The following is a 113,009-nucleotide window of genomic DNA, read 5'->3' as shown; positions in this document are numbered from 1 at the left end:
ATCTGCCGCAGCGTCTGCAGCAGCGCGGTTTCGCTCTCGAAGTCCAGGTCGTTGCTGGGCTCGTCCAGGATCAGCACCGAGGGGTTGCGCAGGAACAACTGGGCCAGGGCCAGCTTGCGCAGCTCGCCGGCCGACAGGCCCGCGCCGCCTTCGCCCAGCACGGTCTGGTAGCCCTGGGGCAGGCGGCTGATGAAGCCGTGCGCGCCCGAGATCTGGCAGGCGGTGACGATCTTGTGGTCGTCGGCATCGGGGTTGACCATGCGCAGCCCGTCCACGATGGGGCCGCTGAACCAGTACACCTGCTGGGCCAGGCAGCCTATCCAGCGGCCCAGCTCGGCGCGCGGGAACTGGGCCATGTCGTATTCATCGATGAAGATGCGCCCCTGCGTGGGCTGGTAGAGGCCGGCCAGCAGCTTGGCCAGGGTGGACTTGCCGGCGCCGTTGCGCCCCACGATGGCGTGCAGCCCGCCGGGGCCGATCTCCAGCGATGCCTGCTCCAGCGCCACATGGCCGCCCGGGTAGTGGAAGCTTGCCTGGTCCAGGCGCAGCCGGCCCTGGGGCCGGGGCAGGTCCACGGTGTCGGTCATGGCCTCGACGGGTTCCTCCAGCACGGCCTGCAGGCGGCGTGCGGCCTCGTTGGCATGGGCCAGCGAGCGCCAGTTGCTGGCCAGTTGCGAGATGGGGCCCAGCGCCTTGCCCGACAGCAGGTTCACGGCCATCAGGCTGCCGATGCTCATCCACTGCGCGTTGATGGCAATGGCGCCCACGGTGATCACGGCAATGGAGAACAGCGTCAGCAGCACGGTGCTGGCCTCGCGTGCGTTTTCCATCTCGCCGTTCTTGCCAAAGCTCTCGGCCAGCCAGCGGTCATAGCCGCTTTGCCAGTTCTGGCGTGCGGCGGCGTCGTAGCCCAGCACCTTGAGCGTGGCGCGGGCATTGCAGATCTCGGCCGTGCCCCGGTCCAGCATGCGGGCCTGGGCGATTTCCTCCACGCGGCCGCTGCGCACCTCGTCGGCCCACCACCAGGCCAGCACGCCCATGATGAGCATGGCCACCAGGATCACCGGCAGCACGGGCCAGGCAATGATGCCGATGACGACCAGGGCCAGCAGGGCCATGGGCAGGTCCAGCAGCGAGGTCGCCAGGCCCCCGGACATGCCCGAGCGCATGGCGCTCACGTCGCGGAACAGCTGCAGCCACTGGCTGGAGGAGCGCTGCTCCAGCGCGGCCAGCGGGTGGCGCAGCATGGAGTGCATCAGCGCCTGGGACACATCGCGGTCGATGATGGCGCCGGCTTCGCGCAGGGCGCGGGCGCGCCTGCGCCGCAGCCACCATTCCACGCCCAGGAAGAACAGCACGCCCGCCACCATGGCCGTGAGGGTGGCGGTGCCGCCACGCGCAATGACGCGGTTGTAGACCTGCAGCAGGAAGATGGACGGCAGCAGGCCCAGCAGGCTGATGGGCAGCGACAGCCAGCCCGCCCGGCGCAGCTGGTGCGCAGCCCGGTCGAAGGACTCGGCGATGGCAGATGCAAAAGCCCCCACCGTCTCCGTTCCCGACGGCATCGCCGTGGCCTTGGCCAACTGACGGGGAAGAAGGTATCGGATCATGTTCTGATGGGCTTAGTAAGCATCTTTACAAAATGTAAAGGTACTCGTTTCACAAACACTGTAGCGAGTTATATACAGCCCTCTATAAGTTTTATTCAATCAAGAATGCATGTTCATTTGTTTTTGATGTGGATCAAAGCAGGGCGCCTGAATAGACGCTATTAAATGGCCCCCGTGCCCACTGAAACTATCTCGTATGGCATCGGCCGCCAGGGCAAGATTGGTCGTGGCGCGGCCGGCCAACAAAACCGTATCGCCTTTATGGGTAGTTCTCAGCAGCGAGCAAATCAGCTGATTCAGATCGTCATACCAATTGACGTGCAAAAGATCGCCCAAGGCTGCCGCCAGCGGCCTGAGCGGCTCCCCATACAGCAGCACGCGCCGGGCCTGGGCATCCCGCACCAGCGGCTCCAGGGCCAGCTGCGCTGCGTCGATGCTGGCCTGGCCGGGCTGTATGCCCGCCAGCACGATCAGCCTTCTGCTCACATGGGGAGCGACCGACTGCAGCTGGGAAAATGCAGCCGTCATGGACAGTAAGTGGTTGCTCAGGCTGTGGTCCAGCAGGCAGATTCCACTGGGCAGGAGCTGCGGCTGCCCGGCTCCGATCATGGGCTGCCAATGGGCCAGGGAGGCCTGCACCTGTGCGGGCGCATAGCCCAATGCATGCAGGGCCGCCAGGGCCGCCTGCGCATTGAGTGCCATGTGGTGGCCGTCGGATTGCAGGGAAATGCCCAGGCGCAGGCTGCCCATGCCTATTTGCAGATTTCCATTGTGAAACCCCATTTCACGGACCTGTGCATTGCAATGGGGGCCAAACGTGATCAGGCGCAGTCCCATGCGTTTGGCATGCTCAATAACACTGGGGTTTTCACCTATGTCCTGATCGGTGACCAGCGCACTGCCTTTGTGCATGAGCTGCATGGCTTCAAGCACTTCCTGCAATGCTTCGTATTTTCTTTCACCGGACAGACCGGCCTGTCCGGAGGGCTCGGACTCCCCTGAATGGGGGGTGTTATTTATTGAAAGATTAGTAATAACCAGAATATCTGGGTCAATCAGCGGCAGGTCGCCACGCAGTGCCTGCAATGGCAGCTCCAGCAGGGCGCAGGGCGAGGCCTCGCTCCAATTGATCATCTGCAGCGCCGTGCCCTGGGACAGCAGGGCATCGCCACGCGCGTCTCCCCCGTCCTGCAGGCACTGGCGCATCATGCCCAGGGTGGAGGTCTTGCCCACGCAGCCGCTGACGGCGACCACGGGCGACTGGATGCGGCGGCGGGCCGCCTGCGCCAGATTGCGCAGGCCCTCTTCCATATCAGGCACATGCAGCACCGGCACGCCGTGGTCCAGCAGGCCCTGCGGGCTGCTGCTGATCAGCGCCGAGGCGCGCAGCGTGGGCAGGGCCGCAGCCTGCACGCCCAGGGCCATGCCCGCACGCCGCACCAGCACGGCGGCGCCGGGCTGGTGGTGCAGGCGGCTGGCATCCAATCCCGCGCAGCCGGTGCCGCTATCTGTGCCGCTATCGGTGCTGGGATCTGTGCCGGGCTCCGTCGTTGCATCCAGCCAGCGCCCGTTCATCAGTTCGGCCAGGGAAGCTCTGTCCCAGGACATGGGCGGGTACATGGAGCCCGCTGTGGGCCGAAAAGCCGGCTGGCCCGCAGTCTCATCGGCCCGTGGCGTGATGGAGAGTGATGGCGAGGGCGGGGAAGCTTTGGCGGGGCTGTCACCCGCGCTCAAGCCGTGGCCTGCCTGCGCAGGCAGCGCGTCTTCCCCGGATTCGGCAGCGGCATGGCTGGTGGCCGCGCGCAGTGCCTGGGTCAGAGCGTCCAGCAGTTCCAGGCCTGCCAGGCTGGATGCCAGCAGCCAGGCGATTTCGCGCGGGGACTGCAGCACCTGGCGCAGGCTTGCATCGGTAAAGGCTGCATGGCGGCGCCGGGCGGGCGGCAGGTACAGCGCCTGCTCAGGCCAGATGGCGCGCTGGGCCATGCCTTGCAGATGGCGCTGCAGGCTGATCTGCCATTGGCGCAGCAGGTCGGTGGGCTGCGGCTCCAGGCCTGCGTCGAGCTGCAGGCTCTCGACCAGGGCAATGCCTATCCAGCGTGCACAAAGGGCGCCTGCCTTGTCGACACTTTCGCCATCGTCGCCATCGTCGCCATCATCGCCATCATCGCCATTGCCGTCATTGCCGTCATTGCCGTCATTGCCGCCCTCCATGCCCAGCAGCTGCGGCAGCGCGGCCTGCAGGAAGGCGGCAGGCAGGGCCGCCGTGTCGGGCAGGGCGCTGCGCGCCGCGCGCAGCGTGGGGCTGTCGCTGGTGGGGGGGCGCGAGCTTGCATAGACATGCATGGCCAGCTCGGCCCAGGTCAGCATGGGCTGGCCGGAGCGGGGGGTGCCGGCTTCAGCGGCATTGGCGGCAGCGGCGGCAGCCTTGGTGGTGCTGGCCGAAGCGGCAGCCATGGACAGCAGGCTTTCCGCCAGCGGATCCATCAGCGCCGGAATGCGGGCGCGGGCCTGGCTGTCGGCTCCCTGCCCCAGGACAAAGCTGTTGCGCAGGTGGCGGGCCAGCACCAGCATGGCCAGCGCGCTGGGCATGCAGTCGCCGGGCAATGGCTGCAGCCGTTGCTCGACATGGTCCACGGCCAGCGCAATGGCCTGCGCCAGCGCGGCGCTGCCCGCATGGCGCTGGGCCTGCAGCAGGGCGTAGGTCACGCCCAGGTGGTCGCAGACATCCCCGCAACCGGGCCAGCTTCCGTCCGTGCCCTGCTGCGCCAGAAGTTGCTGCAGCGCAGCGTGCACGGGCACGAGGTGGGGCCAAAGGCGCTGCTCGGGCGGGTCGGTGCGCGGCACGGCCAGGGCGGGCTGCTCCCCGCTGATATAGATGCCGCGCAGGTGCAGCAGCAGGCAGGGCGGGTGCAGGGGCCGTTGCGCGCTGCCTGTTTCACTGCCCAGCGGGTGCGGATCTGGCAGCAGGGGCTGCAGCAGCTGCGCACGCTCCAGGCTGGCATCTGCCAGGGCCAGGGAGCGCATGGGCGCCTGGGTCCAGGCGCTGCAGTCCGGCAGCGGACTGTCCGCCTTCAGCGGCGTGATGTCCTGCGCCCAGTCGATGCGCAGATCGACCTCGTCACGCTTGCGGGCCCAGGCCCATTGGCGCACGCGTGTCGCACCCTCGCGCCAGGCAGCCTCCAGCGTGGTGGCGCGCACGTGGAAGACGGAGGCAACCTTGTTCTCGGCCGACACCGTGAAGAAAAGAATGCAGCCGGGGTAGGGTTCGGGCAGCAGCACCATGTGCCGTGCCAGGTACTCCAGGCCATTTGCCAATTGCTGCGACAACATGCTCTCGGCCTCGGTCAGGGTCATTGGGAGGCTGCTCTTCCCGTGGGGACGGGACGCCGGGCCGCGGTGCACCGACCGCGTGCGGATCTGTTCCTTCATGGCGGCCCGGCGGCAGGCGGATGCGGAGCGCGGCGGCTCAGCGGTAGTCGAATTCCACGCGCCGGTTGCGCTGGTGGGCTTCTTCGCTCGTGCCTTCGTCGGCCAGCCGCTCCTTGCCGTAGCTGACGGACTCCACGCGGGCCGGGTTCACCCCCAGCAGCTGCAGGCTGTTGCGCACCGCGTCGGCACGCTTTTGGCCGAGCGCCAGGTTGTATTCGATGCCGCCGCGCCTGTCCGTATGGCCGCGCAGCATCACCGAGCGCCCGGGATTGCTGCGCAGCCACTGCGCATGGCTTTCCACGATGGCCCGGTCGCTGTTGCGGATGGTGTATGCGTCGAAGTCGAAGTAGACGATGTGGGCGACGTTGGCGGGCCCGCGCTGGTCGGCCTGCGTGGTGGCCACCACGGGCGCGACGCCGGAGCTTGCCGGCGCCGGGGCCGGGGCCGGGGCCTTGCCGAAGGCGTAGTGGTGCTCGGAACGCTGCGTGCTGGTGGTGGCGGTGGATCCGCAGGCGGCCAGCCCTGCGGCCAGCAGCACGATGGTGCACAGCCTGAAAGTGTGTGACATGGAGGATCTCCTGGGACGTGCGCCGCCACCGTGGGGCGGCGGCGCAGGGGATGGATGCGGCGCCCGCAGGCGCCGCGGCCGCTCAGAGCAGGGTGTTGTGGTGCAGTTGCTGCGTCAGCACGCTGGCTGCTGCATCGGCCGTGCTGCTGGCATGGCTGCTGATGGAGGTGGCAATCGGATCCAGCTCGGCGACCGAGGCCGCTGCCGCGTGCGATGTGCCACCCAGCAGGCCACCGAGCAGCCCGCCGCCGGACGATCCCCCCAGCAGCCCGCCCAGCAGGCCGCCGCCGCTGCTGCCGCCACCCAGCAGGCCGCTGACGATGCCGTTGTTGCCGGCCACGGTGTTGACCACGCCGCTGACGATTCCGTTGTCGCCGGCCACGGTGTTGACCACGCCGCTGACGATTCCGTTGTCGCCCGCCACGGTGTTGACCACGCCGCTGACGATTCCGTTGTTGCCAGCCACGGTGTTCACCAGCCCGCTGACGACACCGTTGTCGCCCGCCACGGTATTGACCACGCCGCTGACGATGCCGTGGTCACCAGCCACCGTGTTGACCAGCCCGCTGACGACACCGTTGTCGCCGGCCACGGTGTTGACCACGCCGCTGACGATGCCGCTGCCACCGGCCACGGTGTCGAGCACGCCGCTGACGATGCCGTTGTTGCCTGCCACCGTGTCCAGCACGCCGCTGACGACGCCGCTGACGACGCCGTTGTCACCGGCCACGGTGTTGAGCACCCCGCCGACGATGCCGTTGTCGCCCGTCACGGTGTTCAGCAGGCCACCGACCAGGCCCGATCCGCCCGTGAGGCCACCCAGCAGGCCGCCGTCACCGCCCAGCAGTCCGCCAACGATGCCGTTGTCGCCCACCACCGTGTCGAGCAGCCCGCCGACCAGGCCGGAGCCGCCCGTCAGACCGCCAGTGAGGCCGCCCAGCAGGCCGCCGTCGCCGCCCAGCAGTCCGCCAACGATGCCGTTGTCGCCCACTACCGTATCGAGCAGGCCGCCGACCAGGCCGGAGCCGCCCGTCAGTCCGCCCGTGAGGCCACCCAGCAGGCCGCCATCGCCGCCAAGGACGCCGCCCAGCAGGCCGCCGTCGCCACCCAGCAGACCGCCGACCAGGCCGTCATCGCCGAGCACGCCACCCAGCAAGCCGCCGTCGCCGCCGACCACACCACCCAGCAGGCCATCGCCGCCGGTCAGGCCGGCCAGCACGCCGTTGACGGTGCCGATCACCGGCTGCAGTGCCTGGCCCGGGACCTGCGTCAGGCCGTTGGCCAGGTCCGTCACCACGCCCAGTGGACCGCCGTTGACCTGGGTCACGCCTTCCACCAGGCCCGTGACCACGGACAGGGCGCCGGTGCCGGGGTCGATCAGCGCATCCAGTACCTGGCCCACAGGGGCGCCGGCCGTGCCGCCAAGCAGGTCGCCAACGGTGTTTTGCACCGTGGTGACAAGGCCGTCGCCGCTGCCTGTGCCGCCGCCCGGAACCAGGCCGCCCAGCAGGCCGCCGACCAGGCCGTCTTCGCCAAGCACTGCACCCAGCAGGCCGCCATCGCCGCCCAGCAGGCCGCCAACCAGGCCGTCATCGCCAAGCACGCCACCCAGCAGGCCTCCATCGCCGCCAAGGACACCGCCCAGCAGGCCACCGTCGCCACCCAGCAGACCGCCGACCAGGCCGTCTTCGCCAAGCACGCCACCCAGCAGGCCGCCGTCACCGCCAAGCACGCCGCCCAGCAGGCCACCGTCGCCACCCAGCAGACCGCCGACGAGGCCGTTGTCGCCGAGCACGCCACCCAGCAGGCCGCCGTCACCGCCGACCACGCCACCCAGAAGGCCATCGCCGCCCGTCAGGCCGGCCAGCACGCCGTTGACGGTGCCGATCACCGGCTGCAGTGCCTGGCCCGGGATCTGCGTCAGGCCGTTGGCCAGGTCCGTCACCACACCCAGCGGACCACCGTTGACCTGGGTCACGCCTTCCACCAGGCCCGTGACCACGGACAGGGCGCCGGTGCCGGGGTCGATCAGCGCATCCAGCACCTGGCCCACAGGGGCGCCGGCCGTGCCGCCGAGCAGGTCGCCAACGGTGTCCTGCACCGTGGTGACAAGGCCGTCGCCGCTGCCTGTGCCGCCGCCCGGAACCAGGCCGCCCAGCAGGCCGCCGACCAGGCCGTCGTCGCCAAGCACGCCGCCCAGCAGGCCACCATCGCCGCCCAGCAGACCGCCAACCAGGCCGTCATCGCCAAGCACACCACCCAGCAGGCCACCGTCGCCACCCAGCAGACCGCCGACCAGGCCGTCATCGCCAAGCACGCCGCCCAGCAAGCCACCGTCGCCGCCGATCACGCCGCCCAGCAGGCCGCCGTCGCCACCCAACAGGCCGCTGACCAGCTCGCCAATGCCGCCTTCACCCAGGCCGCTGCCCAGGCCGGCAATCAGGCCGTTGAGGGTGCCGATCACCGGCTGCAGGGCCTGGCCGTCCACCTGGGTCAGGCCGTTGACCAGTTCGGTCAGCACGCCCAGGGGGCCGCCGTCCACGCTGGTCAGGCCTTCCAGCAGGCCGGTGACGACCGAGGCCGTGCCATCGGTGGGATTGGTCAGCGCATCCAGCAGTTGGCCCACGGGGGCTGCGACGGTGCCGCCGAGCAGGCCGTCCACCACGTCCTGGACCGTGGTGACCAGGCCGTCGCCGCTGCCGCCGCCCGTGCCGCCTGGGATCAGGCCGCCCAGCAGGCCGTCCACCAGCTCGCCGATGCCGCCCTCGCCCAGGCCGTTGCCCAGGCCGGCAATCAGGCCGTTGAGGGTGCCGATCACCGGCTGCAGGGCCTGGCCGTCCACCTGGGTCAGGCCGTTGACCAGTTCGGTCAGCACGCCCAGGGGGCCGCCGTCCACGCTGGTCAGGCCTTCCAGCAGGCCGGTGACGACCGAGGCCGTGCCATCGGTGGGATTGGTAAGCGCATCCAGCAGTTGGCCCACAGGGGCTGCGACGGTGCCGCCGAGCAGGCCGTCCACCACGTCCTGGACCGTGGTGACCAGGCCTTCACCCGTGCCACCGCCCGTGCCGCCACCGGGCACCAGGCCGCCCAGCAGGCTGCCGACCAGTCCGCCCAGCCCATCTTCGCCCAGGCCGTTGCCCAGACCGGCAATCAGCTCGTTGAGCGTGCCGATCACGGGGGCCAGGCCTTCGCCGTCCACCTGGGTGAGGCCATTGACCAGCTCGGTCAGCACGCCCAGCGGGCCGCCTTCCACATTGGTCAGGTTCTCCAGCGCGCCGGTCACGGTGGACAGCAGTCCGTCCGTGGGGTTGGTCAGCGCATCGAGCAACTGGCCCACGGGGGCCGCCACGGTGCCGCCCAGCAGGCCGTCCACGACGTCCTGCACGGAGGTGACCACGCCGCTGTCCGGCGTGCCGGGAGGATTGCCCGTTCCGCCGCCCACCAGGCCGCCCAGCAGTCCGCCCACGCCGGCCAGCAGGCCGCCCAGCGCACCGTCTTCGTCGAGCAGGCCGCCGAGCACGTTGTCCACTACCGTACCGATGGAGCCGCCGGAACCCGCTTCGTCCAGGCCCTTGAGCAGCTCATTGAGCGTGCTGATCAGGGGCTCCAGGCCCTGGTTCTGGATATTGACCAGGCCGTCCACCAGCTCGGTCAGCACGCCCAGCGGCCCGCCATTGGTGCTGGTCAGGCTCTCCAGCAGGCCTGTCACCCCGGACAGCGTGCCGCTGCCGGGATTGACCAGCGTATCGATCAGGTTGCCCACCGGGCCGGCCACCGTGCCGCCCGACAGCGCACCCACCACGTCCTGCACCGAGGTGATCAGGCCATGGCCGTCCGTGGGATCCGTCGGATTGGTGGGGTCCGTGGGGTTGGTCGGGTTGGTCGGGTTCGTCGGATCCGTGGGATTGGTGGGGTTGGTCGGGTTCGTAGGATCCGTGGGGTTGGTCGGATTGGTGGGGTTCGTGGGATTGGTCGGGTTCGTAGGATCCGTGGGGTTGGTCGGATTGGTCGGGTTCGTGGGATTGGTGGGGTTCGTGGGATCCGTGGGATTGGTCGGATTGGTCGGGTTCGTGGGGTTGGTCGGGTTCGTGGGATCCGTGGGGTTGGTCGGATTGGTCGGGTTCGTGGGATCCGTAGGGTTGGTCGGATTGGTCGGGTTCGTAGGGTTGGTTGGGTTCGTGGGATCCGTGGGATTGGTCGGATTCGTAGGATTGGTCGGATTTGTCGGGTTCGTGGGATTGGTCGGATTCGTGGGGTCCGTCGGATTGGTCGGGTTCGTTGGGTTTGTTGGATTGGTGGGGTTGGTCGGGTTCGTAGGATCCGTGGGATTGGTCGGATTCGTAGGATTGGTCGGATTTGTCGGGTTCGTGGGATTGGTCGGATTCGTGGGGTCCGTCGGATTGGTGGGGTTTGTCGGGTTCGTGGGGTTGGTCGGGTTCGTGGGATCCGTCGGATTCGTCGGGTTGGTGGGGTCGGTCGGGCGCGGGGGCGCCGGATCGTCGTCGCTGCTGTTGGCTGCTGCGATCAGGCCCACGCCGCCCGCGCCGATCAGGCCGGCCAGCAGGAAGTCGCTGAGCACGGAGCCACCGGCTGCGGCTGCGGCGCTTTCCTTGGTGACGATCAGGCCCAGGGCGTCGCCGTCATTGGCGGGTGCCACCTGGACGTTGCCAGAGGCCAGGTCCAGCACCATGGCCCCGGCGCCGTCGCCGTCGCGCTGGGTCAGCGTGGCCTGCGTGCCGCCCTCGAAGGTGCCGACCAGGGTCTGGCCGTCCTTGCCCTGGAACAGCGCCTTGGCGCTGCCGTCGGCGGGCACGATGATCTTGTCGCCCACCTGCAGCGCGCTGCCGGGCTGGGCCATCAGGGTTTCTCCGTTGCGCACTATCTGCACGCCCGGGCTGACCTGGGACATCGTGGCGGGACCGGCGCCCCGGGGCATGAGCACCGCAGCCGCGCCGGGCTGCGTGTTCGATGTGCCCAGCTGTGCAAGCACAACGGTGGAGGGCTGCTGGTCAGCAAACTGCACGGGGCTGACGGTGGTGTTGCCAGTGGGCTGCATCGATTGGGCGGTCATTTGCTCTCTCCAGACAAGGGTTGAAACGACAAGGTCAGACGGTGGCTTGGAAGCCGTGAAATCTGTCGAGCCCTTTTGTGCAACATGCATGCCATGTGCCGGCGGCAGGTCTGGATGGCCTAGGAATCTTCCTAAGATATTGATTTGTATGGTTTTTGTTATTGATCACAATGTCTCAGCAACGGTCTGTTACGGCACACGTTACGTAACGCCGCCCGGTCCGCTCCGTTACCTCGGAGCAGGCTTTGCGCCGTGTTTCATGGCCCTTGTCTCAAGGACCCATGCAGCGGGGCAAGGTGGCTTTCGCCTATAAAATCGCTGGCTTTTGGCTGCAGGCGCATATCGGCGTGTGCAAGAAGCCCAAAAGCGAACAGGCCCGTCTTCCAACTTTCATTGCGTAGAGAGCGCCCATATGCTGATTTCGTCCAGAGTTCCGTCGCGAGTGCCGGGTCGTACCTATTTGCGGATAGCCCGACCTGTGGCCATTGCCGCCTTCAGCCTGGGGGCCGCTTTGTGCGGGGCGTTTGCCCATGCGTCGCAGGAGGCGGTGGACGAGGTCTCCCGGCTGCTGGAGCAGGGCAAGGCGCCCCAGGCCGCCAAGCAGGCCGAGGCCTACCTCAAGCAGAACCCGGCCGATGTGCAGATGCGCTTTCTGCAGGGCGTGATCGCCGCGGAGCAGCGCCAGAACGCCCAGGCCATCAAGATCTTCACGGCGCTGACCCGTGATTACCCCAGCCTGCCCGAGCCCTACAACAACCTGGCCGTGCTCTACGCTGCCGAGGGCCAGGAGCGCAAAGCCTCGGAAGTGCTGGAGCAGGCCATTCGCACCAACCCCAGCTACGCCACGGCGCATGAGAACCTGGGCGACCTGTATGCGCGCATGGCCAGCGATGCCTATGCCAAGGCCTTGCAGCTGGACGGATCGCGCCAGGCCATCCAGCCCAAGCTGGCCCTGATCACGCAGATCTTCCCCAAGCAGGGCGGCGCCCAGGTCAAGACGGCCCAGGCCACGGCAACGGCAACGGCCGCCTCGACCAAGGTGGCCGATGCCAAGGCCGCCCAGGCCCGCGAAGCCGACGCCAAGCTGGCCGAGACCCGCGCCGCCGAAGCCAAGGCCGCAGAGGCCAAGGCTGCCGAATTCAAGGCCGCTGAAGTGAAGGCCGCCGATGCCAAGGCCGCCCAGGCCAAGGCGGCGGAAGCCAAGGCTGCAGAAGCGAAGGCTGCCGAGGCCAAGGCTGCAGAAGCCAAGCTGGCCCAGGCCAAGGCGGCGGAAGCCAAGGCGGCAGAGGCCAAGCTGGCCCAGGAAAAGACAGCTCAGGCAGCGCAGGCAGCACAGGACAAGGCCCGCGCGGCCGAGGAAGCCAGGCAGGCAGCGGCCAAGGCCGCTGCTCCGGCCACCGCAGCCGCCGCCGAGCCTGCCAAGGCAGCGCCTGCCGTCGATGAGAAGAAGGCCGCACAATCGGCTGCCGCGCAGGAAGTGGAAGCCGCCGTCAAGGCCTGGTCCACCGCATGGGCCGGCCAGGACATGGACCGCTACCTGGACGCCTACAGCGACCACTTCTCCCCGGCCGATGGCAGCAGCCTGGCCAAGTGGAAGGAACAGCGCCGCCAGCGCATCGTTGGCCGCACCGCCATCGTCGTCAATGTGCGCGACCTGAAGGTGACCGTGGATGGCGACAAGGCCACGGCCCAGTTCCGCCAGTACTACGCATCGGGCGCGCTCAAGACCACTACCCGCAAGACCCTGCGCATGCAGCGCGAAAAGGGACAATGGCGCATCACCCATGAAGGAACCGGCTCCTGATGCCTGAAAAAGCGCGTCCCCTGGCACTGCCACCCACCGGCCTGCTGCGCCTGCATGCGCGGGCCGCCGGGGTGGCCGTGCTGCTGGTCGCGCTGTCCGCGGTGTCCTTCAGCCCGGTGGCCCATGCCAAGCAGGCCAAGGCCAAGGCCTCCAAAACGGCAGCTGCCAAGCCTGTCTCCTCCAAGCCTGCCTCCGGCAAGGCGGGCGCAGCCAGGCTGCGCGCGGCATCGGGCAAGCCCGCCCTGGCCGCCGCTGCGGTGGCCACGGCGGGCGGTGCCGCTGCCGTGGCAGCCACCCATGCCAAGGCCGCCGCCCCCGCACAGCAAAGCCAGGCGGAGGCCCGCCTGCTGGCCATCATCCGCCAGGTGGAGCAGCGGGATCTGGACGGCGCGCTGAAGGCCGCCGGCGATCTCACCGCCGAGGTTCCCAATTTCCGTGCAGCCCAGCTGGTGTATGCCGACCTGCTGCGCTTCAAGACCGGCCGTGCCGGCGAGGTGCTGGCGGGCACGCCCGTCGCCGCCTCCTCCGCTCCCGGCCATCCGGGCCAGGGCGTGCTGGTGCGGCACAACCTGTCCGTGGGCAGTGTCGCGCGGCTGGAAGGCCCGGCCAGTCCCACGCAGGCCCAGCTGCAGGATCTGCAAAACGAACTCAAGCGCCGCCTGCATGCCGACAGCGGCGCGCCGCCCGCGGGCTCCGTTCCCGGCGAGTTCCTGATGCTGGGCGCGTCGGTGCGGCATGCGATTGCCATCGACGCCAGCAAGTCACGGCTGTACCTGTTCGCCCATGAGGCGGGCGGGCTGCGGCTGGTGGGGGATTTCTATGTCTCCGTGGGCAAGCTGGGCACGGACAAATGGCAGGAAGGCGACCAGCGCACGCCGCTGGGCATCTACTTCGTGGGCCGCCACATCCCTGGACCCCGGCTGCCGGAGTTCTATGGCAAGGGCGCGCTCACGGTCAACTTTCCCAACGACTGGGACAAGGCCGTGGGCCGCTCGGGCAGCGGCATCTGGCTGCATGGCTCGCCGCCCGACCAGTTCTCGCGCGCGCCCGAGGCCAGCGATGGCTGCCTGGTGCTGGCCAACCCCGACCTCACCTTGCTCATGCAGACCGTGGACCGGCAGACGCCGGTGCTGATCCGCGAAAAGCTGCAGTGGGTGGCCCCCAAGGCCCAGGCCCAGCAGAAGGCGGCAGATGCCTTTGTGCGTGTCGTCGAGGAATGGAAGAGCGCCTGGGACGGGGCCGACCCGCGCAAGCTGGCCGCGCTCTACGCGCCGGACCTGCTGCAGTCGCCCGCCTCGCGCGCATCGCAGGAACGGCTGGCCGCCTACCTGAACCGCCCCGGCGTGACGCTGCAGGACCTGTCCATCTATTCCTGGAAAGATGCCAAGGGAGAGATCCGCGTGGTCAACCTGCGCGCCAGCAGCAAGGCCTTCGCCGAAGGCCTGCCGCTGCGCCAGTACTGGCGCAAGACGGGCGGGCGCTGGCAGCTCTTTTCCGAAGACGTGATGGGCTGAACCGGGCCGAGTCCGGTTGCTCCCGATAGCGTCCGATAGCGCCAGGCGGGGCCCGGCCGGCTCAGGTGGTCTCGTTCTTGCGGTTGCTGTCGAACCGGCGCTCCGCATCGAACAGATGCTGTATCAGCACATGCGAGGTCATGTTCACGCCGATCCCGCCAATCATGGCCGGCAGCAGGTACAGCGCCGTGGACAGCTCCGAGACGAAGATGGCGTTGTCCGACAGCGACGGCGTCTGCCGGGCCGCCGATGCCAGGCTTTGCAGCAGGTAGACATCCACCCCCGCCATGGCCACCAGGGCCAGCCCGAACAGCAGCACCGTGGTGCGCGAGATGCTGCGCTTGGCCAGCAGGGCCGCGTAGATGGCGCAGGGAAGAACGACCGAGAAAACCACCAGGCTCCAGAATCTGGCTTCGGTGAAGACGGTGGTGCTGATGCGCAAGGCGTTCATCGGTGCGGTCCTTTGGGCGACCAATATGCCGTGCTTGCGTAAACGCCCGGTGAACGGCAGGCAAACCAGCGGTTCCACATGCAACCAGCCGCGCCGGGCAGCGGCAGCCGACTGCAGGAATCACAAGATCAGGTCTGCCGCACCAGGTAGGCGGGCAGCTGCGTCTCAGGCAGCACGGCCAGCACCTTGAGCTGCAGCTGGGCGCGCTTGCGCGCCTGGGCCAGATAGTCCTGCAGCGCCTGTGCGGCCCGCTCGTACTCCCCCTCCCACAAGGCATCGACGATCTGCCGGCAGTTCTCCGTCAGCGGCGGGTTGGGCGATTGCGGAAACATGCGGCAGAAGGTGCTGTGGATCAGCCAGGGCATCTGGCACTGCTGCAGCATGCCCACCAGCTTGTCGTTGGGATGCCGGGCCAGGAAGTCGCCGTGCAGGTGCTGCTCCACGCGCTGTTCCAGGCGCTGTTCCAGGCGCAATGGTTCCTGCGCGTCCGGAAAACCTGGCGCCGTCGCGCCTTGCAGGCCATGGCGCAGGCTGGCGAGCAGGTCCCTGTCCAGGCGCGGCCCGCTTTCGCGCAACGCTGCGGGCGCCAGCAAGGCGAGCAGCTCGAAGTCCTGATTCACCGCGCGTGCCGTCAGCGCGGCCACCCGCCAGGCGGCGTAGGTGCTTTTCTCCACCAGCCCTCTATCTACCAGCCGGCTCAGCACCTCGCGCAGGGCCACGCGGTTGACGTTGAAGTGGTCCATGGCGGCGCTCTCATCGATCTGAAAGCGCCCGAAGATCATGGCGATGGAGATGGACTGCTCCAGCTCGTCGTGGATGCGCTCGCTCTCCGATGGAATGTGGATCGTGGCCTGGCCCGCCTCCAGGCCCAGGGCCTGCGCGTCCAGTGTCAGGCGCTGGGGCTGCACGGCCTGCCCGGGCCGGGCGACCAGGTAGCCGCGTCCGTCGAAGGTGCTCAGCAGCCCTTCGGCATGCAGCAGCTCGAAGGCCTTGCGCACGGGAATGCGGCTGGTGCCGAAGACCTTGGCCACGGGCCCCTCCAGCAGCACCAGGCCGGGCGCCACCCGCTGCTCGACGATGGCCTGGCGCAGGCGCTGGCGTATCAGTTCATAGCGCAGCCGGCGCTCGGAATCGCCAGATTCGCCGGTCTCGCCGGTCTCTTCGTCCCGCGCGGTCTGCGTGGATGCTTGTATGGCTCTTCTCATTCCTGCTTCATCTGCGTGTGCGTGTGCGTGTGCCGCCGCCGGCGGGGCCGTCATCGGGCAGGACTATACGGCGCGCGCACGGCGCAGCAGCGTGGCCCACTGGCGCACCAGGTAGTTGTGCTCGTCCATGACGGTGTTCCAGACGGCGATGCGGCCCAGGCGCTGCTCGTAGGAGCCGCCGTCGCGCACGCTGCCGCGCGGGATCACGAGCTGGCCGTCGGTGCCCTGCAGGTCTTCGGCGGCGGGCAGGCCGGCGTACCAGTAGTCCCATTCGCTGGCGCTCAGGTGCTCGCGCGTGCGCAGCGGGTTGGAGATGTAGTAGCCCTGCCGCGCCATCGCGGCACCGGGCCAGCCGGATTGCCACCAGTTCAGGTAGCGGTAGGCGGCGTCCAGCGTGTCGCCCCTGGCCTGGCTGGAGATGCCCAGGCCGCCGTACCAGGCGCGGTAGCCTTCGCGCGGACAGGCCAGGCGGTAGTCCAGCCCCGCCGCGCGGTAGTGGCCCATGGCCGGCGACCAGTGGCTCTGGATGGCAACGCCTGCATCGATCATCAGCCGTGCCGCATCGGCGTAGTTGCCCCAGAAGCCCCGGAACTGCTCGGACTCCTGCCGCTGCAGCAGCACGGCCATCATCCGGTCGATTTCCTCCAGCCCCAGGTTGCTGATGTCGCCGAAACGCATGTCGCCGCTGGCCTGCAGGGCAAGGGCCGCGTCCAGTGCGCCGATGGCGGCATCGGCCTGCAGCGCAGCGCGCCCTCGGCAGGCGGGGGAGACCAGCCAGGACCAGCTTTCCTCGGCCTGGTCGAACAGCGCGGGCAGGGCGGCGGGCAGGTAGACAAAGCTGTCGACGTTGTGCGTGAGCGGCAGCATGGAGATATGCGCGCTGGGCACATCGCTGACGCTGCCATCGGCCTGCACATACAGGCGCGTGACAGGATTGCAGCCCGCGCCAAAGGCCGCCTGCGGCGTGATGCGGCCGGTGCGGGGCAGGGCGTTGACCTCGTCCCAACAGGTCAGGCGCGCCGTGTCGATGGGCTGCAGGGTGCCGGTGGGCCACAGGAAATCCACGCTGTGGAACCACTGGTCGTACAGGTCGAAGCTGTCCTGGCGCATCACGGCCTGGCGCTGGGCGTCGAAGCCGTCCAGCACCTCGAAATGGATGCGTATGCCCAGGTCCTGCTGCGCACGCTGGCGCAGGGCTTCGGTCAGCGTCACCGAGGTGCCGAGGACACGCAGTTCGGGATCGTTCTTGCGCATGTTGCGGTCCTTGCCGTGGAGGTTCACGCAGTGTGGGGTGAGGGACTTGCCGGGGTCTGGCTGCCATTGTCCTGCGAGTGGAGGCGGTAGAACGATTGGAACGATTGCCAGGAGGCTCTGACCTGCTGCTCATCGAGCCCGGCCGTGATGAAGACCAGGCGAGAGCGCCTGTCCTCGCCCGGCCACTCGGGCAAGTGCTCGGGGGCGTGCATGAGATGGCCCATGCCGTGCAGCGCCGTGGGCTGCCCCTGCGGCCAGCCATCCGCGGCCACGGCCACCAGTCCCTTCAGGCGCAGCAGCCGGTCGCCATGGCGGTGCAGCAGCATGGTCAGCCACAGGGTGAGCACGCACCAGTCCACCGGGCTGTCGAGTTCCAGGCAGAACGCCTGGGCGCCTGCGTGCAGACCCTGGCCCTGGCGCTGGCCCGTGCGGCCGCGCGGCGTGCCGGCAATGGCGCGTGCCAGCCAATCGGTTTCCAGTGCATGGGATTCCTGCATCTGCCAGGCAGGCGGTACCGCTGCGCCAGGGCCGCAGGTGACGATGCTGGCCAGTGGATTGATCTGCGCCAGTTGCGCGCGCTGTGCCTCGGCCTGCTGTGGCGTGGCCAGGTCGGTCTTGCTCAGGTACAGCCGGTCGGCCGCCGCGACCTGGGCCAGCCATTCGGGGCGCTGGGACTGTTGCCACGGGGCATGCAGCGCATCGACCACGGTGGAGATGAAGGCCGGCCTGAAGATCTGGCGCAGCTGCGCATCGCCGATCAGGGTGGCGATCACAGGGCCGGGCGCGGCCAGCCCCGTGGTCTCCACCAGCACCCTTTGAAAAGGCGGCAGCTCGCCGCGCAGGCGGCGCTGGTGCAGGCGCCACAAAGCGTCCTTGAGTTCGCCGCGTATGGCGCAGCAGACGCAGCCGTTGTCCAGCAGCACCGTGTCGGCGTCTATGCGGCCCACCAGAAGATGGTCCAGCCCCACGGCCCCGAATTCGTTGATGAGCACCGCAGTCTCGCCCGCGGGCGAGTCCTGCAGCCACTGCCTGAGCAGCGTGGTCTTGCCGCTGCCCAGAAAGCCCGTGAGCACGCCCACGGGCAGCCGCTCGCCGTGGTGGTCCGTCAGGCCGCTCATGGCGCCTGCTCCCTGTGTTCCTGTGCTGGTGCACGCCCTTGTGACCGCCCTTGTGACCGCACTTGTGCCCGCCCTTGTGCCTGCGCCGGCTGCCACGGCATGGCCAGCGGATCCAGGGCTCGGCCCAGCATCTGCTCGGCGGCGGGCCACAGCGCGCCGAAATCGGCAATCAGCACGCTGGCCCCCGTGGGGCCGGCCAGCACATAGGACTGGCCATGGAAGTCGCTGAGCCGCAGCCGCCACAGCGCCAGCAGCCGGTTGGCGCGCGCAATCTGAATCAGCCGCTGGCGGCGCCCGGCCGATCCGGCCGGCGCCTGGCTCCAGTGGCCGGAGGCCTGCAGCAAACCGCACATTCCACACATGACAGAAACCCTTTCGGTTGCGAATGGAGCCGCCTGCGAAACTGGCGCAGCCAAAGAGCAGAGACACCGAGGAAGGGCCTATGCCGGCCGCGCCGCCCCGCACCGAGGGTGTCGCCGGCTGCCCGTACGCCCTCCTCCGAAGAGAGGGGGAAGGCGCGAAGCGACTCAGGGGGTGCTTCTTTTCACGGCATGACATCGCCGGAGTTGGGCCCCAGCGTCTGCCCCACATACAGATTGCCACCGGGATCGGAGGCCAGCAGCACCGCCGTGGGCGCCACCTCGTCGGCGCGGCCGAAGCGGCCCAGCGGCAGGCTGGCCTCCTTGGCGCGCTTCCAGTCCGCGCTGATGCCATCGACCAGCGGCGTGGCGATGGGGCCGGGGGCAATGGCGTTGACCAGGACGTTGTCGGGTGCCACTTCCAGCGCCAGCGACTTGGTGAAGCCGATCACGCCGGCCTTGGCCGCCGCATAGTGGCTCAGCTCCACGCCGCCCTTGATGCCCAGCTGCGAGGCGATGTTGATGATGCGGCCCCAGCGCTGGGCCTGCATGTGCGGCACCGCGCGCCGCGCGCACAGGAAGACGCTGCGCAGGTCCACGCGCAGCATCTCGTCCCACATCGCGGTGGACATGTCGGCGCAGCGCGACTGGGTGAGCATGCCGGCGTTGTTCACCAGGATGTCGATGCCGCCGAAGGCCTGCACGCAGCGGTCGATGATGCGGTGGGCCGTGGACTCGTCGCCCACGTCGCCGATGACGGTCTCGGCCTGCGCGCCCAGCGCGCGGCAGCGCTGTGCCACGCTGTCGGCGCGGGCGGCATCGATGTCGGCCAGCAACAGCTGCGCGCCGGCCTGCGCATAGGCCAGGGCGATGGCCTCGCCGATGCCGCTGCCCGCGCCTGTCACGACGGCGCGGCGGCCGTCCAGGGGCTTGGAGGTGTTCATGTCGGATGTCCTCAACTGGGCCAGCGCACGGTCAGGCCGCCGTCGGCAATGATGGATTGGCCGGTGATGTAGGAAGCCTCGTCGCTGGTCAGGAAACGGATCAGGGCGGCGATTTCGCGGGCCTGCCCCACGCGTCCCAGCGGGATGCCCCTGGCCGCCAGCGCCAGGCCCTCCGGCCCCAGCGAGTTGACCGGGTCCAGCGATTGCGGCGTCTCGATCAGGCCCGGAATCACGGCATTGCAGCGTATGCCGTGCGGTGCCAGCTCCATGGCCACGGCGCGGCACAGCCCGGGCACGCCTGCCTTGGCGGCTGCATAGTGGGCATGCTGCTCCCAGCCGTAGACGCCGCCTGCAATGGAGGAGACGGCCACCATGGCCCCGCCTGCAGCCATGTGGCGCGCACTGGCCCGGAAGGTGCGCATCACGCCGCCCAGGTCGATGTTGATGACCTCCAGCCACTGCGCATCGCTCATCTCGACCAGGGGCGCCTGGCGCAGCAAACCCGCATTGGCGACGGCGAAGTCCAGCCGGCCGAAGCGGTCCACGGCGACCCGGGCCAGGTGCTCGACCTGTTCGGCATCGCCTACATCGACCGCCTCCATCACGCACCGCCCGCCCGCGCGTTCGACGAGTTCCAGGGTCTGGCCGGGATCGTGCGGATCCCGGGGGTAGTAGCTGCCGGCCACGGCAATGCCCGCCTGCGCATAGGCCACGGCCAGCGCCTGGCCGATGCCGCTGGCGGCGCCTGTGACGAGGGCCACCTTGTTGCTGGGGGTGTCCGGGTTCATGGCGGCCTCACTTCACGGTCTCGGGATCGACATGGGGCGCCAGAAACATCAGCAGGCCCGAGGCCGCGCAGGGAATGGCGCCCCAGTACAGCGCCGCCTGCACCCAGTCCGAGCCTTGCGACAGCGTCCAGGTCACGCCGAAGCCCGCCGCGATGGCGCCCACCTGGCCCATGGCGTTGACGAAGGAGCTGGCCGTGGCACGGATGTGGCTGGGAAAGCTCTCGCCGATCAGGAACAGGGCGGCTGCATAGGGGCCGATCAGGAAGAACAGCCCCAGCGAGTACAGCGGCACGATGCGCCAGAAGTCGCCCGAGGGCGCGTTCAGCATGAGCGCGAAGGCCAGGCCACCCAGCATCCAGCCTATGGCCACGGCGTTGCGCCGGCCTATGCGGTCACCGAGCCAGCCATGGAAGACATAGCCCAGAAAGCCCGCGAGATTGGAGATGATGAGCACCTGCAGCGCGCTGGAGAAATCCACGCCCTTGCCCGGCGTGCCGCCCGCGCCGCCCAGCACCGAGGTGCCCAGCACCGCGAAGATCACGATGGCGAACCAGTTCAGGAAAAAGCCCAGGGCCAGCGACAGCGTGGGCCGCAGCGAGGCACCGCGGAACATGGCCGACAGGCCGGTGTGCTGCTCCTGCTGTGCGCTGGCGCCATGCTCCTGCGCCAGGCGCATGGCCTCTGCCTCGCGCCCGGCGCGGCGCAGATCGGCCACGCGCCGCGCGGTCAGGAACTGGGGCGTTTCCACCAGCCGGCGGCCCAGCACGGCGATCACCAGGGCCGGGAACATGGCGAACACGAAGGACAGCGCCCAGCCGCCGCCCTGGCCGAACCAGCGCTCGCCCAGCGGATACAGCAGGGCCACCAGCACGGCCGTGAGCACCGCGCCCACGGGCCAGCCGCCCTGCACCAGCGAGTAGATGAAGCCACGCCGCCGCAGCGAGGCCGGGTCCGTGTAGACCAGGGAGAACAGCTCGCTCAGGTAGGTGGCGTTGATGCTTTGCTCGGCATAGCCCAGGCCCGCCAGCGAGCGCACCACGATCAGCAGCACGAAGCCCAGGCCCGCCGACAGGCCGATCACCCAGCCGGCCAGCGCCGTCAGGCCCGAGCACAGCGCGGCGCCCGCCACGGCGATGATGATGCCCTTGCGCCGCCCCAGCCGGTCCGCAATGGGGCCGATGCCGAAGGCCACGATCACCGTGCCCAGCGTTACCCAGGTGTTCAGGCGCGCCTGCTGCTCGGCGCTCCACTGGAAGTGCTCGCCCAGTTGCGGCAGCAGGGTGCCGAAGAGGATGAAGTCGTAGACGGCAAAGACCCAGGCGAAAAAGCAGACCCAGGTGGCGTAGCTGACCTGCCTGCGCGTCACGGTGGGCGCGGTCCAGGGGGCATCGATCCCGGCCGGGGCCGGATGGCCGGCGCCTGGGGCGTCGGAGGCAATGGCGGAGGTATTCATGGTGTCCTCGCTGAGGTGGGATGCGGCATCAACGCGGCTGGCGGCGCAGGAAGTCGTCGGCGATCTGGTCGCACGTCATGAAGCGCACGCCCTCATGCGACTGGAAATGCTCGATCAGGCGCTCCAGCATCAGCAGCACCTGGGGGCGGCCGGAGACATCGGGGTGGATGGTGATGGGGAAGACCGCGTAGTCGTGCTCGCGGTAGACCCAGTCGAACTGGTCGCGCCACATCTGCTCTATGTCGCGCGGGTTGACGAAGCCGTGGCTGTTGGGCGACTTCTTGATGAACATCATGGGCGGCAGGTCGTCCAGATACCAGTTGGCGGGGATCTCGACCAGCCGTGTCTCCTTGCCGCGCACCAGGGGTTTCATCCAGGTGTCCGGATGCTTGCTGTAGTCGATGCGGGTCCACTGGTCGCCCACGCGCACGTAGTAGGGATGGAAGTCGTTGTGCATCAGGCTGTGGTCGTACTTGATGCCTTTCTTGAGCAGCAGCTCGTTGGTGACCGGGCTGAATTCCCACCACGGAGCGACGTAGCCCGTGGGCGCGCGGCCGGCCAGCCGCGTGATGACTTCGATGCTGCGGTCCAGCACGGCTTCTTCCTGCTCGGGCGTCATGGCAATCGGGTTCTCATGGCTGTAGCCGTGGATGCCGATTTCGTGGCCCGCGTCCACCACGGCCTTCATCTGCTCGGGAAAGGTCTCGGCAGAGTGGCCCGGAATGAACCAGGTCGTCTTCAGGCCGTATTTGTGGAACAGCTTGAGCAGCCGCAGCGAGCCGACCTCGCCCGCGAACATGCCGCGCGAGATGTCGTCGGGCGAGTCTTCCCCGCCATACGAACCAAGCCAGCCGCCGACGGCATCGACGTCCACGCCAAACGTGATCTGGATTTCCTTGCTCATGTCATGCACTCCTATCAATGGGAACGGTGGAGGGGGAAAGAACCTGTTCGACGCTCAGCGCAATGCGCAGCAGCCGGTCGTCATCGCCCCGGGGGCGCATGAGCTGCAGGCCCGTGGGCAGAAACGCAGGCCTGCCGTCCAGGCCGGGAATGCGCTGCACGCCGCTGGGCAGCGCCACGGCCGGCGTGTCCAGGTAGCTGCCGGGCATGGTCAGCCGCAGCGTGGCGAGGTTGGTTTCGGCAAACAGCCTGTCGTCGTCCAGCAGCGGCAGCAGCAGGGGTGCGGTGTGGCCCGTGGTGGGCAGCACCAGGGTGGCATCGCCCAGCTCCTGCGCGAACAAGGCCATCAGTGGTGCGCGCTGGGCGATCAATGCCCGGTAGCTGTCAGGACTCAGATGCCTGGCCGCCTCCAGGCGCTGGCGCACGCGCGGGTCCATGCGTGCGGCCTGATCGGCATCGTCCAGGCGTGCGCGGTGGGTGGCAAAGGCTTCATGGGCGCCCAGCCAGCCATGGCGCCGGGTCAGCGTCCGTACGGCGCGCAGGCTGCGCAGCGTGCGGCGCTCCACGCGGGCACCCCGGGTCTCCAGCAAGGCCAGGGAGGACAGGAGGTTGTTGCGCACGGGAGCTTGCACGCGGTCGTCATCCAGCAGGCTGAGGTCCGTGCAGAACACCTGATTGCGCAGGTCCGCGGCGGGGGATGCGTTGGCATGGCCGTCGTCGGTCAGCCCGCGCAGCACGCGGTCCAGCGCCATGCAGTCGGCCACGCTCAGGGCCAGCGGCCCCAGGGTGTCCAGGGACGGCGCCAGCGCAAACACGCCCTGCAGGCAATAGCGCCCCCTGCTGGCGCGATAGCCCGCCAGCCCGTTGAAGGCGGCGGGAATGCGCACGGACCCCGCCGTGTCCGTGCCCATGGCCAGCGGCCCGCACCCCAGGGCCACGGCCAGCGCAGCGCCGCTGGACGAGCCCCCGGGCGCCCGGTCGTGGCCTCCCTCATGTGCAAACACCGGCGTGCCGAAGCAGGGGTTGAGCCCCAGGCCCGAGTAGGCGAACTCACTGAGATTGGTCTTGCCCAGGCAGACCATGCCGGCCGCTGCGGCACGCGCCACCACGGTGGCGTCGGCCCGGGCTGGCGCGGCCGACTGCAGCAGGGCCGAGGCCGCCGTGGTCGGCGTGCCGCGCACGTCGAACAAGTCCTTCCAGCTGATGGGGACGCCGTCCAGCGGCCCCAGCGGCCGGCCCGCGCGCCAGCGCTCGGTGGACTGCCGGGCCTCTTCGAGCGCGCGGTCCGCCGTGATGCGCGTGAACACGGACTGGCTTGCGCAGGCAACCCGCAGGCAGTGCTCCGTGGCTTGCATGGGCGTCAGCGTGCCGGCTGCATACGCCGCATGCAGTTCGGAGGCCAAGGGAGGCGCCGTCTGGCAGCCATTGGTTTTCATTGAATTTGAATGTTGATGTCAAAGTTCATTTTTTGATTCTAGTGAGCGCCTGCATCCCGTGTCCGGGTGGTTACCCGGGGGATGTGGCGCTGTTGATGGGGGGAGAAAGCTGCGTGCGCGGCCCTAGCGATCCTGGCGATCCTTGTGGTCCGCCTCGCCGGATTTCCAGTAGCCCTTGGTGCTCAACTGGGAGCGGGCGATGCCACGGTCCAGGAAGTGCATCTTCAACGTGCGCATAGCGCCGGACTCGCCGGCCATCCACAGATAGCCGGTGCCCAGCGGCAGCGGCCGGTACATGAGCCGCTGGCACAGCCTCTGTCCGGGCTGGCCTGGCGCAGCGGTGATCCACTCGGTGCGCCAGTTGGCGGCGCTGTCCATGGGTTGGCATTCGCCGTCGTCGACGATTTCCACATAGGCCTTGACCCGGGCAGAGGCCGGCAGACTCGCGGCGATGGACTGCATGGCCGGCAGGGCCGAGGCATCGCCTGCCAGCATCATCCAATCGGTGCCGGCTGGTGGAGCGAAGCCGCCACTGCGCGGGCCGGCAATGGCCACCTGCTCGCCCACGCGGGCCTGGGCGGCCCAGCGGGAGGCGGGGCCGTCGCCGCCAGCGGAGGTGTTGTTCTCATGCTTGGCATTGAACGCATCGCCATGCAGCACCAGGTCAATGTCCAGCGTGCCGGCCTGGCGGTCCACGCTGCGCAGCGTATAGGCCCGGCCTTCGCCGGACGGCAGGAACAGCTTGACCCAGGCGGCGGGCGCATCCGCTGCGGGCGCTCGGGAGAAGGCGGCAATCTGCTCGCCGCCCAGCGTGATGCGGCGCATGCGCGGGGTGATGGACTGCACGTTCACCACGGTGCCCAGGGCGCGCTGCGTGCCGGCGGGGGTGTGAAGCGGCTCAGCCATGGGAGGCTCCCCGGGCTGCGTTCACGCGCAGCAGCAGGGCCACGGCAATGGACAGGGCCACGCTCACGGCGGCGGCGAAATACACATCTCCGACGCCTGTGACACTGGCCAGCAGCCCGGCGGCGGGGGCCGTCAGTCCCATGGACAGGTCGAAGAAGGCCACATAGGCGCCCATGGCCGCACCGCGCGCCTGGGGTGGCGCACGGCGGACGGCTTCCACGCCGAAGGCCGGGAAGGCCAGCGAATAGCCGAAGCCGGTGAGTGCGGCTCCCGCATAGGCCCAGGCCGCATCGCCGCCGCCCCAGATCAGCAGCAGGCCCGCCGCCTCCAGCGGAATGCTGGCCAGCGCCACCCGCACGCCGCCCAGCTTGTCAGGCAGATGGCCGAAGAACAAACGCGCCCCTATGAAGGCCAGGCCGAAGGCCGTGAAGGCCAGCGAGGCCGCGCCCCACCCGCGCGACGCGAACAGCAGCGCCGCAAAAGTGGTGATCACGCCAAAGCCCGCGCTGGACAGGGCCAGCCCCAGGCCGGGCAGCCACACCGTGCCCAGCACCTTGTAGAACGGTGTGCGGCGCTGGGCCGCAGCCGGCGTGGCGCGCAGGCCCCAGACCATGGCCAGGGCGGCCAGCGGCAGCACGATGGTGGCCACGGCAATGCCCGAGAAGCCCCAGGCCGCCTGCACTGCCACGCCGGCCGGCGCGCCCGCCGCATAGGCGCCGTACATGGCAATGCCCACCCAGGCCATCACCTTGCCGGCATGTTGCGGGCCAATCATTCCCATGCCCCAGCTCAGGGCGCCGGTGATGATCAGGCTCTCGGCGCAGCCCAGCATCACGCGGCCGGCGGCCAGCACCCAGACTGCGGCCTGTCCGCCCTCGAAGGCGCGGGACATCAGGTAGGCCACGCCCGAAGCGGCGGCCAGCAACATACCCAGCACCACGGCACGCCTGGCGCCGCGCGTGTCGGCCAGAGAGCCGGCCCAGGCCCGCGACAGCAGGGCCGCCGCGAACTGGCAGCCCATCACCGTGCCCACGCCCAGCGTGCCCAGTCCCAGGGTCTGACTCAGGTGCAGGGGCAGCACGGGCATGGGCATGCCCAGGCAGAGAAAGCTGACGAAGACCGCCAGCGTCAGCGGCAGCAGCCGCGCAAATGCGTTCACCGGCGGCGACGCGGCCGCGGATGGCGAAATTCCGGAAGACATGTGCATTCCCTTTCAAATACGAGTAAAAACTCAGATCACATGTCCAGGAGAATATGAGCCATGGCTCGCATTGAAAACTCGCATTCGCAGGCGGCGCAGCGGCAGCTGCCCCAGCCCCGCAAGCAGCCACGGCAGGCGCGTTCCCTTGCCACGGTCGAGGCCATTCTGGAGGCCGCGGCTCGCGTTCTTGCAGAACGCGGCTACGCCGCCACCAACACCAATCTGGTGGCCGAGCGCGCAGGTGTGAGCGTGGGTTCGCTCTACCAGTACTTTCCCAACAAGGACTCGCTGATCACGGCCTTGCACGAGCGCCACGCCGCGCAGATGTACGCGGCCATTGCCGCCGTGCTTGCGGCAGAGCGGCCGCAGGGCCTGCAAGGCCATGTGCAGGCCATGGTCCGCGCGCTGCTGGCGGCGCATTGGGTCGAGCCCGATCTGCACCGGGTGCTGGAAAAGGAGTTCCCCTTCTTCGACGCGCCGCGCGAGCAAAGCGCGGCAGACGGCGGCATCTTCCGCCAAGTGCGCCAGCTCCTGGAGCTGCACCGCAGTCAGCTCGCCCACCGTGACCTGGAACTGGCCACCTGGATGCTGCTGCAGACCATGGAGTCCCTGGTGCATGCCGCCGTCATCGATCCGCCGGCCATGTTCACCCCCCAGGCCCTGGAGGATGGCATCGTGCAGGTGCTGATGGGGTATCTGCGAGCGCCTGCCCTGGGTTGAGGATGCAAAGCGCGATTTGGCCGCCAGGTCCTCAGGGCGCGAAGACCTCCGGATCGTCGTGGTGCCATGCGCCTATGCAGCCGATGAGGCACACCACAAAGCTGGTGATGGAGCCAGCTTCGCCCGCGTCCTCATACTCGGCCACGATGTTGACCTGCGGCTTGCGCCAGGCCAGCAGACGTCCGCCATGTCCCGGTCGCTCGATCCCATCATCCATTTGCGGCGGCCCAAAAACCGCCACCAGCGCTTCAGGTGGGGATCGCATGCTCAGCCCCGAAGGCAGGCTGCCCGCAAATACAGCCCGGATTCTGCTGTCTGCCCCCGGCGCAAGAAAATGCACGGAGCCAATGAGCCAGACATCGCCATCCTCCCAGTCTCTCCCCGTCCGCCTGGAAAGTGCCCGGGGACGATAGACATCGATGCGCAGCGAGGACTTGGCGGACCAGATGATGTCGTCATCAAAATGGCTCGACGGCCTGGGCATTCGCTTGACACCCAATGGGCCAAGCAGTCGGGCCACTTTGCCGGCGTCATAGGGCTGGCCCAGCATGTCGATGAGTTCTTCGCAAGGGGATTTCATGGGCACGGTGGTGGTTCTCAACAATGGGTGCAATCACGCAATGCCGACAGGCGCGGCCCGCAAGGACCTTATTCGTTCAGCTTTCGACGCAGCTGCCCGCATCTTCTTCCGGCGGGCTGACACGCCAGAAGAGGGAGGGAAAGCCTTCGCCCACCGGCTGGTGGCCGGGCGGCTGCGATGCCGCCAGTTGCAGATGCAGCACCCCGCAGGCATCCACCATGTGCTGGGAAATCCAGGGGCTGATGTCCATGCGCCCATCGATCAGCACCAGGGGCTTTTCGCGCAGCTTCAGGGCCAGGGCCTTGGCCTCGGCCGTGGGGCCTGCGATCACGCGGATATCGCCGCCCAGCGCTTCGCGCGCGGGTTCGGCAAGCGCCTGGCTCAAGGCCTTTGAATCGAAGTTTCTCCAGTGCCGGCTGTTAAGCCGCAGTTCACTGCGCGCCGAGGTCATCTGGGCCACGAGCAGCAAGGCCAGTTGAAGCGCCACGAAGCACTTGATGGCGGTGGTGATCGATATGCGCGACGGGTGCAGCCTGGCACCGGCCAGCTCCATGGCGACGGGAACGGCCAGCAGCAGAAAGGGCGTGCCCCAGTGCAGCTGCAGCGACGAGCCCGCAAAGATGCCGATGGCGCAGGTCAGCACGATGGGCGTGAGGCCAAAGCACAGGATCAGCGCGCGCGATGCATCGGCTGTCCCGGGACGCTGCGGTGTGTCCTGCGGCACAAGGCGGCTGCGGCGGTGCAGGGCCATCACCAGTCCCAGCAGCACCCAGGCGAGCAGCGCGCGGTTCAGCAACTGGTCTGCCAGCCAGTGCACGGTGTTGAGCAGCCTGGCGCCGCCGCCCAGGCTGGCGCCCAGCGAGGATTCGGTGGCATAGCGGATGGGGCCGAAGTCGTTCAGGAAAAGCCAGTACAGGTGCGGCGAGATGATGACCAGCGAGATGGCCGCCGCCAGCACCAGGCCGATCATGTGGACCCGCTCGCGCCAGGCGCCTGACGCCAGCCAGAACAGGAATACCGCCACGGCGGCCAGGATCATCTGGTACTTGGCCAGTGCGCCCAGCCCCAGGCAGCAGCCCAGGGCGGCCCACCAGCGCAGCTGCCTGCTGCCCACCGCACGCCACACCAGCAGGGCGCTGGCCGCGAAGAAGGGCATCAGCACGACTTCATGGTTGAAGAAGTGCATCCGCTCGTTGTAGTAGGTGATGCACATGGCCGCCAACAGGGCCAGCGTGGCGTAGCGGCTGCCGCGCAAGTCATTCAGCAGCTTCCAGAAAAGGAACAGGCCCGCCAGCGTGAAAAGCGCGCCGGTGGCGTAGCTGGTGCGCGCAGACAGGCCGAACAAATGGACCGGCACCGAAAGCAGCCAGGTCGGCAGGGGCGGGTGCTTGTAGTAGCCCCACTCCAGGCTGTGCACCCAGGTCAGTTGTTCGAGGTTGTCCTTGGGTGCCGTGAGGCTGGAGCTGTCGATCTGCAGCAGCCAGACCACCGAAAAGAGAAAGAGGCCGATGAGGACCTTGATGTCCAGGGAAAGCGACGGTGCGGGCATGGCCAGCGGAGCGCTTCGCGTGATCGCGCTCGCTGCTTGTGAGGGGACGGGATGGGTCATAGGAAATGCCAGCGGCGATGACAAGTGCGCTGGCACAGGGGAAATTCCCAGGAAGGCGGTCGAACGGGAGCTTCAGCGTTGGCTACGGACTCTTGGCTTACGCGAGCGCTAGAAGCTCGGCAGCTTATGTCTGCTTGGTTAATCCAATGTAAAGACTGTGTGAAGAATGTGTGGAGACCGTTGACTGCGGGCTCACGGCGGGCTGCGTGGCTGCAGCCGGGGGCAGGGCGCTGGTTGAACCTGCCTGGTGCGCGATGGGCAAGAAAAAAGCGCCTGGGCAGGCGCTTTGTTTCTGATCATCTGAATCTGGCGGAGGCTGTGAGATTCGAACTCACGGACGGTTGCCCGTCGGCAGTTTTCAAGACTGCTGGTTTAAACCACTCACCCAAACCTCCGAAGCTGCGTATTCTAGCCGGGCTTATGCCGCTCCTGCCGAGGCAGGGGGCGTAAAAAAGGCGCCCCTTCACAGGGGCGCCTTTTTTGGGTGCGGCGCGTCAGCCGCGGGCAGCGATGGCCTGGGCTGCGGCCAGGGCCGTCATGTTGACCACGCGGCGCACGGTGGCGGAGGGGGTCAGCACATGGGCTGCTGCAGCGCCGCCCAGCAGGATGGGGCCGATGGTCGTGCCGTGGCCGCCCGTGGTCTTGAGCACGTTGAACAGGATGTTCGCGGCGTCCAGGTTGGGGCAGATGAGCACGTTGGCCTCGCCGTGCAGCGAGGACTCGAGCAGGGCGCGGTCGCGGATGGCTTCGGACAGGGCGGAGTCGCCGTGCATTTCGCCATCGCATTCCACGTCGGGGTTGGCGGCGGCGAACAGGTCGCGCGCGGCGCGCATCTTCAGCGCCGAGGGGCGGCTGGACGAACCGTAGTTGCTGTGCGACAGGAAGGCCACCTTGGGCGGCAGGCCGAAGCGGGCCACTTCCTCGGCCGCCAGGCGGGCGATGTCGGCCAGCTCGGTGGCGTTGGGCGCCTCGTTGATGTAGGTGTCGGCGATGAACAGCGTGCCGCTGTCCAGCATCACGGCGTTGACGGTGGCGAATTCGCCAGCGCCTTGCTTGAGGCCGAGCACGTCGCGCACATGGGCCAGGTGGCTGTCGAACTTGCCGACGAGGCCGCAGAGCATGGCGTCGGCATCGCCCAGGTGGACCATGAGCGCGGCGATCAGCGTGTTGGAGCGGCGCACGGCGGCCTTGGCGGTCTCGGGCGTGACGCCGTTGCGGCCCATCAGGCGGTGGTAGGTTTCCCAGTACTGGCGGAAGCGCGGATCGTCCTCGGGGTTGCAGATCTCCACGTCCTTGCCCAGCACCAGGCGCAGGCCGGCCTTGGCGATGCGGGCCTCGATCACGGCGGGGCGGCCGATCAGGATGGGCTTGGCCAGGCCGTCATCGACGGCGACCTGGGCGGCGCGCAGCACGCGCTCGTCTTCGCCTTCGGCATAGGCCACGCGCTGCTGGTTGGCCTTGGCAGCGGCGAACACCGGACGCATGAACATGCTGGTCTGGTAGACGAAGCGGGTCAGGCTCTCGCGGTAGGCGTCGTAGTCGGCGATGGGGCGGGTGGCGACGCCGGACTCTTCGGCAGCCTTGGCCACGGCCGGCGCGATGCGCAGGATCAGGCGGGTGTCGAAGGGCGTGGGGATCAGGTAGTCGGGGCCGAACTTCAGCTCCTTGCCCTGGTAGGCGGCGGCGACTTCATCGCTGACGTCCTGCTTGGCCAGTGCGGCGATTTCGCGCACGCAGGCCAGCTTCATGGCTTCGGTGATCTTGGTGGCGCCGCAGTCCAGCGCGCCACGGAAGATGTAGGGGAAGCACAGGACGTTGTTGACCTGGTTGGGGTAGTCCGAGCGGCCCGTGGCCATGATGCAGTCCGGGCGCACGGCCTTGGCCAGCTCGGGGCGGATCTCGGGTTCGGGGTTGGCCAGGGCCAGGATGATGGGCTTGTCGGCCATGGTCTTGACCATGTCGGCAGTGAGCACGCCGGGAGCCGAGCAGCCCAGGAAGACGTCGGCGTCCTTGACGGCATCGGCCAGGGTGCGGGCGTCCGTCTTTTGCGCGTACTGGGCCTTGGAGGCGTCCAGGCCACCGGGGCGGCCTTCGTAGATCACGCCCTTGGAGTCGCACATGAAGACGTTTTCGCGCTTGACGCCCAGGCCCACCATCACGTTCACGCAGGCGATGGCAGCAGCGCCGGCGCCGGAGACGGCGATCTTGACGTTGCCGATCTGCTTGTCCACCAGCTCCAGCCCGTTGAGCAGGGCGGCGCTGGAGATGATGGCCGTGCCGTGCTGGTCGTCATGGAACACGGGGATGTTCATGCGCTTGGACAGCTCCTGCTCGATGTAGAAGCACTCGGGCGCCTTGATGTCCTCGAGGTTGATGCCGCCCAGCGTGGGTTCGAGCGAGGCGATGATCTCGATCAGCTTGTCCGGATCGCGCTCGGCCAGTTCGATGTCGAAAACGTCGACGCCGGCGAACTTCTTGAACAGGCAGCCCTTGCCTTCCATCACCGGCTTGCCGGCCAGCGGGCCGATGTCACCCAGGCCCAGCACGGCCGTGCCGTTGGTGATGACGCCGACCAGGTTGCCGCGCGCCGTGTATTCGGCGGCCAGCGAGGGGTCGGCCTGGATGTCCAGGCAGGGGTAGGCCACGCCGGGCGAATAGGCCAGCGACAGGTCGCGCTGGTTGGACAAGGGCTTGGTGGGCGTGACGGAGATCTTGCCCTTGTTGGGGCTGCGATGGTATTCGCGGGCTGCGTCGCGCAGGGCTTGTTCGGCGTTGGACAGGTTTTGGGTCATACAGGAATTCTCTGCAAATGCTCTCGGAGCTTACCGGATAGCTACAGCCTATGAGGGTCAGGACAGTTTTGCCTCAGGGATTTCGACAACAAGCCCCCTGGCGCCTATGGACGGCAGGGGGCGCACAGCCCGGCGGGTAGGCCGGGCGATTGTTGGGCGTGCCCGCCAGGGCGGGCACTGTTTCATCAGTGGGCGTCTGCCTGGCGTGCGGCCCGGACGGCAGCAGAGGTATCGCTGCTGGCTCCGTTGAAGAAAATGTTCAATGCCACCGCGGTAATCGAGGCCAGCAGGATACCGGATTCGATCAACGGATGAATGCCGTGGGGCATCCATTGGCGGAAATTCGGCGCCACCAGCGGAATCATGCCCACGCCGATGGACACGGCGACGATCATGGCGTTGTTGCGGTTGGTCTGGAAATCCACGTTGCTCAGGATGCGGATGCCGGTGGAGGCCACCATGCCGAACATCACCAGGCCCGCGCCGCCCAGCACCACGGTGGGCAGGGACTCGACCAGGGCGCCCATCTTGGGCAGCACGCCCAGCACGATCAGGATCACGCCGCCGGCCACGCAGACCCAGCGGCTCTTGACGCCGGTGACGGCGACCAGGCCCACGTTCTGCGAGAAGCTGGTGTAGGGGAAGGTGTTGAAGATGCCGCCGATCAGCGTGCCCAGGCCGTCGGTGCGCAGGCCGCGCGTCAGCTCGTCCTGGCTGATCTTGCGATCGGTCATGTCGCCCAGGGCCAGGAACATGCCGGTGGACTCGATCATCACTACCACCATCACCAGGCTCATGGTGAGGATGAGGATGGGGTCGAACACCGGCGTGGCGATCTCGAAGGGCAGCACCATCGTGAACCATTCGGCCTTGGCGACCTTGCTGAAGTCCATCAGGCCCATGGCCACGGACAGCACGCCGCCGATCAGGATGCCCATGAGCACCGAGACGTTGGCCAGGAAGCCCTTGGCAAAGCGCGCGATCAGCAGGATGGACAGCAGCACGATGGCCGAGATGCCCACGCCGGTCAGGTCGCCGTACTTGGGGTTGGGAATGGTGGGCACGACCGCGAAGCCCTTGGGCACGGGCGGCAGCGAGGAGCCCGGCGCGCCGGCCGTGGCCTGGGCGTCGGCCAGCCATTTCAGGTGCTCGGGGTTGGGCACGCTGGGAGCGGTGGGGCCGACGGGGTTGCCGAAGATCCAGTTCACGCCCACGCGCATCAGGCTGATGCCGATGACGGCAATGATGGTGCCGGTCACCACGGGCGGGAAAAAGCGCAGCATGCGGCTGATCAGCGGGGCGATGAGGATGGACACGATCCCCGCCCCGATCACCGAGCCGAAGATCAGCCCCGCCCCCGCCGAGCCGCCCGTGCTCTGCGCCATGGACACCATGGGCGCCACGCTGGCGAAGGTCACGCCCATCATCACGGGCAGCTTGATGCCGAACCACTGGGTCGCGCCCATGGCCTGGATCAGCGTGATCAGGCCGCAGCAAAACAGGTCGGCCGAGATCAGGTGGGCCACCTGCTCGGGCGGCAGGTTGAGTGCGCGGCCGACGATCAGGGGCACGGCCACGGCGCCCGCATACATCACGAGAACGTGCTGCAGGCCCAGCGCCGTGAGCTTGCCTGCGGGCAGCATCTCATCGACGGGATGAACGGAAGATTGCATGGGGATTTGTCTCCTCGGGATTTATGGGAACGGACGCCGGCGTGGCAGGGTTCGGCGCCAACATCCATACAAAAAGTGTATACAGATCATGGGAAATTTCTGCTCCCGGTAAACCCTGTTGCGGCAGTCGCGCCAACCCGTTTTGGTGCGCATCGCCTGCCAGGGCGGGAGTGCCATGGTGCATTGCAAGATGGATGCCAGCCGCCAGGCAAGCGCCAGGCACCGTGCTGGTGCCTGGTGGCCGCTACCGCGCGGCTTGGCGCGGCTCGTGCGTGGCTCTGGCGCACGGCATGGTCTGCGGCGGTGCATGTGCCCCGATGCGGTGCCCGGGCGCAAAAAAGCCCGGCGGCGCCGGGCTTGGGTGTCAGGCCTTGATGCGGGCCGTCAGGCGGTCAGGCGGTCAGGCCGTCAGGTCGCACAGCATGCGTGCAATGACCTTGGTGGCACGGCGCAGGTCCTCCAGCACCAGGCGCTCGTCGGCGCGCTTGGCGTGGGACTCCAGCACGGTGCGCGGGCCGGCGCCGTAGATCACGCCGGGAATGCCGCGCTCCACGTACAGGCGCACGTCGGTGTACAGCGGCGTGCCCACGGCCGGGGGCTTTTCGCCGAACACGGCTTCGCCATGGGCCTGGATGGCGTCCACCAGGGGCTTGTTGCCCGCCAGCGGCGTCATGGCATTGGCCAGCAGCAGGCGCTTGATGTCCACGCGCACGGCATCCTCGCCCGTGTAGCCGCCCTTGGCGTTGAAGTCGGCAATGGCCTGGGCGATGACGGCGCGGATGCTGGCCTCGACCTCGGCCGGGCTCTCCTCGGGGATCATGCGGCGGTCGATCTTGAGCACGACCTTGCCGGGCACCACGTTGGTGTTGGTGCCGCCTTCGATGCGGCCGATGTTCAGGTAGGGGTGCTTGATGCCCGGCACCTTGGAGGTCACCTGCTGGTACTTGGTGTTCTCGGCGTACAGCGCGTTCATCAGCACCACGGCGGCCTGCAGCGCGTCCACGCCCGTGTGGGGCACGGCGGCGTGGGCCATCTTGCCCTGCACGGTCACTTCCATCTGCAGGCAGCCGTTGTGGGCGGTGACGACTTCGTAGCTGAAGCCGGCCGCGACCATGAGGTCGGGCTTGGTGAGGTTGTTGGCCAGCAGCCAGCCGGGGCCCAGGATGCCGCCGAATTCCTCGTCATAGGTGAAGTGCAGTTCCACCGCGCCCTTGGAGGGCCGGGCCACGGCTTCGAGCGCACGCACGGCGTAGGTGAAGGTGGCGAAGTCGCTCTTGCTCACGGCGGCGGCGCGGCCGTAGAGCTTGCCGTCCTCGATGGCGGCGCCATAGGGGTCCTGGGTCCAGCCTTCACCGGGCGGCACCACGTCGCCGTGGGCATTCAGCGCGATGGTCAGGCCGCCGCCGGCGTCACCTGCGCTGCCGTAGGGGCGGCGCACGATCAGGTTGGTGATGGACTCCATGCCGTAGGCCTTGACCTCGGCCTCGGGCACGGTGTGCTTCTCGGCCTCGTAGCCCAGGGTCTTGAGCAGCTCGGCCGTGCGCTCGGCGTGGGGTGCGTTGTTGCCGGGCGGGGTGTCGGTCGGAACCTGGACCAGGGCCTGCAGGAATTGCACCTCTTCATCGAAATGCTGGTCGATCCAGGCGTCCAGGGCGGCGTAGGTGGCTTGCTTGTCTTGGTTCATGTCGGTCATTGCTGCTCTTGGGCCAGCTGGTTCAGTACGTGGGAGAAGGCATCGACGGACAGTTGCATGTCGTCGGCGGTGGAGCTTTCCAGCGGGTTGTGGCTGATGCCGGCGTTCAGGCCGCGCACGAACAGCATGGCCTGGGGCATGATTTCGTGCAGCTTCATGGCGTCGTGGCCGGCGCCGCTGGGCATGCGGTACAGGGGCACGCCCAGGGCGTCCACGGCGGCTTCCCAGCGCTGCTGCCATTCGGGGGCGCTGGGGGCGGCGGCGGCCTTCATGGCCAGCTCGGTGCTGTAGCGCAGGCCACGGCGCTGGGCGATGGCCTCGATCTCGGCCAGGATGTCGGCCACCATGGCGTCGCGCTGCTCGTTGGTGGGCGCGCGCAGGTCCAGGCTGAACTGGCAGCGGCCGGGAACCACGTTGACCGAGCCGCTGGGCACATTGAGCTGGCCCATGGTGGCCACCGAGGTGCCGTCGCGCGCGGCGCGCTTTTCGATGTACAGCGCCAGCTCGGCCACGCCGCAGGCGGCATCGCGGCGGCGGTCCATGGGCGTGGTGCCGGCGTGGCTGGCCATGCCGATCATCTCGCAGATGTAGCGCGCGCTGCCGTTGATGGAGGTGACGATGCCCAGCGGGATGTCCAGCTCGTTGAGCACCGGGCCCTGTTCGATGTGCACTTCGATGAAGCCCAGGTAGCGGGCCGGATCGCGCTGCAGCTTGGGGATGTCGTCAATGCACAGGCCGGCATGCTGCATGGCCTCGCGCAGGGTGATGCCATCGGCGTCCTTTTGCTCCAGCCATTCCTGCCTGAAGTCGCCGATCAGCGCGCCCGAGCCCAGGAAGGTGGCCTTGTAGCGCTGGCCTTCCTCTTCCGCAAAGCCCACGACCTCGATGTGGAACGGCAGGCGCTTGCCCTGGCGGTGCAGCTCGCGCACGCAGGCCATGGGCACGAAGATGCCCAGGCGGCCGTCGTACTTGCCGCCGTTGCGCACGGTGTCGTAGTGGCTGCCGGTCAGCAGGGTCTTGGCGTCCTCGGTGGCCGCCTTGTAGCGGCCCACGACGTTGCCCACGGCGTCGATCTCGACCTCGTCGAAGCCGCAGTCGCGCATCCAGTGGCTGATGCGCTGGGCGCAGGCGCGGTGGGCATCGGTCAGGTAGGTGACGGTGAGCTGGCCCTTTTCGGCATAGCCGGGGTCGCTGTGCTGGGCCAGCTTTTCCTGCCAGTCCCAGACATCGTTGCCCAGCTCGGGCGTGTAGCCGAACTTGTCGTTCAGGCGGAGCTCGGCAATGCGGTGGATGTTGCGCAGCGCCTCGCCCAGCTCGAAGTCGGGGTGGTTGTGCAGGCGGCGCTCGAAGGTCTCGATGATCTCGGCCTTGGCCAGGCCCGCGCCGCGTGGACCGCGCACGGCCAGGATGAAGGGAAAGCCGAAGCGCTTGCCGTACTCGGCGTTGAGCTTGCGGATGTGCTCCAGCTCCTCGGGCGTGCAGCGGGTCAGGCCGGCCTTGTTCTGCTCGTTGGTGGATTCGGCCGTGAGCGTGTTGGTCTCCATGGCCTTGCCGGCCAGCTCCGGGTGGGCGCGGATCAGGTCGAGCTTGGCCTGCACCGGCGCCTTGTCCAGCACCTGGGCCATGGCGTACTTGATCTGTGCCAGCGAGCGGAAGGGGCGCTGGGCCAGCGCGGCCTCGGCAATCCAGGGCGAGTGTTCGTAGAGGCCGTCCAGCAGACTGGCGGCGGTGGCCAGGTCGGCGGCATTGAGTTGTTCCAGCGTCAGAGCCATGCTGCGTTATTCCTTGTCGGGATGGTGGTGCGCCCAGTGGCGCGCGAGGTCGATGCGGCGGCAGACCCAGACCTTGTCGTGCCGCTGAATGTGGTCCAGAAAGCGCTGCAGTGCCGTGATGCGGCCGGGGCGGCCCAGCAGGCGGCAGTGCATGCCAATGCTCATCATCTTGGGGGAGTCATCGCCGGCCGGATCGCCCTCGGCGTAGAGGGCGTCGAACGTGTCCTTCAGGTATTGGAAGAACGGGTCGGCGTGCGAGTAGCCCTGGGGCAGGGCGAAGCGCATGTCGTTGCAGTCCAGCGTGTAGGGCACGATGAGCTGGCTGTGGGTGCTGCCGTCGCTCCTGCCGACCTTCATCCAGAAGGGCAGGTCGTCGCCGTAGTAGTCGCTGTCGTAGGCGAAGCGGCCGTCGTCGGCCACCAGGCGGTGGGTGTTGGGGCTGTCGCGGCCCGTGTACCAGCCCAGGCCGTGGTCGCCATCGTGGCCGTACAGCTCGCCGAAGATCTCCATGCACTGCTGCATGTGGGCGCGCTCCACATCGGCGGGCACGCCCTGGTAGTGGATCCACTTGAGGCCGTGGCAGGCCACTTCATGGCCCAGCTCGGCGAAGGCCTGGGCCAGCTCACGGTGCTTTTGCAGGGCCGTGGCCACGCCGAAAACGGTCAGCGGCAGGCCGCGCTTCTCGAACTCGCGCAGGATGCGCCAGACGCCTGCGCGCGAGCCGTATTCATAGATGCCTTCCATGCTCATGTGGCGCTCGGGGTAGGCGGCCGGGTTGAACATTTCGGACAGGAACTGCTCGCTGGCGGCGTCGCCGTGCAGCACGCAGTTCTCGCCGCCCTCTTCATAGTTGAGGACGAACTGCACGGCCACGCGGGCCTGGCCTGGCCAGCGGGCGTGGGGGGGCGTGCGACCGTAGCCGATCAGGTCGCGGGGATAGGGGGCAGTGGCGTCGTAGGTCATGCGGATACGGAGGAAAGGGCCATCGAAAGATCGCTGGTCGGCATGTCGCGGTCGAAGGTCAGGCCGGCTTCCACGTGGTCCAGGTGCTGCTGCATGAGCTGCACGGCGTGGTCGGCGTCGCCGCCGGCCAGGGCCGTGACGATTTCGGCATGCTCGTCATGGGAATGCTCGGCGGCCGTGCTGGACTGGTACATCAGCGTGATCAGCGCGCAGCGCGAGATCAGCTCGCCCAGCAGCTGGGCCAGCACCTCGTTGCCCATGAGCTCGGCCATGCGCACGTGGAAGTCGCCCAGCAGCTCGGTACGCTGGCCGACGTCGTTGCCGTCCATGGCCTTTTTCTCGGCCGCCACGTGCTGCCGCAGCGCGCGGATCTTGGCCGGCGTGCTCTGGGCGATGAAGGCGCGCACCATCTCGGCTTCGAGCATGCGGCGCACGGCGAAGACCTGGCGCGCCTCGTCCACCGAGGGCGTGGCCACGAAGGCCCCGCGCGCGGGTTCGAGCCGGATCAGGCGGTTTTGCGACAGCTGGAACAGCGCCTGGCGCACCAGGGTGCGCGAGACGCCGAAATGGTCTGCCAATTTCTGCTCGGCCAGCTTGGTGCCGGGCAGAAGACGGTGTTCGACGATGGCCCGGGTCAGGCTCTCGACAATGAAACTGGTGGTGGAAGTCTCCATTCAGCCATCATAGCGGCTGGTCACAAGAGTTGTATACAGTTTCTGTCTACTGCTTATTGGCGTTTCCCCGCATACGGCATCCCTTTTCAGAAACCGGGCGCGGCCGTATCGAAGTGCCGTGCCAGGTGCTCCACAAAGCGCTGCACGCGCTGGGTTGCCGCGTGCCGCTGCGGATAGACCACATGGATGTCGGCCGGCGCCGTGGCATGGTCGGCCAGTACCTGCACCAGGCGGCCGCTGCGCAGGTAGCGGGCGACATCCCATTCGGCGCGCATGACGATGCCCAGGCCGGCCAGGGCCCAGCCCACGGCGATCTCGCCATCGTTGGTGCTCAGGCTGTCGCGCAGGCGGATGGCCTCGGTCTTGCGGCCGGGGCCGTTGTGGGTGAAGCGCCAGACGCCGTGGGTGTCGTCGCCCTGGCGGATGTCGATGCAGTCGTGCTGCATCAGCTCGCGCGGGGTGGCCGGCGTGCCGCGCCGTGCCAGGTAGGCGGCAGACGCGCACAGCAGCCGCCGGTTGGGCGCCAGGCGCCGCGCGATGATGCGCGCGTCCGGCGGCTCGCCAAAGCGTATGCACAGGTCGAAGCTGTCATCCACCAACGGCGGCGGCGAGGCCGACAGCTGCAGCTGCACCTGGATCTGCGGGTGCCTGCGCACGAAGCTGGCGATCAGCGGCGCGATATGGCTGCGTCCGAATCCCAGCGTGGCATTGATGCGCAGCAGGCCCTGCGGCTGCCCGGGCATGCCGGCCACGGCCTGCTCCATGGCGGCAATGTCGTCCAGGATGCGCCGCGCATGGGCCAGGTAGGTCTGGCCCTCGTCGGTCAGGCCCAGGCGCCGCGTCGTGCGGCTGACCAGTTGCACGCCCAGCCGCGCCTCCATCTGGGACAGGCGCTTGCTGGCCGCCGGCGTGGTGATGCCCAGCTCGCGGGCCGTGGCCGACAGGCTGGCGCTGCGGGCCAGCAGGCAGAAGAAGGCCATCTCCGATGGCGCTGAGACGGGTGTGCTCATTGTTGAATCAAAGTGAACGATGCCATCACTCTAGAGGCGCGCGCGGCGTTGTTCCATCGATAGATTCACGGACAAGGCCATGGAACCGCATGGCGCTTCATCCACCGCAATCCAAGGAGCCCTCATGACAAAGACATACCGCATCGCCTGCATTCCCGGCGATGGCATCGGCAAGGAAGTGGTGCCCGCAGGGCAGGAGGTGCTGCAGGCGCTGGCCGAAACCCAGCCCGGCCTGGGCTTTGCCTTCACCAGTTTCGGCTGGGGAGGCGACTGGTACCGCGCGCACGGCGAGATGATGCCGGCCGACGGGCTGGACGCGCTGCGCGGCCAGGACGCCATCCTGTTCGGCTCGGCCGGCGACCCGCACATTCCCGACCATGTCACGCTGTGGGGCCTGCGCCTGAAGATCTGCCAGGGGTTCGATCAGTACGCCAATGTGCGGCCCACGCGCATCCTGCCCGGCATCGATGCGCCGCTCAAGCGCTGCGCGCGAGAGGATCTGGACTGGGTCATCGTGCGCGAGAACTCCGAAGGCGAATACGCGGGCGTGGGCGGCCGCGCCCACCAGGGCCATCCCATCGAGGTGGCCACCGACGTGAGCATGATGACCCGTGCGGGCGTGGAGCGCATCATGCGCTTCGCCTTCCGCCTGGCGCAGTCGCGGCCGCGCAAGCTGCTGACGGTGATCACCAAGTCCAACGCCCAGCGCCATGCCATGGTGATGTGGGACGAGATTGCGGTGCAGGTGGCCGCCGAGTTCCCCGACGTGCGCTGGGACAAGGAGCTGGTGGACGCGGCCACGGCGCGCATGGTCAACCGCCCCGCCTCGCTGGACACCCTGGTCGCCACCAACCTGCATGCCGACATCCTCAGCGACCTGGCGGCCGCGCTGGCCGGCAGCCTGGGCATTGCGCCCACGGGCAACATCGACCCGGAGCGCCGCTACCCCAGCATGTTCGAGCCCATCCACGGATCGGCCTTCGACATCATGGGCCAGGGCCTGGCCAATCCCGTGGGCACGTTCTGGAGCTGCGTGATGCTGCTGGAGCACCTGGGCGAGCACCGCGCCGCGCAGCGGCTGATGCAGGCCGTGGAGCAGGTGACGGCCGATGCCGCGCTGCACACGCGCGACCTGGGCGGCAAGGCCACCACGCGCCAGGTCACCGACGCGGTCTGCGCACGGCTGCGCGCGCAGACCGCCGAGGTCCAGGCCGTGCCCGTGCCTGCCTGAGCGCGCGCTGCATGGTCCGATAGCCCACAAAAGAACAGACAGGAGACAAGCCATGAACCGCATCACCAGGGTTGCCGCAGCGTGCGCGCTGGCCGCCGCCACCATTCCAGCCGCCATGTCTTCGGCCTTGGCCCAGGCCTGGCCGGCGCGCCCCGTCAACCTCATCGTGCCGTTTCCCGCAGGCGGCACCACCGACGTGCTGGCACGTGCGCTGGGCCAGGAGCTGTCCAAGAGTCTGGGCCAGCCCGTGGTCGTGGAAAACCGCCCCGGCGCGGGCGCCACCATGGGCGCCGACCATGTGGCCAAGGCGAAACCTGACGGCTACACCCTGCTCATGGGCGCCGTCCACCACACCATTGCCACCAGCGTCTACCGCAGGCTGGGCTATGACTTCCAGAAGGACCTGGCGCCCATCACCGTGGTGGCCGTGGTCCCCAATGTGCTGGTGGTCAATCCGCAGGTGCCCGCCAAAACCGTGCAGGAGCTGCTGGCCCAGGCCCGAGCCCAGCCCGGCAAGCTGGCCTATGGCTCCAACGGCGCGGGCACGGGCCAGCACCTGATCGGCGCGCAGTTCGAGTCCATGGGCGGCGTGGAGCTGCTGCACGTGCCCTACAAGGGCAGCGGCCCGCTGACCACGGACCTGCTGGGCGGGCAGATCGCCATGTCCTTCGATACCGTCACGCCTGTGCTGCCCCACATCAAGGCCGGCAAGCTGCGCGCGCTGGCCGTGACCACGGCCAGGCGCTCGGTGGCCCTGCCCGATGTGCCCACGCTGGACGAGGCCGGCCTCAAGGGCTTCGACATGGGCACCTGGTTCGGCGTGCTGGCACCGGCCGCGACGCCCAGGGAGGTACTGGCGCGGCTGGGCGCTGACATGAACCGCATCATCGAGTCCCCGCAGTTCCGCAGGAAGATGGAGGAGATAGGCGCCGAGCCCATCGGCGGATCGCCCGAGCAAATGGCGCGCCAGATCCGCGACGACACCGACCGCTTCGCCAGGCTGGTCAAGGATGCCAAGGTGGCCCTGGATTGAGTTGAGTTGGCGCGAGGAACGAGGCCGGGCGAATCAGTTGTGACTTGACCGCATGCCACCGCCGGTGCAGGAAATTCCATAATGCCCGGCGGAGACAACACACCATGACCAGCACCACGGACCTGCACCTCACCGATCCCCAAGCCTTTCTGCTCGACCTCTACCGCGCTGCGGTCAAGGATGCGCAGCCCCTGTACAGCATGGCCCAATGCCTGCCAAAGCCTCCCAAGGGCCGCACCCTGGTGCTGGGCGCGGGCAAGGCCGGCGGCTCCATGGCCCAGGCGCTGGAGGCGCTGTGGCCAGCGGACGCGCCGCTGTCCGGCCTCGTGGTCACGCGCTACCACCACATCCCGCCGCGCCCCGAAGGCCTGGCGCAGCGCATCGAAGTGGTCGAGGCCGCCCACCCCGTGCCCGATGCGGCAGGCCTGGCCGCCGCCGAACGCATCCTCGCGCTGACCGAAGGGCTGACCGAGGACGACCTCGTGCTGTGCCTGATCTCGGGCGGCGGCTCGGCCCTGCTGACCCTGCCGGCCGAAGGCATCGACCTGGAGGAAAAGCAGCGCATCAATCGCGCGCTGCTGGAAAGCGGCGCCGCCATCGGCGAGATGAACTGCGTGCGCAAGCACCTGTCGCGCATCAAGGGCGGGCGCCTGGGCGCGGCCTGCGCGCCTGCGCGCGTGGTCACGCTGACCATCAGCGACGTGCCGGGCGACGACCCCTCCATCATCGCCAGCGGCCCCACCGTGCCCGATGCCAGCAGCTGCGCCGACGCGCTGGCCATCCTCGCGCGCTACCGCATCGACGTGCCTGAATCCGTGCGCCGCGCGCTGGAGGCAGGCGAGCTGGAAACCCCCAAGCCCGGCGACGCGCGCTTCGACGGCCATGAGGTCCACATGATTGCCACGCCCCAGCACTCGCTGGAGGCGGCCGCACGCGTGGCCGAGGCCGCAGGCCTGCGCACCCACGTGCTGTCCGACGAGATCGAGGGCGAATCGCGCGAGGTCGCCAAGGTCCACGCCGCCCTGGCGCGCGCCGTGGCCCGCCACGGCCAGCCGTTTGCAAAGCCCTGCGTGATCCTGTCCGGCGGCGAGACCACGGTCACCATCCGGCAGCGCCCGGCCGGCACGCCCAAGGGACGCGGCGGGCGCGCTGGCGAGTTCTGCATGGGTCTTGCCCAGGCCCTGCAGGGGCAGGACAAGGTCTGGGCGCTGGCGGCCGATACCGATGGCATCGATGGCGTGGAGGACAACGCGGGGGCGCGCGTGTCACCGGATACGTTGGCGCGGGCCCAGGACCAGGGCATGCGGATTGCCGAGTACCTGGACCGCAATGATGCGTATGGGTTCTTTGATGCGCTGGGGGATCTGGTGGTGACCGGGCCTACGCATACCAACGTGAATGACTTCCGGGCGATTCTGGTTCTCTAGGTTTTTGCTCCTGCCGGGTGGTTGTTTTTCGAGGCCGGGACGTGCGCCCGGCCACTTGTTTCAGGCTCGCCTGTTTCAGGCGCTCACGCCCCGCGCGGCAGCGTCTCCCACCATTCGGCATCGAACCGCCCCTGCAGGAAGGCGATGAAGGACTGCACCTTCTGCGGCACCAGGCGCGGCGAGGGGTAGACGGCGTGGATTTCCTGCTCGGGCAGGCGGCAGGTCTTGAGGACTTCGACCACGCGGCCGGCCTGCAGCGAGTCATGGGCCACGTAGCGGGGCAGGGCGGCAATGCCCATGTGCGAGCGTGAGGCCGCCAGCAGGGCCGAGAGGTTGTTGGAGCGCAGCCGGCCCGTGACCGCCACCGAGACCGGTTCTCCGCTGGCGTTGCGCAGACGCCAGATGTCGTTGCCCTGCACGCTGCTGTAGATCAGCGTGGCATGTTCCTTGAGGTCGGAGGGGCGGCGCGGCGTGCCGCGCTTGCGCAGGTAGGTGGGCGAGGCCACCAGCACCCAGGGGTTCACACCCAGCGTGCGTGCGCCCAGGCTGGAGTCGGCCAGCTTGCCCAGGCGCAGGGCCACGTCGATGCCGTTGGCCACCAGGTCGGTGTAGCGGTCCTCGAAGCTCAGGTCGACCTGCACCTGGGGGTTGTGCGCCATGAATTCCAACGCCAGCGGTATCAGCACGCGCCGGCCAAAGGCCACCGAGCTGCCAATGCGCAGCTGGCCCTGCACCTGGGTCTGGCGCACCTGGACCACCTTGTCGGCCTCGGCCACGTCGTTGACGATGGCCTTGCATTTCTCGTAGTACAGCGCGCCCGCTTCGGTCAGGCTCACGCCGCGCGTGTTGCGGTTGAGCAGGCGCACCTTCAGGCGCGCTTCCATGGCTGCGATCTGCTTGGTGACCGTGGGCTGGGTGGTGGCGAATTCGTGCGCGACCTTGGTGAAGCTGCTGGTCTCCACCACGCGCACGAACATGTGCATGGCATCGAGTCTGTCCATGGCGCTGTCTCCTTTTTCATTGGTAGTTATTCCTGCACGGAATAAATTTTATGGTCTGCGCAGGCGTTCCGCCAATCGGCCTGTCTGCCTAGAGTTGACTCCAATTTGAAGGAGACCTCCCATGGCAAAAATGAAAGCAATCGAAGCCGCAGTCCGCGTGCTGGAAAAAGAAGGCGTGACCGTCGCATTCGGCGTTCCCGGTGCCGCCATCAACCCGCTGTACGCAGCGCTCAAGGACCATGGCGGCATCGGCCATATCCTGGCGCGCCACGTCGAAGGCGCAAGCCACATGGCCGAGGGCTACACCCGCGCCGTGGCCGGCAACATCGGCGTGTGCATCGGCACCAGCGGCCCGGCCGGCACGGACATGATCACGGGCCTGTACTCGGCCAGCGCGGATTCGATTCCGATTCTCTGCATCACGGGCCAGGCGCCGCGCTCGCGCCTGCACAAGGAAGATTTCCAGGCCGTGGACATTGCCTCCATCGCCAAGACAGTGACCAAGTGGGCCACCACGGTGCTGGAGCCGGCCCAGGTGCCGCGCGCCTTCCAGCAGGCCTTCCACCTGATGCGCTCGGGCCGCCCAGGCCCCGTGCTGATCGACCTGCCCATCGACGTGCAGCTGGCCGAGATCGAGTTCGACATCGACACCTACGAGCCTCTGCCTGTCTACAAGCCGGCTGCCACGCGCAAGCAGGTGGAAAAGGCCATCGCCATGCTCAACGAGTCCGAGCGCCCGCTGCTGGTCTCGGGCGGCGGCGTGATCAATGCCGATGCCTCCGAGCTGCTGGTGGAGTTCGCCGAGCTGCTGGACGTGCCCGTGATTCCCACCCTGATGGGCTGGGGCACCATCCCTGACGACCACCGCCTGATGGCCGGCATGTGCGGCCTGCAGACCAGCCACCGCTACGGCAATGCCACCATGCTGGCCTCCGACTTCGTGCTGGGCATCGGCAACCGCTGGGCCAACCGCCACACGGGCTCGGTCGAGGTCTACACCAAGGGCCGCAAGTTCGTGCACGTGGACATCGAGCCCACGCAGATCGGCCGCGTGTTCGCGCCCGACTACGGCATCGTCTCGGACGCGGGCGCTGCGCTCAAGCTTTTCGTCGAGGTGGCGCGCGAGTGGAAGGCGGCCGGCCGCCTGAAGGACCGCAGCGGCTGGGTGGCCGAATGCCAGGCCCGCAAGAACAATGTGGAGTACCTGCGCAAGACCAATTTCGACAACGTGCCCATGAAGCCGCAGCGCGTCTACCAGTGCATGAACCGCAGCCTGGACAAGGACACCTGCTACGTCTCCACCATCGGCCTGTCGCAGATTGCCGGCGCGCAGTTCCTGCATGTCTACAAGCCGCGCAACTGGATCAACTGCGGCCAGGCCGGCCCGCTGGGCTGGACCGTGCCAGCCGCCCTGGGCGTGCGCGTGGCCGACCCGGCCCGCAAGATCGTGGCTCTGTCGGGCGACTATGACTTCCAGTTCATGATCGAGGAGCTGGCCGTGGGTGCGCAGTTCAAGCTGCCCTACATCCATGTGCTGGTCAACAACAGCTACCTGGGCCTGATCCGCCAGGCGCAGCGCGCCTTCTCCATCGACTACTGCGTGCAACTGGCCTTCGACAACATCAATGTCGACGACAAGGAAGAGTCCAAGGGCTATGGCGTGGACCACGTCAAGGTGGTCGAGGGCCTGGGCTGCAAGGCCATCCGCGTGCACCGTCCCGAGGACTTCGCGCCCGCCATGCAGCAGGCCGAGGCCTGGATGGCAGAGCACCGCACGCCGGTCGTCGTCGAGGTCATCCTGGAGCGCGTGACCAACATCTCCATGGGCGCCGAGATCGACAACGTGATCGAGTTCGAGGACCTGGCCGCAGCGCCTGCCGACGTGCCCAGCGCGCTTGCACTGCTGGATTGACCGGCCCGCCACGGCACATCGCACGGCATTGCACTGCACTGCTTTTTCTATCGGCGGGGCACCCTGCGTGCCCTGCCGCTCCCAACCCACCAAACGACTACCGGAGACTTCTGACATGCCCCGTTTTGCTGCCAACCTCAGCATGCTGTTCACCGAGGTGCCCTTCCTCGACCGCTTCGAGCGCGCGGCGCGCGCCGGCTTCGAGGCCGTGGAATTCCTGTTTCCCTACGCCCATACGGTCGAAGAGATCAAGGAGCGCGTGGACGCCCACGGCCTGCAGATCGTGCTGCACAACCTGCCGGCCGGCGACTGGGATGCGGGCGAGCGCGGCATTGCCTGCCACCCCGACCGCGTGGACGAGTTCCGCGCCGGCGTGGCCAAGGCCGTGACCTATGGCCATGCGCTGGGCGTGCCCCAGCTCAACTGCCTGGCCGGCAAGGCGCCTGCCGGTGCCGATGCCGCGCTGCTGCGCCGCACCTTCGTGGACAACCTGCGCTTTGCCGCATCGGCGCTGAGCGCGGCCAATCTGCGCCTGCTGATCGAGCCCATCAACCCCTTCGACATTCCCGGCTTCTACCTGAACCGCACGGACGAGGCCCTGTCCATCCTCGACGAGGTGGGCGCGCCCAACGCCTTCGTGCAGTACGACATCTACCACGCGCAGCGCACCGAGGGCGAACTGGCGGCCACGCTGCAAAAGCATCTGGCGCGCATCGGCCATGTGCAGCTGGCCGACAACCCGGGCCGCAATGAGCCGGGCACGGGCGAGATCAACTACCCCTTCCTCTTCGCGCACCTGGACCGCATCGGCTACCAGGGCTGGGTGGGCTGCGAGTACAAGCCCGCGCGCGATACCGAATCGGGCCTGGGCTGGTTGGACGCCCACACCAGCGTGCGCGCGGCAGTAGCCGCCTGAGCGCCGCCGGAGTTTTTTCAGCTTTTCAAAAACGACAAGGAGTACACAGCATGAATGCATCCTCTCTCAAGCTTGGTTTCGTGGGCCTGGGCATCATGGGCGCGCCCATGGCGGGCCACCTTCTGACGGCCGGCCACCAGCTGTTCGTGAACACCCTGGGCAAGATCCCCGCGCAGATCGCCGAGAGCAGCGCCACCCAGTGCACCACGGCGCGCGGCGTGGCCGAGCGGGCCGACATCATTTTCCTGATGCTGCCCGACACGCCCGATGTCGAGAAGGTGCTGTTCGGCGAGGACGGCGTGGCCGCCGGCCTCAAGGGCAGCAGCGGCAAGGTGGTGGTGGACATGAGCTCCATCTCGCCCGTGACCACCAAGGACTTCGCGCGCCGCATCGAGGCCATCGGCGCCCAGTACCTGGATGCGCCGGTCTCCGGCGGCGAGGTGGGCGCCAAGAACGCCACGCTGTCCATCATGGTCGGCGGCCCGGAGGATGTGTTCGCGCGCGTCAAGCCGCTGTTCGAGCGCATGGGCAAGAACATCACCCTGGTGGGCGGCAACGGCGACGGCCAGACCGCCAAGGTGGCCAACCAGATCATCGTGGCGCTGAACATCGAGGCCGTGGCCGAGGCCCTGCTGTTCGCGTCGCGCGCCGGCGCCGACCCGGCCCGCGTGCGCGAGGCGCTGCTGGGCGGCTTTGCCTCGTCCAAGATCCTGGAAGTGCATGCCGAGCGCATGATCAAGCGCACGTTCGATCCGGGCTTCCGCATCTCGCTGCACCAGAAGGACCTGAACCTGGCCCTGAGCAGCGCGCGCCAGCTCGGCGTGTCCCTGCCCAACACCGCCCAGGCGCAGGAGCTGTTCAACAGCTGCGTGGCCCACGGCGGCGCGAACTGGGATCACTCGGGCATGGTGCGTGCGCTGGAGATCCAGGCCAACTTCGAAGTGGGCCAGAAGGTCCAGGACTGATGGCCGGCCTTTGAGACAACGATTGGTGGGAGGGCGGCCTTGCGCCGCCCTGTTGTGAAAAGCCGCGCTCGGCAACGGGCGCGGCTTTTTCTTGCTTCAATATCCCAGTGTCTGCCCGTCGGGGTTGCGCGGGTCGGAGGCGCCGTAGAGCATGCCGTCGCGCAGCTCGATGGTCTGCGTGCGGCCCATCGACGCCTTCACGGCAACGTTGTGGCCGCGCGACTTGAGCAGGGCCACGGTGTCGGGGCTGATGCCCTTTTCCACGCGCAGCTCGTCGGGCGTCCACTGGTGGTGAAAGCGCGGCGTGGCGGCGGCCTCGGCCGGGTTCATGCCGAAGTCGATGGTGTTGACCACGGTCTGCAGCACGGTGGTGATGATGCGTGCGCCGCCGGGGCTGCCGGTGACCAGAACGGGCTTGCCGCCCTTGAGCACCATGGTCGGCGTCATCGACGACAGCGGGCGCTTGCCTGCGGCCACCGCATTGGCATCGCCGCCGACCAGTCCATACGCGTTGGCCACGCCGGGCTTGGCCGAGAAATCGTCCATCTCGTTGTTGAGCAGGATGCCCGTGCCCTTGGCCACGATGCCGCTGCCGAAGTTGGTGTTCAGCGTATAGGTCACGGCCACGGCGTTGCCCGCCTTGTCCACCACCGAGTAGTGCGTGGTCTGGTCGCTCTCATAGGGCTGGGGCTTGCCGGGCCGGATGTCCTTGCCGGCGCGCGCCTGGTAGGGGTCGATGCCGGCGGCCAGTGCCTCGGCATAGCGCTTGGAGGTCAGGCCCTTGAGCGGCACGGTCACGAAGTCGGGATCACCCAGGTATTCGGCACGGTCGGCATAGGCCAGCTTCATGCTTTCCGCCATGTAGTGGATGCTCTGCGCGCTGTTGACGCCCCACTGGTTCATGGGCCAGCGTTCCATCATGTTGAGGATCTGGATCAGGTGGGCGCCGCCGGAGGACGGAGGCGGCATGGTCACGATCTCGTAGCCGCGGTAGGTGCCGCGCAGCGGCTCGCGCTCGGCGACCTTGTAGCTCTTGAGGTCCTGCAGCGAGAGGGCGCCTGCATGCGGCGCCATCTCGGCCGCGATCTTGCGGGCGATGGAGCCTTCGTAGAACACCTTGGAGCCCTGCTGGCCGATCAGGCGCAGCGACTGCGCCAGGTCCTTTTGCACCAGGCGGTCGCCACGCTTGAGGGGCTCGCCGTTGCGCCAGAAGATGGCCTGGGTGGCGGGCCACTGGCCCATGTTCTTCTTTTCCTGCTCCAGGATCTTGGCCAGGGTCTCGCTGACCGTAAAGCCCTTGTCGGCCAGCTTTGCGGCCGGCGCAATCACCGTGGACAAAGGCAGCGATCCCCATTTCTTCAGCGCATGCTCCATGCCGGCCACGGTGCCGGGCACGCCCACGGCGTAGTGGGTGTAGAGCGATTTGCCGTCGATGACCTTGCCATCCGCACCCACGTACATGTCGCGCGTGGCCTTGGAGGGCGCGACCTCGCGGAAGTCCAGCGCAATGTTCTTGCCGCTCTTGGCGTCATGCACCACCATGAAGCCGCCGCCGCCGATGTTGCCTGCGTTGGGCAGGGCCACGGCCAGCGCAAAGCCCATGGCCACGGCGGCGTCCACCGCATTGCCGCCGGACTTCAGGATCTGCAGGCCGATGCGCGAGGCCAGCTCCTGCTCGCTGGCCACCATGCCGCTCCTGCCCACGACGGGATGGAACACATCCATGTCGAAGTCATAGGCGGCGCTGGCGGCCTGGGCCGCGCTGCTCTGCGTGATGGGCGCCGCTGCCGGGGCAGGCGCTGCGGCCACGGGTGCTGGCGCCGCCGAAGCCGCGGGCGGCTGCGTGCTGCTGCAGGCGGCCAGGCTGGCAATGGCCAGCGCCAGGCTGGTTGCAAGCAAGGGGGAGCGAAGTTGCATCGGTATCTCCTTGGCAGATGAAACAGTGGAACAGTGGAACAGTGGAAAAAGAGCGCGCGTCCTGTGCCGCCCTGTGTGCGCCGGCCGGAGGGTCCTGCGGCCAGGGCGGCGGCGGACCACAGTGTAGAAGCATGGCGTCGGCAGCCTCCCCGCGCGCCGGCCCGGGCGCCCAAAGTGCGGGTATCTGCCTAGGCGTCGGCCGTGCAACGCCCTTCAAGGGCGTACAAAAACTGTATACACTTTGCGAATGCAGGGCAGGGCCGCGAGTGCTGTCGCGCGCCGCGCTCCGTGCATTGACCAACCAATGACAACCGGGCGGGCCAGCTCCCGCCGCACAGGAGATTTCCATGGGCCTGAGCACCCACGTCCTCGACACCATGAATGGCTGCCCCGCAGCCGGCATGGCTGTCGCGCTGTATTCCACCGATGGCGACCAGGCCACGCTGATCAAGAGCCTGGTGCTCAACCACGACGGCCGTACCGATGCGCCGCTGTTCGACAACAACAGCCTCAGGACCGGCACCTACCGCCTGACCTTCGACGTGGCGGCCTACTTCAAGGCCCGTGGCGTGCAACTGCCCGAGCCCAACTTCCTCAACAAGGTGAGCCTTGACTTCGGCGTGGCCCATGCCGACCAGCACTACCACGTGCCCCTGCTGGTCAGCCCCTGGAGCTATTCCACGTACCGGGGCTCCTGAGCCCTGCTGCAGGCAGGCTGTCGGGGGATGGCCTGGAGTGAGCCCTGAAACGAAAAACGGCCCGCATTGCGGGCCGTTGCTTTTGGGGCTCCAGCAAGCGTGCGGGCTACTTGCCCTTGGAATGCCCCATGGCCACGACCAGGGCCGTGATGAAGAAGAAGGCCTGCAGCTCCAGCGCCCAGCCTCCCGAGCTGTGCAGCTGCATCACCTGGCCCGTGTGCACCAGCGCGAAGGCCACGACCATGTTGATCGCAATCACCAGCGCCGCAGGCACCACCCACAGGCCGACCAGCAGCAGCAGCGGCGCCACCACCTCACCCAGATAGACCGCATAGGCCAGCCAGCCCGGTGCGCCCGTGGACTCCACCATGCGCTCGATGCTGCCTATGCCGTAGCGCAGCTTGGCCCAGCCGTGAAAAAGCAACAGGACCGCGAGCGTGACGCGCAGCAGCACCATGGCTGCCTGGGGATGGTGAAAGTGGCTCCAGAACTTCATGAACTCCCTCGGTGTGGATAGGCCCGGTGGGCCGGGTGTTGCTGTGCGTGCATTCTGGCATCAGCGCGCTTTCGGTGTCGGCTGTGGCGGCCCGGCACGGGATTTTCAGACATTTCCTGCGGGCCTGTAGTCCTATGGCGCAACTTGTGACATGTCTCATCACAAGTACCGCAAAGCCGCCTAGCATCATCCCCAGCCTGTCTCGGAAACGGTTTGCGAGCACTGGAAGGGGTGCCCGGGACCGTGAGGCAAGGTGATCAATCCAATGAACCGATGGGGTCTCCCCAAAACGTCCAATCAAGAAAGGCAGGTTTTCCCATGCGTCAGTTTTCTTTGCGTACCGTCGTGATGGCCACTGCACTGGCGGCCGGCAGCATTGCCATGGTCGGCTGCACCACCACCAAGCCGGAAACCCAGTCCGCGCCGCGCGCTGATGCCACCACCGTCAATGCGCGAGCCAACGCCGCGCTGGAGCGGCTGTACCAGACGGCGCCAGGCTCCAAGGAAATGGTGGCCCGCTCCAAGGGCGTGCTGATCTTCCCCTCGGTGATCGGCGGCAGCTTCGTCATCGGTGTCGAGCATGGCCGCGGCGTGCTGCGCGTCGGCGGCCAGAACAAGGGCTACTACAGCACGACCGGCGCCTCGGTGGGCTGGCAGGCAGGCGGCCAGTCCAAGGCTGTGATCTATGTGTTCAACACCCAGGAAGCGCTGGACAAGTTCCTGGCCAGCGAGGGCTGGTCCGTGGGCGCCGATGCCACGGTGGCCGCAGGCAAGGTGGGCGCCAATGGCAGCGTGGACACCACGACCGCCCAGGGCCCCGTGACCAGCTATGTGCTGACCAATGCGGGCCTGGAAGCCGGCGTGTCGCTGCAGGGCTCGAAGATCACCAAGGTGGTCGAGTGATCCAGGCCCTGAGGGGCCTTTGAACGAAACCGGCCTGCGGGCCGGTTTTTCTTTGTGCGATCGTCTCAGTCGGCGCCAGCGGCGCCGTCTTCATTGGCGCTGCCCGGCGCAGCGGGCGGGAGCACGGCCTGCTCTATGCGTTCGAGGCGCTTTTCGATGCGCTCCACGGCTTCGGCGCTCATCTTGATGTCGTAGATGCTCACGGGCTCCTCGCATTCCAGCGCAGGGTCCGTCGCGGCCGACAGGCGGCCGAGCAGAGGGGCCTCGAACGTGGTCTGCAGCCGGGCCACGACTTCGGCGTTCATGGAACGGCCGGTGCGCTTGGCTGCCTCCTCGACGAGGTCCTTGAGTTCCTGCGGCAGGCGCAGCTTGTACTGAGGATCGGTCTGTTTCATCGCCGGCAATCATGGACCGGAAAGGTATTGACTGCAAGGGACCTGAAAGGTATTGTTGCTTCGGGACCAGCACGGTCCCGCGCAAGGGGAGCCATGACGACAGTCAACCCACCGGGCCGCAGCCAACGAAGATACTCACCACAGCACCAGGAGGTACTGGCGGTCGATGCGCTGTGCCACATGGGCGCGGCCCTAGGCGTGCTGGAGCTGCATGCCGAACGCGCCGACTCGGCCATGGTGTGTGCCGCGCGTGATTTGCTGCGCGGCTACCACGCCAACGCTGACCAGGCGGTGGCCAGCCTGCAGGCCGGCGACCGTGCGGCAGGCGTGCTGCCGCAGATGTCGCAGGACCTGGGCTATGCCATCGAGGTCATCGACCGCGTGAACGACGATGCCCCGGACGACCTGGTGCTGTATGCCGTGACCTGCCTGCTCAGAAGCGCCAGGAGCTTTGCCGACGGCCAGCCGCGTGAATCTGCCTGAGCCGGCATGAACCGGCATGAACCGGCATGAACCAGCCTTTGGCGGCCTGAGGCTCAGAGCTGGCCTTCGGTCAGCGTGTCGAGCTGGAAGCGGCCGGACTTGTCCCAGAGCCAGGTATCGGTATAGGTGATGCGGGCGGCGCCGGCCGGGGCGGGGAAGGGCGCGGCGGCGCGCACCAGGCGCTCGATCTCGCTCACCACTTCGGGGGCATGGCTGGGCGCGCGCATCCAGTGCAGGCGCTGGACCTGGCCGTTGCGGTCGATCTGCACCTGCAGCACGCCGATCGCGTAGAGCATGGGCGGCAGCTGGCCCTTGTAGATGCGCTCGGCATTGCGCGCGTACAGATGGTTGGCCGCCACCTTGCGGTACTGCAGCTGTGCGCTGGAGGTGGCCTCGTCGGGGCGCGGGCCGGGGCCGGGTGGCGACTTGCAGGCCGTGACCAGGGAGGCAATGGCGGCCATCAGTCCCGCCCACAGCCAGGGACGGCCGGAACGTGGCTTTTGCACGGAACTGTGCTGAGAGGAATCAGGGGAATCGGGCATGATTGCGAGCGTATCCTGAAACGCTGCGGCACCGGCAGTCGGAGCGCAAAACTCAAGTGCCGCAGCGGAAAATCCCGCAACAAATTCCAACGAAGCCCGCAGGCGCCACGACGGGCTGTCAGGTGCGCCCATGTGGAGTGACACGTTCAAGAAAGTCGAGCAGGGCCTTGCGCAGGGGCCGCTGTGCTGGGTCGAGGTGATGGAGTCGCGCGGCTCGGTGCCGCGCGAGCGCGGCGCCTGGATGGCCGTGTTTGCCGACCGCGTGGCCGGCACCATTGGCGGCGGGCACCTGGAGTTCGACGCCATCGACCGCGCGCGCAGCCTGCTGCGCGACGCTGCCCTTCAGGCCCGATTGCCCGGACAGCCTGGGCAGGCCGGTCCCGCCCTTGCCGAGCACCAGCACCGCTATCCGCTGGGTCCCAGCCTGGGCCAGTGCTGCGGCGGCGTGGTGATGCTGAGGTTCGTGCTGGTGCCCCAGGGCCGCATGGACATGCTGCGCGAGCGGCTGCAGCCGCCACGCGACTGCGTGGCCCTGTTCGGTGCAGGCCACGTCGGCCATGCGCTGGTGCGCCTGCTGTGCAATCTTCCCTACCGCGTGATGTGGGTGGACAGCCGCGATTCGGTCTTCCCCGAGGAGGAGCACGAGCTCGTGCAGTGTGAATACTCCGATCCCGTGCAGTCCGCCGTGGCCGACCTGCCCACCGGCTCCCAGGTGCTGATCATGAGCTTCAGCCATGCCGAGGACCTGGAGGTGGTCGCCCAATGCCTGAGCCGCCAGCGCCAGCACGGCGACCTGCCCTATGTGGGCCTGATCGGCAGCGCCACCAAATGGGCCACCTTCCGGCGCAGGCTGCGCGAGCGCGGCTTCAGCGATGCGGAGCTGGACCATGTGACATGCCCCATCGGCGTGCCCGGCATCAAGGGCAAGGAGCCTGAGGTGATCGCGGTGGCCGTGGCGGCGCAGCTGCTGCAGCGGCGCAGCGCCGCGCCCGCGCAGAATCAGGGAAATCTCTAGTGAATTGATGTCGCGCAAGCCGGCTGGCTGTCGAAAAATTGCATACACTTTGTGTCTACGAAATGGTCGCAGCGGTGCACCGGCGGTATATCTACCGGGTGCGCGGCCTTTTTCTTCTGCTCAGAGCGCCCGCAGTGGTGAGCAGGTTGAACACCGGCGGCCCCCACGCTGCCAAGGTTGAGAGCTATGGAAAGCTACATTCTCGACTGGGCCAACCTGCTGTTGCGGTGGCTCCACGTCATTACGGCCATCGCCTGGGTCGGTTCCTCCTTCTATTTCGTCTTCCTCGACAGCAGCCTGACGCCGCCTGTCGATGACGACCTGAAGAAGCAGGGCGTCAGCGGCGAACTCTGGGCCGTGCACGGCGGTGGGTTCTACCACCCCGTCAAGTTCAATGTCTCCCCGCCCAAGCTGCCGGACCACCTGCACTGGTTCTACTGGGAAAGTTACACCACCTGGCTCAGCGGCTTTGCGCTGCTGACGGTGTCGTATCTGTGGAACGCCAAGATCTACCTCGTCAATCCGGCCGATCCCAACGCCATGGGCTCGGCTGCGGCCATTGCCTCGGCCCTGGCCTTCCTGGTCGTGTTCTGGCTGCTGTACGACGGCATCTGCCGCGTCTTCGGCCAGAAGAAGAACGGCGACGCCACGGTGGGCGCCATGGTGCTGGTGCTGGTGTGCATCGCGGCCTTCCTGGCCTGCCACATCTTCCCGGGCCAGGCCGCCTTCCTGCTGATGGGTGCCATGCTGGCGACCTCGATGAGCGCCAACGTGTTCTTCTGGATCATCCCCGGCCAGCGCACAGTGGTGAAGGCCCTGAAGGAAGGCCAGCCCGTGGACCCCATCCACGGCAAGCGCGGCAAGCAGCGCAGCGTGCACAACACGTACTTCACGCTGCCGGTGCTGTTCGCCATGCTGTCCAACCACTACGGCTGGCTGTACAGCCATGAGCTGAACTGGCTGGTGCTGATCCTGATGATGTTCGCGGGCGCTGCCATCCGCCAGTTCTTCGTGATGCGCCACGGCTTCAAGCTGGGCCGCAATGCCCATCCCTGGCCCTACGCCCTGGTCGGCGTGCTGGTGCTGATCGGCACGGCCGTCTGGCTCAAGCCTGCACCGGCGCCTGCCGCCGCCCCTGTGTCTGCGCCTGCCGCAGCCCCCGCACCGGCTCCCGCTGCCGTGCAGGCGCCTGCTGGTGCCGAGCCCGCTGCTACGGCGGCGCCCGGTGCCGAAGCTGCTGCACCCGTTGCGACCGCTGCTCCCGCCGCCGACGGCGCCGTGGGCTACGCCCAGATGGCGCCCTTCTTCCAGCAGCATTGCGTGGTCTGCCACGGTGCCGCCCTGCAGCAAAAGAATGTGCGCCTGGACTCGCCCGAGCAGGTCAAGGCCCACGCCCAGCAGATCTACCAGCAGGTGGTGCAACTGCGCAAGATGCCCTTTGGCAATCCGGGTGCCCTGAACGATGACGAGCGCAGCATGGTCAAGCGCTGGTACGAGTCTGGTGCATCGGTGAATTGATCGCTGGGCCGCGCCCAGACGCTGTCGGCGTTTGCTGTCAGCGTTCGGCGGCCAGCCACCAGCCCGCAGCCTCGCAAGAGCCTGCGGGCTTTCTGTTTCAGGCAGGCCAGGCTGCTGCGGTGCCGTGCAGGGCCGGGCGCCGCGCTTCATCGCGCGGCGTGTGCAGCGCGATGGCGCCGCGGCCCGGCAGGCTTTGCGCCTTGGCCTGCTGCTTGGCCAGGGCCGCGAGGTTGGCGATGTCCTCGGGTGCCAGCACGCTGCCCGGCGTGACGCGCACCACGCCGATGGACAGCGTGGTGCAGGCAAAGAATCGCCGGATGCCGTGGCGGTCCTCGGCCCAGATGCCTCCGGCCTTGCGCGCCTGGTCGTCGAACAGCTGGCGCGCCTCGCTGGCGAAGGCGCCCACAATGCCTTCGCAGCGCCGCTGCCAGTCCTCGCTTTGCAGCAGCAGCATGAAGTCGTCCCCGCCCACATGGCCCACGAAGTCGCGCCGCGCATCGCAGTGCGCCACGGCCAGCCGCGCCACCAGGCGGATCATCTGGTCGCCGCGCCAGTAGCCGTAGTGGTCGTTGAAGGGCTTGAAGTGGTTGAGGTCGGCGTAGCAGGCCACGAAGCCGGCGCCGCTGTCCAGCAGTCGCTGCATGTGCAGGCTGATGGGGATGTTGCCGGGCAGGAAGGTCAGCGGGTTGGCGTGGCGCGCGGCCTCGATGCGGGCCTCGGTCACGCGGCGCACCAGCTGCTCGCCCGTGCCCAGGCCCACATAGCGGCCGTTGTCGGTGACGATGAAGCCGTCGCTCAGGTAGCGCTGGTCCTGCGAGGTCAGGATGCCCACGAGCTGGTCCACATCGCAATCGAGCTCCACGATGCGCGGCTGCACGTTGGCAAAGGCCAGGCAGGGCTTGCGCCCGTGCACTTCGCGGAAGTACAGCGTGGCGTAGTGGTTCATGAACTGCTGGCGGTTGATGAGCGCCAGCGGCCGGCCGGCCTCCACGACGGCAATGGCATGCAGCTGCTGGCCGGCCTGGAACAGCTCGGCCACCTCGTCGTTGCTGGCCGCGGGCACCACGCAGGGCGCCTGCATCACCATCAGATTGCGCAACACCCCCGGGCGCGCGCTGTGGCCCTGGTGGGGCAGCACGGCCACGCGCGGGTCCTGGGCCACGCTGCGCGCCTGCGTGCTGATCTGGGGCTGGGCGGTTTCGGCAGGGCGGCCCAGCAGCCAGCCCTGGCCATACGGAATGCCCAGGTCGCGCAGGGTGCGCAGCTCGTCCTCGGTCTCTATGCCTTCGGCGATCAGCGTGGTGCCGAAGACCTCCGCAATGCCCTTGATGGCCTGCAGCAGCTGCAGCGTGGCCGGGCGCTGCTCGATCTGGTGGATGAAGTATTTGTCGATCTTGACGAAGTCGGGCTTGGCCTCGGACCACAGGCGCAGGCTGGAGCGGCCGTCGCCAAAGTCATCCAGCGCCAGGCGCGCGCCCGTGGCATGCACGGCCTTCACGGCGGCACAGACGGCGGGCATGTCGGTCACATGGTCGTGTTCGGTGATCTCCACCACCAGGGAGCGGGCCTGCACGCCGAAGCTGCGCACCGTGTCCCCGACCATGCCGGGGCCGCAGACCCCCACGGCCTGCACCAGCGCCTGGGCGCTGAGGTTGACGAACAGCCGGCCCGGCGCACTCTGCCGGCCCCAGTCCTGCAGCGCCACGCAGACCGCCAGCAGCTCGAATTCCCGAAGAATGCCCTCGGCCGCCGCCCCCTCGAGCAGGGCGTCGGGCGTGTGCAGCGGCGTTCCATGGGGGCCGCGGATCAGCGCCTCATGCGCATAGATGCTGCCGCTGCGCAAGTCGGCCAGCGGCTGGAAGACGCAGTACAGGCCGCCCGCACGCATGAGCTGCGCCACGGGGCCTGCGCCGGACCGTACGGCGGCGGAGAGCACGGCCGCGGCAGCGGGCAGGCTGGCGAGCATCTGGGGATCGATCATGGGCTCAACTTTTCAGTTGGATACATTACGTTTCACTGGTGACATTCTTGTGACAAGTATGCCGCCTGCGGACAGGTGTGCTGGCGGTGGATTGACATGGCTCAAAACGCGGCGGGAGCAAAGCCGGCAAAGTTGCATGCATGTTCGCCCTGTCTTCCTTGCAAGCTTTCGCCTTCGCGCCGGGTTCCGCCCAGGTGTTGGCCGCGGGTACCTGGCTCAGGCTGCGTCGGCAGTCGCCGGATACGGTGATGTATCTGGAGCGCGGTCGCGTGCTCCTGGGCATAGGCCAGGGTGGGCAGATGCGCCACCAGCTCGGTGTCGTGGAGGGGCCTGCCTGGCTGGATGCGGCCTTTGTGCTGCAGCGGCGCGGCAGCAGCCTGGACATGCTGGCCGATAGCGATGTCCGCGTGCAGCAACTGCCCCAGGCCGACTTCCTGAAGGCCGTCTCGCAGCTGCCTTCGCCCGCCCAGCAACTGCTGCAGGACATGGCCCAGGCCTACTGCGCGCAGACCGAGCTGGCGGTGAGCCGCCTGTCCAAGGACGCCGAGGCGCGCTGCGCCCAGTGGCTGCTGCGCCATGCCATGCCGCACGAGGCTGGCGGCCTGCGCGTGACGCTGCACCTGCGCAAGCGGCTGATCGCCGCCCAGCTCGGCATTGCGCCCGAGACCTTCTCGCGCGTGCTGCGCCAGTTGCGTGAGCACGGGCTCATCGCGGGCAGGGGCAATGTCATCGATCTGCCCAAGCCGGCGGCCCTCGAAGTGCTCGCAGTAGGCTGATTCCCACGCCGCTGACGGGTGCCGGCCTGCAAGCGCCGGGCCTTGCGGGGCGGGGTATCCACTGGTTCGCGGGTTCCACCCAGTGGGACGGCTTTCGGGCCTGCATATATTGATGGCGTCATGTCACTGGACGCCCGCCGATCTCCCTTTTTCCAGGCACTGCTGGCATCCCAGGATGCTCCGCAGCTGCCGGATTCACCCTCGCGGCCGCGCGCGGCCACAGGCTGGGGCGCCATGCGCTGCACGGTGCTGGCGCTGGCCGCTGCGGCCGTGCTGCTGGCGGGCCTTGGCAGTGCCTGGTGGGTCTCGCACAACATGCGCCAGCAGACACTGGAGCGCGCCATGGCCCGGCAGGCCGACGAGGTCGATACCGTGGCGCGCATGCTGGCCGCGCGGCTGGAGCAGCAGCAGCGCCTGCTGTGGGTGCTGGCCCAGGGCATTGCCGACCAGGGCAGCGACCCGAGCCGGCTGATGGGCGAGATGCTGCGCGGAGACGCATCCGTGCGGCTGTTCGACACCCTGCAACTGGCCGACGCGCGTGGCCAGTTGCAGCTCAGCCTGCGCGGCGGCCGTTCCGAGCCCCTGGTCGATCTGGACGAAGGCGTGCGCGACGTGATGCGGCGCAGCCTGGCCGATGGCCGGCCGGTGGTCTCCACCATGGTGCGCAAGGGGGCTGATCCCGGAATGATGGAGTTGCTGTACGCCGTGCCGCTGCGCACCGGCAACGGCACGGTCAGCGGCGTGCTGTCGGCCGGAGTGCGCATGTCCGCCCAGGCCCTGCTGCCGCCCAGCATCGATCCCTCGCGCTCCGGCGGGCGCCTGCTGGTCATGCAGCGCGACGGGCAGATCCTGGCCCACTCCGACCCCTCGCGCTGGTCGGCGCGCGCCGAGGCCGAGCCCGGCCTGGGCGCGGACTGGCTGCAGGACCCTGCGGCCGGCTCAGTGCAGGTGGGCCCCGACACCCAACGGCGCGGGGGCTACCTGGTGACGACGGCAGGCATGCCGCTGCCGCAGTGGCTGGTGGTCAGGATCACCCCCGAGGAAGCCATTGCGCCCAGCCTGGCGCCGCGCGTGCTGTGGTGGCTGATGGCCGCCGTGGCCGGTGTCGCTGGCCTGCTGGTCCTGCTGCTGATCCTGGTCACCGAACCCATGGCGGCCCTGCACCGCACTGCACGCCAATGGCTGGCGAGCCAGGGAAGACTCATTGCCGAGGAGCCCGATCCCGCGCCCGAACCCGAGCCGGGCCATGCCGAGGAAGGCGGCTGGCGCATGCCCTGGACCCATGCCTGGGGCGAAGCCTCCACGCTGTGGCAGGCCCTGCATCGCCTGGGGCAGATGGGGCAGGAGCAGGCGCACGAGGTCGGCCGGCTGCAACTACAGCTGCAGACGCTGATGGACTACGCGCCCGTGGGCCTGGTGGTCACGCGGTCGGCGCATCTGGAGCTGGTGGGCCTGCAGGCCGCGCGCATGCTCGGCTACCCGCCGCGCGAGCTGCAGGGGCAGGCGATACGCCAGCTGTGCGCCTCCGACGCGGCGCACATCCAATTGCTGGAGCGCGTGCGCAAGGACCTGGACATGTACGGCCAGTTCGACAGCGAGCAGTGCTTTGTCCGCAAGGACGGCCGCCCCATCTGGGTGCGCCTGCACGGCCAGAGCCTGCAGCGCCTGCAGCGCGGCCTGGAGCCGCGCGCCGTGGTGCCGGCAGACCCCACCCTGGTCTGGGTGGTCGAGGACGTGACCATGCAGCGACTGGTGCGCGAGCAGCCGGGCTGGAAGGCCATGCACGATCCGCTGACCCTGCTGCCCAACCGCGAGGCCTTTGCCATGCGCCTGCATGAATGGCTGCAGGAATGCAGTGCCGCCCAGCGCCTGCCGGCCGAGGCGCTGCAGCAGGGTGAATCCGCCCTGCAGCAGAGCGACAACACCGCCGTCGCCACGGTCGAGGAGGCGCAAGAGGCGGAGGAAGAGGCGGCGGAGGAGACCGTCGGCCTGCAGCAGCATGGCGTGATCCTGTTCCTGGACCTGGACCACTTCGCCCACGTCAACCAGCAGGGCGGCCATGCGGCGGGCGACGAGGTGCTGTGCCACATGGCCCGGCTGATCGACAGCGTGGTCCGGCCGCTGGGCTGGGTGGCGCGCCTGGGCGGTGATGAATTCGCCGTGCTGCTGGCGGGCACCTCGGCGGAGCAGGGCATGCTGCTGGCGCAAAGCCTGTGCATGGCCGTGCAGGACTGGGAAGGCGCGCACGAGGGCCAGCGCTACCTGATGGGCGCCAGCGTCGGCATGGTGGTGCTCGATGCGCGCCAGCACACGGTCAGCAGCGCGCTGCGCTCGGCCGACATGGCCTGCTATGCGGCCAAGCGCAAGGGCCGCAACCGCGTCGAGGTGCTGGAGGCTGCATGAGCGCCGCGGCCGTGCCTCACTCGAAGGATTCGCTGAAGCGCCGCAGTCCTTCGGGATCGATCAGTGTCAATGCGCCATAGGAGACGCGGACCGCTCCGATGTCCTCCAGCTCCCCCAGGGTGCGATTGACGATCTGGCGCGATACGCCGGCCAGGCTGGCCAACTCCTCCTGCGACATGCCCAGGTGCCGGTTGCCGTTGTCCGGATACAGCCTCGAGTCGGTCAGCTCCGAGATGCAGTGCGCCACATGGCGGCTGGAATGGTGCAGCCGCGCATGCTCGCAGCGGCCGATGAACTGGCCCAGGCGCGCATTGAGCTGGTCCAGCAGGAAGCGGTTGAAGCCGAGGCTGCGCTCCAGCAGCCAGTGAAAGGTGCTGGCCGGCATCAGCGCCACCAGCGTATCCTCGATCGCCGTTGCGTCGAACGGCCAGCATTCGTGCTTGAGCAGTGTGCCCTCGCCGAACCAGCAACCCGGGGTAAAGGTGGCCAGCGTGGTGCTGCGCCCGGTAGGCGACAGCGCATGGATCTTGACCGCTCCCTGGACTACACCGGTCCAGTGGCCGGCCCGGTGCGTCTTGTGGCAAAGCGGGGTGCCGGCCGGTATGTGCCGCAACAGCACCTCCCGCCGCAACCTGAGCAGGTGGGCCCTGCTCAGGTGGGGCGCAAAGGGCGCGGACTTGAGGACGGCGTTGATCGTGGGCGGCTGCATGGTGCTTGATGCAAATCTTCAATGGAAGTCTGCTGCTTCATTGCATGAATTGGCACGCTGCAAACCCTGATCACCGGCCCCCGGACGCCTGCGGGACTTCGCGCAAGGCGCAACTCAATCGTTGCGCGAGACCGGTGCAGGCCCGGCCTTGGTGCCCGCCGGGCCGGCACTGAAATCGGTCAGGAAGGCCGCCTCCTGGCTCTGGCCCCTTCCGGCCTGGCTCCAGTCGCACACTCCCGTCGCAAACACTGCGGCAAGGCGCTTTTGCTGGGCCGGGCTGAAGGTGATGCCGGCGTACTCCGGGCTGGAGAACGAAAGGGGCTTGAGCTGGCACTGGTAGATGTCCTCCGCGAGCGGACCTCCGGCCACCTGGCGTGGCGACAGGGTCGGCTTGAGGGGACAGGCTGGGTCGTCCAGGGCCAGGACTTTGTCGAGATCCGAAGGGACGGCTCCCGTTGCGGCGATGCATCCATCCCTGACATCCGAAGGCCTGTTGCGCACCACTTTCTGTGCCAGCGCCGCGCCGGTGGTGTCGCGCTCCACGGCGGTCAGCCAGCGGTCCATCATGACAAAGGCCTCGCGTCGCATGGCCGGGGCGATCAGCAGCGGGGCCATACCCTTGCTGGCACGGATCACATGGTTGTCATGGTGGCCGTTGGCGGCATCCAGCCGCGCGCGTTGCTGCAGGCTGCGCCAGGTCATGTGGATGTCGCTGCCGCCCTCGGGCCGCAGGTCAATGATGGCCACCTGGGACAGGTTCCTGCCGTTGCTGGTGAGGCCACTGCTGTAGAGCCTGGGCAGCAGGCTGGCCACGGCCCGCTCGCGGGCTGCCGGCCGGGACGCAGTGCCGCCGGTCCAGTCCATGTCGTTGGTGTAGCTGCCGATGCCTTCGTTGAGCTGCACGAAAGCCTCCGCGTCGATGGCGCCCGACTGCAGCGCCTTGAGTCCGTACTGCAGGCCCGTGTTGTCATACGGCAGCTGCGGCTTGGTGTGGCCGTCGGTGTCCTTGAACGTCCCGAACACCGGGACCAGCATGTCGTGGATCGAGCAGCGCACGCCCTGGCCGCGTGTGCGCGGGTCGTAGACGATGGAGGCGGGAAAGCCCACGCCGCAGTTGTCGGGCAGCCGGGGGTTCTGCGGGGCGATGAAGCTCCCTACCCATTTGTCGCAGTAGCTGGCCGGATGGCCATTGATGGCGGCCTTCGCGGTGTCGCTCAATGCCTGTCCTGCGGCCGTCCTGTAGTAGCTGGACAGCAGGCCGCAGTCGCGTGTTTCCATCCAGGTGGACACAGCATCGGGATAGCTCAGCCCCGTCTGTATGCCCTGCAGCAGACCCGGCATGGCGGAGGCGATCACTGTCTGCATCATGGAGCCACCCGAGTCGCCGTCGCCCATGGTGTAGCGCACTTCGCCGTAGTTCTCGATCAGATGCTCCTTGATGCGCATCATGTTCTCGGCGGCCAGCAACTCGTTGTTGTTGTGCAGGTGGTTGGTCAGCATGGCTTTCACGACCATGTGTCCAGCCGCGAGCGCGTTGGGGTCGAAAGGCAGGCTGCCGCTGAACTGGTCGAGGAGGTTGACCGCCGGCTCCTGGAAGCGATTGCCGGAAGCGGCTGCGCCGAATCGCCACAGCACCTTGCCGTTCCATCCCTTTTGCGGCTCCCAGGGCGTCCAGGCCTGCGCGGGGTCATGGTAGGCCAGGATCTGGAAGGTGCCGCGGCCCATGACGCCAGTTTCCATGCGCAGCAGGTGCTTGACCGTATCTCCGCGGTCGTTGGTGAAGTCGGCGATCTCGCTGTCGGCCGGGCGCTGCGATGGGTCGTAGGCCACATGGCAGGGCATGGCGCCTGCCGGACCCATCGTGCAGGCACTGCCTTGCCTGGCCTTGGGCATGTAGTAGTAGGTGTACTGGGTCCTGGTATTGCACTGGACATCCACCGGATCGGTATCGAGACCGCTGACGCGCGTGGTCACGGTCGCCGAAAGTGCCGTGCCGGGCACCGAAACGGTGGCTTGCGCGCCATTGCGCGTGGCGCAGATCCACGGCGCGGTCTGCGGCCCGGCGAAGATGGGATCGCCCCGGCCATGGTTGGTGATGTCCAGCCGTGCCCTCGCGCTGCCGGCCGCCGTGGCGGTGAGGGTGTTGGCGCCCACCTTCAATCCCTCGACCCGGCCCAGAATCCGGCCATTGGCGCGCTGGGCGAACCGGGCGGTGACATCCGTGCCATTGAGCGCCACCTTCAGTGCACCGGGCGGGCTGCCCTTGGGCAGCACAATTTCAATATAGGCATTGCCGTCGCTGATCATGTCGGCCCGGTTGGACAGGCTGCGTATCTCGATGACACCCAGGCCTGAGTCACCGCTGCCGCCGCAGGCGGTCAGCACACTGGCGAGCGTGGCTGCGGCCACCATGCCCGAAAAAGGGGTTGGCTGTTTCATCGTCTTGTCTCCTGCAATCCACTTCCTTTTGAAGCGATTTCATTGAATCACGCTAACAGTCTGCAAGTCTGTATAGGTTTGGACAATGGTTTGCCGGCGACTGGCTCGCATATTGCATGCGCTGCGTGCACAAGTGTTTAACCGCCCCTGCCCAGGGCATTCTTGGTGCTTGTATCTAGCTGGCGGGGGTCATGGCTGGGTTACGCTGCGGGCTCCCCATGACCTGCGGCGCGTCTCCGGCGCGACCGCTCTTTTTTTCGCTGATTGCTTCGCTACATGCGCGACCAGGCCCTGTTCGACAAGATTGATCTGCACCTGATACGGGTGCTGCACACGGTGCTGACCGAGCGCAGCGTCTCGCGTGCCGCATTGCGCCTGGGCATGCACCAGCCGGCGGTGTCCGCTGCGCTCAAGCGCCTGCGTGACCTGGCCGGCGATTCGCTGCTGGTGCGCTCGGGCGCGCACATGCAGCCCACCGAGGCCGGGCTGCGCATGGTGCAGCCGGCCGCCGACATCCTGCGCGCGGCCGAGGGCCTGTTCAGCGATGCGCGCCATTTCGATCCCCGTACCTCCACGCGCACCTTCCGCATCGCCGCCAGCGACTACCTGGACCCGCTGTTCCTGCCGCGCCTGGTGGCCCATCTCAAGACCGAGGCGCCCGGCTGCCCCGTGGACATCCTGGCGCTCAACGGCGACGCGCACTACGAGGTGCAACTGGCCCAGGGCGACGTGGACGTGGTGATCGGCAACTGGCCCGAGCCGCCGCAGGGCCTGCACATGGCCAGCCTGTTCGAGGACGAGGTGGTCTGCCTGGTCAGCCCCCAGCACCCGGCCGTGCGCCGCGGCTGGGACGTGGCCCAGTGGCTGGAGGCCGAGCACATCGCGCCCACGCCCACCTATCCGGGCGCACGCGGCGTGATCGACGACCAGTTGTCCCGCATGGGCCTGCAGCGCCAGGTGGCGGCACGCTGCGCGCATTTCAGCCTGATCCCCGACATCGTGGCCACCAGCTTGCTGGTGCTGACCACGGGGCGGCTGTTCTGCGAGCGCTTCAGCCAGCGCCTGCCCCTGGTGATCCTGCCCTGCCCGGTGGAGTTCGCGCCGCTGGTGTACTACCAGCTGTGGCACGCCCGCACGCACATGGGCGCCTCCACGCGCTGGCTGCGCGACGCCGTGCGGCATGTGGCCCTGATGTCCCGTGCCCGCTAGGCGATGGCGGCAGGAACCGCCTTTTTGGTGAACAAAGTGGTGGTCGATATGAGGGCCGCCGAGGCGGTTTCAAGGACTTGTGTTCCAGTTTGTTGCAGAAATTGAAAGACAATCCCAGCCATGAATCCCCCCGATACAGTCCCCCTGCCAGCCGCCGCACCGCCCCGGCTGCAGCTGACAGGCATCACCAAGCGCTATCCGGCGGTGGTGGCCAACAACGGTATTTCGCTGACCGTGGGCGCCGGCGAAGTGCACGCCATCCTGGGTGAGAACGGTGCCGGCAAGTCCACGCTGATGAAGATCATCTACGGCGCCGTCAAGCCCGACGAGGGCCGCATCGAGGTCGATGGCAAGCCGGTCCACATCCGCAACCCGCAGGAGGCGCGCCAGCTGGGCATCGCCATGGTGTTCCAGCATTTCAGCCTGTTCGACACGCTGTCCGTGGCCGAGAACGTCTGGCTGGGCCTGGACAAGAGCCTGCCTCTGGCCGAGGTGGTGAAGCGCATCGAGTCCACGGCCCATGACTACGGGCTGGAGGTCGATCCCCACCGCCCTGTGCATACGCTGAGCGTGGGCGAGATGCAGCGCGTGGAAATCATCCGCGCCCTGCTCACGCACCCGCGCGTGCTCATTCTTGACGAGCCCACCTCGGTGCTCACGCCGCAGGCGGTGGAGAAGCTCTTCGTCGTGCTGCGCCGCCTGGCGTCCGAGGGCTGCTCCATCCTCTACATCAGCCACAAGCTGCACGAGATCCGTTCGCTGTGCACGGCCTGTACCGTGCTGCGCGGCGGGCAGGTGACCGGCGTGTGCAACCCGGCCGTGGAGAGCAATGCCTCGCTGTCGCGGCTGATGATCGGCTCGGAGCCGCCCGAGCTCACGCACCGCGAATCCCAGGTCGGCGCCAGCGTGCTGCGCGTGCAGGGCCTGGCGCTGCCGCGCTCGGAGCCCTTCGGCGTGGACCTGCATGGCATCCAGCTCGATGTGCGCGCGGGCGAAGTCGTGGGCATCGCTGGTGTCTCGGGCAATGGCCAGAAGGAATTGCTGTACGCCCTGTCCGGCGAGGACACGCGCGCAGCGCCCGAAATGGTGCAGATTGCCGGCCGGGAGGCGGGGCGCCTGGGCCCCGGCCGACGCCGTGCGCTGGGCCTGCACTTCGTGCCGGAGGAGCGTCTTGGCCGTGGCGCCGTGCCCAGCATGGGCCTGGCGCACAACCTGCTGCTGACGCGCAAGACCGCGCTGGGCGCGGGCGGCTGGATCCGCATGGGCCAGTTGCAGGAGCAGGCGCGCGCCATCATCGCGCGCTTCAACGTCAAGGCCGGTGGCCCCAACGCGGCGGCGCAGTCGCTGTCGGGCGGCAACCTGCAGAAATTCATCGTGGGCCGCGAGATCGATGCCAGGCCCAAGCTGCTCATCATCTCCCAGCCTACCTGGGGGGTGGACGTGGGGGCGGCCGCGCAGATCCGCGGCGCCATCCTGCAATTGCGTGACGAAGGCTGCGCCGTGCTGGTGCTCAGCGAGGAGTTGGACGAATTGTTCGAAATATGTGACCGCCTGCATGTGGTGGCCAAGGGCCGGCTGTCGCCCTCGGTGGCGCGGGCCGATGCCACCGTGCAGCAGATCGGCGAGTGGATGAGCGGCCTGTGGGACGGTGCTGCCGCCTCTAACGCCGCCCAGAATGCCGCCAGGGGAGGCGCCCATGTTCAAGCTTGAGCAACGCCCCCAGGCCTCGAAGCTGTGGACCTACGGTTCGCCCGTGCTGGCGCTGGCCATCACCGTGCTGATCGGCGTGTGCCTGTTCGTGATGCTGGGCAAGGACCCGGTGCGCGGCCTGCAGGCCTTCTTCTGGGACCCCGTCAAGTCCACCTATGCGCTGGGCGAGCTGGCCGTCAAGGCCACGCCGCTGCTGCTGATCGCGCTGGGACTGGCCGTGTGCTTTCGCTCCAATGTGTGGAACATCGGTGCCGAAGGCCAGTTCGTGATCGGCGCCGTGGCCGCAGGCGGCGTGGCGCTGCTGGCGGACAAGACCACGGGCCCGTGGATCGTGCCCGCCATCCTGGTGGCCGGCATGCTCGGCGGCATGGTCTGGGCCGGCATCGTGGCCCTGCTGCGCGACCGCTTCAACGCCAATGAAATCCTGGTCAGCCTGATGCTGGTCTACGTGGCCACCCTGGTGCTGGGCTTTCTGGTCTACGGGCCGTGGAAGGACCCCATGGGCTACAACTTCCCGCAGACCAAGACCTTCGAGCGCGTCACGCAGATCCCCAAGCTCATGCAGGGCATGCGCACCAACATCGGGCTGCTGCTGGCGCTGGCTGCGGCGGCCATGCTGTGGGTCTTCCTGTTCCGCACCCGCGCCGGCTTTGCGCTGCAGGTCGGTGGCCTGGCCCCGGCTGCCGCGCGCTACGCGGGCTTTTCCTCGCGCCGCGCGCTGTGGACGGCGCTGCTGATCTCGGGCGCCGCCGCCGGCCTGGCCGGTGCGCTGGAAGTGGCCGGCCCGCTGGGCCAGCTCACTCCCTATGTCCCGGCTGGCTACGGCTTCGCCGCCATCATCGTGGCCTTCGTCGGCCGCCTGCATCCCGTGGGCATGATCTTTTCCGCGATTCTCATGAGCATGTTCTATATCGGGGGCGAACTCGCCCAGTCGCGCCTGGGCCTGCCCAAGGCGCTGACCGGCGTGTTCCAGGGCCTGCTGCTGTTCACGCTGCTGGCCTGCGACACGCTGGTGGCCTACCGCGTGCGCTGGGTGTCCCGCACGCCCGTGGTCCCGCCCGCAGCGGCGCCTGCCGTCAAGGAGGCCCGCTGATGGAATCCTATGCACTGCTGTTGGGCTCCACGCTCAGCGCCGGCACCGTGCTGGCGCTGGCCGCGCTGGGCCTGCTGATCAATGAAAAGGCCGGCATCGTCAACCTGGGTGCCGAGGGCATGATGCTGTGCGCCGCCATCGCGGGCTTTGCCGCCGTGGTCCACACGGGTAGCACCACCGTGGGCTTTCTGGCCGGCATGGGTGCGGGCGCGCTGCTGGCCGCCATCTTCGGCGTGCTGGTGATCTGGCTGAACACCAACCAGTACGCGACGGGGCTGGCCCTGTCGCTGTTCGGCACGGGCTTCTCGGCCTTCCTGGGCCTGGGCTATGTGCAGGCGCGCCTGCCCGAGCTGCCCAAGTTCGCCGTGCCCTGGCTGTCCGACTTGCCCGTGGTCGGCACGGCGCTGTTCCGCCTGCACCCGCTGGTCTATGGGGCCGTGGTCATTGCGGCGGCCCTGGTCTGGTTCCTTTACCGCACGCGGGCCGGCCTGGTGCTGCGCGCCGTGGGTGAGTCGCCCCAGTCGGCCCATGCGCTGGGCTACCCGGTGCGCCGCATCCGCCTGGCGGCCGTGGTCTTCGGCGGCGCCATGTGCGGGCTGGCCGGAGCCTACATCTCCACCGTCTACACGCCGCTGTGGGTGGAGGGCATGGTGTCGGGCCGGGGCTGGATCGCGCTGGCGCTGACCACCTTTGCCACCTGGCGCCCTGCGCGCGTGCTGCTGGGCGCCTACCTGTTCGGCGGCGTGACCATGCTGCAGTTCCACCTGCAGGCCACGGGCGTGCAGGTGGCCAGCCAGCTGCTGTCCATGCTGCCCTACCTGGCGACCATCGTCGTGCTGGTGCTGATCTCGCGCAATCCGGCCTGGATCCGTGCCAACATGCCGGCCTCGCTGGGCAAGCCCTTCTACCCGGGCTCCTGACGCTTTCATTTTTTCTCTCTCCCTCCAGAACCACAAAAGGACAAACGCATGCCCGCTTTGCGCGAACGCACCCTGAAACCTGGCCTGAAAAGCACGCTTGTGAAGATGATCGGCCTGTCGGCCATCTCGGTAGCGGCCCTGACCGCCTGCGGCAAGAAGGAAGAGGCCGCAGCGCCCGCTCCCGCTCCCGCTGCCGCGCCTGCCGCCCAGGCGCCGGCCGAGAAGCTCAAGATCGGCTTCATGTACGTCAGCCCCATCGGCGACGGTGGCTGGACCTTCCAGCACGAGCTGGGCCGCAAGGCCATCCAGGAGAAGTTCGGCGACAAGGTGGAAACCTCCTTTGTCGAAAGCGTGCCCGAGAGCGCCGATGCCGAGCGCGTGATGCGCGACATGGCCGGCCAGGGCAACAAGCTGATCTTCGCGACCAGCTTCGGCTACCAGGAGTTCGTGCAGAAGGTCGCGGCCGACCTCAAGGACGTGAAGTTCGAGCACGCCACCGGCTACAAGAACGCCGACAACGTGGCCACCTACGACACCAAGACTTTCGAGGGCGCGTACCTTGCCGGCATCGTGGCCGGCGGCATGACCAAGACCAAGACCATCGGCGTCGTGGCCTCGGTGCCGATTCCTGAAGTGGTGCGCAACATCAACAGCTTCGTGCTGGGCGCGCAAAGCGTCGATCCCTCGATCAAGGCCAAGGTGGTCTGGGTGAACGAATGGTTCGCCCCGCCCAAGGAGTCCGAGGCCGCCACCTCGCTGATCAACGGCGGCGTGGACGTGCTCTACCAGAACACCAACTCCCCGGCCGTGCTCAAGACGGCCGAGGAACGCGGTGCGCGCGCCTTCGGCAAGGACGGCGACATGAGCGCCTTCGCGCCCAAGGCCCACCTGGGCTCGGCCGTGATCGACTGGACGCCTTACTACAGCAAGGTCACCCAGGACACGCTGGACGGCAAGTGGCAGGGCGGCTCGTTCTGGTGGGGCGTGAAGGAAGGCGCCATCGACCTCGTGAAGATCGCCGACGACGTGCCCCAGGACATCAAGGACAAGGTCGCCAAGGCACGCGACGGCTTGAAGGACGGCAGCTTCGCCGTCTGGACCGGCCCCATCAAGGACAACACCGGCAAGGAAGTGCTGACGGCAGGCCAGGTCGGCGACCTGGGCTTCATGACCAGCATCAACTTCTTCGTCAACGGCGTCGAAGGCAAGGTGCCGGGCGCCAAGTGATCCGGCGGCAGTCCATGCAACAAGGGCCCTTCGGGGCCCTTTTTTCTGCCGCGATCCGCCAGACGGGTCCGCCCTATGCACCACGATTGTGCAAAGCCCCCAAAATGTGGTTTTCCCGCATGCCTGTTGGCTCTGGCGCAGCCGGCTGGCGCCATTCTTGCTTTATTCTCGGGACCCATCGCGGCGGGTCTGCGCCCCTGCGGACACCGCCTTCTTCCTGCCTGCCGCAGGACCACTTGAGGAAACTTCGATGACTGATCTTCACAAACGCTCCCTGATCAAGGTGGCAGCGCTGTCGGCCGTGGCCGCCGCCGCGCTGGCCGGCTGTGGCAAGAAGGAGGAGGCCGCGCCTGCGCCCGCTCCTGTTGCCGAGGCCCCTGCTGCCGCTGCAACCGAGCCTTTGAAGATCGCCTTCGCCTACGTGGGCCCCGTCGGTGACGGCGGCTACACCTTTGCCCACGACCAGGGCCGCCTGGCGCTGGAGAAGGAATTCGGCGACAAGATCAAGACCTCCTATGTGGAAAGCGTGCCCGAGGGCGCCGACGCCGAGCGCGTGCTGCGCGACATGGCCGCCAACGGCAACAAGCTGGTCTTCGGCACCACCTTCGGCTACATGGAGCCCATCCAGAAGATCGCTCCCGACTTCCCCGATGTGAAGTTCGAGCACGCCACCGGCTACAAGACCGCCGCCAACGTCAGCACCTACGACAGCCGCACCTACGAAGGTGCCTACCTGGCCGGCATCATCGCGGGCTCCATGACCAAGTCCAATGTCCTGGGCGTGGTCGGCTCCGTGCCGATTCCCGAAGTGCTGCGCAACATCAACAGCTTCACGCTGGGCGCACAGTCCATGAACCCCAAGATCAAGACCAAGGTGGTCTGGGTCAACGAGTGGTTCGCACCCCCGAAGGAAACCGAGGCTGCGACTTCGCTGATCAACGGCGGCGCCGACATCCTGTTCCAGAACACCGACTCCGCCGCCGTGCTCAAGACGGCCGAGGAAAAGGGCAAGCGCGCCTTCGGCTGGGACTCCGACATGACGGCCTACGGCCCCAAGGCCCACCTGGGCTCGGCCATCATCAACTGGACGCCCTACTACACCAAGACCGTTCGCGAGATGCTGGACGGCAAGTGGAGCAGCCAGCAGACCTGGTGGGGCGTGAAGGAAGGCGCGATCGACATCGTCTCGCTGGCCGATGACGTGCCCGCCGAAGCCAAGGCGAAGATCGAAGAGGTCAAGAAGGGCCTGAAGGACGGCACCTTCCACATCTGGAAGGGCCCGATCGCAGGCCAGGACGGCAAGGAACTGCTGGCCGCCGACGCCGTGGCCGAGGACAAGTTCCTCACGGGCATCAACTTCTACGTCAAGGGCGTGGAAGGCAAGGTGCCGGGCCAGGACAGCAAGTAAGACAGACGCCAGGCCGCCCGGCGCAGGCCGGGCTGCCCGCTGCCGCCAGGGCCGCCTTCGGGCGGCCTTGGCGTTCATGCGCAGCACAGGTGCCGTACCTGTGCTGCGCATCGAGTGGGTTTATGCTCGCTCCCAGCCGCGGCCTGCCCGCCGCCGCGGCACAGACAGACAGCAAGAGATTCCCCCCATGATCGAAAACTCCCTCTGGCATCCCGTGGCCCAGGCCCACGAAGTTGTCGATGCGCCGCTGGGCGTGCAACTGCTGGACCAGCCCCTGGTGCTGTGGCGCGATCCGCAAGGCCTGGTCCGCGTCTTCGTGGACCGCTGCCCGCACCGTGGCGCACGCCTGTCCATGGGCCGTGTCGAGAACGGCCACCTTGAATGCCCCTACCACGGCTGGCAGTTCGCCGACAGCGGCCAGTGCGTCAAGGTGCCGGCCCTGCCCAGCTTCACGCCGCCGCCCTCGCAATGCGTGAAGGCCTTCGAGGCACAGGAAGCCTACGGCCTGGTCTGGGTGCGGCTGGCCACGGGCGAGGAGCTCTCGGCTGTTCCGGCCCTGGCGGCCCTGGCGGCACTTCCAGCCTTTGAAGCCGAGGCGGACGCGCACCTGCGCAAGCTCAACTGCGGCCCCTATGACGTGGCCGCCAGCGCGCCGCGCATCATCGAGAACTTCCTGGACATGTCGCACTTCGGCTTTGTCCACGAAGGCTGGCTGGGCAGCCGCGATGCCACGGCCATCGAAGCCTATGCCGTGGAGACCACGGCCACGGGCGTGCTGGCCACGGGTTGCAAGGCCGTGCAGCCGCAGTCCAACCTGCACTCCACCAGCGCGGCCGAGGTCGAGTACACCTACGAAGTCACGGCGCCCTATGCTGCCGTGCTGACCAAGCTGCCCGAGTCCGGCACCACCCGGGCCGGATGGCGCGAGTCCATCGCCCTGTTCATCTGCCCCGTCACGCCCGAGACCAGCCGCGTCTGGTTCCGGCTGGCCGTGGCAGACTTCGATTCGCCCGACGCACAGCTGCAGGAATTCCAGCACACCATCTTCTGCCAGGACCAGCCCGTGCTGGAGTCGCAGCAGCCCAAGTGCCTGCCGCTGGACCCGCGCGCCGAAATGCACTCTGCGGCCGACCGCATGTCGTCCGCCTACCGCCGCTACCTCCGGGCCAGCGGCATCACCTTCGGAGTCTGCTGATGCACACCGTACCCGCCGTGGATGCCGCGCATCTGCCCCAGTTGCTCAAGGCCATGCCCAAGGCCGAGCTGCACATGCACATCGAAGGCTCGCTGGAGCCCGAGCTGATCTTCGCCCTGGCCCAGCGCAACGGCGTGAAGCTGCCCTACGCCAGCGTGGAAGACCTGCGCCGCGCCTATGCCTTCACCGACCTGCAAAGCTTTCTGGACATCTACTACGCCGGCGCCAGCGTGCTGCTGTACGAGCAGGATTTCTACGACATGGGCCGCGCCTACCTGACGCGCGCCGCGCAGGACAACGTGGTCCATGCCGAGATCTTCTTCGACCCCCAGACCCACACCCAGCGCGGCGTGGGCATGGAGACCGTGATCAACGGCCTGTACCGCGCCTGCCGCGATGCGGAGATAGAGCAGGGCATCTCGTCGGCGCTGATCCTGAGCTTTCTGCGCCACCTCAGCGAAGAGGACGCCTTCGCCACGCTGGAGGCCGCGCTGCCGCTGCGCGACCGCTTCATCGGCGTGGGGCTGGACAGCAGCGAGGTCGGCAACCCGCCCGAGAAGTTCGCCCGCGTGTTCGCGCGCTGCCGCGAGCTGGGCCTGCACCTGGTCGCGCATGCGGGCGAGGAGGGACCTCCCGCCTACATCTGGGGCGCGCTGGACGTGCTGCATTCCGAGCGCATAGACCACGGCGTGCAGGCCGCGCGCGACGAGGCCCTGATGCAGCGCCTGGTGCGCGACGGCGTGCCGTTGACCGTGTGCCCGCTGTCCAACCTCAAGCTGTGCGTGGTGTCCGACCTGGCCCAGCACAACCTGCCCCAGCTTTTGGAGGCAGGGCTCAAGGTCACGGTCAACTCCGATGATCCGGCGTACTTCGGCGGCTATGTGAACGAGAACTACCTGCAGCTGTTCGCCGCCACGGGCATGAACTCGCAGCAGGCCTGGCAGCTGGCGGTCAACAGCTTTGACGCCAGCTTCGTCACGCCCCAGCAGCGCGCCCACTGGATGCGCCAGCTGGAGGCCGTGTTCACGCGCTACGCCGCCCTGGCCTGACTCCGTTCAGGCCAGCGCCTGCCTGAGGCGCTCGGCATGCTCCTGCAGCGCCTGCATGCCGGGCTCCTTGCGCGGCCAGCCCAGGCCCACGCCGTCGCCCTCGTGGCGCGGCAGCACATGCAGGTGGAAGTGGAAGACGGTCTGCCCGCCCGCCGCGCCATTGGCCTGGAACAGGCTGATGCCATCGGGGTCGAACGCCGCCTGCACGGCCTGCGCCACGCGCTGGGCCGTGCGCATCACGGCACCGGCCTCGTCGGGCGTGAGGTCCAGCAGGGTCACGGCATGGCGCTTGCTGGCCACCAGCACATGGCCGGGATTGACCTGGCCGATGTCCATGAAGGCGATGGTCTGCTCGTCCTCGAACACCTTGGCGGACGGGATCTCGCCCGCCACGAGGCGGCAAAAAAGGCACTGCCCCGGGGGCGAGGTATCGACGAACATCGGCATGGTCTTGTGCTCCTTGGTGGTTGCTTGGGGTTGGAATTTGCCGACGATCTTAGAGCGTGTTAAGCACTTTTAAGTACCCGCGTTGGTTCTGCGCGCTGGTGATCGCAAGGCGCAGTGCGCCGCCAAGGCTCATGCCTTGGCAAGCGCTGCAACGCCGCGAGCGCCTGCGCGCAGAGCCAACCCTTCGGGAAAGCCGGGAAATGGGCCCGGCCCTTCGTTGCAGCACACTTGCGGTATGGCAACCGCGGCGCGCGCTGCGCCTCGTTCCGGGCCCATTTCCCGGCTTTCGCGGGCACTTAAAAGTGCATAACACGCTCTAGTGGACGGTATCTGCCGTCCCTTATGGAGGCCATAAGCGCAGGCCCAGGCAGCCCTCGGGGCCGCTGCCTATAATCGCGCCCCGCACCGGCCGCTGCCCATGGCCGGTGCGTTTTCATTTCCGGGCCATGTAGAGGAACACCATGTACAAAAACCTCGCAGCCGCAGTCGCGGCTGCAAGTCTTGTATCCACGGCCTTGTCCCAAGGCCATCCCGCCCCTTCATCCCCCGCAGGTTCCGCGCCCCTCAAGGCCGCCTTCGTCTATCTGACGCCCGTGCTCGACGCCGGCTGGACGCGCCAGCACGACGAGGGCCGGCGCGCCTTGCAGGCGGCCCTGGGCCCGCGCGTGCAGACCCGTGCGGTGGACAGCGTGCCCGAGGGCCCCGACGCCGAGCGCGTGCTGCGCGACCTGGCCGCCTCGGGCAACCAGCTGATCTTCACCACCAGCTTCGGCTACACCGAGTCCGTGATGCGCGTGGCGCGCGACTTCCCGCAGGTGAAGTTCGAGTCGGTCACGGGCTTCAAGCGCGCCGACAACGTGGCCACCTCGAATGCGCGCTACTACGAGGGCCGCTATCTGTCGGGGATTGCCGCAGGCCGTGCCAGCAAGACGGGCGTGGCCGGCTTCGTGGTCGGCTTTCCGATTCCCGAGGTGCTGCAGGGCATCAACGCCTTCACGCTGGGCATGCGTTCGGTCAATCCCAAGGCCACGGTCAAGGTGGTCTGGCTGGATACCTGGTTCGACCCGCCGCGCGAGCGCGATGCGGCCATGGCGCTGTTCAACGGCGGCGTGGACGTGGTGTCCTTCCAGGTCGCATCCACCGCCGTGATGCAGGCCGCCCAGGAGCGCGGCCGCATGGCGATTGCCTACCACTCCGACATGCGCAAGGACGGGCCCGACGCCCAGTTGCTGGCCGTCACCCACCAGTGGGGCGACTACTACACGGCGCGCGCCAAAGCGGTGCTGGGCGGCAGCTGGAAGAGCCAGGACACCTGGGGCGGCGTGCGCGAGGGCATGATCCGCGTGGAGGGCTTCGGCCCCAAGCTGCCGCCCGCCGTGCGCGAGGAAGTGCTGCAGCGCCAAAAGGACATGGCCCAGGGCCGCCTGCAGCCCTTCAAGGCCGGCGACCAGCCGGTGCGCGACAACCAGGGCCAGGTGCGCATTCCTGCCGGCAAGCAGCTGGATGATGCGCAGATCCTGCAGATGAACTGGCTGGTGGAAGGCGTGCAGGCCACCCTGCCCAAGTGATGCGGCCTGCGGGGCGTCCGATCCTGGCGTAAACCCTAGGATGGCGCCTGCCGATGGCGCCTATAGCGCTGCGGATATGGCATCTGCCTGTCCGCCCGCTAAGCTTGGCGGCATGCAAATCTACCGTTCCTCATTGCTGCGTTTTGCCGACGATGGCCAGGCGCTCTACGACGAAGACGGCCTGCTGGCCGTCGCCCCGGATGACAGGGGGCAGCAGCGCGTCGTCGCCGCCGGCAGCTGGCAGGCGCTGCAGGCGCAGTTCACCGGACAGCCGGGCGCCGAAGTCACCCATCTGCCGGGCCGCATCCTGGCGCCAGGCTTCATCGACCTGCACATCCACTATCCGCAGACCGATGTGATCGGCGCGCCCGCCGCCGGCCTGCTGCCCTGGCTGGAGAAATACACCTTTCCGCACGAGTCGGCCTTTTGCGAACGCGCCCATGCCGACAGCGTGGCCGAGTTCTTCCTGGACGAGCTGCAGCGCAACGGCGTGACCACGGCGCTGGCCTTTGCCACCTCGCACCCGGGTTCGGTCGATGCGCTCATGGGCGCGTCGCAGGCGCGCGGCATGCGCATGATCACGGGCAAGGTGCTGCAGGACCGCCACAGCCCCGACGGCGTGCGCGACCAGACCGAGCAAAGCCTGATCGATACCGAGACCCTGATTCAGCGCTGGCATGGCGTGGACCGCCTGGGCTACGCCATCACGCCGCGCTTTGCGCCCACCAGCACGCACGAGCAGCTGCGCGGCGCGGGCGAGCTGGCCGCACGCTACGCCGATGTCTGGATCCAGTCGCACGTGGCCGAGAACCTGGACGAAGTGCGCTGGGTGGCCGAACTCTTTCCGAAGGCCCGCAGCTATCTGTCGGTCTACGACGACTTCGGCCTGATGCGCGAGCGCGCCGTCTACGCGCACTGCATCCACCTGGACGATGAAGACCGCGCACTGATGCGTGAACGCAGCACCGCTGCGGCCGTCAGCCCCACCAGCAACCTGTTCCTGGGCAGCGGCTTCTTCGACTTTGCGCGGGCCGATGCCGCGCAGTTCCTCTACGGCCTGGCCAGCGACGTGGGCGGCGGCATGAGCTTCAGCCCCTTCCGCACCATGCAGGCCGCCTATGTGGCGGGCCGCGAGGGCCAGACCAAGCAGGGCCTGAGCCTGTCGCCGGGCAACCTGTGGTGGCAGCACACGGCGGGCGCGGCGCGCGCCCTGGGCCTGGCGGGCCAGGTGGGCAACCTGCAGCCGGGCTGCGAGGCCGACTTCGTGGTCATCAACCCGACCTGCACGCCGCTGCTCGAGCGCAAGACCCGCCAGGCCGAGAGCCTGGACGAGCTGCTGTTCGCCATGATCATCCTGGGCGATGACCGCCTGATCGAGCGCACCGTCGTTTCTCAAGCAAAATAGCGCCTTTGCGCCAGTGCCCTGCCGGGTGCTGGCGCCTGACAAGTGCAGCTAGGGAACGAGGAATTGCCATGAGCATCAAGAGCGACAAGTGGATCCGTCGCATGGCCGAGGATCACGGCATGATCGAGCCTTTCGAGCCGGCCCAGGTTCGCAACGTCGATGGCCGCAAGATCATCAGCTACGGCACCAGCAGCTATGGCTACGACATCCGCTGCGCACCCGAATTCAAGGTGTTCACCAACATCCACAGCACCGTGGTGGACCCCAAGAACTTCGATGAGAAAAGCTTCGTCGATTTCGAGGGCGACAGCTGCATCATCCCGCCCAACAGCTTCGCGCTGGCGCGCACGGTCGAGTACTTCCGCATCCCGCGCAACGTGCTGACCATCTGCCTGGGCAAGAGCACCTACGCGCGCTGCGGCATCATCGTCAACGTCACCCCCTTCGAGCCCGAATGGGAAGGCTATGTGACGCTGGAGTTCTCCAACACCACGCCGCTGCCCGCCCGCATCTACGCCGGTGAAGGCTGCGCCCAGGTGCTGTTCTTCGAGAGCGATCCCGACGATGTCTGCGAGGTCAGCTACCGCGACCGTGGCGGCAAGTACCAGGGGCAGGTGGGCGTGACGCTTCCCAAGGCCTGACGGCTTTGGCCCGGCAGACAAGGCCCGCAGCGAAAGCTGCGGGCCTTTTTCATCGCCGGGCCGCCCCAAGATGAAAAGCAGCCCCCTCGGGGGGCAGCGGACCTTGCGCAGCAAGGGGAGCGTGGGGGCCATTTTTCATTCCACCAGCGCCAGGGCGGCGTCGATGCGCGAATGTGCGCCGCAGCTCTCGCGCCGTGCGGCGGCAGCCGTGGCCATGAGCCAGCAGACATCGAGCTGATTGCGCAGCGCATGGCCTGCGGCAGGTGCCAGCCTTTCACGCCATGCCGCAATGCGCTGCACGGCCTGCGCCAGGCCCTGGTCGCTGCGCTGTATGCCCACGCAGTCCTGCATGAGCTGGCGCAACTCCTGCGCGATGGCTGCCGTGTCCTGCTCCTGTGCGCCGGCCTGCAGGGTTGCGGTCGGCTGGGCCGGCGCCGGGGCGGCAGCCGGCTGCTGCGCGATGGCCTGGGCGGCCGCGCGCCCCATCACCACGCATTCGAGCAGCGAATTGCTGGCCAGCCGGTTGGCGCCGTGCAGGCCGGTGCGCGCCACCTCGCCAATGGCGCGCAGGCCATCGACATCCGTGCGCCCGTCGATATCGGCCAGCACGCCGCCGCAGGCGTAGTGGGCGCAGGGGGCCACGGGAATCGGCTGCGTCGCAATGTCGATGCCATGGCTGGCGCACAGGGCCATCACGCCCGGGAAATGCGACTGCAGCCAGGCACGTGGCCGGTGGGTGATGTCCAGGTGCACGAAGGCCAGGCCATGGCGGTCCATCTCGTGCCGGATGGCCCGGGCCACGATGTCGCGCGGCGCCAGTTCGGCCCGCTCGTCATGGGCAGGCATGAAGCGCGTGCCGTCCGGCAGGCGCAGCAGGGCGCCTTCTCCGCGCAATGCCTCGGAGACCAGGCCGGCCGCACGGCCGCCCACCTGCAGTGCCGTGGGATGGAACTGCATGAACTCCAGGTCGCCCACGCGGCAGCCTGCGCGCCAGGCCATGGCCACGCCGTCGCCCGTGGCGGTGGCCGGGTTGGTGGTGGCGGGATAGACCTGCCCCAGCCCGCCCGTGGCCAGCACGGTATGCGCGGCATGCCAGCGCTGCAGGCGGCCATGGGGCAGGCACACCAGCGCGCCTGTGCAGTGCGCAGGCTGTCCTTCGGTCAGCAGGTCCAGCGCGCTGGTGTGCTCATGCAAATCGATGTTCGCGCGCCCCCGGCAGGCGTGCAGCAGGGCGGCGTGCACGGCCTGGCCGGTGCAGTCGGCGGCATGCACGATGCGGCGGCGGCCGTGGCCGCCCTCGCGCGTGAGGTGCAGGCCACCGCTGTCGTCACGCGTGAAAGGCACGCCGTGGGCCACCAGCCAATCGATGGCGGCAGGCGCCTGCTCGAGGATGGCGCGCACGGCCCGTGAATCGCACTGGCCTGCGCCCGCGACCAGGGTGTCTGCCGCGTGTTCGTCGATGCTGTCCTGTGCATCCAGCACGGCGGCAATGCCGCCCTGGGCCCAGGCGCTGGCGCATTCCTCGGCCGCGCCCTTGCTGAGCAGGGCCACGCGCAGATGCGGCGGCAGCGACAGGGCGGCGGCCATGCCGGCCAGGCCGGCGCCGATGATGAGTACGTCCATGGAGGGCTGGGTCATGGCGTGCTCCTCAGGCGGGACCGAAATGCTGGAAGAGCGCCGCATCGCGCGCAAGGTCGCCGCTGGCGCGCACGGGCTGGCGGTGGCCGGCCGCGAAAGCCAGCATGCGTTCGATGGGGCGGCGCGCGGCCTGGGCGATGGCGGGGTCCACCTCGATGGCGCACAGGCCTTGCTCCAGGGCCAGCTCCACGCCGTGCAGGCTGTTCATCGCCATCCAGGGGCACATGGCGCAGCTCTTGCAGGTGGCGCCCTGGCCGGCCGTGGGCGCGGGCAGGAAGGTCTTGCCCGGGTAGCGCATGCGCATGTCGTGCAGGATGCCCTGGTCGGTGGCGACGATGAAGGTGTCGGTGGGCAGCCGGCCTGCCGCGTTGATGAGCTGGGTGGTGGAGCCCACCACATCGGCCTGGGCGGCCACGGCGGCCGGCGACTCGGGGTGCACGAGGATGGCGGCCTGCGGATACTCCAGCGCCATGGCGGCCAGTTCGTCGGCCTTGAACTCGTCATGGACCAGGCAGGAGCCATGCCACAGCAGCATGTCCGCGCCGGTCTGGCGCTGGATGTGGGCGCCCAGGTGGCGGTCGGGAGCCCAGAGGATCTTCTCGCCGCAGGCGTGCAGGTGGGCCACGATGTCCTGTCCCACCGACGAGGTGACCACCCAGTCGGCGCGCGCCTTCACCGCCGCGCTGGTGTTGGCGTAGACCACGACCGTGCGGTCCGGGTGGGCGTCGCAAAAGGCGCTGAACTCGTCGGCCGGGCAGCCAAGGTCCAGCGAGCAGCTGGCGTCGTCGTCGGGCATGAGCACCCGCTTTTCCGGGCTGAGGATCTTGGCGGTCTCTCCCATGAAGCGCACGCCGGCCACGACCAGGGTGCTGGCCTGGTGCTGGGCGCCGAAGCGCGCCATCTCCAGCGAATCGCCCACGCAGCCGCCGGTCTCGCGCGCCAGGTCCTGCAGTTCGCCGTCCACGTAGTAATGGGACACGAGCACGGCATCGCGCTCGTGCAGCAGGGCGCGTATGCGCTCGGCGGTCCGAAGGCGCTGGGCGCGGTCAAGTTCGGGAGGAATGCGGGCCCAGGCCTCGCCGATGCCGCACTGGCCGGCGAGGGAGAAATGGGGCTTGTCGTATTGCACGGATTTGAGCTGCATGGTGGCCGTCCGGGACTGTGGAAAGGGCTGGTGATGGCTGCGAATAATATGCTCAATTTGAGTATTAGTGTGGTGTTTTTTGCCGCACAGGTGTTTTGCGGCAGTCAGGAAACCGAGGGCGGGAAAAGCGGCGCGGGGCCGCCTCAGCGCTGCAGCTGCACGTTGTTGCGGCCTGCGCCCTTGGCCTCGTACAGCGCTTCGTCGCCACGGCGCAGCATGGCGGTGGCAGTGTCCGTGGTGCCGCGCAGCGTGGCCACGCCCACGCTGGCGGTGACGGGCTCGCCATGCGCCATGGGCGTGGCGGCCAGCAGTTCGCGCAGTTGCTCGGCAATGACCACGGCGGCATCGGCCGTGGTGTCGGGCAGCAGCGCCAGGAACTCTTCGCCCCCCATGCGGGCCAGCACGTCGGACTCGCGCAGCCGCATGCGGAAGGCGCGCGCCAGGGTGCGCAGCACGGCGTCGCCCATGTCGTGGCCGTGCTGGTCGTTGATGCGCTTGAAGTAGTCCACGTCGATGACGAGCACGCTCAAGGGGCGGCCGCTGCGGCGCGCCAGCGCCATGGCAAAGTCCAGCTGGAAGTCGAAGCCCCGGCGGTTGAGCAGGCCCGTGAGCGGGTCGCTGCGCGCCTGGTGCTCCAGTTCGGCATTGGCCTGCTGCAGCTGCAGCGTGCGCTCGCGCACCTGGCGCTCCATGGCCTCGTTGGCCGAGCGCAACTGGGCAATGCTGCCGCGCAGCGCCTGCGAAAGGCGGTGCACTTCGCGGCTGCTGTGCAACTGCGGGATGTCGGAGGCCTCACCGCTTCCGTCGATGCCATTGGCGGCACGGGCCAGGCGCTTGAGATCCTGGCTCAGCCTGCGCGCCACCAGCCAGGCGATGACGGCGGCCACCAGCGCGGCTGCCAGGCCGCCGGCCAGCACCTGGTGCATGGCCTGCCGCGCGGGCGCGTAGGCGCTGTCATGCGGCTGGCGGGCCACGATGTGCCAGCCCATGGCCGTTGCCCGGTTGTGGGCCTGCAGCGGCACGGTGGCCGTCAGAAAGCTCTGCGGGCTGTCCTGCCAGCGCGCCACCTGTACGGGCTGCAGCGTCGCATCGGCCGTATCGGCAGACACGGTATGGGCCACCGGCAGGCGCTGGTCCAGGGCCAGCAACGGCTCCAGGCTGTCGCCCGGCGCGTGGATGAGCCGTCCACGCCGGTCGAAGATGAACAGGCCGATCTGCCGGTCGGCGCTGTCGGCCTGCTGCAGGGTCTGCATGGTTTCGCGCACCCATTCCCAGCTGCTGTGCATGCACAGCACGCCCTGGGTGAGATCGCCCACGCGAATGGGCGCCGCGAAGTCCATGAACCGGCGCGGCGCGCCGTCGGCCGCAGGCGGCAGCAAGGCGGACATCACAGGCGAGGAGGCGCGCACATCGCCCACATGGACGCGCTGCAGGCCCGGCTCGAACCAGGGCCGGTCGCTGACATCGAGGCCCACCAGCACCTGGTCGGTCGCGCTGCGCACCGTGCCCTCGGCGTCGGCCACGCCGATCCAGAGGCTGGTGGGCGTCAGCGAACGGGCGCGGTTGAGCAGTGCGCCCACGCCCGGGGCCTCCAGCCCCTGGATCCAGAGCTCCGGCGAGGCGGCCAGCACTTCCACGGTATGGGCGCGGCTGAACAGGCCATCGGACAGCTGCCGGGCGGCGTTGGAGGCCATGGCATGCAGCGAGGCGCTGACCTCGCGCTCCATGCGCCAGCGCAGCAGCTCGCCGAATGCCAGCGACATCAGCACCGTCACGCCCACCAGCAGCGAGCCGAAGACCAGGGCCAGTTGCGTGCGCAGGCCCAGGCGCTGCCAGCGACTGGGCGCGGTGCTGGAAGCCGGGGCGGGGGAATCCGGGGGGAAAAGCTCGTTCAACGCAGAAATCCGCTTTCAACTGTTCTGGAGTGCGGCCCGGCGCATGGCCAGGCGGGTGGCTGCAAGATCCCAGCCACCCCAGCCGCAGCATTTGAACAGCACGGGCGAATCCGAGCGCGGCCATTGCTCGCGCACCACCTGCTCCAGCGTGGGCAGGGCGGCGACATCGATGCCGGCCTGCAGCAGGTCACCGGCCTCATGCAGCGCATCCCCGGTATCGACCACCACGCGGCCCGACTGCAGCAAGCCCTGGCACAGGCCGGGTGCCAGCTCCACCATCTGCGGCGTGAAGGCGCCCACGGCCGAGATGAAGGCATCGCTGCGCGGCGCCTCGCGCAGCACCACGGCCCGGGCGGGCGTGCAGGTCACGATCAGCGGGCAGTGGCGCGCCGCCGCCTCCACATCCTCCACGGCGGTGGCCTGCAGTCCCATGGCCCGGGCCTGGTCGACCAGCGCCTGGGCGCTCTGCGCGCTGCGCGATGCCACCTGAACCTCGCGCACGCCCAGGCCTGCGGCAAAGGCCTGCAAATGGGCCAGGCCCTGCACGCCGGCGCCCACGATCAGCAACGGACCCTGCGGATTCGGCGCCAGCCTTTGCGCGGCCAGCAGCGATACGGCGGCCGTGCGCCGCGCCGTGACTGTCGGGCCGTCCAGGATCAGGCGGCGCTCGCCCGTGGCCACGTCGAAGACCACCACATCCCCCTGGATGGTGGCGCGCGGCGTGCCGGCGTTGCCGGGCGTGAAGCTGATCAGCTTGGTCATGGCCACCTGGCCGTCGGTGGCGGGCATGCAAAACAGGCTGCCACCGGCCGGCAGGGGCATCACGATGCGCGCCGGCACCTGCGCTGCCTGGGGCTGCAGCAGCAGGGCGGCGATCTCTTCGGCCAGTTCGTTCCAGGGCAACAGCCCGGCCGTGGCCTGGGCGTCAAGGGCGGTGGAGGAGGGCATGCTGGAATGGCTCATGGCCGCGACTGTACACAGTAGGCTTGGATCGACCAATTCGCGATGTGTCCAGTGCTGCGCACAGGCCCGTGAGGGCCTGCGCAGGCACTACGATGTCGCCTATGTCACAAAAGCCTTCTTATCCGCGCGAAGAGCCCCGCTGGGACGGTTCGGCGCGGCCCGAAGCTCCGCGCAAGGAATCGGCCCCGCGCTATGAGCAGCAGCGGCGCGGACCCGCGCCCGAGCCGTGGCAGCGCGAGCAGCCGCCCAGCGAGCAGGCTCCCGCGCCCCGCCGGCCCGGCGAGCCTGCACGCGAGCGGCGCAGGCGCGGCGGATGGGGGCTGGGCCTGGCGGTCGTCATCGGCCTGGGCATCGTCGCCGCGCTGCTGGCCGCCATGGTGCTGGTGGCCCGCGAGCAGGTCCTGCGCAGCCAGGCGCCACCCGCCACCGCCCCCATGGCGGTGCAGCCCGTGCGCTGATACACGCCGTATCATTGCCACAGCTGCGGTCGCTGCAGTCCTGCAGGTTCCGACGTAATATCGCCGCCCGATGCTGCAGGCTGCAGCACAGATCCAGGAGTGAACACCATGAGATGGGATGGCAACCGCGAGTCGGACAATGTGGAAGACCGCCGTGACGAGGGAGGCGGTGGCGGCGGCCCCGTCTTCGGCGGACGCAGCATAGGCATCGGCACCATCGTCATCGCCCTGGTCGGCGGCTGGGTGCTGGGCATCAACCCGCTGACCATCCTGGGTGCGCTCAGCGGCGGCTCGCCGGTGCAGGTGCAGCAGCCTCAGGGCCCGGCCCACAAGCCGCCGGCCGATGACAAGCTCGCCCGCTTTGTCTCCACCGTGCTGGCCGATACCGAAGATGTCTGGCGCGATGTGTTCCGCCAGGGCGGCGCCCAATATACCGATCCCAAGCTCGTGCTGTTCCGTGGTGCAACGCCCACGGCCTGCGGCACGGGGCAGTCGGCCATGGGGCCCTTCTACTGCCCTGCCGACCAGAAGGTGTATATCGACCTGGGCTTCTACGAAACGCTCAAGAACCAGCTGGGCGCACCCGGCGATTTCGCCCAGGCCTATGTGATTGCCCACGAGGTGGGCCACCACGTGCAGAACCTGCTGGGCATCAGCGCCCAGGTGGACCGCGCCCGTGGCCGCGTCAGCAAGGTGGAGTACAACCACCTGTCGGTCAAGCTGGAACTGCAGGCCGATTGCCTGGCCGGCGTCTGGGCGAACCGCGCGCAAAGCGCCCGCCAGATCCTGGAGCAGGGCGATGTGGAGTCGGCCATGAATGCGGCATCCAAGATCGGCGACGACGCCCTGCAGCGCGCAGGCGGCGGCGCCGTGGTGCCGGACAGCTTCACGCATGGCACCAGCGCCCAACGCCAGCGCTGGTTCAGCACCGGCCTGCGTACCGGCAGCGTCAAGTCCTGCGACACTTTTTCGGCTGCTTCCCTCTGAGAAGTACCCCCACGCTCGCGTTGCTGCGCAAGCTTCGCCGGCCCCTGCGAGGGGCCGCTTTTTTCATCTGGAGGCTGCCCGGCGATGAAAAAATGCCCGCATTGCGGGCCCTCATACCGGGTTTTTGCGGGTTGCGCTCACACAACGCCATGCTTGTCCAGGTGCCAATTGGCGTTATTGCAACGCACAAATCGCGCTAGGTGCGACAATAGCGCTCTCAATGACAAGCTCTTTCTCCAATCTCCAGCTGGCTGAGTCCCTGGCGCGCGCCGTGGCCGACATGGGCTACGAGTCCATGACGCCCATCCAGGCACAGGCCATTCCGGTCGTTCTGACCGGCAAGGATGTCATGGGCGCCGCCCAGACCGGCACAGGCAAGACGGCGGCGTTCTCGCTGCCGTTGCTGCAGCGGCTGATGCGCCACGAAAATACCTCCGCTTCGCCTGCACGCCACCCCGTGCGGGCGTTGGTGCTTTTGCCCACACGCGAACTGGCGGACCAGGTGGCCCAGCAGATCGCCCAATATGCGAAGTACACCAAGCTGCGCAGCACCGTGGTGTTTGGCGGCATGGACATGAAGCCCCAGACGCTGGAGCTCAAGAAGGGCGTCGAGGTGCTGGTGGCCACGCCGGGCCGTCTGCTTGACCACATCGAAGCCAAGAACGCCGTGCTCAACCAGGTCGAGTACGTGGTGCTGGACGAGGCAGACCGCATGCTGGACATCGGCTTTTTGCCCGATCTGCAGCGCATCCTGTCCCACCTGCCCAAGACACGCACCACCTTGCTGTTCAGCGCCACCTTCTCGCCCGAGATCAAGCGCCTGGCCAGCAGCTACCTGCAGGACCCCGTCACCATCGAAGTGGCCCGCCCCAACGAGACGGCGTCCACGGTGGAGCAGCGCTTCTACAGCGTCAGCGACGACGACAAGCGCTATGCGCTGCGCTCCCTGCTCAAGCAGCGCGACATCCGCCAGGCCTTCGTCTTCTCCAACAGCAAGCTGGGCTGTGCGCGCCTGACGCGTGCCCTGGAGCGTGATGGCCTGCGCGCAACGGCGCTGCACGGCGACAAGAGCCAGGACGAGCGCCTGAAGGCGCTTGAAGCCTTCAAGCGCGGCGAGGTGGATCTGCTGGTGTGTACCGATGTCGCGGCCCGTGGCCTGGACATCAAGGACGTGCCGGCCGTCTTCAACTACGACGTGCCCTTCAACGCCGAAGACTATGTGCACCGCATCGGCCGCACGGGCCGCGCAGGCGCCTCCGGCATTGCCGTGACCCTGGTGACCAACCACGATGCGCGCCTGGTGGGCGAGATCGAGAAGCTCATCAAGAAGAAGATCAACGTCGAGGCCTGCCCCATGGAAGATTTCCGTGGCAGCGCACCGCGTGGTCACCGTTTTGACGAGCTGCCGCGCCAAAGCAGCGGCAGCTACGGTCGTGAACGGGATCGCGGCGCCGAGCGTGGCGATCGCGGCGGTGATGCGTCGCGGGGCAGTTCCGGTTTTGGCCATCGCGGCTCGCGCATGGCCCAGCGCCCGGCGCACTCGGACCCGTTCTTCGACAAGCCCTACGAGGCATCCGCCAGCGTCGATGCGAGCTGGGACAGCCAGGGTGCTGCCGCGCCCAAGGCGGGCAGCGGCATCAAGCCCAAGCGCAAGCTGGCTGCACTGTTCAAGGCGCCTGTTGCACCTGTCGCGCCGGTCCCGCCTGTGGCACCCGTCGCCACTTCCGAGGTCTGAGCGCCGCGCAAGCCGCCTGCCTCACGAAAAACGCCTGCCTTGCAGGCGTTTTTTCATGGGCGCTCGCCCATCGGAGTCGTCCAGGTCAGCCCGAGGCCTGCGCCTGCGGGCAGTCCACCTGGATCAGTTCCCGGTCCGCCAGGTGATCGCCGAAGCGCATCATGCTCAGGCAGCCGCCCCAGACGCAGCCGGTGTCCAGCGCCACCAGGTCGGGCCGGCTGATGTGGCCCAGCGTGGACCAGTGGCCGAACGCAATCGTTGCGCTCGCCGTGGCGCGGCCCGGCACATCGAACCAGGGCATGAGGCCGGGCGCCGCCTGCTCGGCCGACTCGGTGCTGTCGAAATCCATGACACCCTGTGCGGTGCAAAAGCGCAGCCGGGTCAAGGCGTTGACGATGACCCGCAGGCGCTCCCAACCCTGCAGGTCGGGTGACCAGCGATCGGGCTGGTTGCCGTACATGGCCTGCAAGAAATCGGGCAACTGCTTGCTGCGCAGTACCGCATGCACCTCGCCCGCCAGCGCCATCACGTCCTGGCTGCTCCACTGCGGCAGCACGCCGGCATGGACCATCAGCAGTTCCTCGCCATGCGCCATGCGGTGGCTGCGCGCCAGCGGCTGGTGGCGCAGCCAGTCCAGCAACTGATCGCGGTCGGGCGCATCCAGCACCCGGGCCAGCGTGTCGCGCCGGCTGCTGCGGCGCACGCCCTGGGCGGCGGCCAGCAGGTGCAGGTCATGGTTGCCCAGCAGGGCGCGCATGGAGTCGCCGGCGGCCATGCAGGTGCGCAGCACCTTGTCCGATTCCGGACCGCGGTTCACAAGGTCGCCCAGGATGTACAAGGTATCGCGGCTGGCGGAGAAGTCCACGCGGTGCAGCAGGCGCTCAAAGGCGTCGTGGCATCCCTGGATATCGCCGATACAGTAAAGTGCCATGGTCTTCTTTCTGATATACGAACCATGGATTTTCTGCTGATCGCGTTGCTTACGCTGCTCAATGGGGTGTTTGCAATGTCCGAATTGGCACTGGCCTCCAGCCGCAAGGCTCGGTTGGTGGCACTGGCTGAAACAGGCGACAAGGGTGCGGTGGCAGCACTGGCCTTGCTCGAAAACCCCACGCAATTTCTTTCTTCGGTGCAGGTGGGCATCACCTCCATCGGCCTGCTCAACGGCATTTTGGGCGAGGCGGCCTTCAGTGACGGGCTGGCCGCATGGCTGCTGGGCCTGGGAATTCCGGAACGCGCGGCCAGCATTTCTGCCACGGCGCTCGTCGTGACCGTGATCACCTTCGTCACAATCGTCTTCGGCGAGCTGGTGCCAAAGCGCATAGGCCAGCTTTATCCCGAAACCGTGGCCACGGTGGTTTCCCGGCCCATGACCTGGGTGGCGTCCGCCGCAAAGCCCTTTGTGCGGCTGCTGGCCTTTTCCACGCGCGCCATGCTGACTCTGCTGCGCATCAATGAATCCGCAGCGCGCGCCGTGACCGAAGAGGAAATCGTGGCAAGCCTCGCCGAAGGGCGGGATGCCGGAGTGATCGAGGCCAACGAGCACCAGATGGTGCAAAACGTCTTTCACCTCGACGACCGCTCACTGACGTCGATCATGGTCCCGCGCGGCGACGTGCAATGGCTGGATGCCGACATGACCGTCACCGAGGCATTGCAGGCCTCGGCCGATGACCACTCGAAGGGCGGGCATTCCTGGTACCCGGTGTGCCGCAATTCGCTGGATGACGTGGTTGGCATCATCAGCGTGGCGCGCCTGCTGGCATTGGGCTCGGATGCCGCCGGCACCACGCTGTACGAACATGTGCTGCCGGCTTCTTTCCTGCCCGAGACGCTCAGCGCCATGGAGCTGCTGGAGCAATTGCGTGCCCGGTCCGGGCGCATGGTGTTTGTGGTGGATGAATATGGCGTGGTGCAGGGCATCATGACGCCCCGGGATTTGCTCGAGGCGATTACCGGCGAGTTACAGCCTGTGACCGAGGCAGAAGCCTGGGCCATGCAGCGCGAGGATGGCTCCTGGCTATTGGACGGTCTGATGCCCATATCAGAGCTGAAGGCGCGCCTCGATATTCGTGATCTTCCCGATGAGCACCGCGGCCGATACAACACCGTGGCGGGCCTTCTCATGGCAGAAAGCGGTCATTTGCCCATTCTGGGGGAACGGGTCAGCTGTGCAGGCTGGATCTTCGAGGTGATCGATCTCGATGGCAAACGCATTGACAAGGTGCTGGCCATATCGGATTTATCCGAGAACTACTCTTCGCAATAGGCAGCAGCGATATTGTGGGTTTTGCTTACATGCGTCTTGCGCCATGGGCTGATTATGTTTTTATAATGAAAGCTCTTAAACTACTTTCAAGGCGCATACCATGAGCTCTTACAAGGAACTGCTGAAGCAGCGACAGGAACTGGAGCAACAGATCCAGGAAGCACGCAAGCGCGAGCTTGCCGACGCCGTGGGACAGGTTCGCAACTTGATTGCCGAATATGGTCTGACTGCCGATGACGTGTTTCCTGCAGCTCGTGGTCGTACCGCTGGCACAACCGGCGCCAAAGTGGCTCCCAAGTACCGCGATCCCGCAACCGGCCAAACCTGGACCGGACGCGGCAAGCCGCCAAAGTGGATTCAGAATCAGGACCGTGAGAAGTTTGTCATCTGATTTTCCCGTCGCGCATGAAAGAGCCCGCCCAGTGCGGGCTTTTTTCATTGTCATGGCCATTTGTCAAAAGATTGTCTCAGTTGAGAATCTCTATCATCCGCGGCGTAAAGTGTGGATCCGTGTATGGACATTTCCAGAGCGGCGATGCAAAGGCCGATTTTTGGCCGCGCCGCACAGGTGATGGTGGGGCGATGTCCTTTATGGCAGTCTGGTGCGTGGCGAGATGCCCGTTTTTGGGATCTTGATGCGCCTCAATGCCTGGGGGATGCGCGCATGTTTCAGAAGATTCCGAGCATTCTTTGATTTTCTTCAGCGGTGTCCGACTTGAATAATCAGGCCCCGGCCGCCATGGGTGGCGGCAGGGGCACAATACGCACATGAACAAGCAGGTGTTGATTGCCGGCGGCGGCATTGGTGGCCTGGCCGCCGCCATCGGTGCGTCGCGGGCGGGTTGGGAAGTGCGTCTTTTCGAGCAGGCGCCCGCGCTCAGTGAAGTGGGCGCCGGAATCCAGATCGGTCCGAATGTCGTGCGGCGGCTTCAGGCCTGGGGCCTGCAAAAACCGCTGCAGCAGGTGGTGGCATTGCCGGGCAGCCTGCGCGTGCGCAGCGCAGTCACCGGGCAGGAATTGGCGCACATGCCCTTGGGCAGCGAGTCCGTGCAACGCTATGGCGCGGCCTACGCCACCATCCACCGGGCCGATCTGCAGCAATTGCTGCGGGAAGCCGCTCAGACTTATCCGGGCATGCACCTGAACCTGGGCCAGCCCATCGAGAGCTTTTCCGAGACCGACGGCGTGGTCACCGTGCGAACCCGGGCCGGCAAGCTGATCGAAGGCGATGCCCTGGTCGCCGCCGACGGCGTGCGCAGCGTTCTGCGCCAGCAGTTGCTGGGCGACGGCCCGCCGCGTGTCACCGGGCACCTGGCCTACCGCGCCCTGGTGCACCAGGCCCAGTTGCCCAAGCGCCTGCGGGCCACCGATGTCACGGCCTGGCTGGGCTCGCGCATGCATGCCATCCAGTACCCCGTGCGCCGGGGCGAGCTGCAGAACCTGGTGATCATCATCCAGGGCCCGGCGCCCGAGGATCTGGCGAACTGGGACCATGCGGGCAATCTCGACGATCTGGTGCGGGTGCTGCAGGGCAGTTGCCCCCAACTGCTGGACCTGGTCCAGCATGTGCCGGCGGCCGGTGGCGACTGGCGGCTGTGGCCGGTGGGGGACCGTCCGCCCGTGCAATCGGCCGCGCAGATGGCGCGCGGCGTGGTGGCCTTGCTGGGCGATGCGGCCCATCCCATGCGCCCCTATCTGGCCCAGGGCGCCGGCATGGCGATTGAAGATGCAGCGGAGCTGCAGCGTGCCCTGTCCATGCACGATCTCGACGTCAACATGCGCCTGCGCCGCTACGCGCTCAACCGCTGGCAGCGCAATGCGCGCGTGCAGGCACGCTCGCAGCGCAACGGCCGCATCTTCCATGCCACGGGTCCCGTGCGCTGGGGGCGTGACCTGTCGCTGCGCCTGCTGGGTTCCCGGCTGATGGATCTGCCCTGGCTGTACCGTGGCGATGGCTCGGCCGCCAACGCCTTGTAGAGGCACAGACTCCGGCCGCTAGGCGGCGGATGCCTGGCGCAGCAGCGGCGAGGAGGGCAGGAAACGGAACGCGGTCGACGCGCCCACCAGCGTGGCTGCAATCGAGATCATCACGGCCTTGTAGGGCTCCACGCCCCAGGCCTCGGCCCAGGCCGCCACCCAGCCCGTGAACCATTGCACCAGGGCCACGCCCAGGAACATGGCCATGGTGAACAGCGACAGCGCGCGGCCGGTCATCTCTGGGGGGTAGGAAGCGCGCACATCGGCGTACTGCAGCACCGAATAGCCCGACAGCAGGCCCATGGCGAAGATCAGCGCCACATTGGTCCAGCCATGGTGCAAAAAGGCCATGAGCATGAACAGGCTGCCCATGAGCAGCGAGTAATTGGTGAGCCAGCGCCGGCGCCGTCCTGGGCCGGGGTCCATGCGCCCGAAAATCGCGGGGCTGAACAGCGAGATCATCGATACGACCAGCGCCACATTGCCGCTTTCCACCAGCGAAAAGCCATAGCGATGGATGAGCAGCGGCCCCAGCCACAGGCCGCGCAGCGCCAGAAACGATGCATAGCAGGCCATGGCCAGCAGGACGATGCCCAGCGTGTGCGGCAGCGTGAACAACTCGGCCATGCGGCGTGCCGCCACGCCCCAGCTTTCCCGTGCGGCGGTCTGTGCTCCGCTGCGGGCGGGCTCGTGCACGCGCCACCAGATCAGCAGCCACGACAGGGCCGACATCACGGCCAGCAGCGCAAAGCCCGAGCGCCAGCCGAAATGCTGGACCAGCCAGGCCAGTGGCGTGCCTGTGAACAGCAGCCCCAGTCCGCCGACACCCATGCCCACGCCCGACAGAAAGGCAAAGCGGTCCATGGGAAAGTGGCGCGAGATGAACATGGTGCAGGCCAGAAAGGCGGGCGAGCAGCCCACGCCGATCAGCAACTGGCCCACCATCAGCCAGCCGTAATTGGGTGCGGCGGCGGACAGTGCCGACCCCGCAATCGCCAGCGGAAACGACAGCAGCACCGTGCGCCGCAGGCCGTAGAGGTCCATGCCGATGCCCATCAGCAGCTGGGCCACGCCGAAGGACAGGCCGAACAGGCCGGCGAAGGCGCCCAGCGACTGGGCCGTGAGCCCGAAATCCTGCTGCAGACCCGTGGCCATGACCGAGGTGATGGTGCGAAAGGCCTGGCTCAGCGCAAAGGCCGAGAGCAGGGACAGCAGCATGGCCCACAGCAGCTGGCTGCGCGGCGGCGGTGCTGCGGGGGAGGTCTGCGAAGCCTCTGTGTGTATGTTGTTGTGTGGGGGCTGTTGTGGCGCTGCGGACACGGTATTTCTCCTGGCGCCGCAGCTTACCTGTTTGCGCGCCTGCGCGCTGTCGCCACCGCAGCGGTCTGCCGTCGGTGGCGCCCGCCAGTTCTTACAGCTCGGTGCGCAGCGCCCAGATTTCGGGGAACAGCACCACGTCCAGCATCTTGCGCAGGTAGCTGACACCACCGGTGCCGCCTGTGCCGCGCTTGAAGCCGATGACGCGCTCCACCGTGGTCAGGTGGCGGAAGCGCCACAGGCGGAAGGCGTCCTCGATGTCGGCCAGCTTTTCGCCGAGCTGATACAGGTCCCAGTGCTTGTGGGGATCGCGGTAGACGGTGATCCAGGCCTGCTTGACGCCCTCGCTGGCCTCATAGGGCTGGGTCCAGTCGCGCTCCAGCCGGTCGGCGGGCACGTCAATGCCTTCGCGCGCCAGCAGCTGCAGGGACACGTCGTAGAGCGAGGGCGAGCGCCATGCCGCTTCCACCTGGGCCAGCAGATCGGGCCGGTGGGCATGGGGCTGGAGCATGGCGGCGTTCTTGTTGCCCAGCGAGAACTCGATGCAGCGGTACTGGTAGCTCTGGAAGCCGCTGGAGTTGGCCAGGTAGGGGCGCATGGCCGTGTACTCGGGCGGGGTCATGGTGGACAGCACGGTCCAGGCGCTGACCAGCTGCTCCATGATGCGGCTCACGCGGGCCAGCATCTTGAAGGCGTCGGCACGCGTGCCGCCTGCGATGGCGGCCGTGGCGGCTCGGACCTCATGCAGCATCAGCTTCATCCACAGCTCGCTGGTCTGGTGCTGGATGATGAACAGCATCTCGTCATGCGCGGGCGACAGCGGATGCTGTGCCGTGAGGATCTGGTCCAGGTGCAGGTAGTCGCCATAGCTCATGGACTGGCTGAAGTCCAACTGGGCGCGCTCCTCTTTGACGATGGATTCGGTGCGGCCGGGGCTGTTCATGGGGCAGCCTGAGTGTTCGGTGGTCATGTGGGAGTCTCGCAAGTCTCGACGCGGAAAATGCAGGGCGCAGCGTAACCGAATCCCGCGCTGAAATCCTGCGGGTTGCAAGAAGCGGGATGCGCGGGTGCTCCGGGCTGCGTAGAGTAGGGCATCCGACGACCCAGAAAGACATGCCGTGTCCAACCAAGCCATGAATCAAGCCAGCGATGCCACTGCCAACCCCACGGCCCTGGTGGCCCGATGCTGCCGCTGGCTGGAGACCGAGGAGCCCCCGCCTGCCCTGGGCCAGCTTGCCGAACGCTCGGGCCTGAGCCCCTGGCAACTGCACCGATTGTTCAAGCAGGCCACGGGCCTCACGCCCAAGGCCTATGCCAAGGCCCATCGCGCGCATGCCCTGCGCGCGGCGCTGCAGCCGGGCCAGAGCGACTCGGTCACCGATGCGGCCTACTCCAGCGGCTATGCGGCCAGCAGCAGTTTCTACCGCGACGCAGGCGCCATGCTGGGCATGGCGCCCGGCGACTACCGGCGCGGCGGCATGCGCCAGACCATCCGCTTTGCCGTGGCCGAATGCACGCTGGGCAGCATCCTCGTGGCCAGTACCGAGCGCGGCGTGTGCTGCGTGCTGCTGGGCGACGACGCCGAGGCCCTGGTGCAGGACCTGCAGCAGCGCTTTCCGCTGGCCGAGCTGGTGGGCGGCGATGCGGGCTTCGAGCACACCGTGGCCCAGGTTGTGGCCCTGGTCGAGCAGCCGCGCCGCGGCCTGGCGCTGCCGCTGGATGTGCAGGGCACGGTCTTCCAGCAGCGCGTGTGGCAGGCGCTGTGCGCCATTCCGGCCGGCCAGACCCTGAGCTATTCGGAACTGGCCCTGCGCCTGGGCATGCCCACCGGCGCCCGCGCCGTGGCCAGCGCCGTCGCTGCCAACCCGATTGCCGTGGCCGTGCCCTGCCACCGCGTGGTGCGCAACGACGGCAGCATCTCCGGCTACCGCTGGGGCGTGGAGCGCAAGCGTGCCCTGCTGCTGCGCGAGGCGCGCCAGGCGCAGGAGGCCGCTGGCCGGGAGACAGGGCGGGAGAGCGGCCGAGCCCCGCTGCGCCAGGCCGGCAAGGCATGAGCGGGCGGCGTGGCGGCCACAGCCATGGCGCAGAGCAGCAACTGACGCTGCCGGCCGGCTACCGCATGACCGAGTTCTGGGGCTTTCACCGGCGCGATGCCCAGCGCCTGTCCGAATGCGATCTGCAGGACGCCGACACCATCCGCATGCACAAGGGCCTGATGTGGAAAGGCCTTCCCACGCTGCTGACCCTGGAGCTGACGCAGCAGTGCGAAGAGGCGGCCGTGGTGCAGGCCCGATGGCGCCTGCCCGCCGATGCAGGCGCCATCACCGGCATGGACGATGTGCTGGCCGCCATGCTGCGGCGCATGTTCGGACTGTCCCAGGATGTGGGCGAATTCGAGCGCCGTTTTGGCCGCCATGCGCGGCTGGGGCCGCTGCTGGCGCGCCAGCGTGGCCTGCATGTGCCCGCGGCCTGCACGCCCTGGGAAGCGCTGAGCTGGGCCGTCACCGGGCAGCAGATCAGCGTGGCGGCAGCCGTGTCGCTGCGCCGCCGCCTGATCGCCGCAGCCGGCCAGCCGGTGGCGCTGCACGATGGCCATGCCGACGCGCCGCAGCAGCTGTGGTGCATGCCGGAGGCCGCCCAGCTGGCGCAGCTCGGTGAGGAGGATTTGCGCGCCGCCGGCTTTTCGCGGAGCAAGACGCACACGCTGCGCCTGCTGGCCCAGGCTGTGCAGTCCGGTGAATTGCCGCTGGACGACTGGGCGGCCCTGCCTGAACTGCCGGTGGCCGAGATCCGCGAGCGGCTGCTGGCCCTCAAGGGCATAGGCCCGTGGACCGTGAACTACATGCTGCTGCGCGGCTATGGCCACCTGGACGGCCCGCTGCACGGTGATGTGGCCGTGCGCCGGGCCCTGGCCCTGCTGCTGAAGACGGACGCCATGGACGCGGTGCAGACCGAGTTATGGCTGCGGGACTTCGCGCCCTGGCGCGCCCTGGTCGCGGCCCATCTCTGGGCCTCGCTGTCGTCCACGGCGTTCTGAAGGGCTGGCTCCAGGCTTCAGGTCACCGCATTGACGCGGTTGAACTCCGGCTTGCGCCATTCGCCCGATTCCAGCACCTGGCGCAGGTGCTCCACGGCATGCCAGACATCTTCGAATCCCACGTACAGCGGCGTGAAGCCGAAGCGCAGGATGTCCTTGTGCAGGCCCGTGCCGTCGCCCTTGCGGAAGTCGCCGATCACGCCGCGCGCGATCAGCGCCTGCACGATGGCATAGGCGCCGCTGTCCTTGCCGTCCACGCCCAGCCCTTCCTCGCGCGTCAGGCAGACCTGGGAGCCGCGCCGGCCGTGCTCGCGCGGCGTGGCCAGGCCCAGGCCGTGGCCCTGGCAGCGTTCCTCGACCAGGGCGATGAACAGGTCGGTCAGCGCCAGCGACTTGTTGCGCAGCGCGTCCATGCCGCCCAGCGGCTCCACGGCCGTGAACACGTCCAGGCCGCACTGCAGCACGCTCAGGCTGACCATGGGCTGGGTGCCGCACAGGTAGCGCTGTATGCCCTGGGCCGGGTGGTAGTCCGGCACGAACTTGAAAGGCTCGGCATGGCCGAACCAGCCCGACAGCGGCTGCCAGAAGCGGTTGATCAGGCGCGGGTTGGCCCAGACAAAGGCCGGCGCGCCCGGGCCGCCGTTGAGGTACTTGTAGCTGCAGCCGATGGCGAAGTCGGCATTTGCGCCCTTGAGATCGACAGGCACGGCACCCGCGCTGTGGCACAGGTCCCAGACGCAGAGAATGCCCTTGCCCTGCGCGGCAGCCGTCACGGCAGCCATGTCGTGCATGGCGCCCGTGCGGTAGTTGACATGGGTGAGCATGCAGATGGCCACCTCGTCGGTCAGCGCGCCGGCAATTTCCTCGGGTTCGAGCAGCACCAGCTCCAGGCCGTATTCCTGGCAGACCGACTGGGCGATATAGAGGTCGGTGGGGAAGTTGCTGCGCTCGCTGATCAGGCGCTTGCGCTGCGGCGCGTCCTCGCGCGCGATGCGGGCCGCCGCTGTCAGCACCTTGTAGAGGTTGATGGAGGCCGTGTCGGTGAACACCAGCTCACCCGCGCCCACGCCCAGCCAGGGGGCGAACTGGTCGCCCAGGCGCTGGGGCAGGCTGATCCATCCAGCATCGTTCCACGAGCGGATCAGGCCCTGCGCCCATTCCTGCTGCACCACCTCGGCCACGCGCGCGGCGGCGGCGCGGGGGCTGGCGCCCAGCGAATTGCCGTCAAGGTAGATCACGCCTTCGGGCAGCGTGAATTGGTCGCGCAGGGCGCGCAGCGGGTCTTGCGCATCGAGGGTGAGGCAGTCTTGCAGGCTCGTCACGGGGTCTCCTTGGGTATCGAAAAGGCGAAAGGCGCGGGCAGGGCCGGCGCCGCAATGCGGGCAGGGATCAGGACAGGGCGCGCAGCACGGCGCGCACGGGCGAGGCATCGGCCTCGACCAGTTTGAGCGGCAGGGCGATGAGCTCGTAGTCGCCCTCGGCCACCTCGTCCAGCACCAGGTTCTCCAGCACGCGCAGGCCGCGCCGGCGGATCACCTGGTGGCTGTCCAGGCTCTTGCTGCTGGCCGGGTCGATGCTGGCCGTGTCTATGCCGATGAGCTTCACGCCCAGATCGGCCAGCCGCTCGACCGTGGCCGGTGCATAGGCGGCCAGTTCCTGGTCCCAGGTGGTGGGCGCGCGCTCGTAGGTGCGCACCAGCACGCGTGCCGGAAGATGCTCCACGGCGTGGGCGATGTGCTCCCATTCGACCAGCGGTCCCTTGCCGATGGCGTGGATCACGCGGCAGGGGCCGAGGAAGGCGTCAAGATCCACGTTGCCGATGGATGCCCCGTCGGCCTCGTAGTGCAGCGGTGCATCGGCATGCGCGCCCACATGGGGCGAAAGCGTGATGGCGCTGACATTGACCGGGCAGCCCGGCCCGATGGTGGCGCACCACTGCTGGCTGTAGGCCGTGTCGCCGGGAAAGACGGGGCTGGCGGCCTGCACGGCCGGGGAGATGTCCCAGAGTCTGCGGGTCATGGCTTCAGTCCTTCTTGCGCGCTTGTGCGCGGGGCCGGTACCACAGCGCATACACCAGGGCCAGCAGGCCCAGGAAGGGCAGGCCGGTGAGCAGCGTCATGTGGAAGACCTCGGTGAAATAGGTGGTGACGATCACGCCCAGCATCAGCGCGGCGCCGGCCAGCGTGAACAGCGGAAAGCCCCACATGCGGAACTGCAGGCGCTGGCCCGGATGCTCGCGCGACCAGCGCGCGCGGAAGAACAGATGGGTCACGAAGATCATGAACCAGGTGAACATGGCGCCGAACATGGACACGGACATCATCCACAGCAGCGAGCCCTCGGGCTTCCACAGGTTCACGGCCACGGCCACGGCAATGCCCAGGCAGGAGATGGCAATCGCCGCCACGGGCACGCCGCGGCTGTTCAGCCGCCCGAACACCGAGGGCGCATAGCCGCCGCGCGACAGGCTGAACATCATGCGCGAGGTCACATACAGCTGGCTGTTCATGGCCGACAGCGCGGCCACCAGCACCACGAAGTTGATGATGCTGGCAGCGCCCGGGATGCCGATGATCTCCATCACCTTCACGAAGGGGCTCTTGTCCGTGCCGGCCTGCTGCCACGGCACGATGGCAAGCATCAGCGCGATCGTGGCCAGGTAGAAGATCACCAGGCGCGCCATGGTAGTGCGAAAGGCCCGGGTGATGGCGCGCTTGGGGTCCTCGGCCTCGCCGGCCGCCACGGCCACGGCCTCCAGGCTCAGGTAGCTGAAGATGGCGATGATCACGGCCACCCAGGTGCCCCACAGGCCCTTGGGGAAGAAGCCGCCATCGGCCGTGTAGTTGAAAAAGCCGATGCCCTGGGGCTGCGACCCGAACACCACCCAGGCGCCGATCAGGATGAAGGCCACGATGGCGATGATCTTGACCATGGAAAAGCCGTACTCCACCTGGCCGAAGGCCTTGACGCTGCTGGCGTTGACGGCCACCAGCGCGCCCGAGAACACCAGCACCCAGATCCAGCGCGGCACGTCCGGGAACCAGTAGCCCATGTAGATGCCGATGGCCGTCACCTCCATGCCCACGGCCAGCACCACGGCGGCCCAGTAGGCATAGCGGACCATGAAGCCGGCCAGGGGGCTGATGTAGTGCTCGGCATAGGCGCCGAACGAGCCCGAGGTCGGGTGGGCCACCGTCATCTCGGCCAGGCAGCCCATGAGCAGCAGCGAGATCAGCGCGCCGATGGCGTAGCTGACCAGCACGCTGGGCCCGGCGAAGCCGATGGCGAAGGCGCTGCCCATGAACAGGCCGGTGCCGATGGCGCCGCCAATGGCGATCATCACCATCTGGGCGGCGGACAGCTGCTGGCGCAGGCCGGTTTCTCGTTGCTGAATGTCTTGGAAGGCGGCCATGGTGCGCGGCAGGTGGGGGCTGAAAGCGGAAGGCGTAAGTATCTGCGCTTTCACCGCCGGCCCCGGGCTGGCCGCTGCAAAACCATGGGAGGGTCCGGCTCAGGCGCCGCGTGCGTAGCAGCCCGGCGTCAGCGCATGGTGTGCCTTGAAGGCGCGCTGCAGGTGCGCCTGGTCGGCAAAGCCCATGGCATAGGCGGCCTCGGACAGCGCTGCGCCCGTGGCCAGCAGGCGGCGCGCGCCGTTGATGCGCAGGTTCAGGCGGTAGCTGCCGGGCGTCATGCCCGTGGCGGACTTGAAGCGGCGGATGAAGCGCGTGGCGCTCATGCCGCATTCCTGGGCCAGGGACTGCACGGTCAGGCTTGCATCGGGCCCCGCATGCAGGCGCTGCAGCGCGGGGGCCAGGGCCGCCGCATCGCCGGGCAGGGGCAAGGCTGCGGGCTGGGCACAGCGGTCCAGCAGGTGCTCCAGGCCCAGGGCCAGGCGGTCGGCGGCCGCCGTGCCATCGACGGGGCGGCACAGGCCATCCACCAGGCGGGCAATGTCCGCATCCGTGAGCGTGCGTCGGGGAAAGCGCAGCGCGGCCACGCCCAGCCGCGCGTGCAGCCAGTCGGCATCGACAAACAGCATGCGGTAGGACCACGGCGCTCCAGGGTCGGGATTGCAGGCATGCCAGGCGCCGGGCTCGATCAGCACCACGCCGCCCGCTTCCACAGGCTGCGGTCCGTGGGCATGGTGGAACACGGTACGGCCCGCGTCCACGATGCCGATCGAGTACTCGGCATGCATGTGCAGGCGAAAGCAATGCGGTGAGCGCGCGCTGTCGCGCAGCTCGGCCCAGGGGGCGGCCGGATGGCGGTGGAAGCGGTGGGGAGAGGGTGAAGTCATGGCGGCCGGCCATCATGCCAGCATGGCCGCCACGCTGGCGACCAGCAGCAGGGCCAGCAGGCGGTGGAACAGGCGCTGGCGGCGTTCGGTGCGCAGCCAGCCCGAAAGCAGCTGCCCCAGCAGCGCCCAACTGCCGACCCCCACCAGGCAGGCCAGCAGCGAAATGGCGCAAAACTGCAGCAGCGCCCACGGGGCATTTGCGTGGGGCAGCACGAACAGGCCCACGCCGGCCAGCGCCACCAGCCAGGCCTTGGGGTTGAGCGTCTGCACGGCCGTGCCCTGCAACAGCGCTTGCAGCAGGGCCTGCAGCGTGCGCTGCGATCCGCCGTCTTGCTGCCCCCCGGCCTGGCCCACAGGCGCATTGGCCAGCCGCCAGGCCAGCCACAGCAGATAGGCGGCGCACAGCCACTGCGCGGCCGTGGACAGTTGCGGCAGCGTCTGCAGCAGCCACTGTGTTCCCTGGCCCATGACCCAGACCACGGCCGCATAGCTGGCGCTGGCGCCCAGCACATAGGCGGCAGAGACCAGGCGCGAGCGGGCTGCGCCGTGGCGCAGGGCCAGCACATTGACGGGGCCGGGCGTGATGGCGCCGACGAGGGTGAAGACGCCCATGGCGAGCAGCGAGGAGGACATGAGATTTCGCGCGGACGCAGGACTGCACAAGGCCTGCAGTCTCGTCCCGCACGCCGCCCCTGTATTGAACGCAATTGCGGGGCGCCGGCATGTCCGTCACATCCTCTAGGGGAGCATGGCGTAGGCCACGATCTCCAGCTTCATGCCCGGCACCACCAGCGCCGAAATCCCCATGCTGGAGCGGTTGGGATAGGGCGCCTCGAAGAACTCGCGGTACACGGCGTCGATGGCCGGCATGTCGGCCACGTCGGTCATGTAGATCAGCACCTGGGTCACATGCGCCAGCGTGCCGCCTGCGGCCTGCAGCGCGTTGCGCAGGTTGGTGAAGGTCAGGCGCGCCTGCTGTCCGATGGGGCCGGTGTCGATGCTGCCGTCGGGCCGCACGGGGCCGTGGGCCGTGAACAGCATCTGGCCGCTGGCCTTGACGGCCCAGGAGAAGGGCTGCTTGAGCGGCGGCAGTCCCACGTCGATGATTTGCTTCATGGATTTCCTTGTGTTTTGACTACATGCGAAGGCATGGTGTTCTTGCGTCGGAAACTTGGCGCGGCCCATCGGCGGACGCCGAGCAAGGGCCGTCCCGCAGCGATGGTGTCGTCCCGCGCCCGCGCAGCGAGAGCGGGGGAAGCGGCAAAGCCGCTCAGGGGTCACAGTTTCGTTCTCACGGACCAGATTTCGGGGAACAGCACCACGTCCAGCATCTTGCGCAGGTAGCTGACGCCGCCGGTCCCACCCGTGCCGCGCTTGAAGCCGATGACGCGCTCCACCGTGGTCACATGGCGAAAGCGCCACAGGCGGAAGGCGTCCTCGATGTCGGCGAGCTTTTCGCCGAGCTGGTACAGGTCCCAGTGCGACTGCGGGTCGCGGTAGACCTGGGCCCAGGCGGCCTCGACCTCGGGGCTGGCCGTGTAGGGCTGGGTCCAGTCGCGCTCCAGGCGCCCGGCAGGAATGGCCAGCCCCTGGCGTGCCAGCAGGCGCAGGGCCTCGTCGTACAGGGAAGGTGCGCGCCATGCGGCATCCACCCGGGCCAGCAGGTCGGGCCGGTGGGCATGGGGCTGGAGCATGGCGGCATTCTTGTTGCCCAGCGCGAACTCGATGCAGCGGTACTGGTAGCTCTGGAAGCCGCTGGAGCTGGCGAGATACGGGCGCATGGCCGTGTACTCGGTGGGCGTCATGGTGGCCAGCACGGACCAGGCGCCCACCAGCTGCTCCATGATGCGGCTCACGCGGGCCAGCATCTTGAAGGCATCGGCATGGCGGTCGGCCGCCACGGCAGCCGTGGCCGCGCCCAGCTCGTGCAGCATGAGCTTCATCCACAGCTCGCTGGTCTGGTGCTGGATGATGAACAGCAGCTCGTCATGCGTGGGCGACAGCAGTTGCTGTGCGCCCAGGATGGCGTTGAGCTGCAGGTAGTCGCCATAGCTCATGGACTGGCTGAAATCCAGCTGCGCCCTTTCCTCGGCGACGATGCGCTCGGTCAGGCCGCCATGGACGGGGCAGCCGCTCATTGCGGTGCCTCCAGCACCGTGGCAATGGCGTCGGCCACGTAGTGCACGTTGGCGGCGGACAGGCCCGACATGCACATGCGGCCCGAGCGGATCAGGTACACGCCGTGCTCGTCGCGCAGGCGGTGGACCTGGGGCTCGCTGATGCCGGTGTAGCTGAACATGCCGCGCTGGGTCAGCAGGAAGCCGAAGTCGCGCCGCTCGCCAAAGCGTTCATGCAGCGCGCCGTGCAGCTGGGCGCGCATGTCCTTGATGCGGCCGCGCATCTGCGCCAGCTCCTGCGCCCATTGGGCGCTCAGTTCGGGCGACGCCAGCACCTGCTGCACCAGGCGCGCGCCACGCGTGGGGGGCGAGGAATAGTTGCTGCGCACGGTGGCCTTGAGCTGGCCCAGCACATTGCCGGCCGTGGCCGCGTCGCTGCAGACCACGCTGAGGCCGCCCACGCGTTCGCCATACAGCGAGAAATTCTTGGAAAACGAATTGGCCACAAAGGCCTGGGCGCCCGCATCGGCCAGCGCGCGCACGGACCACGCGTCTTCATCGAGCCCATCGCCAAAGCCCTGGTAGGCCATGTCCACGAAGGGGATCAGGCCGCGCTCCACGATCACGGGGATGAGTTGCTGCCACTGCTCGCGCGACAGGTCCACGCCCGTGGGGTTGTGGCAGCTGGCATGCAGCAGCACCACGCTGCCCGAGGGCAGGCCGCGCAGTGTCTGCAGCATGGCGTCGAAGCGCAGGCTGCCCGTGGCCGCGTCGTAGTAGGGGTAGCTGTGGGTGCGCAGGCCCGCGCCCTGGAAGATGGCCAGGTGGTTGTCCCAGGTGGGATCGCTGAGCCAGACCTCGGCGTCGGGGAAATAGTGCTTGATGAAGTCCGCACCCAGCTTGAGCGCGCCCGAGCCGCCCAGGGTCTGCACGGTGGCGATGCGCTGCGCGCGCACGGCCTCGTGCTCAGCGCCGAACACCAGGTTCTGCACCAGCTGGCGGTAGGGGGCTATGCCTTCGATGGGCAGGTAGCCGCTGGGGCTTTGCTCGCGGGCCAGGACATCGCCAGCCTGGCGCACGGAGTCCAGCACGGGCAGGCGGCCGGCCTCGTCGAAATACAGGCCGATGCTCAGGCTGACCTTGTCGGTGCGCGGGTCCTGCTGAAAGGCTTCCATCAGCGACAGGATGGGATCTCCGGGGTAGGGCGGGACGTGGCTGAACATCGAGGCGCGGGCGGTATCGAGGGGGGCAAGAGTCGTCATGTTTCTAAGGGAGGGAGAAAAACGGGAGGCCGGATGTCACCGGGCCTGGGCCTGGGTTGGGGGATTGGCTTGAGGAGCGGCTGCGGTCTGGCCGGCCGGCTTGCGGTACCAGATGGCGTAGATGGCGCCCAGCAGCAGCAGGAAGGGCAGGCCGGTGAGCACGGTCAGGCGGAACACGTCGGTGAACAGCGTGGACACCAGGGCGGCCAGCATCAGCGCCGCGCCCAGCAGCGTCAGCACCGGAAAGCCCCACATGCGGAAGGCCAGCGGCTTGTTGCCCTGGCGCACCCAGTGGATGCGGAAGAACAGGTGGGTCACGAAAATCATGAACCACGTGAACATGGCGCCGAACATGGCCACGGCCATCATCAGCATGAAGGACTGCTCGGGATTGATGATGTTGAACAGCGTGGCCACGGCAATGCCCAGGCAGGACAGCAGCAGCGCCGGCAGCGGCACGCCGCGCGAGTTCACGCGGCCCAGCACGGCGGGCGCATGGCCGGCGCGCGAGAGGCTGAACATCATGCGGGTGGTGATGTACAGCTGGCTGTTCATGGCCGACAGGGCAGCCACCAGCACCACGAAATTGACCACGCTGGCCGCGCCGGGCAGGCCGATGATCTCCATCACCTTCACGAAGGGGCTGCCGTCCTTGCCGGCGGCCGACCACGGCACGATGGCCAGCATCAGCGCAATCGTGGCCAGGTAGAACACCACCAGGCGCACCATGGTGGAGCGGAAGGCGCTGGTGACGGCGCGCTGCGGGTCCTTGGCCTCGCCGGCGGCCACGGCGATCATCTCGATGCTCAGGTAGCTGAAGATGGCGATGATCACGCCCACCCAGGTGCCCCACAGGCCGTTGGGGAAGAAGCCGCCGTTGTTGACGTAGTTGGCAAAGCCCACGCCGGCCGGCCGGGTGCCGAACACCACCCAGGCGCCGACCACGATGAAGGCCACGATGGCGATGATCTTGATCATGGAGAAGCTGTACTCCACGGCGCCGAAGGCCTTGACGCTCATCATGTTCACGCCGATCAGCGCGCCCGAGAAGATCACCACCCAGGCCCAGCGCGGCACCTCGGGGAACCAGTAGCCCATGTACAGGCCCACGGCCGTCACCTCGGTGCCCACGGCCAGCACCACGCAGGCCCAGTAGGCATAGCGCACCACGAAGCCGGCCCAGGGGGCGATGTAGTGCTCGGCATAGGCGCCGAACGAGCCCGAGGTCGGGTGGGCCACCGTCATCTCGGCCAGGCAGCCCATCAGCAGCAGCGAGATCACCGCGCCGATGGCATAGCTGATCAGCACGCTGGGCCCGGCGAAGCCGATGGCAAAGCCGCTGCCCAGGAACAGGCCGGTGCCGACGGCACCGCCGATGGCGATCATGGTCATCTGTCCGGCGGACAGCTGCTGTTGGAGTCCGGCTTCGCGCTGGACGATGTCTTCGAAGGCTGGCATGGGTTGTTGTCTCCGTTGCTGTGGGGGGCTTCGGAGGCGGATGCTAGTTACGGCCTTCGCAGGGCGTTTAGTAGTTATCCCTAAATACGCTTGATCTTGGATAAGTTATTCTGTGAAACATGAATTCATAGGTGGTTTATGTCAATCGAGATCGACAGAACGGACCGGCTGCTGATCCGCGCCCTGCAGGACAACGCGCGGCTGACCTCGGGCGAATTGGCGCAACGCGTGCACTTGTCGCAATCGCCGTCGTGGCGGCGCATCAAGCGGCTGGAGGATGAGGGCGTGATCACCGGCTACCACGCCGCGCTGAGCCGGCGCGCCATCGGCTTTGGCGTGCTGGCCTTCGTGATGGTGGGCATAGACCATCAGAACGAGGAGTCATCGCGCCACTTCCAGGAAGCGGTCTGCGCCATTCCCGAGGTCGTGATGTTCCACGGCATCTCGGGGCCGGAGGACTTCCTGCTGGTCGTCGTGGCGCGCGATCTCGATGCCTATTCGGACCTGCTGCTCACCCGCCTGCACCGGCTGCCCGGCGTGCGCCAGGTGCACACGCATTTCTCGCTGCAGGAGTTCAAGGGGCAGTTGGCGGGGCTGCCCGTGGAATAGCGGCTGGTGGTGGCGGCTGTTGGCGCCTGGCTGGTTGCTACAGCAGGCCGCTGTCCAGCGCCTGCATGCCATGGCGCACGCGCACGCGGTTGCAGGCATCGCTGCCGGCCGCAAATTCGCGGCAAGGCGAGGGCCGCCACTCGTAGATGCCGCAATGGGCCTTCTCGCCCACCTTGCCCACCAGCGCTGCGCAGCGCGGGCGCGACCAGTCCGTGCCGCGCATGCGGCAGGTGTAGTCGGTGACTTCCTCGATCAGCCCGGCCGGCACGCGGCCGCCATGCTCCTGCGACTCGTGCACGGAAAAGTCCACGCGAAACGATGCGCAGCAGGCGCCGCAGCTCAGGCAGGGATGGGTCATGGCGTGGGCAAGCAGGTGCAGGTGCGGATCGTGGGAGCGCGATTGTCGCGCGCACGCGTGCGGGGCGCCTGGAACCGGCCAAAAACCATGACGGCCATTTGGCAAGACCCTGCCTCTTACTCCGATACCATGCGCGGGCTTCCCACGGGGATTCGATCAAAATCAAAATGAGAATAAAAATCAGTTGATACAACACGCCATGCATTCGATGAATCCCGGGACGGACGCCACGGCTCCGTCCGCACTGTCCGCGCCTCCCAGCTCTCCAAGCCCGGCCACCGCTGCGGCCATCACCCTGGATGCGCTGCCGCGCCAGGTTCCGGCGCGCGTGGTCGAGCTCCATGCGGCGCGCGACACGGCCGAGCAGGAACTGCTGCTGCGCCTCATGGAAATCGGTTTCCTGCCGGGCGAGCCCGTTCGCATCCTGGCCGCAGGCTTTCCGGGCGACGACCCGCTGGCCGTGCGCGTGGGCCAGGCCACGTTCGCGCTGCGCCGCCATGAGGCGGCCCTGGTGCGCGTGGCGCCGGAGGCGGTGGCATGAGCGCGTCGTCCTCTCCCAAGCTCATCCAGCCGCTGCAGCCTGCCCAGGGTGGTGGCGGCGGTGGTGATTCCGCGTTGCGCCTGGCCTTGCTGGGCAATCCCAACTGCGGCAAGACGGCGCTGTTCAACCTGCTGACCGGCGCACGCCAGAAGGTGGCCAACTACGCGGGCGTGACCGTGGAGCGCAAGGAAGGCTGGCTGAGCACGGCCAGCGGCCGGCGTGTGCGCGTGCTGGACCTGCCGGGCACCTACAGCCTGCACGCCCACAGCGAGGACGAACGCATCACGCGCGACATCGTCTCGGGCCGCCACGCGCGCGAGGCGCCTCCCGAACTGCTGGTCTGCGTCACCGACGCCACCCATCTGCGCCTGAACCTGCGCCTGGTGCTGGAGGCCCAGCGCCTGGGCCTGCCCATGCTGCTGGTGCTCAACATGAGCGACATGGCCAGGCGCCAGGGCATCGATATCGACCGCGAAGCGCTGTCACGCGCCCTGGGCATGCCCGTGCTGTCCACGGTGGGCGTGCGCCAGGACGGCGCGCGCGAACTGCTGCAATGGCTGGACGGCCCCGAAGCGCGCGCCCTGGCAGCGCCGCAGCTGCAGGCCCCGGCCCGCCCGGGCGATGCGCGCGAGCAGGTGCTGGCCCTGCACCAGCAGGTGGCCCGCATCATGGCCGACTGTGTCAAGGAGCCCGTGGTGGACACCCGGCGTGATGACCGCATCGACGCCGTGGTGCTGCACCCGCTGTGGGGCATGCTGCTGCTGGCGGCCACGCTGTTCCTGATGTTCCAGGCCGTGTTCAGCTGGGCACAGCCGCTGATGGACGGCATCGAGGGCGGCGTCTCGGCCGTCTCGGCCCTGGTCAACGAGCACATGCCCGAAGGCGCGCTGCGCAGCCTGCTGGCCGATGGCGTGATCGCGGGCACGGGCGCCGTGCTGGTCTTCCTGCCGCAGATCCTGATCCTGTTCCTGTTCATCCTTGCTCTCGAAGACTCGGGCTACCTGCCGCGTGCCGCCTTCATGCTGGACCGCATCATGGGCAAGGTCGGCCTGTCGGGCCGCTCCTTCATTCCGCTGCTGTCCAGCTTCGCCTGCGCCGTGCCCGGCATCATGGCCACGCGCTCCATCACCAGCTGGCGCGACCGCCTGGTGACGATCATGATCGCGCCGCTGATGACCTGCTCGGCGCGCCTGCCGGTCTATGCGCTGCTGATCAGCGCCTTCATTCCCGAGCGCACGGTGGGCGGCATCTTCAACCTGCAGGGCCTGGTGCTGTTCGCGCTGTACGTGGCTGGCATCGCCAGCGCCATGGCCGTGGCCGGCGTGGCCAAATTGGCCGGCCGCAGCGCCGGACCCACGCCGCTGCTGATGGAGCTGCCCTCCTACCGCTGGCCCAGCCCGCGCAGCCTGGCCCTGGGGCTGTACGAGCGCGCCATGATCTTCCTGCGCCGCGTGGGCGGCATCATCCTGACCGTGAGCATCGTGCTGTGGTTCCTGGCCAGCTACCCGGCGCCGCCCGATGGCGTCACCGAAGCGGCCATCCGCTACAGCTTTGCAGGCCGCATCGGCGGCTGGCTGGAGGTGGTGCTGGCGCCGATCGGCTTCAACTGGCAGATCGCCATCGCCCTGGTGCCGGGCATGGCCGCGCGCGAGGTGGCCGTCAGCGCCATGGGCACGGTCTATGCCCTGTCCGCCGCCAGCGACGAGGCCATGGCCGAGCAACTGGGCCCGCTGATCGCCCACACCTGGTCTATGGCCACGGCGCTGTCGCTGCTGGCCTGGTTCGTGTTCGCGCCCCAGTGCATCTCCACGCTGGCCGCCGTGCGGCGCGAGACCAACGGCTGGCGCTATCCGCTGCTGATGACCGGCTATCTGTTCGCGCTGGCCTACCTTGCCAGCTTCATCACCTACCGCGTGGCCATCGCATTGGGCGCGGGCTGAAAGGAGCACGGACCATGTGGCAAAACATCATCGTGGGTCTGATCGTGGCCCTGGCCGGCGTGTCCCTGGTCTGGCGCTATCTGCCCGCGCGCTGGCGCCAGAAGGCCGGGCAGATGCATCCGGCGCTGGCGCCCAAGGATGCGGGCGGCTGTGGCGGCTGCAGTGCCTGCGGCGGAGACAGTTGCGCACCGGACAAGCGGGGGCCGTAAGGCCACGGCCCGAACTTCCGCCGGGAAAAAAGAATGCCTGCAGGCGCAAAGCCTGCAGGCATTCTTTTTTGAGCGGACTGCGTTGTCAGTTCGGCTGGCGGCCCAGCAGCAGGTATTCCATCAGAGCTTTCTGCACATGCATCCGGTTCTCCGCCTCATCCCAGACCACGGACTGCGGCCCGTCGATGACCTCGGCCTCCACTTCCTCGCCGCGGTGGGCGGGCAGGCAGTGCATGAACAGGGCATCGCCACGTGCGGCGGCCATCATTTCGGCGTCCACGCACCAGTCGGCAAAGGCCTTCTTGCGGGCTTCGTTCTCGGCCTCGTAGCCCATGCTGGTCCACACGTCGGTGGTCACCAGGTCGGCGCCCTTGCAGGCGTCCAGCGGGTCCTTGAAGACCTTGTAGCAGCCCTCGCGCGGGGTCTTGCCGCCAAAGGCCAGCTTCTCGTCCACCTCGTAGCCGCCCGGCGTGCTGACGTGGACGGTGAAGCCCAGCAGGTCGGCCGCCTGCAGCCAGGTGTTGGCCATGTTGTTGCCGTCGCCGACCCAGGCGACGGTCTTGCCCTGGATCGAGCCGCGGTGCTCGATGAAGGTGAAGATGTCGGCCAGGATCTGGCAGGGGTGGAACTCGTTGGTCAGGCCGTTGATGACGGGAACGCGCGAGTATTCGGCAAAGCGCACGATCTTGTCCTGGCCATAGGTGCGGATCATCACCAGGTCGGTCATGCGGCTGATGACGCGTGCGCTGTCCTCGATGGGCTCGGCGCGGCCCAGCTGGCTGTCGCCCGTGGTCAGGTGGACCACCGAGCCGCCGAGCTGGTACATGCCCGCCTCGAAGCTCACGCGGGTGCGCGTGCTGGCCTTCTCGAAGATCATGGCCAGCGTGCGGTCGCTGAGCGTGTGGTGCTTTTCGTAGCCCTTGAACTTCTTCTTGATCAGGGCCGCGCGTTCGAGCACATAGGCGTACTCGTCGGCCGTGAAGTCGGAAAACTGCAGATAGTGCTTGATGGCAGTCATAGGCAGGTACTCATTCGGACAGGAATTGCACGATCAGGGGCTTGAGCTTGGCGACCACTTCGTCGGCTTCGGCCTCGGTCATGATCAGCGGCGGCACCAGGCGCACCACGGTGTCGGCGGTCACGCTGAACAGCAGGCCGGCTTCGGCGCCACGGCCCAGCAGGGCGCCGCAGGGCTTGTTCAGCTCGATGCCGATGATCAGGCCCTGGCCGCGCACATCGACCACGCCCTTGACGTCGGCCAGTTCCTTTTGCAGCGTGGCCTTCAGGTGGTCGCCCACCTGGGTGGTGTGGGCCAGCAGGCCGTCCTCTTCCATGATGCGGATGGTTTCGATGCCCGCGCGCATGGCCAGCGGATTGCCGCCGAAGGTGGAGCCATGGTTGCCCGGCTGCAGCACGGTGGCCGCCTTGCCATGGGCCACGACGGCGCCGATGGGTACGCCCGAGCCCAGGCCCTTGGCCAGGGTCATCACGTCGGGGACGATGCCGGCCCACTGGTGGGCGAACCACTTGCCCGTGCGGCCCATGCCGGCCTGGACTTCGTCGAACATCATCAGCCAGCCGTTGGCATCGCACAGTGCGCGCACCTGCTGCATGTACTCGATGCGCATGGGGTGCAGGCCGCCTTCGCCCTGGATGGGCTCCATCATCACGGCCACCACGTCGGGGTTGCCGGCCGTGGCCTTCTGGAGCGCCTCGTAGTCGTTCACCGGCACGCGCAGGAAACCGTCGAGCAGGGGGCCGAAGCCGTCGCGCACCTTGGGGTTGCCCGTGGCCGTCATGGTGGCGATGGAGCGGCCGTGGAAGGCATGCTCGTAGACCACGATCACCGGCTTGGCGATGCCCTTGTCCACGCCGTACTTGCGCGCGATCTTGATGGCGGCCTCGTTGGCCTCCAGGCCCGTGCTGCAGAAGAAGACATTGGTCATCTTCGAGCGCTCGGTCAGCAGCTTGGCCAGCGTTTCCTGGCCGGGCACGTGGTAGTAGTTGGAGGTGTGGATGAGCTTGGCCACCTGGTCCTGCAGCGCAGGCACCAGCTTGGGGTGGTTGTGGCCCAGCGTGTTCACTGCAATGCCGCCCAGCGCATCGAGGTACTGCTTGCCGTTGACGTCCCACACGCGGCAGCCCTGGCCTCGCTCCAGAGCGATCGGTACGCGGCCATAGGTGTTCATCACGTGGGGCGAGGCAGCCTCAATGAAAGCGGTCATTGCAAAAATCTCCTGAGCTGGAAAGTAAACGGCATCCGGGCGTTGCCGCCGCAGATGCCTGAAAAACAGCGAAGCCCGATTCTAGGGGCCGCGCGATGGCCTACCGTTGCGGTTTGCGCATCACAGCCATGCAATGAACCTACGCCACACTTGGGTAGTGCGCTGCAACAAGGCCTCAGCTCTTATATAAGAGATAAAATGCCGGCTTGGCCTGCTGGCAGCGATCCTGCCTGTGGGCTCTGACTTTTTTGAAGGACTTGCGCAAGCAGGATGTGGCAGGGCGCCGTGCCCCTTGGCAGGTCGCCTGTGTTGTTCCTTGTTGCGCAAGTCGTATTTTGGCGTGCATCCTGATGGTCTCTCCCTCCAGCAAAGAACTGTTCATCCAGGGCATCACCCACGAAGGCAAGACTTTCCGGCCCAGCGACTGGGCTGAGCGGCTGGCAGGCGTCATGAGCCAGTTTCGCCCCGGTGGTGCCCAGCGCGGCAGCCACCTGAGCTACTCGCCCTGGTGTGTTCCCACAACGCTCAATGGCGTCAAGTGCGTGGTCGTGCACCGCGACCTGCGTGACTACGAGCCCATGGCCTGGGATTTCTGCCTGAATTTCGCCAAGGACAACAACCTGCAGGTTGCCGAGGCCTGCCTGATACCGGATGAGCCGGCCCGCTGAGGCCGGTTTCTTTTTTTTGCGGGTCGTTCCCGTCCGATGTGAAGCGCGCCTGGGGTGCGTTTTTTTTCGCCCTGCTCTGGAGGGTGGGGCTTTTTTGCTGGATCCTGCGGATGCAGGAGCATCGTTCAGGCACAAAAAAACCGCCCGAAGGCGGTTTTCTCGTTCGCTGACAGCGCACCCGTTACAAACGGCAGATGGCCGGAGCCATCCGTGCGGTTGCCTAATTGGATTAGGCGGCGGCCAGGGCCTTGACCTTGGCGGACAGGCGGCTCTTGTCGCGAGCGGCCTTGTTCTTGTGGAAGATGCCCTTGTCGGCGATCGTGTCCAGAACGGATTGGGCTGCGGCAAACAGTTCGGTTGCCTTGGCCTTGTCGCCAGTCAGAACGGCCTTTTCGACCTTCTTGACGGCGGTGCGGTACTTGGAGCGCAGCGAGGTGTTGGCTGCGTTGAGCTTGGTGTCCTGGCGGACGCGCTTGCGGCCGGAGGCGAGACGGGGGTTCTTCTTTGCGGGCTTGGATGCCATGATATGTATTCCTAGTGTCTGAGGATGTTGTCGGCGAAGCGCGGGATTATAGCACGCAGCCCGGACAGGGCCTTGAGGGCCCAGGCCGCACGGGCCGGCCTGTTGCAACGGAGTGCAAGAGCGGCCAGGCCCGCCTGGAGCGCCGGCCGGCGGGGCATGCCAGCGCATACACTCCCCACGGTGTCACTGTTCAAAGCCGCCTCCACCGTTTCCCTGCTGACGCTGGCCTCCCGTATCACCGGGCTGGTGCGCGATCTGCTCATGGCCTCCATGTTCGGAGCCAATGCGCTGACCGATGCGTTCAATGTCGCCTTCAGGATTCCCAATCTCTTTCGGCGGCTGTTCGCCGAGGGGGCCTTCAGCCAGGCCTTCGTGCCGGTGCTGGCCGCCAGCAAGGCCAAGGAGGGGGACGAGGCCACGCGCAGGCTGATCTCGCACGTGGCCACGCTGCTGTTCTGGGTGCTGCTGGTGACCTGCGTGCTGGGCGTGGTCGGCGCGCCACTGCTGGTCTGGCTGCTGGCCAGCGGCCTGCGCCAGTCGCCCGAGGGCTATGACGCCGCCGTGCTGATGACACGCTGGATGTTCCCCTACATCGGCTTCATGTCGCTGGTGGCGCTGTCTGCCGGCGTGCTCAATACCTGGCGGCGCTTTGCCGTCTCGGCCGCCACGCCGGTGCTGCTGAACCTGGCCATGATCGCCGCCGCCTTCTGGGGCGCGCCCTGGCTGCAGGCGCGCGGCATCGAGCCCATCTATGCCATGGCCGGTGGCGTGATGCTGGGCGGCGTGCTGCAGCTGGCGGTGCAACTGCCTGCGCTGGCGCGCCTGGGCCTGCTGCCGCGCATCGGCTTTTCGCCAGCTGCGCTGCGCGAAGCCTGGGCCGAGGCCGGCGTGCGCCGCATCCTCAAGCTGATGGCGCCGGCCCTGCTGGGCGTGGGCGTGGCCCAGGTCTCGCTGATGATCAACACCCAGATCGCCTCCTATCTGCAACCGGGCAGCGTGACCTGGCTGTTCTATGCCGACCGGCTCATGGAGTTTCCGACGGCGCTGCTGGGCGTGGCGCTGGGCGTGGTGCTCACCCCCCAACTGGCCGCTGCCAAGGCGGCCGACGACTCGGAGCGCTACTCGGCCATGCTGGACTGGGGGCTGCGCCTGGTGGTGCTGCTGTCCGTGCCGTGCGCCGTGGGCCTGCTCACTTTTGCCGAGCCGCTGGTGGCCACGCTGTTCCACCGCGGTGCGCTGCAGGACAGCGA

Annotated in this window: 96 protein-coding genes and 1 tRNA gene (2 of these 97 running past the window's edge); 42 read left to right on the top strand and 55 right to left on the bottom strand. The window is 67.9% G+C overall.

The genetic code is table 11. The features are described from left to right. The 4 genes from AC57B5_RS12370 to AC57B5_RS12355 all read right to left on the bottom strand — a co-directional run. Positions 1-1,610: the 5' portion of a peptidase domain-containing ABC transporter gene (locus AC57B5_RS12370; RefSeq protein WP_496399636.1), read on the bottom strand. 253 nt of this gene lie to the left of the window's left edge; the window shows 1,610 of its 1,863 coding nt (coding positions 1-1,610); it begins with the start codon at positions 1,608-1,610; its stop codon lies beyond the left edge, outside the window. 99 nt (positions 1,611-1,709) lie between these two features. Then, on the bottom strand, positions 1,710-4,964 hold the full coding sequence (locus AC57B5_RS12365; protein WP_496399635.1) for a Mur ligase: 3,255 nt from the start codon (positions 4,962-4,964) through the stop codon (positions 1,710-1,712). A 112-nt stretch (positions 4,965-5,076) separates the two neighbouring features. Then, a complete protein-coding gene (locus AC57B5_RS12360) occupies positions 5,077-5,607 on the bottom strand; it encodes an OmpA family protein (RefSeq protein WP_496399634.1) in 531 nt (176 codons plus the stop codon). Positions 5,608-5,689: 82 nt separating this feature from the next. Beyond that, complete coding sequence (locus AC57B5_RS12355) at positions 5,690-10,678, bottom strand: hypothetical protein (protein ID WP_496399633.1); 4,989 nt, start codon at positions 10,676-10,678, stop codon at positions 5,690-5,692. 478 nt (positions 10,679-11,156) lie between these two features. On the opposite strand from AC57B5_RS12355, the gene AC57B5_RS12350 reads away from it, so the two are divergent. Together AC57B5_RS12350 and AC57B5_RS12345 are read left to right on the top strand one after the other, a co-directional pair. Beyond that, on the top strand, positions 11,157-12,482 hold the full coding sequence (locus tag AC57B5_RS12350; RefSeq protein WP_496399632.1) for a L,D-transpeptidase Cds6 family protein: 1,326 nt from the start codon (positions 11,157-11,159) through the stop codon (positions 12,480-12,482). After that, positions 12,482-13,996, top strand: coding sequence for a L,D-transpeptidase family protein (locus AC57B5_RS12345; RefSeq protein ID WP_496399631.1), 1,515 nt, complete (start codon positions 12,482-12,484; stop codon positions 13,994-13,996). Before AC57B5_RS12350 ends, AC57B5_RS12345 begins: the two co-directional genes overlap by 1 nt. A 61-nt stretch (positions 13,997-14,057) precedes the next feature. Here AC57B5_RS12345 and AC57B5_RS12340 read toward each other — a convergent pair whose 3' ends face one another. The 12 genes from AC57B5_RS12340 to AC57B5_RS12285 all read right to left on the bottom strand — a co-directional run bounded on the left by AC57B5_RS12340 (position 14,058) and on the right by AC57B5_RS12285 (position 26,014). Beyond that, complete coding sequence (locus AC57B5_RS12340) at positions 14,058-14,447, bottom strand: hypothetical protein (protein ID WP_013803741.1); 390 nt, start codon at positions 14,445-14,447, stop codon at positions 14,058-14,060. Between the two features lie 128 nt (positions 14,448-14,575). Further along, positions 14,576-15,652, bottom strand: coding sequence for a GntR family transcriptional regulator (locus AC57B5_RS12335; protein WP_496399630.1), 1,077 nt, complete (start codon positions 15,650-15,652; stop codon positions 14,576-14,578). Positions 15,653-15,715: 63 nt separating this feature from the next. After that, positions 15,716-16,906 carry an ABC transporter substrate-binding protein gene (locus AC57B5_RS12330; protein WP_097205350.1) on the bottom strand — a complete coding sequence of 397 codons (1,191 nt, stop codon included), beginning with the start codon at positions 16,904-16,906 and terminating at the stop codon, positions 15,716-15,718. Positions 16,907-16,929: 23 nt separating this feature from the next. Continuing rightward, positions 16,930-18,024: a CobW family GTP-binding protein gene (locus AC57B5_RS12325; protein ID WP_496399629.1), complete on the bottom strand. Its 1,095-nt coding sequence runs from the start codon at positions 18,022-18,024 to the stop codon at positions 16,930-16,932. Then, positions 18,021-18,377: a hypothetical protein gene (locus AC57B5_RS12320; protein ID WP_496399628.1), complete on the bottom strand. Its 357-nt coding sequence runs from the start codon at positions 18,375-18,377 to the stop codon at positions 18,021-18,023. Before AC57B5_RS12320 ends, AC57B5_RS12325 begins: the two co-directional genes overlap by 4 nt. Before the next feature lie 191 nt (positions 18,378-18,568). Further along, positions 18,569-19,327, bottom strand: a complete 759-nt coding sequence (locus AC57B5_RS12315) for an SDR family NAD(P)-dependent oxidoreductase (protein ID WP_013803736.1) — start codon at positions 19,325-19,327, stop codon at positions 18,569-18,571. Between the two features lie 11 nt (positions 19,328-19,338). Then, positions 19,339-20,115, bottom strand: a complete 777-nt coding sequence (locus AC57B5_RS12310) for an SDR family NAD(P)-dependent oxidoreductase (RefSeq protein WP_496399627.1) — start codon at positions 20,113-20,115, stop codon at positions 19,339-19,341. Between the two features lie 7 nt (positions 20,116-20,122). Beyond that, on the bottom strand, positions 20,123-21,568 hold the full coding sequence (locus AC57B5_RS12305) for an MFS transporter (protein WP_183017629.1): 1,446 nt from the start codon (positions 21,566-21,568) through the stop codon (positions 20,123-20,125). Between the two features lie 28 nt (positions 21,569-21,596). After that, positions 21,597-22,472 carry a polysaccharide deacetylase family protein gene (locus tag AC57B5_RS12300; RefSeq protein ID WP_013803733.1) on the bottom strand — a complete coding sequence of 292 codons (876 nt, stop codon included), beginning with the start codon at positions 22,470-22,472 and terminating at the stop codon, positions 21,597-21,599. Position 22,473: 1 nt separating this feature from the next. Beyond that, positions 22,474-23,907: an amidase gene (locus AC57B5_RS12295; protein ID WP_496399626.1), complete on the bottom strand. Its 1,434-nt coding sequence runs from the start codon at positions 23,905-23,907 to the stop codon at positions 22,474-22,476. A gap of 123 nt (positions 23,908-24,030) precedes the next feature. Beyond that, a complete protein-coding gene (locus tag AC57B5_RS12290; protein WP_496399625.1) occupies positions 24,031-24,813 on the bottom strand; it encodes a siderophore-interacting protein in 783 nt (260 codons plus the stop codon). After that, positions 24,806-26,014, bottom strand: a complete 1,209-nt coding sequence (locus AC57B5_RS12285; RefSeq protein WP_279213406.1) for an arabinose transporter — start codon at positions 26,012-26,014, stop codon at positions 24,806-24,808. Before AC57B5_RS12285 ends, AC57B5_RS12290 begins: the two co-directional genes overlap by 8 nt. Positions 26,015-26,074: 60 nt before the next feature. On the opposite strand from AC57B5_RS12285, the gene AC57B5_RS12280 reads away from it, so the two are divergent. Further along, positions 26,075-26,734: a TetR/AcrR family transcriptional regulator gene (locus AC57B5_RS12280; RefSeq protein ID WP_496399624.1), complete on the top strand. Its 660-nt coding sequence runs from the start codon at positions 26,075-26,077 to the stop codon at positions 26,732-26,734. Between the two features lie 31 nt (positions 26,735-26,765). On the opposite strand, the gene AC57B5_RS12275 is transcribed toward AC57B5_RS12280, so the two are convergent. From AC57B5_RS12275 to AC57B5_RS12230, 10 genes are all read right to left on the bottom strand, one after another. After that, the gene (locus tag AC57B5_RS12275) at positions 26,766-27,335 is read right to left on the bottom strand and encodes a hypothetical protein (protein WP_496399623.1); all 570 of its coding nucleotides are present in this window, start codon (positions 27,333-27,335) and stop codon (positions 26,766-26,768) included. A gap of 55 nt (positions 27,336-27,390) precedes the next feature. Further along, on the bottom strand, positions 27,391-28,923 hold the full coding sequence (locus AC57B5_RS12270) for a glycosyltransferase family 39 protein (protein ID WP_496399622.1): 1,533 nt from the start codon (positions 28,921-28,923) through the stop codon (positions 27,391-27,393). Between the two features lie 307 nt (positions 28,924-29,230). Then, positions 29,231-29,318: transfer RNA gene (locus AC57B5_RS12265), tRNA-Ser, on the bottom strand. Between the two features lie 99 nt (positions 29,319-29,417). Next, a complete protein-coding gene (locus AC57B5_RS12260; RefSeq protein ID WP_012204029.1) occupies positions 29,418-31,715 on the bottom strand; it encodes an NADP-dependent malic enzyme in 2,298 nt (765 codons plus the stop codon). 185 nt (positions 31,716-31,900) lie between these two features. Beyond that, the gene (locus AC57B5_RS12255; RefSeq protein ID WP_013803717.1) at positions 31,901-33,388 is read right to left on the bottom strand and encodes a nucleobase:cation symporter-2 family protein; all 1,488 of its coding nucleotides are present in this window, start codon (positions 33,386-33,388) and stop codon (positions 31,901-31,903) included. A gap of 400 nt (positions 33,389-33,788) precedes the next feature. Then, positions 33,789-35,081, bottom strand: coding sequence for a M20 family metallopeptidase (locus AC57B5_RS12250; RefSeq protein ID WP_496399621.1), 1,293 nt, complete (start codon positions 35,079-35,081; stop codon positions 33,789-33,791). Then, positions 35,078-36,853, bottom strand: coding sequence for a 2-oxo-4-hydroxy-4-carboxy-5-ureidoimidazoline decarboxylase (uraD, locus tag AC57B5_RS12245; protein ID WP_496399620.1), 1,776 nt, complete (start codon positions 36,851-36,853; stop codon positions 35,078-35,080). The genes AC57B5_RS12250 and uraD overlap by 4 nt, the downstream gene beginning before the upstream one ends. 6 nt (positions 36,854-36,859) lie before the next feature. After that, positions 36,860-37,816, bottom strand: a complete 957-nt coding sequence (gene puuE / locus AC57B5_RS12240; RefSeq protein ID WP_496399619.1) for an allantoinase PuuE — start codon at positions 37,814-37,816, stop codon at positions 36,860-36,862. Then, complete coding sequence (locus tag AC57B5_RS12235; protein WP_012204034.1) at positions 37,813-38,490, bottom strand: GntR family transcriptional regulator; 678 nt, start codon at positions 38,488-38,490, stop codon at positions 37,813-37,815. Before AC57B5_RS12235 ends, puuE begins: the two co-directional genes overlap by 4 nt. Positions 38,491-38,576: 86 nt before the next feature. After that, positions 38,577-39,500 (bottom strand): LysR family transcriptional regulator, encoded by a 924-nt coding sequence (locus tag AC57B5_RS12230; protein WP_043823989.1) that lies wholly within the window; start codon positions 39,498-39,500, stop codon positions 38,577-38,579. A 124-nt stretch (positions 39,501-39,624) separates the two neighbouring features. Between AC57B5_RS12230 and AC57B5_RS12225 the strand changes: the two genes are divergently transcribed. From AC57B5_RS12225 to AC57B5_RS12215, 3 genes are all read left to right on the top strand, one after another. Further along, positions 39,625-40,731 carry a tartrate dehydrogenase gene (locus AC57B5_RS12225; RefSeq protein ID WP_496399618.1) on the top strand — a complete coding sequence of 369 codons (1,107 nt, stop codon included), beginning with the start codon at positions 39,625-39,627 and terminating at the stop codon, positions 40,729-40,731. A gap of 52 nt (positions 40,732-40,783) precedes the next feature. Next, positions 40,784-41,764, top strand: a complete 981-nt coding sequence (locus AC57B5_RS12220; protein WP_496399617.1) for a tripartite tricarboxylate transporter substrate binding protein — start codon at positions 40,784-40,786, stop codon at positions 41,762-41,764. 104 nt (positions 41,765-41,868) lie between these two features. Further along, on the top strand, positions 41,869-43,191 hold the full coding sequence (locus AC57B5_RS12215; protein ID WP_238004224.1) for a glycerate kinase type-2 family protein: 1,323 nt from the start codon (positions 41,869-41,871) through the stop codon (positions 43,189-43,191). Between the two features lie 83 nt (positions 43,192-43,274). Here the strand turns inward: AC57B5_RS12215 and AC57B5_RS12210 are convergent, their stop codons facing one another. Next, the gene (locus AC57B5_RS12210; RefSeq protein WP_154835137.1) at positions 43,275-44,192 is read right to left on the bottom strand and encodes a LysR family transcriptional regulator; all 918 of its coding nucleotides are present in this window, start codon (positions 44,190-44,192) and stop codon (positions 43,275-43,277) included. A 121-nt stretch (positions 44,193-44,313) separates the two neighbouring features. Here AC57B5_RS12210 and gcl point away from each other — a divergent pair, with 121 nt between their 5' ends. The 3 genes from gcl (at position 44,314) to glxR (ending at position 47,985) form a co-directional block, all read left to right on the top strand. Next, the gene (gene gcl, locus AC57B5_RS12205; protein ID WP_012204040.1) at positions 44,314-46,104 is read left to right on the top strand and encodes a glyoxylate carboligase; all 1,791 of its coding nucleotides are present in this window, start codon (positions 44,314-44,316) and stop codon (positions 46,102-46,104) included. A gap of 115 nt (positions 46,105-46,219) precedes the next feature. Next, the gene (gene hyi, locus AC57B5_RS12200; protein WP_012204041.1) at positions 46,220-47,020 is read left to right on the top strand and encodes a hydroxypyruvate isomerase; all 801 of its coding nucleotides are present in this window, start codon (positions 46,220-46,222) and stop codon (positions 47,018-47,020) included. 50 nt (positions 47,021-47,070) lie between these two features. After that, a complete protein-coding gene (gene glxR / locus AC57B5_RS12195) occupies positions 47,071-47,985 on the top strand; it encodes a 2-hydroxy-3-oxopropionate reductase (RefSeq protein WP_496399616.1) in 915 nt (304 codons plus the stop codon). 96 nt (positions 47,986-48,081) lie between these two features. Here the strand turns inward: glxR and ggt are convergent, their stop codons facing one another. Further along, entirely contained in the window at positions 48,082-49,902 is a 1,821-nt protein-coding gene (gene ggt / locus AC57B5_RS12190; protein WP_012204043.1) for a gamma-glutamyltransferase, read from the bottom strand. Between the two features lie 347 nt (positions 49,903-50,249). On the opposite strand from ggt, the gene uraH reads away from it, so the two are divergent. Next, on the top strand, positions 50,250-50,600 hold the full coding sequence (uraH, locus tag AC57B5_RS12185; RefSeq protein ID WP_012204044.1) for a hydroxyisourate hydrolase: 351 nt from the start codon (positions 50,250-50,252) through the stop codon (positions 50,598-50,600). A gap of 106 nt (positions 50,601-50,706) precedes the next feature. On the opposite strand, the gene AC57B5_RS12180 is transcribed toward uraH, so the two are convergent. Continuing rightward, on the bottom strand, positions 50,707-51,096 hold the full coding sequence (locus AC57B5_RS12180; RefSeq protein WP_013803705.1) for a DoxX family protein: 390 nt from the start codon (positions 51,094-51,096) through the stop codon (positions 50,707-50,709). Between the two features lie 318 nt (positions 51,097-51,414). Between AC57B5_RS12180 and AC57B5_RS12175 the strand changes: the two genes are divergently transcribed. Then, on the top strand, positions 51,415-51,999 hold the full coding sequence (locus AC57B5_RS12175; protein ID WP_013803704.1) for a BPSL1445 family SYLF domain-containing lipoprotein: 585 nt from the start codon (positions 51,415-51,417) through the stop codon (positions 51,997-51,999). Between the two features lie 65 nt (positions 52,000-52,064). Here the strand turns inward: AC57B5_RS12175 and AC57B5_RS12170 are convergent, their stop codons facing one another. Then, positions 52,065-52,394 (bottom strand): Arc family DNA-binding protein, encoded by a 330-nt coding sequence (locus AC57B5_RS12170; RefSeq protein WP_012204047.1) that lies wholly within the window; start codon positions 52,392-52,394, stop codon positions 52,065-52,067. Between the two features lie 93 nt (positions 52,395-52,487). On the opposite strand from AC57B5_RS12170, the gene AC57B5_RS12165 reads away from it, so the two are divergent. Next, positions 52,488-52,877 (top strand): hypothetical protein, encoded by a 390-nt coding sequence (locus tag AC57B5_RS12165; RefSeq protein WP_496399615.1) that lies wholly within the window; start codon positions 52,488-52,490, stop codon positions 52,875-52,877. A gap of 53 nt (positions 52,878-52,930) precedes the next feature. Here AC57B5_RS12165 and AC57B5_RS12160 read toward each other — a convergent pair whose 3' ends face one another. Further along, positions 52,931-53,419: a hypothetical protein gene (locus AC57B5_RS12160; RefSeq protein ID WP_065346741.1), complete on the bottom strand. Its 489-nt coding sequence runs from the start codon at positions 53,417-53,419 to the stop codon at positions 52,931-52,933. 130 nt (positions 53,420-53,549) lie between these two features. On the opposite strand from AC57B5_RS12160, the gene xdhC reads away from it, so the two are divergent. Both xdhC and AC57B5_RS12150 read left to right on the top strand, forming a co-directional pair. Further along, positions 53,550-54,434 (top strand): xanthine dehydrogenase accessory protein XdhC, encoded by an 885-nt coding sequence (gene xdhC / locus AC57B5_RS12155; protein WP_099751206.1) that lies wholly within the window; start codon positions 53,550-53,552, stop codon positions 54,432-54,434. A gap of 186 nt (positions 54,435-54,620) precedes the next feature. Next, the gene (locus AC57B5_RS12150; RefSeq protein WP_496399614.1) at positions 54,621-55,952 is read left to right on the top strand and encodes a urate hydroxylase PuuD; all 1,332 of its coding nucleotides are present in this window, start codon (positions 54,621-54,623) and stop codon (positions 55,950-55,952) included. A 97-nt stretch (positions 55,953-56,049) separates the two neighbouring features. Here AC57B5_RS12150 and AC57B5_RS12145 read toward each other — a convergent pair whose 3' ends face one another. Next, positions 56,050-57,933: an EAL domain-containing protein gene (locus tag AC57B5_RS12145; RefSeq protein WP_496399613.1), complete on the bottom strand. Its 1,884-nt coding sequence runs from the start codon at positions 57,931-57,933 to the stop codon at positions 56,050-56,052. Positions 57,934-58,073: 140 nt separating this feature from the next. Between AC57B5_RS12145 and AC57B5_RS12140 the strand changes: the two genes are divergently transcribed. Beyond that, a complete protein-coding gene (locus AC57B5_RS12140; RefSeq protein ID WP_013803698.1) occupies positions 58,074-58,709 on the top strand; it encodes a Crp/Fnr family transcriptional regulator in 636 nt (211 codons plus the stop codon). A 120-nt stretch (positions 58,710-58,829) separates the two neighbouring features. Then, positions 58,830-61,112, top strand: a complete 2,283-nt coding sequence (locus tag AC57B5_RS12135; protein WP_496399612.1) for a sensor domain-containing diguanylate cyclase — start codon at positions 58,830-58,832, stop codon at positions 61,110-61,112. 16 nt (positions 61,113-61,128) lie between these two features. Here the strand turns inward: AC57B5_RS12135 and AC57B5_RS12130 are convergent, their stop codons facing one another. Both AC57B5_RS12130 and AC57B5_RS12125 read right to left on the bottom strand, forming a co-directional pair. Then, entirely contained in the window at positions 61,129-61,821 is a 693-nt protein-coding gene (locus AC57B5_RS12130) for a Crp/Fnr family transcriptional regulator (protein ID WP_496399611.1), read from the bottom strand. 114 nt (positions 61,822-61,935) lie between these two features. Then, positions 61,936-64,260, bottom strand: coding sequence for a DUF6351 family protein (locus tag AC57B5_RS12125; RefSeq protein WP_496399610.1), 2,325 nt, complete (start codon positions 64,258-64,260; stop codon positions 61,936-61,938). 276 nt (positions 64,261-64,536) lie between these two features. Between AC57B5_RS12125 and AC57B5_RS12120 the strand changes: the two genes are divergently transcribed. The 8 genes from AC57B5_RS12120 to AC57B5_RS12085 all read left to right on the top strand — a co-directional run bounded on the left by AC57B5_RS12120 (position 64,537) and on the right by AC57B5_RS12085 (position 74,071). Then, a complete protein-coding gene (locus tag AC57B5_RS12120) occupies positions 64,537-65,469 on the top strand; it encodes a LysR family transcriptional regulator (protein WP_012204057.1) in 933 nt (310 codons plus the stop codon). Between the two features lie 120 nt (positions 65,470-65,589). Next, positions 65,590-67,179 (top strand): ABC transporter ATP-binding protein, encoded by a 1,590-nt coding sequence (locus AC57B5_RS12115; RefSeq protein WP_496399609.1) that lies wholly within the window; start codon positions 65,590-65,592, stop codon positions 67,177-67,179. Then, a complete protein-coding gene (locus tag AC57B5_RS12110; RefSeq protein WP_012204059.1) occupies positions 67,166-68,272 on the top strand; it encodes an ABC transporter permease in 1,107 nt (368 codons plus the stop codon). The genes AC57B5_RS12115 and AC57B5_RS12110 overlap by 14 nt, the downstream gene beginning before the upstream one ends. After that, a complete protein-coding gene (locus AC57B5_RS12105) occupies positions 68,272-69,192 on the top strand; it encodes an ABC transporter permease (RefSeq protein WP_013803692.1) in 921 nt (306 codons plus the stop codon). The genes AC57B5_RS12110 and AC57B5_RS12105 overlap by 1 nt, the downstream gene beginning before the upstream one ends. A gap of 48 nt (positions 69,193-69,240) precedes the next feature. Then, positions 69,241-70,419, top strand: a complete 1,179-nt coding sequence (locus AC57B5_RS12100; RefSeq protein WP_496399608.1) for a BMP family ABC transporter substrate-binding protein — start codon at positions 69,241-69,243, stop codon at positions 70,417-70,419. 250 nt (positions 70,420-70,669) lie between these two features. Next, a complete protein-coding gene (locus AC57B5_RS12095; RefSeq protein ID WP_012204065.1) occupies positions 70,670-71,827 on the top strand; it encodes a BMP family ABC transporter substrate-binding protein in 1,158 nt (385 codons plus the stop codon). 187 nt (positions 71,828-72,014) lie between these two features. Next, positions 72,015-73,022 carry an aromatic ring-hydroxylating dioxygenase subunit alpha gene (locus tag AC57B5_RS12090; protein WP_017404023.1) on the top strand — a complete coding sequence of 336 codons (1,008 nt, stop codon included), beginning with the start codon at positions 72,015-72,017 and terminating at the stop codon, positions 73,020-73,022. Beyond that, positions 73,022-74,071 carry an adenosine deaminase gene (locus tag AC57B5_RS12085; RefSeq protein WP_141829535.1) on the top strand — a complete coding sequence of 350 codons (1,050 nt, stop codon included), beginning with the start codon at positions 73,022-73,024 and terminating at the stop codon, positions 74,069-74,071. The genes AC57B5_RS12090 and AC57B5_RS12085 overlap by 1 nt, the downstream gene beginning before the upstream one ends. A 6-nt stretch (positions 74,072-74,077) precedes the next feature. On the opposite strand, the gene AC57B5_RS12080 is transcribed toward AC57B5_RS12085, so the two are convergent. Beyond that, a complete protein-coding gene (locus AC57B5_RS12080; RefSeq protein WP_353178079.1) occupies positions 74,078-74,518 on the bottom strand; it encodes an HIT family protein in 441 nt (146 codons plus the stop codon). A gap of 461 nt (positions 74,519-74,979) precedes the next feature. Between AC57B5_RS12080 and AC57B5_RS12075 the strand changes: the two genes are divergently transcribed. The 3 genes from AC57B5_RS12075 (at position 74,980) to dcd (ending at position 78,132) form a co-directional block, all read left to right on the top strand. Continuing rightward, the gene (locus tag AC57B5_RS12075) at positions 74,980-76,086 is read left to right on the top strand and encodes a BMP family ABC transporter substrate-binding protein (RefSeq protein ID WP_496399607.1); all 1,107 of its coding nucleotides are present in this window, start codon (positions 74,980-74,982) and stop codon (positions 76,084-76,086) included. A gap of 112 nt (positions 76,087-76,198) precedes the next feature. Then, on the top strand, positions 76,199-77,491 hold the full coding sequence (gene guaD, locus AC57B5_RS12070) for a guanine deaminase (RefSeq protein ID WP_496399606.1): 1,293 nt from the start codon (positions 76,199-76,201) through the stop codon (positions 77,489-77,491). Between the two features lie 68 nt (positions 77,492-77,559). Next, positions 77,560-78,132, top strand: coding sequence for a dCTP deaminase (gene dcd, locus AC57B5_RS12065; RefSeq protein ID WP_013803686.1), 573 nt, complete (start codon positions 77,560-77,562; stop codon positions 78,130-78,132). 135 nt (positions 78,133-78,267) lie between these two features. Here dcd and nadB read toward each other — a convergent pair whose 3' ends face one another. The 4 genes from nadB to AC57B5_RS12045 all read right to left on the bottom strand — a co-directional run bounded on the left by nadB (position 78,268) and on the right by AC57B5_RS12045 (position 83,772). After that, a complete protein-coding gene (gene nadB / locus AC57B5_RS12060) occupies positions 78,268-79,770 on the bottom strand; it encodes an L-aspartate oxidase (RefSeq protein ID WP_496399605.1) in 1,503 nt (500 codons plus the stop codon). A gap of 10 nt (positions 79,771-79,780) precedes the next feature. Beyond that, complete coding sequence (gene nadA, locus AC57B5_RS12055) at positions 79,781-80,914, bottom strand: quinolinate synthase NadA (RefSeq protein ID WP_496399604.1); 1,134 nt, start codon at positions 80,912-80,914, stop codon at positions 79,781-79,783. 143 nt (positions 80,915-81,057) lie between these two features. Continuing rightward, a complete protein-coding gene (locus tag AC57B5_RS12050; RefSeq protein WP_496399603.1) occupies positions 81,058-82,809 on the bottom strand; it encodes a diguanylate cyclase in 1,752 nt (583 codons plus the stop codon). A gap of 15 nt (positions 82,810-82,824) precedes the next feature. Then, positions 82,825-83,772, bottom strand: coding sequence for a delta(1)-pyrroline-2-carboxylate reductase family protein (locus tag AC57B5_RS12045; protein WP_065346726.1), 948 nt, complete (start codon positions 83,770-83,772; stop codon positions 82,825-82,827). Between the two features lie 101 nt (positions 83,773-83,873). Between AC57B5_RS12045 and AC57B5_RS12040 the strand changes: the two genes are divergently transcribed. From AC57B5_RS12040 to AC57B5_RS12030, 3 genes are all read left to right on the top strand, one after another. Further along, positions 83,874-84,230, top strand: coding sequence for a hypothetical protein (locus AC57B5_RS12040; protein ID WP_224986416.1), 357 nt, complete (start codon positions 83,874-83,876; stop codon positions 84,228-84,230). A 108-nt stretch (positions 84,231-84,338) separates the two neighbouring features. Next, a complete protein-coding gene (gene ypfJ, locus AC57B5_RS12035) occupies positions 84,339-85,217 on the top strand; it encodes a KPN_02809 family neutral zinc metallopeptidase (protein WP_012204077.1) in 879 nt (292 codons plus the stop codon). A 220-nt stretch (positions 85,218-85,437) separates the two neighbouring features. Further along, the gene (locus tag AC57B5_RS12030; RefSeq protein WP_496399602.1) at positions 85,438-86,952 is read left to right on the top strand and encodes a DEAD/DEAH box helicase; all 1,515 of its coding nucleotides are present in this window, start codon (positions 85,438-85,440) and stop codon (positions 86,950-86,952) included. Positions 86,953-87,037: 85 nt separating this feature from the next. Here the strand turns inward: AC57B5_RS12030 and AC57B5_RS12025 are convergent, their stop codons facing one another. Continuing rightward, positions 87,038-87,883 (bottom strand): symmetrical bis(5'-nucleosyl)-tetraphosphatase, encoded by an 846-nt coding sequence (locus AC57B5_RS12025; RefSeq protein WP_496399601.1) that lies wholly within the window; start codon positions 87,881-87,883, stop codon positions 87,038-87,040. A gap of 24 nt (positions 87,884-87,907) precedes the next feature. On the opposite strand from AC57B5_RS12025, the gene AC57B5_RS12020 reads away from it, so the two are divergent. The 4 genes from AC57B5_RS12020 (at position 87,908) to AC57B5_RS12005 (ending at position 91,198) form a co-directional block, all read left to right on the top strand. Then, positions 87,908-89,221 (top strand): hemolysin family protein, encoded by a 1,314-nt coding sequence (locus AC57B5_RS12020; RefSeq protein WP_012204080.1) that lies wholly within the window; start codon positions 87,908-87,910, stop codon positions 89,219-89,221. Positions 89,222-89,321: 100 nt separating this feature from the next. Then, a complete protein-coding gene (locus AC57B5_RS12015) occupies positions 89,322-89,612 on the top strand; it encodes an H-NS histone family protein (protein WP_012204081.1) in 291 nt (96 codons plus the stop codon). Between the two features lie 123 nt (positions 89,613-89,735). Then, positions 89,736-89,915 carry a hypothetical protein gene (locus tag AC57B5_RS12010; RefSeq protein ID WP_143290083.1) on the top strand — a complete coding sequence of 60 codons (180 nt, stop codon included), beginning with the start codon at positions 89,736-89,738 and terminating at the stop codon, positions 89,913-89,915. A 74-nt stretch (positions 89,916-89,989) separates the two neighbouring features. Then, the gene (locus AC57B5_RS12005) at positions 89,990-91,198 is read left to right on the top strand and encodes an FAD-dependent monooxygenase (RefSeq protein ID WP_013803678.1); all 1,209 of its coding nucleotides are present in this window, start codon (positions 89,990-89,992) and stop codon (positions 91,196-91,198) included. Positions 91,199-91,216: 18 nt separating this feature from the next. Here the strand turns inward: AC57B5_RS12005 and AC57B5_RS12000 are convergent, their stop codons facing one another. Further along, entirely contained in the window at positions 91,217-92,518 is a 1,302-nt protein-coding gene (locus AC57B5_RS12000; RefSeq protein WP_012204083.1) for an MFS transporter, read from the bottom strand. Between the two features lie 91 nt (positions 92,519-92,609). Next, positions 92,610-93,485, bottom strand: a complete 876-nt coding sequence (gene kynA / locus AC57B5_RS11995; protein ID WP_034391164.1) for a tryptophan 2,3-dioxygenase — start codon at positions 93,483-93,485, stop codon at positions 92,610-92,612. A 163-nt stretch (positions 93,486-93,648) separates the two neighbouring features. On the opposite strand from kynA (AC57B5_RS11995), the gene ada reads away from it, so the two are divergent. Then, complete coding sequence (gene ada, locus AC57B5_RS11990) at positions 93,649-94,569, top strand: bifunctional DNA-binding transcriptional regulator/O6-methylguanine-DNA methyltransferase Ada (protein ID WP_012204085.1); 921 nt, start codon at positions 93,649-93,651, stop codon at positions 94,567-94,569. After that, the gene (locus tag AC57B5_RS11985) at positions 94,566-95,552 is read left to right on the top strand and encodes a DNA-3-methyladenine glycosylase family protein (RefSeq protein ID WP_496399600.1); all 987 of its coding nucleotides are present in this window, start codon (positions 94,566-94,568) and stop codon (positions 95,550-95,552) included. The genes ada and AC57B5_RS11985 overlap by 4 nt, the downstream gene beginning before the upstream one ends. 17 nt (positions 95,553-95,569) lie before the next feature. On the opposite strand, the gene kynU is transcribed toward AC57B5_RS11985, so the two are convergent. From kynU to AC57B5_RS11940, 9 genes are all read right to left on the bottom strand, one after another. Continuing rightward, positions 95,570-96,874, bottom strand: a complete 1,305-nt coding sequence (kynU, locus tag AC57B5_RS11980; protein WP_063326908.1) for a kynureninase — start codon at positions 96,872-96,874, stop codon at positions 95,570-95,572. 67 nt (positions 96,875-96,941) lie between these two features. Next, positions 96,942-97,571: an arylformamidase gene (gene kynB, locus AC57B5_RS11975; RefSeq protein ID WP_496399599.1), complete on the bottom strand. Its 630-nt coding sequence runs from the start codon at positions 97,569-97,571 to the stop codon at positions 96,942-96,944. Between the two features lie 4 nt (positions 97,572-97,575). Continuing rightward, complete coding sequence (locus AC57B5_RS11970) at positions 97,576-98,964, bottom strand: amino acid permease (RefSeq protein WP_013803671.1); 1,389 nt, start codon at positions 98,962-98,964, stop codon at positions 97,576-97,578. Positions 98,965-99,063: 99 nt separating this feature from the next. Continuing rightward, positions 99,064-99,849 carry a helix-turn-helix domain-containing protein gene (locus tag AC57B5_RS11965; RefSeq protein ID WP_496399598.1) on the bottom strand — a complete coding sequence of 262 codons (786 nt, stop codon included), beginning with the start codon at positions 99,847-99,849 and terminating at the stop codon, positions 99,064-99,066. Positions 99,850-99,861: 12 nt separating this feature from the next. Next, the gene (locus AC57B5_RS11960) at positions 99,862-100,482 is read right to left on the bottom strand and encodes a LysE family translocator (protein ID WP_496399597.1); all 621 of its coding nucleotides are present in this window, start codon (positions 100,480-100,482) and stop codon (positions 99,862-99,864) included. A gap of 105 nt (positions 100,483-100,587) precedes the next feature. Then, positions 100,588-100,965, bottom strand: coding sequence for a RidA family protein (locus AC57B5_RS11955; RefSeq protein ID WP_016452594.1), 378 nt, complete (start codon positions 100,963-100,965; stop codon positions 100,588-100,590). A 161-nt stretch (positions 100,966-101,126) separates the two neighbouring features. Beyond that, entirely contained in the window at positions 101,127-101,987 is an 861-nt protein-coding gene (kynA, locus tag AC57B5_RS11950) for a tryptophan 2,3-dioxygenase (RefSeq protein ID WP_496399596.1), read from the bottom strand. Beyond that, positions 101,984-103,189: an amino acid aminotransferase gene (locus tag AC57B5_RS11945; protein ID WP_496400110.1), complete on the bottom strand. Its 1,206-nt coding sequence runs from the start codon at positions 103,187-103,189 to the stop codon at positions 101,984-101,986. Before AC57B5_RS11945 ends, kynA (AC57B5_RS11950) begins: the two co-directional genes overlap by 4 nt. A gap of 75 nt (positions 103,190-103,264) precedes the next feature. Further along, the gene (locus tag AC57B5_RS11940) at positions 103,265-104,686 is read right to left on the bottom strand and encodes an amino acid permease (RefSeq protein ID WP_496399595.1); all 1,422 of its coding nucleotides are present in this window, start codon (positions 104,684-104,686) and stop codon (positions 103,265-103,267) included. A 138-nt stretch (positions 104,687-104,824) separates the two neighbouring features. Here AC57B5_RS11940 and AC57B5_RS11935 point away from each other — a divergent pair, with 138 nt between their 5' ends. Beyond that, the gene (locus tag AC57B5_RS11935) at positions 104,825-105,295 is read left to right on the top strand and encodes an Lrp/AsnC family transcriptional regulator (RefSeq protein WP_012204096.1); all 471 of its coding nucleotides are present in this window, start codon (positions 104,825-104,827) and stop codon (positions 105,293-105,295) included. Positions 105,296-105,332: 37 nt separating this feature from the next. Here the strand turns inward: AC57B5_RS11935 and AC57B5_RS11930 are convergent, their stop codons facing one another. Continuing rightward, positions 105,333-105,653 carry a YkgJ family cysteine cluster protein gene (locus AC57B5_RS11930; RefSeq protein WP_034391185.1) on the bottom strand — a complete coding sequence of 107 codons (321 nt, stop codon included), beginning with the start codon at positions 105,651-105,653 and terminating at the stop codon, positions 105,333-105,335. 199 nt (positions 105,654-105,852) lie between these two features. Between AC57B5_RS11930 and AC57B5_RS11925 the strand changes: the two genes are divergently transcribed. Genes AC57B5_RS11925 through AC57B5_RS11915 form a run of 3 tightly spaced genes read left to right on the top strand, consistent with a single transcriptional unit; the run spans position 105,853 to position 108,343 of the window. Continuing rightward, positions 105,853-106,194: a FeoA family protein gene (locus AC57B5_RS11925; protein WP_043824050.1), complete on the top strand. Its 342-nt coding sequence runs from the start codon at positions 105,853-105,855 to the stop codon at positions 106,192-106,194. Then, a complete protein-coding gene (feoB, locus tag AC57B5_RS11920; protein WP_043824052.1) occupies positions 106,191-108,134 on the top strand; it encodes a ferrous iron transporter B in 1,944 nt (647 codons plus the stop codon). Before AC57B5_RS11925 ends, feoB begins: the two co-directional genes overlap by 4 nt. Positions 108,135-108,148: 14 nt before the next feature. Continuing rightward, complete coding sequence (locus tag AC57B5_RS11915) at positions 108,149-108,343, top strand: hypothetical protein (protein ID WP_043824054.1); 195 nt, start codon at positions 108,149-108,151, stop codon at positions 108,341-108,343. An 85-nt stretch (positions 108,344-108,428) separates the two neighbouring features. Here the strand turns inward: AC57B5_RS11915 and argF are convergent, their stop codons facing one another. Both argF and AC57B5_RS11905 read right to left on the bottom strand, forming a co-directional pair. Further along, entirely contained in the window at positions 108,429-109,361 is a 933-nt protein-coding gene (gene argF, locus AC57B5_RS11910) for an ornithine carbamoyltransferase (RefSeq protein WP_012204101.1), read from the bottom strand. Positions 109,362-109,371: 10 nt separating this feature from the next. Further along, the gene (locus AC57B5_RS11905) at positions 109,372-110,568 is read right to left on the bottom strand and encodes an aspartate aminotransferase family protein (RefSeq protein WP_496399594.1); all 1,197 of its coding nucleotides are present in this window, start codon (positions 110,566-110,568) and stop codon (positions 109,372-109,374) included. Between the two features lie 350 nt (positions 110,569-110,918). Here AC57B5_RS11905 and AC57B5_RS11900 point away from each other — a divergent pair, with 350 nt between their 5' ends. Then, positions 110,919-111,236, top strand: a complete 318-nt coding sequence (locus AC57B5_RS11900) for a DUF3579 domain-containing protein (protein WP_012204103.1) — start codon at positions 110,919-110,921, stop codon at positions 111,234-111,236. Positions 111,237-111,465: 229 nt separating this feature from the next. On the opposite strand, the gene rpsT is transcribed toward AC57B5_RS11900, so the two are convergent. Beyond that, the gene (gene rpsT, locus AC57B5_RS11895; protein ID WP_012204104.1) at positions 111,466-111,759 is read right to left on the bottom strand and encodes a 30S ribosomal protein S20; all 294 of its coding nucleotides are present in this window, start codon (positions 111,757-111,759) and stop codon (positions 111,466-111,468) included. Between the two features lie 180 nt (positions 111,760-111,939). Between rpsT and murJ the strand changes: the two genes are divergently transcribed. Continuing rightward, positions 111,940-113,009: the 5' portion of a murein biosynthesis integral membrane protein MurJ gene (murJ, locus tag AC57B5_RS11890; RefSeq protein ID WP_496399593.1), read on the top strand. Its footprint extends 496 nt past the window's final position; 1,070 of the gene's 1,566 nt are visible here — the first part of the coding sequence; the start codon lies at positions 111,940-111,942; the stop codon falls past the right edge of the window.

This window comes from Delftia sp. BGA-UO-ETr-SB1 (assembly GCF_059567865.1).
This window is presented reverse-complemented; position numbering and strand designations above follow the sequence as displayed.

Bases quoted from the DNA above. Each gene is read 5' to 3' on its own strand.
- AC57B5_RS12365 (WP_496399635.1), bottom strand. From the start codon at position 4,964: ATGACCCTGACCGAGGCCGAGAGCATGTTGTCGCAGCAATTGGCAAAT.
- AC57B5_RS12360 (WP_496399634.1), bottom strand. From the start codon at position 5,607: ATGTCACACACTTTCAGGCTGTGCACCATCGTGCTGCTGGCCGCAGGG.
- AC57B5_RS12355 (WP_496399633.1), bottom strand. From the start codon at position 10,678: ATGACCGCCCAATCGATGCAGCCCACTGGCAACACCACCGTCAGCCCC.
- AC57B5_RS12345 (WP_496399631.1), top strand. From the start codon at position 12,482: ATGCCTGAAAAAGCGCGTCCCCTGGCACTGCCACCCACCGGCCTGCTG.
- AC57B5_RS12340 (WP_013803741.1), bottom strand. From the start codon at position 14,447: ATGAACGCCTTGCGCATCAGCACCACCGTCTTCACCGAAGCCAGATTC.
- AC57B5_RS12335 (WP_496399630.1), bottom strand. From the start codon at position 15,652: ATGAGAAGAGCCATACAAGCATCCACGCAGACCGCGCGGGACGAAGAG.
- AC57B5_RS12330 (WP_097205350.1), bottom strand. From the start codon at position 16,906: ATGCGCAAGAACGATCCCGAACTGCGTGTCCTCGGCACCTCGGTGACG.
- AC57B5_RS12325 (WP_496399629.1), bottom strand. From the start codon at position 18,024: ATGAGCGGCCTGACGGACCACCACGGCGAGCGGCTGCCCGTGGGCGTG.
- AC57B5_RS12320 (WP_496399628.1), bottom strand. From the start codon at position 18,377: ATGTGCGGTTTGCTGCAGGCCTCCGGCCACTGGAGCCAGGCGCCGGCC.
- AC57B5_RS12315 (WP_013803736.1), bottom strand. From the start codon at position 19,327: ATGAACACCTCCAAGCCCCTGGACGGCCGCCGCGCCGTCGTGACAGGC.
- AC57B5_RS12310 (WP_496399627.1), bottom strand. From the start codon at position 20,115: ATGAACCCGGACACCCCCAGCAACAAGGTGGCCCTCGTCACAGGCGCC.
- AC57B5_RS12305 (WP_183017629.1), bottom strand. From the start codon at position 21,568: ATGAATACCTCCGCCATTGCCTCCGACGCCCCAGGCGCCGGCCATCCG.
- AC57B5_RS12300 (WP_013803733.1), bottom strand. From the start codon at position 22,472: ATGAGCAAGGAAATCCAGATCACGTTTGGCGTGGACGTCGATGCCGTC.
- AC57B5_RS12295 (WP_496399626.1), bottom strand. From the start codon at position 23,907: ATGAAAACCAATGGCTGCCAGACGGCGCCTCCCTTGGCCTCCGAACTG.
- AC57B5_RS12290 (WP_496399625.1), bottom strand. From the start codon at position 24,813: ATGGCTGAGCCGCTTCACACCCCCGCCGGCACGCAGCGCGCCCTGGGC.
- AC57B5_RS12285 (WP_279213406.1), bottom strand. From the start codon at position 26,014: ATGTCTTCCGGAATTTCGCCATCCGCGGCCGCGTCGCCGCCGGTGAAC.
- AC57B5_RS12280 (WP_496399624.1), top strand. From the start codon at position 26,075: ATGGCTCGCATTGAAAACTCGCATTCGCAGGCGGCGCAGCGGCAGCTG.
- AC57B5_RS12270 (WP_496399622.1), bottom strand. From the start codon at position 28,923: ATGACCCATCCCGTCCCCTCACAAGCAGCGAGCGCGATCACGCGAAGC.
- AC57B5_RS12260 (WP_012204029.1), bottom strand. From the start codon at position 31,715: ATGACCCAAAACCTGTCCAACGCCGAACAAGCCCTGCGCGACGCAGCC.
- AC57B5_RS12255 (WP_013803717.1), bottom strand. From the start codon at position 33,388: ATGCAATCTTCCGTTCATCCCGTCGATGAGATGCTGCCCGCAGGCAAG.
- AC57B5_RS12250 (WP_496399621.1), bottom strand. From the start codon at position 35,081: ATGACCGACATGAACCAAGACAAGCAAGCCACCTACGCCGCCCTGGAC.
- uraD (WP_496399620.1), bottom strand. From the start codon at position 36,853: ATGGCTCTGACGCTGGAACAACTCAATGCCGCCGACCTGGCCACCGCC.
- puuE (WP_496399619.1), bottom strand. From the start codon at position 37,816: ATGACCTACGACGCCACTGCCCCCTATCCCCGCGACCTGATCGGCTAC.
- AC57B5_RS12235 (WP_012204034.1), bottom strand. From the start codon at position 38,490: ATGGAGACTTCCACCACCAGTTTCATTGTCGAGAGCCTGACCCGGGCC.
- AC57B5_RS12230 (WP_043823989.1), bottom strand. From the start codon at position 39,500: ATGAGCACACCCGTCTCAGCGCCATCGGAGATGGCCTTCTTCTGCCTG.
- AC57B5_RS12225 (WP_496399618.1), top strand. From the start codon at position 39,625: ATGACAAAGACATACCGCATCGCCTGCATTCCCGGCGATGGCATCGGC.
- AC57B5_RS12220 (WP_496399617.1), top strand. From the start codon at position 40,784: ATGAACCGCATCACCAGGGTTGCCGCAGCGTGCGCGCTGGCCGCCGCC.
- AC57B5_RS12215 (WP_238004224.1), top strand. From the start codon at position 41,869: ATGACCAGCACCACGGACCTGCACCTCACCGATCCCCAAGCCTTTCTG.
- AC57B5_RS12210 (WP_154835137.1), bottom strand. From the start codon at position 44,192: ATGGACAGACTCGATGCCATGCACATGTTCGTGCGCGTGGTGGAGACC.
- gcl (WP_012204040.1), top strand. From the start codon at position 44,314: ATGGCAAAAATGAAAGCAATCGAAGCCGCAGTCCGCGTGCTGGAAAAA.
- hyi (WP_012204041.1), top strand. From the start codon at position 46,220: ATGCCCCGTTTTGCTGCCAACCTCAGCATGCTGTTCACCGAGGTGCCC.
- glxR (WP_496399616.1), top strand. From the start codon at position 47,071: ATGAATGCATCCTCTCTCAAGCTTGGTTTCGTGGGCCTGGGCATCATG.
- ggt (WP_012204043.1), bottom strand. From the start codon at position 49,902: ATGCAACTTCGCTCCCCCTTGCTTGCAACCAGCCTGGCGCTGGCCATT.
- uraH (WP_012204044.1), top strand. From the start codon at position 50,250: ATGGGCCTGAGCACCCACGTCCTCGACACCATGAATGGCTGCCCCGCA.
- AC57B5_RS12180 (WP_013803705.1), bottom strand. From the start codon at position 51,096: ATGAAGTTCTGGAGCCACTTTCACCATCCCCAGGCAGCCATGGTGCTG.
- AC57B5_RS12175 (WP_013803704.1), top strand. From the start codon at position 51,415: ATGCGTCAGTTTTCTTTGCGTACCGTCGTGATGGCCACTGCACTGGCG.
- AC57B5_RS12170 (WP_012204047.1), bottom strand. From the start codon at position 52,394: ATGAAACAGACCGATCCTCAGTACAAGCTGCGCCTGCCGCAGGAACTC.
- AC57B5_RS12165 (WP_496399615.1), top strand. From the start codon at position 52,488: ATGACGACAGTCAACCCACCGGGCCGCAGCCAACGAAGATACTCACCA.
- AC57B5_RS12160 (WP_065346741.1), bottom strand. From the start codon at position 53,419: ATGCCCGATTCCCCTGATTCCTCTCAGCACAGTTCCGTGCAAAAGCCA.
- xdhC (WP_099751206.1), top strand. From the start codon at position 53,550: ATGTGGAGTGACACGTTCAAGAAAGTCGAGCAGGGCCTTGCGCAGGGG.
- AC57B5_RS12150 (WP_496399614.1), top strand. From the start codon at position 54,621: ATGGAAAGCTACATTCTCGACTGGGCCAACCTGCTGTTGCGGTGGCTC.
- AC57B5_RS12145 (WP_496399613.1), bottom strand. From the start codon at position 57,933: ATGATCGATCCCCAGATGCTCGCCAGCCTGCCCGCTGCCGCGGCCGTG.
- AC57B5_RS12140 (WP_013803698.1), top strand. From the start codon at position 58,074: ATGTTCGCCCTGTCTTCCTTGCAAGCTTTCGCCTTCGCGCCGGGTTCC.
- AC57B5_RS12135 (WP_496399612.1), top strand. From the start codon at position 58,830: ATGTCACTGGACGCCCGCCGATCTCCCTTTTTCCAGGCACTGCTGGCA.
- AC57B5_RS12130 (WP_496399611.1), bottom strand. From the start codon at position 61,821: ATGCAGCCGCCCACGATCAACGCCGTCCTCAAGTCCGCGCCCTTTGCG.
- AC57B5_RS12125 (WP_496399610.1), bottom strand. From the start codon at position 64,260: ATGAAACAGCCAACCCCTTTTTCGGGCATGGTGGCCGCAGCCACGCTC.
- AC57B5_RS12120 (WP_012204057.1), top strand. From the start codon at position 64,537: ATGCGCGACCAGGCCCTGTTCGACAAGATTGATCTGCACCTGATACGG.
- AC57B5_RS12115 (WP_496399609.1), top strand. From the start codon at position 65,590: ATGAATCCCCCCGATACAGTCCCCCTGCCAGCCGCCGCACCGCCCCGG.
- AC57B5_RS12110 (WP_012204059.1), top strand. From the start codon at position 67,166: ATGTTCAAGCTTGAGCAACGCCCCCAGGCCTCGAAGCTGTGGACCTAC.
- AC57B5_RS12105 (WP_013803692.1), top strand. From the start codon at position 68,272: ATGGAATCCTATGCACTGCTGTTGGGCTCCACGCTCAGCGCCGGCACC.
- AC57B5_RS12100 (WP_496399608.1), top strand. From the start codon at position 69,241: ATGCCCGCTTTGCGCGAACGCACCCTGAAACCTGGCCTGAAAAGCACG.
- AC57B5_RS12095 (WP_012204065.1), top strand. From the start codon at position 70,670: ATGACTGATCTTCACAAACGCTCCCTGATCAAGGTGGCAGCGCTGTCG.
- AC57B5_RS12090 (WP_017404023.1), top strand. From the start codon at position 72,015: ATGATCGAAAACTCCCTCTGGCATCCCGTGGCCCAGGCCCACGAAGTT.
- AC57B5_RS12085 (WP_141829535.1), top strand. From the start codon at position 73,022: ATGCACACCGTACCCGCCGTGGATGCCGCGCATCTGCCCCAGTTGCTC.
- AC57B5_RS12080 (WP_353178079.1), bottom strand. From the start codon at position 74,518: ATGCCGATGTTCGTCGATACCTCGCCCCCGGGGCAGTGCCTTTTTTGC.
- AC57B5_RS12075 (WP_496399607.1), top strand. From the start codon at position 74,980: ATGTACAAAAACCTCGCAGCCGCAGTCGCGGCTGCAAGTCTTGTATCC.
- guaD (WP_496399606.1), top strand. From the start codon at position 76,199: ATGCAAATCTACCGTTCCTCATTGCTGCGTTTTGCCGACGATGGCCAG.
- dcd (WP_013803686.1), top strand. From the start codon at position 77,560: ATGAGCATCAAGAGCGACAAGTGGATCCGTCGCATGGCCGAGGATCAC.
- nadB (WP_496399605.1), bottom strand. From the start codon at position 79,770: ATGACCCAGCCCTCCATGGACGTACTCATCATCGGCGCCGGCCTGGCC.
- nadA (WP_496399604.1), bottom strand. From the start codon at position 80,914: ATGCAGCTCAAATCCGTGCAATACGACAAGCCCCATTTCTCCCTCGCC.
- AC57B5_RS12045 (WP_065346726.1), bottom strand. From the start codon at position 83,772: ATGAGCCATTCCAGCATGCCCTCCTCCACCGCCCTTGACGCCCAGGCC.
- AC57B5_RS12040 (WP_224986416.1), top strand. From the start codon at position 83,874: ATGTCACAAAAGCCTTCTTATCCGCGCGAAGAGCCCCGCTGGGACGGT.
- ypfJ (WP_012204077.1), top strand. From the start codon at position 84,339: ATGAGATGGGATGGCAACCGCGAGTCGGACAATGTGGAAGACCGCCGT.
- AC57B5_RS12030 (WP_496399602.1), top strand. From the start codon at position 85,438: ATGACAAGCTCTTTCTCCAATCTCCAGCTGGCTGAGTCCCTGGCGCGC.
- AC57B5_RS12025 (WP_496399601.1), bottom strand. From the start codon at position 87,883: ATGGCACTTTACTGTATCGGCGATATCCAGGGATGCCACGACGCCTTT.
- AC57B5_RS12020 (WP_012204080.1), top strand. From the start codon at position 87,908: ATGGATTTTCTGCTGATCGCGTTGCTTACGCTGCTCAATGGGGTGTTT.
- AC57B5_RS12015 (WP_012204081.1), top strand. From the start codon at position 89,322: ATGAGCTCTTACAAGGAACTGCTGAAGCAGCGACAGGAACTGGAGCAA.
- AC57B5_RS12010 (WP_143290083.1), top strand. From the start codon at position 89,736: ATGGACATTTCCAGAGCGGCGATGCAAAGGCCGATTTTTGGCCGCGCC.
- AC57B5_RS12005 (WP_013803678.1), top strand. From the start codon at position 89,990: ATGAACAAGCAGGTGTTGATTGCCGGCGGCGGCATTGGTGGCCTGGCC.
- kynA (WP_034391164.1), bottom strand. From the start codon at position 93,485: ATGACCACCGAACACTCAGGCTGCCCCATGAACAGCCCCGGCCGCACC.
- ada (WP_012204085.1), top strand. From the start codon at position 93,649: ATGAATCAAGCCAGCGATGCCACTGCCAACCCCACGGCCCTGGTGGCC.
- AC57B5_RS11985 (WP_496399600.1), top strand. From the start codon at position 94,566: ATGAGCGGGCGGCGTGGCGGCCACAGCCATGGCGCAGAGCAGCAACTG.
- kynB (WP_496399599.1), bottom strand. From the start codon at position 97,571: ATGACCCGCAGACTCTGGGACATCTCCCCGGCCGTGCAGGCCGCCAGC.
- AC57B5_RS11970 (WP_013803671.1), bottom strand. From the start codon at position 98,964: ATGGCCGCCTTCCAAGACATTCAGCAACGAGAAACCGGCCTGCGCCAG.
- AC57B5_RS11965 (WP_496399598.1), bottom strand. From the start codon at position 99,849: ATGACTTCACCCTCTCCCCACCGCTTCCACCGCCATCCGGCCGCCCCC.
- AC57B5_RS11960 (WP_496399597.1), bottom strand. From the start codon at position 100,482: ATGTCCTCCTCGCTGCTCGCCATGGGCGTCTTCACCCTCGTCGGCGCC.
- AC57B5_RS11955 (WP_016452594.1), bottom strand. From the start codon at position 100,965: ATGAAGCAAATCATCGACGTGGGACTGCCGCCGCTCAAGCAGCCCTTC.
- kynA (WP_496399596.1), bottom strand. From the start codon at position 101,987: ATGAGCGGCTGCCCCGTCCATGGCGGCCTGACCGAGCGCATCGTCGCC.
- AC57B5_RS11945 (WP_496400110.1), bottom strand. From the start codon at position 103,189: ATGTTCAGCCACGTCCCGCCCTACCCCGGAGATCCCATCCTGTCGCTG.
- AC57B5_RS11940 (WP_496399595.1), bottom strand. From the start codon at position 104,686: ATGCCAGCCTTCGAAGACATCGTCCAGCGCGAAGCCGGACTCCAACAG.
- AC57B5_RS11935 (WP_012204096.1), top strand. From the start codon at position 104,825: ATGTCAATCGAGATCGACAGAACGGACCGGCTGCTGATCCGCGCCCTG.
- AC57B5_RS11930 (WP_034391185.1), bottom strand. From the start codon at position 105,653: ATGACCCATCCCTGCCTGAGCTGCGGCGCCTGCTGCGCATCGTTTCGC.
- AC57B5_RS11925 (WP_043824050.1), top strand. From the start codon at position 105,853: ATGCATTCGATGAATCCCGGGACGGACGCCACGGCTCCGTCCGCACTG.
- feoB (WP_043824052.1), top strand. From the start codon at position 106,191: ATGAGCGCGTCGTCCTCTCCCAAGCTCATCCAGCCGCTGCAGCCTGCC.
- AC57B5_RS11915 (WP_043824054.1), top strand. From the start codon at position 108,149: ATGTGGCAAAACATCATCGTGGGTCTGATCGTGGCCCTGGCCGGCGTG.
- argF (WP_012204101.1), bottom strand. From the start codon at position 109,361: ATGACTGCCATCAAGCACTATCTGCAGTTTTCCGACTTCACGGCCGAC.
- AC57B5_RS11905 (WP_496399594.1), bottom strand. From the start codon at position 110,568: ATGACCGCTTTCATTGAGGCTGCCTCGCCCCACGTGATGAACACCTAT.
- AC57B5_RS11900 (WP_012204103.1), top strand. From the start codon at position 110,919: ATGGTCTCTCCCTCCAGCAAAGAACTGTTCATCCAGGGCATCACCCAC.
- rpsT (WP_012204104.1), bottom strand. From the start codon at position 111,759: ATGGCATCCAAGCCCGCAAAGAAGAACCCCCGTCTCGCCTCCGGCCGC.